Origin of the sequence: Pseudoruminococcus massiliensis, from assembly GCF_900291955.1 — a bacterium.
In the GTDB taxonomy this organism is placed as follows: domain Bacteria; phylum Bacillota; class Clostridia; order Oscillospirales; family Acutalibacteraceae; genus Pseudoruminococcus; species Pseudoruminococcus massiliensis.
In genome coordinates this window covers 1-115,343 of sequence record NZ_OLMR01000006.1, presented here as the reverse complement: position 1 = coordinate 115,343, position 115,343 = coordinate 1, and the positions used below count along the sequence as shown (strand labels likewise).

Annotated in this window: 103 protein-coding genes, 1 tRNA gene and 1 pseudogene (1 of these 105 running past the window's edge); 61 read left to right on the top strand and 44 right to left on the bottom strand. The window is 38.6% G+C overall.

Annotated elements, in window-relative coordinates; all coding sequences use genetic code 11:
• The 4 genes in view from C9914_RS08715 to C9914_RS08700 are tightly spaced (at most 38 nt apart) and all read right to left on the bottom strand, a layout consistent with a single transcriptional unit that may run on beyond the window.
• Window positions 1-408: the 5' portion of an acyltransferase gene (locus tag C9914_RS08715; protein ID WP_106764817.1), read on the bottom strand. 789 nt of this gene lie to the left of the window's left edge; 408 of the gene's 1,197 nt are visible here — the first part of the coding sequence; its start codon is at window positions 406-408; its stop codon lies off the left edge, out of view.
• A gap of 38 nt (window positions 409-446) precedes the next feature.
• Window positions 447-1,040, bottom strand: a complete 594-nt coding sequence (locus C9914_RS08710) for a Maf family protein (protein ID WP_106764815.1) — start codon at window positions 1,038-1,040, stop codon at window positions 447-449.
• A gap of 38 nt (window positions 1,041-1,078) precedes the next feature.
• The gene (rsmI, locus tag C9914_RS08705; protein ID WP_106764813.1) at window positions 1,079-1,900 is read right to left on the bottom strand and encodes a 16S rRNA (cytidine(1402)-2'-O)-methyltransferase; all 822 of its coding nucleotides are present in this window, start codon (window positions 1,898-1,900) and stop codon (window positions 1,079-1,081) included.
• Window positions 1,901-1,919: 19 nt separating this feature from the next.
• On the bottom strand, window positions 1,920-2,672 hold the full coding sequence (locus tag C9914_RS08700; RefSeq protein WP_106764811.1) for a tRNA1(Val) (adenine(37)-N6)-methyltransferase: 753 nt from the start codon (window positions 2,670-2,672) through the stop codon (window positions 1,920-1,922).
• 452 nt (window positions 2,673-3,124) lie between these two features.
• Between C9914_RS08700 and coaBC the strand changes: the two genes are divergently transcribed.
• The 13 genes from coaBC (at window position 3,125) to C9914_RS08630 (ending at window position 12,694) form a co-directional block, all read left to right on the top strand.
• Window positions 3,125-4,318: a bifunctional phosphopantothenoylcysteine decarboxylase/phosphopantothenate--cysteine ligase CoaBC gene (gene coaBC, locus C9914_RS08695; RefSeq protein WP_106764809.1), complete on the top strand. Its 1,194-nt coding sequence runs from the start codon at window positions 3,125-3,127 to the stop codon at window positions 4,316-4,318.
• Between the two features lie 67 nt (window positions 4,319-4,385).
• A complete protein-coding gene (locus tag C9914_RS08690) occupies window positions 4,386-4,838 on the top strand; it encodes a DUF3916 domain-containing protein (RefSeq protein WP_158707383.1) in 453 nt (150 codons plus the stop codon).
• An 89-nt stretch (window positions 4,839-4,927) separates the two neighbouring features.
• A complete protein-coding gene (locus C9914_RS08685; protein ID WP_022263912.1) occupies window positions 4,928-5,332 on the top strand; it encodes a hypothetical protein in 405 nt (134 codons plus the stop codon).
• 2 nt (window positions 5,333-5,334) lie between these two features.
• Window positions 5,335-6,144, top strand: coding sequence for an amidohydrolase family protein (locus tag C9914_RS08680; protein ID WP_106764805.1), 810 nt, complete (start codon window positions 5,335-5,337; stop codon window positions 6,142-6,144).
• The gene (locus tag C9914_RS08675) at window positions 6,141-6,845 is read left to right on the top strand and encodes a DUF6062 family protein (RefSeq protein WP_106764803.1); all 705 of its coding nucleotides are present in this window, start codon (window positions 6,141-6,143) and stop codon (window positions 6,843-6,845) included. Before C9914_RS08680 ends, C9914_RS08675 begins: the two co-directional genes overlap by 4 nt.
• A 411-nt stretch (window positions 6,846-7,256) precedes the next feature.
• Window positions 7,257-8,189 (top strand): stage III sporulation protein AA, encoded by a 933-nt coding sequence (locus C9914_RS08670; protein WP_106764801.1) that lies wholly within the window; start codon window positions 7,257-7,259, stop codon window positions 8,187-8,189.
• Window positions 8,186-8,695: a stage III sporulation protein AB gene (locus C9914_RS08665; RefSeq protein ID WP_106764799.1), complete on the top strand. Its 510-nt coding sequence runs from the start codon at window positions 8,186-8,188 to the stop codon at window positions 8,693-8,695. The genes C9914_RS08670 and C9914_RS08665 overlap by 4 nt, the downstream gene beginning before the upstream one ends.
• 20 nt (window positions 8,696-8,715) lie before the next feature.
• Window positions 8,716-8,910 carry a stage III sporulation protein AC gene (gene spoIIIAC / locus C9914_RS08660; RefSeq protein WP_022263907.1) on the top strand — a complete coding sequence of 65 codons (195 nt, stop codon included), beginning with the start codon at window positions 8,716-8,718 and terminating at the stop codon, window positions 8,908-8,910.
• Window positions 8,911-8,912: 2 nt separating this feature from the next.
• The gene (locus C9914_RS08655) at window positions 8,913-9,305 is read left to right on the top strand and encodes a stage III sporulation AC/AD family protein (RefSeq protein ID WP_022263906.1); all 393 of its coding nucleotides are present in this window, start codon (window positions 8,913-8,915) and stop codon (window positions 9,303-9,305) included.
• A 167-nt stretch (window positions 9,306-9,472) separates the two neighbouring features.
• Complete coding sequence (locus tag C9914_RS08650) at window positions 9,473-10,606, top strand: stage III sporulation protein AE (protein ID WP_158707382.1); 1,134 nt, start codon at window positions 9,473-9,475, stop codon at window positions 10,604-10,606.
• The gene (locus C9914_RS08645; protein ID WP_106764795.1) at window positions 10,603-11,061 is read left to right on the top strand and encodes a hypothetical protein; all 459 of its coding nucleotides are present in this window, start codon (window positions 10,603-10,605) and stop codon (window positions 11,059-11,061) included. The genes C9914_RS08650 and C9914_RS08645 overlap by 4 nt, the downstream gene beginning before the upstream one ends.
• A gap of 68 nt (window positions 11,062-11,129) precedes the next feature.
• The gene (locus C9914_RS08640) at window positions 11,130-11,705 is read left to right on the top strand and encodes a stage III sporulation protein AG (RefSeq protein WP_022263903.1); all 576 of its coding nucleotides are present in this window, start codon (window positions 11,130-11,132) and stop codon (window positions 11,703-11,705) included.
• A gap of 347 nt (window positions 11,706-12,052) precedes the next feature.
• A complete protein-coding gene (locus C9914_RS08630; protein ID WP_022263902.1) occupies window positions 12,053-12,694 on the top strand; it encodes a SpoIIIAH-like family protein in 642 nt (213 codons plus the stop codon).
• 71 nt (window positions 12,695-12,765) lie between these two features.
• Here the strand turns inward: C9914_RS08630 and feoB are convergent, their stop codons facing one another.
• The 5 genes from feoB to C9914_RS08605 all read right to left on the bottom strand — a co-directional run bounded on the left by feoB (window position 12,766) and on the right by C9914_RS08605 (window position 17,751).
• Window positions 12,766-14,883 (bottom strand): ferrous iron transport protein B, encoded by a 2,118-nt coding sequence (gene feoB / locus C9914_RS08625; RefSeq protein ID WP_106764791.1) that lies wholly within the window; start codon window positions 14,881-14,883, stop codon window positions 12,766-12,768.
• Between the two features lie 116 nt (window positions 14,884-14,999).
• Window positions 15,000-15,245 (bottom strand): FeoA family protein, encoded by a 246-nt coding sequence (locus tag C9914_RS08620; RefSeq protein ID WP_306373307.1) that lies wholly within the window; start codon window positions 15,243-15,245, stop codon window positions 15,000-15,002.
• Window positions 15,246-15,402: 157 nt separating this feature from the next.
• On the bottom strand, window positions 15,403-15,858 hold the full coding sequence (locus C9914_RS08615) for a GyrI-like domain-containing protein (protein WP_022263899.1): 456 nt from the start codon (window positions 15,856-15,858) through the stop codon (window positions 15,403-15,405).
• An 88-nt stretch (window positions 15,859-15,946) separates the two neighbouring features.
• Window positions 15,947-16,822 carry an SPL family radical SAM protein gene (locus C9914_RS08610; protein WP_106764789.1) on the bottom strand — a complete coding sequence of 292 codons (876 nt, stop codon included), beginning with the start codon at window positions 16,820-16,822 and terminating at the stop codon, window positions 15,947-15,949.
• 14 nt (window positions 16,823-16,836) lie between these two features.
• Entirely contained in the window at window positions 16,837-17,751 is a 915-nt protein-coding gene (locus C9914_RS08605) for a helix-turn-helix transcriptional regulator (RefSeq protein ID WP_106764787.1), read from the bottom strand.
• Between the two features lie 364 nt (window positions 17,752-18,115).
• On the opposite strand from C9914_RS08605, the gene C9914_RS08600 reads away from it, so the two are divergent.
• From C9914_RS08600 to gatB, 13 genes are all read left to right on the top strand, one after another.
• The gene (locus tag C9914_RS08600) at window positions 18,116-18,658 is read left to right on the top strand and encodes a DJ-1 family glyoxalase III (RefSeq protein WP_022263896.1); all 543 of its coding nucleotides are present in this window, start codon (window positions 18,116-18,118) and stop codon (window positions 18,656-18,658) included.
• Complete coding sequence (locus C9914_RS08595; protein WP_022263895.1) at window positions 18,649-19,251, top strand: 5-formyltetrahydrofolate cyclo-ligase; 603 nt, start codon at window positions 18,649-18,651, stop codon at window positions 19,249-19,251. The genes C9914_RS08600 and C9914_RS08595 overlap by 10 nt, the downstream gene beginning before the upstream one ends.
• 2 nt (window positions 19,252-19,253) lie before the next feature.
• The gene (gene mltG, locus C9914_RS08590; RefSeq protein WP_106764785.1) at window positions 19,254-20,870 is read left to right on the top strand and encodes an endolytic transglycosylase MltG; all 1,617 of its coding nucleotides are present in this window, start codon (window positions 19,254-19,256) and stop codon (window positions 20,868-20,870) included.
• A gap of 70 nt (window positions 20,871-20,940) precedes the next feature.
• Window positions 20,941-22,155, top strand: coding sequence for a peptidase U32 family protein (locus tag C9914_RS08585; RefSeq protein ID WP_106764783.1), 1,215 nt, complete (start codon window positions 20,941-20,943; stop codon window positions 22,153-22,155).
• A 112-nt stretch (window positions 22,156-22,267) separates the two neighbouring features.
• A complete protein-coding gene (gene alaS, locus C9914_RS08580) occupies window positions 22,268-24,898 on the top strand; it encodes an alanine--tRNA ligase (RefSeq protein ID WP_106764781.1) in 2,631 nt (876 codons plus the stop codon).
• 589 nt (window positions 24,899-25,487) lie between these two features.
• Entirely contained in the window at window positions 25,488-26,720 is a 1,233-nt protein-coding gene (spoIVB, locus tag C9914_RS08575; protein ID WP_106764779.1) for a SpoIVB peptidase, read from the top strand.
• A 118-nt stretch (window positions 26,721-26,838) separates the two neighbouring features.
• Window positions 26,839-27,627 (top strand): sporulation transcription factor Spo0A, encoded by a 789-nt coding sequence (gene spo0A / locus C9914_RS08570; protein ID WP_106764777.1) that lies wholly within the window; start codon window positions 26,839-26,841, stop codon window positions 27,625-27,627.
• A 341-nt stretch (window positions 27,628-27,968) separates the two neighbouring features.
• Window positions 27,969-29,807: a molecular chaperone HtpG gene (gene htpG, locus C9914_RS08565; RefSeq protein WP_408003194.1), complete on the top strand. Its 1,839-nt coding sequence runs from the start codon at window positions 27,969-27,971 to the stop codon at window positions 29,805-29,807.
• A gap of 384 nt (window positions 29,808-30,191) precedes the next feature.
• A complete protein-coding gene (locus tag C9914_RS08560; RefSeq protein ID WP_106764772.1) occupies window positions 30,192-30,578 on the top strand; it encodes a putative ABC transporter permease in 387 nt (128 codons plus the stop codon).
• 245 nt (window positions 30,579-30,823) lie between these two features.
• Window positions 30,824-32,572, top strand: coding sequence for an aspartate--tRNA ligase (gene aspS, locus C9914_RS08555; protein WP_106764770.1), 1,749 nt, complete (start codon window positions 30,824-30,826; stop codon window positions 32,570-32,572).
• A 32-nt stretch (window positions 32,573-32,604) separates the two neighbouring features.
• Window positions 32,605-32,889, top strand: a complete 285-nt coding sequence (gene gatC / locus C9914_RS08550) for an Asp-tRNA(Asn)/Glu-tRNA(Gln) amidotransferase subunit GatC (protein ID WP_242972097.1) — start codon at window positions 32,605-32,607, stop codon at window positions 32,887-32,889.
• 56 nt (window positions 32,890-32,945) lie between these two features.
• Window positions 32,946-34,376 (top strand): Asp-tRNA(Asn)/Glu-tRNA(Gln) amidotransferase subunit GatA, encoded by a 1,431-nt coding sequence (gene gatA, locus C9914_RS08545; protein WP_242972098.1) that lies wholly within the window; start codon window positions 32,946-32,948, stop codon window positions 34,374-34,376.
• Between the two features lie 15 nt (window positions 34,377-34,391).
• Window positions 34,392-35,810, top strand: a complete 1,419-nt coding sequence (gatB, locus tag C9914_RS08540; protein WP_106764766.1) for an Asp-tRNA(Asn)/Glu-tRNA(Gln) amidotransferase subunit GatB — start codon at window positions 34,392-34,394, stop codon at window positions 35,808-35,810.
• A 52-nt stretch (window positions 35,811-35,862) separates the two neighbouring features.
• Here gatB and C9914_RS08535 read toward each other — a convergent pair whose 3' ends face one another.
• Window positions 35,863-36,339 carry a DUF4830 domain-containing protein gene (locus tag C9914_RS08535; RefSeq protein ID WP_106764764.1) on the bottom strand — a complete coding sequence of 159 codons (477 nt, stop codon included), beginning with the start codon at window positions 36,337-36,339 and terminating at the stop codon, window positions 35,863-35,865.
• 191 nt (window positions 36,340-36,530) lie between these two features.
• On the opposite strand from C9914_RS08535, the gene C9914_RS08530 reads away from it, so the two are divergent.
• The 16 genes from C9914_RS08530 (at window position 36,531) to C9914_RS08450 (ending at window position 57,808) form a co-directional block, all read left to right on the top strand.
• Entirely contained in the window at window positions 36,531-37,499 is a 969-nt protein-coding gene (locus C9914_RS08530; protein WP_106764762.1) for a hypothetical protein, read from the top strand.
• Between the two features lie 22 nt (window positions 37,500-37,521).
• Window positions 37,522-39,051 carry a phosphohexomutase domain-containing protein gene (locus tag C9914_RS08525; protein WP_106764760.1) on the top strand — a complete coding sequence of 510 codons (1,530 nt, stop codon included), beginning with the start codon at window positions 37,522-37,524 and terminating at the stop codon, window positions 39,049-39,051.
• Window positions 39,052-39,055: 4 nt separating this feature from the next.
• Complete coding sequence (locus C9914_RS08520; RefSeq protein ID WP_106764758.1) at window positions 39,056-40,249, top strand: ComEC/Rec2 family competence protein; 1,194 nt, start codon at window positions 39,056-39,058, stop codon at window positions 40,247-40,249.
• A 468-nt stretch (window positions 40,250-40,717) separates the two neighbouring features.
• The gene (gene rlmB, locus C9914_RS08515; RefSeq protein WP_022264125.1) at window positions 40,718-41,485 is read left to right on the top strand and encodes a 23S rRNA (guanosine(2251)-2'-O)-methyltransferase RlmB; all 768 of its coding nucleotides are present in this window, start codon (window positions 40,718-40,720) and stop codon (window positions 41,483-41,485) included.
• Window positions 41,486-41,497: 12 nt separating this feature from the next.
• Window positions 41,498-46,456: a hypothetical protein gene (locus C9914_RS08510; protein ID WP_106764756.1), complete on the top strand. Its 4,959-nt coding sequence runs from the start codon at window positions 41,498-41,500 to the stop codon at window positions 46,454-46,456.
• Between the two features lie 25 nt (window positions 46,457-46,481).
• A complete protein-coding gene (rpe, locus tag C9914_RS08505; RefSeq protein ID WP_106764754.1) occupies window positions 46,482-47,135 on the top strand; it encodes a ribulose-phosphate 3-epimerase in 654 nt (217 codons plus the stop codon).
• A 257-nt stretch (window positions 47,136-47,392) separates the two neighbouring features.
• Complete coding sequence (locus C9914_RS08495) at window positions 47,393-47,674, top strand: YlmC/YmxH family sporulation protein (protein WP_022264128.1); 282 nt, start codon at window positions 47,393-47,395, stop codon at window positions 47,672-47,674.
• 178 nt (window positions 47,675-47,852) lie between these two features.
• Window positions 47,853-48,587: a 30S ribosomal protein S2 gene (gene rpsB, locus C9914_RS08490; protein WP_106764752.1), complete on the top strand. Its 735-nt coding sequence runs from the start codon at window positions 47,853-47,855 to the stop codon at window positions 48,585-48,587.
• Between the two features lie 87 nt (window positions 48,588-48,674).
• Window positions 48,675-49,595, top strand: coding sequence for a translation elongation factor Ts (tsf, locus tag C9914_RS08485; RefSeq protein WP_022264130.1), 921 nt, complete (start codon window positions 48,675-48,677; stop codon window positions 49,593-49,595).
• A gap of 185 nt (window positions 49,596-49,780) precedes the next feature.
• Window positions 49,781-51,448 carry a formate--tetrahydrofolate ligase gene (locus tag C9914_RS08480; protein WP_106764751.1) on the top strand — a complete coding sequence of 556 codons (1,668 nt, stop codon included), beginning with the start codon at window positions 49,781-49,783 and terminating at the stop codon, window positions 51,446-51,448.
• Between the two features lie 17 nt (window positions 51,449-51,465).
• Complete coding sequence (tsaE, locus tag C9914_RS08475; RefSeq protein ID WP_022264132.1) at window positions 51,466-51,888, top strand: tRNA (adenosine(37)-N6)-threonylcarbamoyltransferase complex ATPase subunit type 1 TsaE; 423 nt, start codon at window positions 51,466-51,468, stop codon at window positions 51,886-51,888.
• Entirely contained in the window at window positions 51,885-52,595 is a 711-nt protein-coding gene (gene tsaB, locus C9914_RS08470) for a tRNA (adenosine(37)-N6)-threonylcarbamoyltransferase complex dimerization subunit type 1 TsaB (protein WP_106764749.1), read from the top strand. Before tsaE ends, tsaB begins: the two co-directional genes overlap by 4 nt.
• 31 nt (window positions 52,596-52,626) lie before the next feature.
• The gene (gene rpiB, locus C9914_RS08465) at window positions 52,627-53,073 is read left to right on the top strand and encodes a ribose 5-phosphate isomerase B (protein WP_106764747.1); all 447 of its coding nucleotides are present in this window, start codon (window positions 52,627-52,629) and stop codon (window positions 53,071-53,073) included.
• A 141-nt stretch (window positions 53,074-53,214) separates the two neighbouring features.
• Window positions 53,215-55,992, top strand: a complete 2,778-nt coding sequence (gene menD, locus C9914_RS08460; protein WP_106764745.1) for a 2-succinyl-5-enolpyruvyl-6-hydroxy-3-cyclohexene-1-carboxylic-acid synthase — start codon at window positions 53,215-53,217, stop codon at window positions 55,990-55,992.
• A 19-nt stretch (window positions 55,993-56,011) separates the two neighbouring features.
• Entirely contained in the window at window positions 56,012-57,022 is a 1,011-nt protein-coding gene (locus C9914_RS08455; RefSeq protein ID WP_106764743.1) for a zinc-dependent alcohol dehydrogenase, read from the top strand.
• 228 nt (window positions 57,023-57,250) lie between these two features.
• A complete protein-coding gene (locus C9914_RS08450) occupies window positions 57,251-57,808 on the top strand; it encodes a helix-turn-helix transcriptional regulator (RefSeq protein ID WP_022264137.1) in 558 nt (185 codons plus the stop codon).
• A 68-nt stretch (window positions 57,809-57,876) separates the two neighbouring features.
• On the opposite strand, the gene C9914_RS08445 is transcribed toward C9914_RS08450, so the two are convergent.
• The 6 genes from C9914_RS08445 to C9914_RS08420 form a co-directional block, all read right to left on the bottom strand.
• Window positions 57,877-58,128: a TIGR03905 family TSCPD domain-containing protein gene (locus tag C9914_RS08445; RefSeq protein ID WP_022265528.1), complete on the bottom strand. Its 252-nt coding sequence runs from the start codon at window positions 58,126-58,128 to the stop codon at window positions 57,877-57,879.
• A 64-nt stretch (window positions 58,129-58,192) separates the two neighbouring features.
• Window positions 58,193-58,444 carry a 30S ribosomal protein S18 gene (gene rpsR, locus C9914_RS08440; RefSeq protein WP_022265527.1) on the bottom strand — a complete coding sequence of 84 codons (252 nt, stop codon included), beginning with the start codon at window positions 58,442-58,444 and terminating at the stop codon, window positions 58,193-58,195.
• 44 nt (window positions 58,445-58,488) lie between these two features.
• The gene (locus C9914_RS08435) at window positions 58,489-58,953 is read right to left on the bottom strand and encodes a single-stranded DNA-binding protein (RefSeq protein WP_106764741.1); all 465 of its coding nucleotides are present in this window, start codon (window positions 58,951-58,953) and stop codon (window positions 58,489-58,491) included.
• A gap of 15 nt (window positions 58,954-58,968) precedes the next feature.
• Complete coding sequence (gene rpsF / locus C9914_RS08430; RefSeq protein ID WP_022265525.1) at window positions 58,969-59,262, bottom strand: 30S ribosomal protein S6; 294 nt, start codon at window positions 59,260-59,262, stop codon at window positions 58,969-58,971.
• A gap of 165 nt (window positions 59,263-59,427) precedes the next feature.
• Entirely contained in the window at window positions 59,428-60,642 is a 1,215-nt protein-coding gene (locus C9914_RS08425; protein ID WP_158707381.1) for a sporulation protein YqfD, read from the bottom strand.
• A gap of 14 nt (window positions 60,643-60,656) precedes the next feature.
• Window positions 60,657-60,938, bottom strand: a complete 282-nt coding sequence (locus C9914_RS08420) for a YabP/YqfC family sporulation protein (protein WP_106764737.1) — start codon at window positions 60,936-60,938, stop codon at window positions 60,657-60,659.
• Between the two features lie 508 nt (window positions 60,939-61,446).
• On the opposite strand from C9914_RS08420, the gene recJ reads away from it, so the two are divergent.
• The 5 genes from recJ (at window position 61,447) to C9914_RS08395 (ending at window position 67,623) form a co-directional block, all read left to right on the top strand.
• Window positions 61,447-63,492, top strand: coding sequence for a single-stranded-DNA-specific exonuclease RecJ (gene recJ, locus C9914_RS08415; RefSeq protein ID WP_106764736.1), 2,046 nt, complete (start codon window positions 61,447-61,449; stop codon window positions 63,490-63,492).
• 271 nt (window positions 63,493-63,763) lie between these two features.
• Window positions 63,764-65,866 (top strand): RelA/SpoT family protein, encoded by a 2,103-nt coding sequence (locus C9914_RS08410; protein ID WP_106764860.1) that lies wholly within the window; start codon window positions 63,764-63,766, stop codon window positions 65,864-65,866.
• A gap of 24 nt (window positions 65,867-65,890) precedes the next feature.
• Window positions 65,891-66,349, top strand: coding sequence for a D-aminoacyl-tRNA deacylase (gene dtd, locus C9914_RS08405; protein WP_106764734.1), 459 nt, complete (start codon window positions 65,891-65,893; stop codon window positions 66,347-66,349).
• Between the two features lie 13 nt (window positions 66,350-66,362).
• Window positions 66,363-66,980: an MBL fold metallo-hydrolase gene (locus C9914_RS08400; protein ID WP_106764732.1), complete on the top strand. Its 618-nt coding sequence runs from the start codon at window positions 66,363-66,365 to the stop codon at window positions 66,978-66,980.
• Window positions 66,981-67,431: 451 nt separating this feature from the next.
• A complete protein-coding gene (locus C9914_RS08395; RefSeq protein ID WP_106764730.1) occupies window positions 67,432-67,623 on the top strand; it encodes a hypothetical protein in 192 nt (63 codons plus the stop codon).
• Between the two features lie 146 nt (window positions 67,624-67,769).
• Here C9914_RS08395 and asnB read toward each other — a convergent pair whose 3' ends face one another.
• Window positions 67,770-69,608 carry an asparagine synthase (glutamine-hydrolyzing) gene (gene asnB / locus C9914_RS08390; RefSeq protein WP_106764728.1) on the bottom strand — a complete coding sequence of 613 codons (1,839 nt, stop codon included), beginning with the start codon at window positions 69,606-69,608 and terminating at the stop codon, window positions 67,770-67,772.
• Window positions 69,609-69,997: 389 nt separating this feature from the next.
• Here asnB and nagZ point away from each other — a divergent pair, with 389 nt between their 5' ends.
• Complete coding sequence (nagZ, locus tag C9914_RS08385; RefSeq protein WP_106764726.1) at window positions 69,998-71,290, top strand: beta-N-acetylhexosaminidase; 1,293 nt, start codon at window positions 69,998-70,000, stop codon at window positions 71,288-71,290.
• A 226-nt stretch (window positions 71,291-71,516) separates the two neighbouring features.
• The gene (locus tag C9914_RS08380; protein WP_106764724.1) at window positions 71,517-71,750 is read left to right on the top strand and encodes a hypothetical protein; all 234 of its coding nucleotides are present in this window, start codon (window positions 71,517-71,519) and stop codon (window positions 71,748-71,750) included.
• A gap of 497 nt (window positions 71,751-72,247) precedes the next feature.
• On the opposite strand, the gene C9914_RS08370 is transcribed toward C9914_RS08380, so the two are convergent.
• Window positions 72,248-73,210 carry an NAD(P)H-dependent glycerol-3-phosphate dehydrogenase gene (locus tag C9914_RS08370; RefSeq protein ID WP_022265514.1) on the bottom strand — a complete coding sequence of 321 codons (963 nt, stop codon included), beginning with the start codon at window positions 73,208-73,210 and terminating at the stop codon, window positions 72,248-72,250.
• A gap of 162 nt (window positions 73,211-73,372) precedes the next feature.
• On the opposite strand from C9914_RS08370, the gene spoVAE reads away from it, so the two are divergent.
• Window positions 73,373-73,741: a stage V sporulation protein AE gene (gene spoVAE / locus C9914_RS08365; protein WP_106764720.1), complete on the top strand. Its 369-nt coding sequence runs from the start codon at window positions 73,373-73,375 to the stop codon at window positions 73,739-73,741.
• Between the two features lie 106 nt (window positions 73,742-73,847).
• On the opposite strand, the gene C9914_RS08360 is transcribed toward spoVAE, so the two are convergent.
• On the bottom strand, window positions 73,848-75,224 hold the full coding sequence (locus C9914_RS08360) for a glycine--tRNA ligase (RefSeq protein WP_022265512.1): 1,377 nt from the start codon (window positions 75,222-75,224) through the stop codon (window positions 73,848-73,850).
• Between the two features lie 242 nt (window positions 75,225-75,466).
• Here C9914_RS08360 and C9914_RS08355 point away from each other — a divergent pair, with 242 nt between their 5' ends.
• The 5 genes from C9914_RS08355 (at window position 75,467) to C9914_RS08335 (ending at window position 79,171) form a co-directional block, all read left to right on the top strand.
• On the top strand, window positions 75,467-76,219 hold the full coding sequence (locus C9914_RS08355) for a dihydroorotate dehydrogenase electron transfer subunit (RefSeq protein WP_022265511.1): 753 nt from the start codon (window positions 75,467-75,469) through the stop codon (window positions 76,217-76,219).
• The gene (locus tag C9914_RS08350) at window positions 76,219-77,130 is read left to right on the top strand and encodes a dihydroorotate dehydrogenase (protein ID WP_106764718.1); all 912 of its coding nucleotides are present in this window, start codon (window positions 76,219-76,221) and stop codon (window positions 77,128-77,130) included. Before C9914_RS08355 ends, C9914_RS08350 begins: the two co-directional genes overlap by 1 nt.
• A gap of 41 nt (window positions 77,131-77,171) precedes the next feature.
• The gene (locus C9914_RS08345; RefSeq protein WP_106764716.1) at window positions 77,172-77,798 is read left to right on the top strand and encodes a histidine phosphatase family protein; all 627 of its coding nucleotides are present in this window, start codon (window positions 77,172-77,174) and stop codon (window positions 77,796-77,798) included.
• Window positions 77,799-77,861: 63 nt separating this feature from the next.
• A complete protein-coding gene (gene ruvX / locus C9914_RS08340; protein ID WP_106764715.1) occupies window positions 77,862-78,281 on the top strand; it encodes a Holliday junction resolvase RuvX in 420 nt (139 codons plus the stop codon).
• Window positions 78,278-79,171, top strand: coding sequence for a VanZ family protein (locus C9914_RS08335; RefSeq protein WP_106764713.1), 894 nt, complete (start codon window positions 78,278-78,280; stop codon window positions 79,169-79,171). Before ruvX ends, C9914_RS08335 begins: the two co-directional genes overlap by 4 nt.
• A gap of 79 nt (window positions 79,172-79,250) precedes the next feature.
• On the opposite strand, the gene C9914_RS08330 is transcribed toward C9914_RS08335, so the two are convergent.
• From C9914_RS08330 to C9914_RS08315, 4 genes are read right to left on the bottom strand one after another with little or no spacing between them, the layout of a single operon-like run.
• Window positions 79,251-81,719, bottom strand: coding sequence for an ATP-dependent Clp protease ATP-binding subunit (locus C9914_RS08330; protein WP_106764712.1), 2,469 nt, complete (start codon window positions 81,717-81,719; stop codon window positions 79,251-79,253).
• A 60-nt stretch (window positions 81,720-81,779) separates the two neighbouring features.
• A complete protein-coding gene (locus tag C9914_RS08325) occupies window positions 81,780-82,835 on the bottom strand; it encodes a protein arginine kinase (protein ID WP_022265505.1) in 1,056 nt (351 codons plus the stop codon).
• Window positions 82,836-82,852: 17 nt separating this feature from the next.
• Entirely contained in the window at window positions 82,853-83,347 is a 495-nt protein-coding gene (locus C9914_RS08320; RefSeq protein WP_106764710.1) for a UvrB/UvrC motif-containing protein, read from the bottom strand.
• 11 nt (window positions 83,348-83,358) lie between these two features.
• On the bottom strand, window positions 83,359-83,820 hold the full coding sequence (locus C9914_RS08315) for a CtsR family transcriptional regulator (RefSeq protein ID WP_022265503.1): 462 nt from the start codon (window positions 83,818-83,820) through the stop codon (window positions 83,359-83,361).
• Window positions 83,821-84,074: 254 nt separating this feature from the next.
• Here C9914_RS08315 and C9914_RS08310 point away from each other — a divergent pair, with 254 nt between their 5' ends.
• The 5 genes from C9914_RS08310 to C9914_RS08290 all read left to right on the top strand — a co-directional run bounded on the left by C9914_RS08310 (window position 84,075) and on the right by C9914_RS08290 (window position 89,171).
• Entirely contained in the window at window positions 84,075-84,743 is a 669-nt protein-coding gene (locus tag C9914_RS08310) for an ABC transporter ATP-binding protein (RefSeq protein WP_106764708.1), read from the top strand.
• Window positions 84,744-84,911: 168 nt separating this feature from the next.
• Window positions 84,912-85,676 carry a hypothetical protein gene (locus C9914_RS08305; protein WP_022265501.1) on the top strand — a complete coding sequence of 255 codons (765 nt, stop codon included), beginning with the start codon at window positions 84,912-84,914 and terminating at the stop codon, window positions 85,674-85,676.
• A 16-nt stretch (window positions 85,677-85,692) separates the two neighbouring features.
• Window positions 85,693-87,393 (top strand): vWA domain-containing protein, encoded by a 1,701-nt coding sequence (locus C9914_RS08300; RefSeq protein WP_022265500.1) that lies wholly within the window; start codon window positions 85,693-85,695, stop codon window positions 87,391-87,393.
• Between the two features lie 21 nt (window positions 87,394-87,414).
• Window positions 87,415-88,563, top strand: coding sequence for a toxic anion resistance protein (locus tag C9914_RS08295; RefSeq protein ID WP_106764707.1), 1,149 nt, complete (start codon window positions 87,415-87,417; stop codon window positions 88,561-88,563).
• Between the two features lie 520 nt (window positions 88,564-89,083).
• Window positions 89,084-89,171, top strand: a tRNA-Ser gene (locus tag C9914_RS08290).
• Between the two features lie 115 nt (window positions 89,172-89,286).
• Here the strand turns inward: C9914_RS08290 and C9914_RS11800 are convergent.
• The 18 genes from C9914_RS11800 to C9914_RS08200 form a co-directional block, all read right to left on the bottom strand.
• Window positions 89,287-89,766, bottom strand: a complete 480-nt coding sequence (locus C9914_RS11800) for a site-specific integrase (protein WP_242972095.1) — start codon at window positions 89,764-89,766, stop codon at window positions 89,287-89,289.
• Between the two features lie 24 nt (window positions 89,767-89,790).
• Window positions 89,791-90,528, bottom strand: coding sequence for a site-specific integrase (locus C9914_RS11795; protein ID WP_242972094.1), 738 nt, complete (start codon window positions 90,526-90,528; stop codon window positions 89,791-89,793).
• A 108-nt stretch (window positions 90,529-90,636) separates the two neighbouring features.
• A complete protein-coding gene (locus C9914_RS08280) occupies window positions 90,637-90,867 on the bottom strand; it encodes a helix-turn-helix domain-containing protein (protein ID WP_106764705.1) in 231 nt (76 codons plus the stop codon).
• Window positions 90,858-91,055, bottom strand: a complete 198-nt coding sequence (locus C9914_RS08275) for a hypothetical protein (protein WP_158707380.1) — start codon at window positions 91,053-91,055, stop codon at window positions 90,858-90,860. Before C9914_RS08275 ends, C9914_RS08280 begins: the two co-directional genes overlap by 10 nt.
• A 182-nt stretch (window positions 91,056-91,237) precedes the next feature.
• Window positions 91,238-91,636, bottom strand: a complete 399-nt coding sequence (locus tag C9914_RS08270) for a hypothetical protein (protein ID WP_106764702.1) — start codon at window positions 91,634-91,636, stop codon at window positions 91,238-91,240.
• 542 nt (window positions 91,637-92,178) lie between these two features.
• Window positions 92,179-92,421 carry a hypothetical protein gene (locus tag C9914_RS08265; RefSeq protein ID WP_106764700.1) on the bottom strand — a complete coding sequence of 81 codons (243 nt, stop codon included), beginning with the start codon at window positions 92,419-92,421 and terminating at the stop codon, window positions 92,179-92,181.
• A 1-nt stretch (window position 92,422) separates the two neighbouring features.
• Entirely contained in the window at window positions 92,423-92,641 is a 219-nt protein-coding gene (locus C9914_RS08260; RefSeq protein ID WP_242972093.1) for a hypothetical protein, read from the bottom strand.
• A 239-nt stretch (window positions 92,642-92,880) separates the two neighbouring features.
• Entirely contained in the window at window positions 92,881-93,495 is a 615-nt protein-coding gene (locus C9914_RS08250; RefSeq protein ID WP_106764695.1) for a LexA family protein, read from the bottom strand.
• A 146-nt stretch (window positions 93,496-93,641) separates the two neighbouring features.
• A complete protein-coding gene (locus C9914_RS08245) occupies window positions 93,642-94,625 on the bottom strand; it encodes a helix-turn-helix transcriptional regulator (RefSeq protein ID WP_106764693.1) in 984 nt (327 codons plus the stop codon).
• 77 nt (window positions 94,626-94,702) lie between these two features.
• A complete protein-coding gene (locus C9914_RS08240) occupies window positions 94,703-95,836 on the bottom strand; it encodes a cysteine desulfurase family protein (RefSeq protein WP_242972092.1) in 1,134 nt (377 codons plus the stop codon).
• A 7-nt stretch (window positions 95,837-95,843) separates the two neighbouring features.
• Window positions 95,844-96,041, bottom strand: a complete 198-nt coding sequence (locus tag C9914_RS08235; RefSeq protein ID WP_054686074.1) for a hypothetical protein — start codon at window positions 96,039-96,041, stop codon at window positions 95,844-95,846.
• Window positions 96,031-97,524, bottom strand: a complete 1,494-nt coding sequence (brxL, locus tag C9914_RS08230; protein ID WP_242972091.1) for a BREX system Lon protease-like protein BrxL — start codon at window positions 97,522-97,524, stop codon at window positions 96,031-96,033. The genes C9914_RS08235 and brxL overlap by 11 nt, the downstream gene beginning before the upstream one ends.
• 13 nt (window positions 97,525-97,537) lie before the next feature.
• Complete coding sequence (gene pglZ / locus C9914_RS08225; RefSeq protein WP_106764691.1) at window positions 97,538-99,856, bottom strand: BREX-4 system phosphatase PglZ; 2,319 nt, start codon at window positions 99,854-99,856, stop codon at window positions 97,538-97,540.
• A 15-nt stretch (window positions 99,857-99,871) separates the two neighbouring features.
• Window positions 99,872-104,086, bottom strand: coding sequence for a hypothetical protein (locus tag C9914_RS08220; protein WP_106764690.1), 4,215 nt, complete (start codon window positions 104,084-104,086; stop codon window positions 99,872-99,874).
• Between the two features lie 13 nt (window positions 104,087-104,099).
• The gene (locus C9914_RS08215) at window positions 104,100-106,448 is read right to left on the bottom strand and encodes a phosphoadenosine phosphosulfate reductase domain-containing protein (protein WP_106764688.1); all 2,349 of its coding nucleotides are present in this window, start codon (window positions 106,446-106,448) and stop codon (window positions 104,100-104,102) included.
• Between the two features lie 60 nt (window positions 106,449-106,508).
• Window positions 106,509-109,829, bottom strand: a complete 3,321-nt coding sequence (locus C9914_RS08210; RefSeq protein WP_106764687.1) for a DNA-directed RNA polymerase subunit alpha C-terminal domain-containing protein — start codon at window positions 109,827-109,829, stop codon at window positions 106,509-106,511.
• 14 nt (window positions 109,830-109,843) lie between these two features.
• Complete coding sequence (locus C9914_RS08205) at window positions 109,844-110,050, bottom strand: helix-turn-helix domain-containing protein (protein WP_106764685.1); 207 nt, start codon at window positions 110,048-110,050, stop codon at window positions 109,844-109,846.
• A 206-nt stretch (window positions 110,051-110,256) separates the two neighbouring features.
• Window positions 110,257-110,727, bottom strand: a complete 471-nt coding sequence (locus tag C9914_RS08200) for an SLOG family protein (protein WP_106764683.1) — start codon at window positions 110,725-110,727, stop codon at window positions 110,257-110,259.
• Between the two features lie 141 nt (window positions 110,728-110,868).
• On the opposite strand from C9914_RS08200, the gene C9914_RS08195 reads away from it, so the two are divergent.
• Complete coding sequence (locus C9914_RS08195; RefSeq protein WP_106764681.1) at window positions 110,869-111,201, top strand: helix-turn-helix domain-containing protein; 333 nt, start codon at window positions 110,869-110,871, stop codon at window positions 111,199-111,201.
• 43 nt (window positions 111,202-111,244) lie between these two features.
• On the opposite strand, the gene C9914_RS08190 is transcribed toward C9914_RS08195, so the two are convergent.
• The 3 genes and pseudogenes from C9914_RS08190 to C9914_RS08180 all read right to left on the bottom strand — a co-directional run.
• Complete coding sequence (locus C9914_RS08190; RefSeq protein WP_242972090.1) at window positions 111,245-113,038, bottom strand: CHAP domain-containing protein; 1,794 nt, start codon at window positions 113,036-113,038, stop codon at window positions 111,245-111,247.
• A gap of 29 nt (window positions 113,039-113,067) precedes the next feature.
• The gene (locus C9914_RS08185) at window positions 113,068-113,853 is read right to left on the bottom strand and encodes a class B sortase (protein WP_106764679.1); all 786 of its coding nucleotides are present in this window, start codon (window positions 113,851-113,853) and stop codon (window positions 113,068-113,070) included.
• A gap of 33 nt (window positions 113,854-113,886) precedes the next feature.
• Window positions 113,887-115,221, bottom strand: a pseudogene (locus C9914_RS08180) (VirB4-like conjugal transfer ATPase, CD1110 family); the annotation flags it as partial.
• Between the last annotated feature and the right edge of the window lie 122 nt (window positions 115,222-115,343).

The window sequence follows — 115,343 nt, the reverse complement described above, 5'->3', positions numbered from 1 at the left end:
GCGTCCGGAAAGTTTATTTATAGTAGCTATTTCAAGCTTATCAGCAGAAGTAAGGTTATTTGCTGTTTCGCTCGGAGAAAAACCATTATTACTATAAATTATAAATGATAAGACTGTAAGCAAAATAGAATAAAACAGCATCGTAACATATACCTTTGGTATGCGTCGATAGCTTTTTTTAAAATCAAGAACATCTTTACTCATAAAGTAACCAGTGATAATCATAAAAACATTAACAGGTGTTCTGAAAAAGGACCACATAAAATCGCTCATTACTTCAAATCTTCCACCTTGGGCGTTAGAAAGCTGATTAAGCCCTCCGTATGTATAGACGTGAAGTACGATAATCATAAGCATACAGATAATTCTTAAAAGCTCTATGCCTGATTTTCTCTGTACTTTTTGCATAAAATTCCTCCAGTCATATTTTAAATTGAGATTTAGATTTATCTTTTGTTTTTTTGCTCTGTTTGCTTTTCATATTCCATGAGAAGTTCACTTGCTTCTCGTGCAATTCTTGAGATTGGCATACCAACAACATTGTAGTAATCGCCGTTAATTCCTTTTACAAATAAAGCACCATGACTTTGTATTCCATAACCACCAGCTTTATCATAGGGTTCAGTTGTATTGACATAGCTTTCTATTTCGTTTTCAGTTAACTCAAAAAACTCAACCTCGGTCGAAACACTAAAGCAACGCTCTAAGCCTCTGTAATTTATGCAACAACCAGTTATAACCTTATGTGTATTGCCTGAAAGCAATCTGAGCATACGCCTTGCATGCTCAGTATTTACAGGCTTATTAAGAATTTTGCCATCAATTATAACTGAAGTGTCACAGCCTATTACCATAGCGTCACGATGACCTTTAGATATATATTTTGCTTTTTGAGTTGCGATATACTGAGGCTTAAGCTCAAGCTCAATATCTGATGGTGCGATTTCATTTATATCAGGTGGAATACAAATAAAATCATCTGTAAGAATACTCATAATCTCACGCCTTCTCGGAGAAGACGATGCTAAAATAACATTCATAAAATTTCCTCCTAAAAAGTTTACCCCCTGAACCATAATTATACTATCTCTTTATAAATATCAGCTTTTTTTATACCTGAAAGTTCAGAAGCTTTTTTAGCTGCTTCTGATGGCTTAGAACCGCTCTCCATAAGCTCATTTGCAAAGCTTACTGCGTCCTCAAGAGTCATTTCTTTTTCTTCTATGATAGGAGCACCCTCTATTACAAGAACGATTTCACCCTTTAATGAACCGTCACCATATTTTTCATAGGCTTCTGGTAAGGTTGTACGAATGACCTCCTCGTGAACCTTAGTAAGCTCACGAACAATAGAAACTCTACGATTACCAAAAGTTTGAGCCATATCCTTTAAAGTTGCACTAAGCTTGTGTGGAGCTTCATAGAATACCATAGTTCTATGCTCATTACGCAATGAAAGCAAATGCTCGTGACGACTTTTTTTATTCATACTGAGGAAGCCTTCAAAAGTAAATCTACCTGTTGGAAGCCCTGAAATTGCAAGAGCAGATGCCATTGCCGTAGGTCCTGGAACAACGCTTACTTCAATTCCTCTTTCTGCACACTGCATAACAAGTTTTTCGCCTGGGTCCGAAACTGCAGGCATTCCTGCGTCTGTTACTATGGCACAATTTTCTCCGTTTTCAATTCTCTCGCAGACAAACTCGCCACGCTCACGCATATTATGCTCATGATAGCTTATCATAGGGGTTTTAATTTCAAACTTATTTAGTAGCTTGAGAGTAACTCTCGTATCTTCTGCCGCAATGAAATCTACATTTCTGAGGGTTTCTATTGCACGGGGAGAAAAATCTGAAAGATTGCCTATTGGCGTACCGACTACATATAATTTTCCGTTCATAATTCACCTTATATTAAAATTATTTTTGATGGCCATGTGCAAATGAGCCATAGATTTCGAGCATTTCTTGACTGCAATTTCCAAAATCATCTTCAAGCAGGAGCGTAGGTTCAAGCTTTAATCCGCCTTTATTTCCTCCTCGTCTGCCTTCAATCAAAAGCAACTTAGGAGTTTTTTTCGTATTAAGCTGAACGAAACGCAGTCGTTTAGGTTCAATGTTATATTTACGCATAGCCTCTGTTATATCCGGAAGGCGCTCAGGTCGCTGACATATGCAGAATCTTCCGCCAAACTGCAAAAGCTTTGACGCACAGGCGGTTATATCGTCGATGGTACATTCGCTTTCGTGCCTTGCAGCTTTAAGGGAACTATCGGGATTTACTATCCCCGTACCCTCAGCTTTATATGGAGGATTGCACACAACAAGATTATATATGCCAAAGGGTGTGATTCCATTTAGATTTCGTAAATCAGCATTAATTATATTAATTTTATCTTTAAGCTTATTATGCTCAACACTGCGGCAAGCCATATCATAGGCTTCTTGCTGAATCTCTACGCCGAGAATATTTTCAGGCGTGGTTGCAGACTCTCTGCACCAAATCAGTGGTATAGTTCCACAGCCACAGCCGAGGTCACAGGCAAGGTCTGATTTTTTAGGCTTTGCGAAGTTTGCAAGCAGAATGGTATCTGTCCAAAAAATATGTCTTTTTGAAACAATAACTTCAATACCACTTCCGAGAGGTTCAAATTTTTCACCGTCTAAAAGCATTTAATCACCACTTTTCGTGCAAAATTCAATATTCAACATAATAAGCTAAATATTGACATATATTTTAATTTTATCACATTTACATCAATATGTAAATTGTTATATTGCTTAAAGTTCAGCTTGAGAGCTGATAATTTGACATTGTTTTAGCTTTTGCTTATAATTGTTAGAGAAATAGAGTTCTTAAAACCCACCGAAGGCCCCACCTTTGGAATCCGCAAGCTTTTGAAAAAGCTTGAGCAAAACTTTTAAGTGTCTTGGGAAAGTTTGGTTAGCAAAATTCGGTGGTTTCAACAAATGCGACAATATAAGACAAGTAAGAATGTCGAGTGATGCTTGCCGAACGATTCCGCATATTGTCCTGTGCGGTCAAGCACTGCGTTTTGGGAGTGGCGGCTCGCCGTCTTAAAAAGATTTTTTAAAAAATAATTTTTGTGGAGAGAAGGATTATAATGCTAAAAGGAAAAACCGTACTTCTCGGTGTGAGCGGTGGAATTGCCGCCTATAAAATGCCGAATCTCGCTCGTATGCTGATAAAAGCTGGGGCAGAGGTTCATGTTATTATGACTAAAAATGCCTGTGAGTTTATAACTCCATTTACCTTTGAAACACTCACGAAGCATAAGTGCATAGTTGATACCTTTGATAAAAATTTTGAATATAGCGTTGAGCATGTTTCTCTTGCAAAAAAGGCCGATTTGCTTATAATCGCTCCTGCAACAGCAAATGTAATTGCAAAGCTTGCTTGCGGAATCGCAGACGATATGCTCACTACAACGGCTCTCGCTTGTAACTGTCCTAAGATTATAGCACCTGCTATGAATACTAATATGTATAGTAATCCGATTACATTTGATAACATACAAAAGCTAAAGCACTATGGTTATGAGGAAATTCCGCCTGAATCAGGTATGCTTGCAAATGGTGATATTGGCAATGGCAGACTTCCTAATGAATCACTTTTATTTGATTATATACTTAAAACAATAGCACTTCCACACGATATGGACGGAATGAGAGTTCTTGTTACGGCAGGAGCAACCTGTGAAAGCCTAGACCCTGTGAGATATATTACAAATCATTCAACGGGAAAAATGGGAGCGGCTCTTGCAAAAAGAGCTATGCTGAGAGGTGCAAAGGTTACACTCATTGCAGGAAAGACCGAGTGTGAACTTCCGAATTTTGTTGATGTAATCAAGGTGAAAAGTGCAGAGGATATGTATAATGCAGTAAGAGCTTGTGCGTATAAGCAGGATATTATAATAAAGGCGGCGGCTGTTGCAGACTATACGCCAAAGATTGTTGCCGAACAGAAAATAAAGAAAAATGATGGAGATATGACAATAGAGCTTGTACGCACTAAGGATATTCTTAAAAGCTTGGGTGAGTCTAAGCGTGAAGGTCAGCTTATATGTGGTTTCTCTATGGAAACCGAAAATCTTATTGAAAATTCACGCAAAAAGCTTAAAAAGAAAAATGCTGATATGATAGTCGCTAATTCAATAAGTGATAAGGGTGCGGGCTTTGGTGTAGATACTAATATAGTAACTATTATTACTGAGAATGACGAAACTTCTCTTGGCTTGCTTTCAAAAGATGCTGTTGCAGATGAGATATTGACAAAACTTATAGCTATGAAAGGCTGAATTTTTTAAATATAGTATGTTTATGGAACGAAAAAAGCAAAGAGGACAATATAGAAAATTAAAATCTATGTTTAAGGCAATAGACAGATTTACTCCATTTGAAAGAATTGTCGGAGAATTTGAGGAATTTAGTGTTCCAAGCGATATGTTTATTGAGCATAGATGTACAAGCGGAAATGTAAAAACAGAATTTTGTAGAAAATGGCTCGAAACCACAGAACATTTTATTGCAAATAAACCTTCAAATATTAAATTTTGCAAGGTTACTTCTGTATTATCAGTTCCTAATCTATGGAATTCTAAAATTATTATTTTCTATGACGAAAAATACTGGAGTGAATTTTGGAATCGAACAGAACCATATCAATATTGGACTCCAATTTCTGATAATATTTCATTTATCAGAAAACGAAATATAAAAACCTCACTTAGTGAATATGGATACTACGAAAAAATTGTAGATGAGGATTTCATATTTAAAGATGAATTATGGTTTTATGGAGAATTACCTTCTATATAGTTTCGGAAAATGTCGAAATGCCTGTTTACTTTTATTTTGTGTTGGAATATAATAATGCTACTAAATATTAAAAGAAAGGGCGATTACTTATGAAAAAATTGATAGGAATTATAATTGGTTTGGTGCTAATTGGTGTGGTCACTTATTTTGGTTTTAGTTTTTATATTTCACAGATGACAAAGGAGCTTGTTGAGTCTTCATGGAAGCATGAAAATGTTCTACCAGAAAAATATGAAGGAGTGCTTAATCTTTATACATATAAGCAATTAGATTGGCTTAATAAAGCAAGCTCAACTAATGTTAAGGCTATAAAGCAAGATTTTTCATATCCTTCAACGGAATGGAGAATAAATTCTGCAACTACTACATATTCCTATACAATTACAAATTCAGATACAGGTGCAGCTATTGTTGGCTGTGATAATGTAAAATGTACTATTGAGTGGGAATATCAGGATGGTAAATGGATAGTAAAAAGCTTTAAAGAAGGATAAATATGTCATTTAATAATATTATAAATTTTCACGCACATATATACCCTGAAAATATCGCCGAAAGAGCAACTCAAAGTGTTTCTGACGGTTATGGAATAAAAATGGATTATAATGGAACTCTTGAACAGCTTATTGAAGATGGTAAAAAATCGGGTGTGACTCAATTTGCAGTTCAGTCTGTTGCTGTTACTCCTAAAACAGTACAAAGTATAAATAATTTTATTGCTAAGAAGTGTTCAGAAAATCCAGATATACTTTTTGGCTTAGGTACGCTTCACCCCGATATGGAAAATCCCGAAGAAGAAATCGAACGCTGTATATCTCTCGGTTTAAAAGGAATAAAGCTTCACCCGGATTCACAGCGTTTTCTTATGGATAGCGATAAGGCTATGAGGCTTTATGAAATGCTTGAGGGCAGATTGCCTATACTTATGCATTGCGGAGATTATCGTTTTCAGTATTCACGACCAGAAAGACTTGCAAAGGTTCTTGATGCTTTTCCAAAGCTAACAGTTATTGCTGCACATTTCGGTGGTTGGTCACTTTGGGATTTAGCCTTGCAATATCTTGAGAATAAGAACTGCTATCTTGATACTTCAAGCTCTATGATGTATTTAGGTCAGCGTAGAAGTAAGGAATTAATTAAGGCATATGGTGCTGAAAGAATGTTATTTGGCACAGACTATCCTATGTGGAATTCTTTCGATGATATAGAAATGCTCGAAAAAATGGAGCTTTCTCAAAATGAATATGAATTGATATTCAGAAAAAATGCTCTTAAAGTTTTAAATACAGAGGAGGAAAGCAAGTGAAAGAGGATATTTGCAGTATACCAATAAATGATGTGTTCGCTCCTAAAGACGGTTGTCCGTTTTGTAGAATGAGAGATATGCTCGAGCTTAGAATGGCAGAGTATGTTACAGGTGCGGCTATGATGGAGCCTGATGTTCGTGTCACTACTAATGAACAAGGATTTTGCAATAGGCACTTCAAAATGATGCTCAAAGTAGGTAGCAGACTTTCTAATGCACTTATTCTTGAAAGTCATTTGCTTAAAATTTCAGAAGAACTTATGCCAAAAACTGTTAAGGGTAAGCCTGATAAAAAGGTTCTTGCTAATCTTGATAAGCTCACACACGATTGTTTTGTTTGCAATCGTGTGAATATGAATATGGATAATATGTATAGAATTGTTTATGCGATGTGGGAGCAGAATCCAGAATTCAAGCAGTTATATTCTGAACAGAAATTTATATGTCTTGAGCATTATACGGCACTTATGAGTGGGGCGACAAAGGCAATGGGCAGAGGTGTTGTACCTTTTTATGAGGAAACAGCGAGGCTTGCCGGAGGTTATCTTGAGGAACTTCAAGGTGATGTATCGCATTTTTGCAAAATGTATGATTATAGAAATGCAGAGGGTGATTGGGGCAATTCTCGTGATAGTATAGAACGCTCGATTGAGTTCTTGACTGCTGAAAGATTTGAGCCAACACACGATGAAGAAGCGTGAACTAATTAGCAATTAGCTAATGCACTTTCCTAAAGAAAATTAAAAGTTTTGCTCAAGCTTTTTCAAAAGCTTGCGGTTTCCAAAGGCAGAGCCTTTGGTGGGTTTTAAGGGCGAAGCTCTTAACATTCTTTGCTCTTTGAGCGGCGGATTTTATCCGCCGCTTTTTTCTTTTGTCAGCAATATTAGTCAAAAATGGGCGAACTTTGTTCGCCCATTAGAGGGCAAGAGATGTTAAGGGCGTTGCCCTTAAAACCCATGAGGGACTCCGTCCCTCAACCCTGCGAGCCTTTAAAAAGGCTCGAGCGAAACTTTTAATTTTTTTAGGAAAATTGGTTAGCTAAGAAGTTCTATTTTTGTTTTCGAAGTCATATATTTTCTTAAAAGGACAAGCAATTGAAAGGAATGAGAATTATGAGTGAACGCTTTAATGAAGCTTCTCGTGCTTTGAGTGATAGGCTATATAAAGCGGTTTACAAGCTTCCAAACGAGCTTAAAGCTAAAGTTCAGGAAATTCGTGTTCGAGCGGAAAAACCACTTGCATTATCTGTTGGCAATGATACTTTATTTGTAGATAATAAATTTACTTTATCTGAAAACTACAAAAATTCTCTTGTGGCAAGTATGGAGGATATTGTTACTACATTTCAGAATATTTGTTGCTATTCTGTTTATAGCCATCAAAATGAGATTAAAAACGGCTTTGTAACAATGGGCAGTGGTCATCGTGTAGGAATCTGTGGAACAGCAGTTTCTATTCATGGAGAGATAAATTCCGTTCGGGATATTTCCTCATTGAATATAAGAATTGCAAGAGAAATTCCCAATGCTTCTGAAGAACTTTTGCGAAGGGTTGGAAAGCTTGACGGGGGGTTATTGATAGTAGGTATGCCGTGTTCAGGAAAGACAACTATTTTGCGTGACCTTGCAAGAAGAATTTCACTCGGGATAGATTGTCGGATTATGCGTACAAGCGTTGTTGATGAAAGAAGTGAACTTTCTGGTACATATGCAGGAATTTCAAAAAATGATTTGGGACTTGCAGATATTCTTAATGGTTATTCAAAAGCTGATGGAATTATGCAAGCTTTGAGAACTCTTTCACCAGAAGCAATTATATGTGATGAGATTGGAGCATCAAGTGATATGCAAGCAATTGAGCAGGGTATAAATGCTGGTGTGAGTATAATTGCTACTATACACGCAGAAAATTATCACGAATTGCTTTCAAGAAATCAAGGCAAGGCTCTTATCGGAACAGGTGCTTTTAAAACGATTGTTATACTTGATTCAAGAGAAAATGTTGGTAAGATTAAGGAACTTATCAGATTGCGAGGTGCAAAATGATTTTAAAGCTGATAGGACTTTTTCTTATATCTGTTACTGGAGGTCTTGCTGGCATAAATGCGTCATTAAGGCTTAAATCACGAACAGAATTTCTTGAAAAATATATCTCTCTTTTGAGTGAAACAAAAACAAGAATAAGACTTTCAGCCTGTGATATTCGTGAACTTTTTAAGAATGATTCAGGCTATGAACCGCTTGATTTTATGACAGCAGAATTTACCCGCAATATTAAGAATAAATCTAATGCGAAAATTTCTTGGGAGCGGGCAGTTAATTCTGCGTTTAGAAAGTATAGACTTTCTAAAGCAGATAAGGAGCTTATATCCGATTTTGGAACAGATTTTGGAAAGAGAGATATTGATGGTGAGATTAGCCACATAGATTTGAACATTGCTTTGATTGAAGATAGACTCGAAAAAGCTCGCACAGAGCTTACACAAAAAGGAAAGCTATATAGAACGCTTGGAATTTTCGGTGGAATAACAGTTTCTCTTATCATTCTTTAAAAATAAAAAGGAGGATAAAAATGAATGTTGATTTTATCTTTAAAATAGCTGCAATAGGAATAATCGTAGCTGTGTTGAGCCTCGTTCTGAGCCGCTCAGGAAGGGAAGAGCAAGCTATGATGACAACGCTTGCAGGCTTGATAGTGGTTTTGCTAATGCTTGTTAAAGAGATTGCAACACTCTTTACTGAAATAGAAACGCTTTTCGGGTTTTAGTTATGGATATAGTAAGTATTTGCTTTATAGGAATTTTTGCTTCAATTTCTGCACTTTCCATAAAGAAACATACTCCCGAAATTTCGACTATTCTTGCGATTGGTGCAGGAGTTCTTATATTTACAGCTATTATTTCAAAGGTTCTGCCTGTTATAGAGGAATTGCAAATTCTTATAAATTCTGCGGGGGCTGTTTCTGAATATGGAAGTATATTGCTTAAAACTGTTGGAATATGCTTTCTATGTCAGTTCGCTGGGGATTGTTGCAGAGATTCTGGACAAAGTTCGCTTGCTTCAAGAGTTGAGCTGGCAGGCAGAGCCGCAATTTTAATAATAGCAATGCCGATGTTTGAAAAGCTTATAAGTGTAGCAGTGGGTTTGATAAATCAGGGGTAATGAAAAATCAATTAAAAAATTTGCTGTGGTAGATGAAGTATTTATCAAGTGGGTAAGCAAAGATGTAGGGGCGAACTGTGTTCGCCCGAATAATAGTCTTAAATTGTATGAATATAAATCGATTCTGTGAATTGGTTATAGTTTATTATTTTAAGGAAAGTTTTAATATGATGTTTAAAAGAATTTTTTTCTTTATTTTCTTATTATTAATAGTGTTTTCTTTTAGTGTAAATGCTACTGAGGAGGAGCTTTATTCCGAACAATATAACTCAAGCGGTGCAGCAGAATTATTTGGTCAGCTTCCTGAAGAAACACAGAAGGCTCTCGAAAATGCAGGAATTACATCTTCTGAAACAAGCATATTATCCTCGGTGAGTATTTCAGATGTTTTTGGTGAAATAACAAATATTGCTCTAAATGAAGCAACTTCACCTTTTGGTGCTATACCAGTATGTATTGGAATAATCATTCTTTGTTCACTTGTTGAAAGCTTTAAGGTTTCGCTTGTAAGCAGTATGGGTGGTGTCGGTTCTACTGTTGGAACACTTTGTGTTGTTGCTTGTATTGTAGTTCCACTTTGTGGAGTGATACAGGAAACCTGTGAAATAATAAAGGGTGCTTGTGGTTTTATGACGCTCTATATTCCCATTATGGGAGGACTGATGCTTTCAGCAGGTGAAGCTATTTCAGGTACATCTTATTGTACTGCTATGATGACAGCGGCACAGACGATTTCAGCACTTTCGGCAAATTTATTTCTCCCTTTACTTAACATATTTCTGGGTGTTTCGGTTATGTCGTCAATTTCTCCAAGAATGAGATTATCTTCACTTTGTGATATGCTTTATAAGATTTGCAAATGGACAATGACCTTTTGTATGTCGGTTTTCGTTAGCGTTCTTACCTTTCAGAGTGTAATAACTACAAGGGCAGATGGAGCGGGCGGAAGAGCATTAAAATTTGCAGTAAGCTCATTTGTGCCGGTTGTCGGAGGAGCTTTGGGTGAATCACTTGCATCTGTTCGTGGAGGTTTAAAACTGCTTAAATCTGGTTCTGGTGTATTTATGATTTTCGGGATAGCCTTTATGTTTCTGCCTGTACTTATCAGATGTTTACTTTGGATATTCTCGCTTAATATATCCGCATCAATAGGGGATATTCTCGGCACCGACAGCGTTTGCAAACTACTGCGTTCAGTGTCAAAGGTTGTTTCAACAATTACGGCGGTTTTGCTTTGCGTTATGACAGTATTTATTCTTTCGACAGTACTTATTCTGATTATAGGGGGTGCAGGTTCGTGACAGCTATTTCATCTTGGGCAGTAGTGATTTGTATAGCAGCAGTTATATGTGGAGTTCTGGAGCTTCTGGCACCGTCCTCAAGAATGAACGGAATACTTAGATTTGTTTTTGGTGGATTTATGCTTTGTGCAGTAATAGTTCCGCTTTCTGAAATTGACCTCGACTTTAGTGCAGTTCCACCGATAGAGGATATTAGTTCATCTAATATTGAGGTTGCCAACGAACAATCTGTTGAATATGTTAAAAAAAGTATGGCGGAGCTTGTTAAGAATAAGCTGTCTGAGATTTCTGTTGAAGCAGAAGAAATTCTTATTGATATGGATATTGATGAGGACAACTGCATAAATATGATAAAGGTAAGACTTAAAATCTCAGCAAAAGACTTAGAACTTTCTGAAAAAATAAGAAGTAAAATTGCTGATGAATTAGGCCTTGAATGTCTTATCAATGAGTAACATAATTCGGCACTAAATTTCATAAGCAAAATGTTATTATGTTAAAAAGCAAAAAAGGAATGAGATTTATGGAAAACGAAGATATAAAAGAGGAAACAAAAGAAGAAAAAAAATTGACCGCAAAATCAATTTTTTCGGGTAATAATCTTAAAAATCTGATAATCTTCGCTGGCATACTTGGAATAGCTCTGATATTTCTTTCAAGCTTTATGGGTAAAAAAACAGAAGAAACAGATACTCCTGTTTCTGAAACGAAGATTACGGCTGATGATTATGCAAAAAAGCTTGAGGAAGATTTGTCAAAGATTATCTCAAATATCAATGGTGCAGGAAAGACAAATATTCTTATTACAATAGATAGAGAAATTGAAAGTGTTTATCAGACTGATATAGACACAAATAATAAATCTGATGGCGAAAATTCTCAATATAGCAATAAATCTTCAACTGTAGTAATCAGGGGGAAGAACAGCACCGAAGAACCGATTAAGGTTACAGAGATTATGCCAAAGATTAAAGGTGTTCTTGTGGTTTGTGAGGGAGCGGATTCTGCTATTGTGAAACAAAATATTATAGATAGTGTGCGAACGGTCTTAGGTGTGGCGTCATCAAGAGTTTCAGTTCAGAAATCGGCGAGCCGATAAATTACCCAACTTTTCTAAAACACTTACAAGATGCGTAATCGTTTGGCAAGCCTCACTCGATATTCTAAATTAACTTATATTGCCACGGTCGAGGAAACTACCGAATAGTTTACCAACTTTCCAAAGACACTTAAAAGTTTCGCTCGAGCCTTTTTAAAGGCTCGCAGGGTTGAGGGACGGAGTCCCTCATGGGTTTTAAGGGCAAAGCCCTTAACATCTCTTACTCTTGAGGGCGGACTTTGTCCGCCCCCTTGTTGATTAATATCTTTCTTAGCAATCTTGTATCCTGACAGTGGAGGCAATCCGCCACCGCTGCTTAAATATATTTACATAATGGAGGTTATAAAATGAAATTAGGTAAAAGACAGTTTATTATTGCGGCATTGGTTGTGGCACTTGGTGCAGCGGTTTATCTTAACTGGCAGTTCTCGGCAAATGATTCACTTTTAGCTAACGCTGATGAAAGCTCTAAAACATCATCATCTAAGGAAATCGGCGAGGCTAAGTATGTGAATACTTCGGCTTCTAAGAAATCTGAAAGCAGTAAATCAGAAACTACAAGTAATGAATCGGTCAAAGAAACTAATGCTAAGGCAGATGAAAAGAGTGAATATTTTGCACAAGCTGAGCTTAAACGCAAGCAGGCACAAGATGAAGAACTCGAACTTCTGAATAATATTATTGAAGATAATGATAAGAATGAAGCCGCAAAAACCGAGGCAGTAAAGCAAGTTGCTGAAATCACCAAAAGGATAGAACAGCAAAGCAATATAGAAAGTCTTATTAAAGCTAAGGGTTTTGATGAGTGTATAGCATTTATTTCTAATGGTGAGTGTAATATTGTTGTTTCTGCTGGAAGTGTTACAAATGCAGGAGCAATTACAATTAAGGATATTGTTCATAAACAAAGCGGTATAGAATATGACAAGATTACCATAACCGAACAGATTTCAGATAATCAACAAACTTCAAGTGAAAAATCAGAATAAAGTACAAATAAAATTTCATAGGCTATATTATTAAAAGTGGACTGCTATATTCAGCAGCCCACTTTTATGTTTTATACCCAAAAGAAAATGGCATTTATTGACATACAGAGTAATATGCCTAATATTGTAGGTAGGATAAATGAAAGAAGTGTCCATTTAAGGCTTTTGGTTTCTTTATAGATTGTAAGGCAAGTAGTTGAGCATGGAAAGTGCATTAGTGAGAAAATCATAGTGCATAATGCTGTTACCCAAGTCCAACCATTTTCTACGAACAGATTATAAAGCGAGGAAAGACTATCATATTCAACAAGCGTTCCAGAGGCAGTGTAAATCATAATGATTATAGGTACAACGATTTCATTCGCTGGAAATCCTAAAATAAACGCAAGCAAAATTACGCCGTCAAGTCCCATAAGTGAACCAAGAGGTTGAAGAAAATTTGAGATTATAACACATAGAGATTCGCCATTTATCATAATGTTCGACATTAACCATATTACGATTCCTGCGGGAGCGGCTACACACATTGCTCTTAAAAGTACAAAAATGGTTCTGTCGAGCAAAGAACGCACTATTGTTTTACAAATTTGAGGTCTGCGGTATGGCGGAAGTTCAAGCGTGAATGATGAAGGCAAGCCTTTTAGAAGTGTTGCCGAGAGAAGCTTTGAGACTAAGAGTGTGACTACCACTCCAAAAACTATTACCGTCAATAATAAGCCCGCCGAAACAAGCGAACGAAATGGTAATGAAATTCCTGTGGCGAAAAACATAGTTATTATTGCAATTAAAGTTGGAAATCTTCCGTTACAGGGAACAAAATTATTTGTTACGGTAGCTATAATTCGTTCCCTTGGAGATTCGATAATTCGACAACCAGTGACACCACAAGCATTACACCCAAATCCCATTAACATTGTGAGAGACTGTTTTCCGCTTGTGCCTGATTTAGCGAAAAATCTATCCATATTAAATGCCACTCTCGGTAAATATCCGAAATCCTCTAAAAGCGTAAATAGTGGAAAAAAGATTGCCATAGGAGGAAGCATAACTGCAACTACCCACGAAAGAGTTTTAAACATTCCGTCTATCAATAAGCCCTTTAGAAATGGTGGGGAATGTAATAAATCAAAAAGCCCATAAAGCCATTCCTGAACCTTAGAAAATGCCATTGAGAGAAGCTCGGAGGGATAGTTTGCACCAGAAATTGTTATATAGAAAATAACTCCAAATAGCAAAAGCATTATTGGAATACCAGTTAGCTTTGATGTCAGAATCTTATCAAGCTTTCTGTCACGCCGACTGTAACATTTATCACAAAGGCAGGTACAATGTGCATAAATTTCTCTTGCTTTTGCAACTATTCCCTCGACTATAATATCTCTTATATCATCTTGTTTCATACCGATGTTTTCAAGTTCGTTGTGTATTTCTGTGAAAGCTTTATTTATAGTTTTGTGTTCTATAAGACTAAAATTAAAGTATTCTTTTATGGAATTATCAAGCTTTTTATCGCAATCAATTAGCCTTAAAGCAAGAAACCTCTTTGAAAGATAGCTGAAGGTTTTATCATCAAAAAGCTTTGAATCTTCAATAATATTTTCAAGTTTAGTTATTGCTTTTTCGAGATTACTGTTATACTTTATTTTTGTGCCAAAGACTTTTCTTTTTCCGGTAGCTACATCGAAAACAGCATCTTTTAATTCATCAAGACCTTCTCCGGAACGAGCCGCAGTTCCTACAACGGGAACGCCAAGATATAGAGAAAGCTCATCAAGGTCAATTTGAATCCCCTTTTTTGTTGCTTCATCGAGTAGATTTACACATATGACAGCTTTTTTATTTACTTCTAAAATTTGTAGAGCAAGATTTAAATTTCGCTCAAGGCAGGTTGCGTCAAGAACTACAATTATACAATCAGGCTGACCAAAGCAGATAAATTCCCTTGCGGCTTCCTCGTCTGGAGATGACGCCATAAGCGAATATGTTCCTGGAATATCTACAAGCGTGAAATCAATGTTTTTATGAGTGAAGGTTCCGCTTGCATTAGCGACAGTTTTTCCTGCCCAGTTTCCTGTATGTTGTCGCATACCAGTAAGTGCATTAAAAACGGTGCTTTTTCCTACATTTGGATTTCCTGCAAGAGCGATTGTCAGATTAGAGTTTTTAAGTTTTTCAGTATCACTTTTCATCTATGTACCTCCTGAGTGAAGATAGTAGGATATTTGCAATAAGGATTTAGAAAGGTGAGCATTATAGAGTAATTCTGGCGGTATGTGAAATCTAAATGATACACATACCGCTTTAATTACTGCTGCTTATTTATTAAAATATATCTCGCATCTTCGGGGCGAATGGCTATTACAGCACCACTTATGAAATAGGCGGTAAGTCCTCCAACAGGACTTTTCATAAGACTTTCTACATATGTTCCTTTGACAAGTCCAAGGTCTAACATTCTTCTGCGAAGTTCGCCTTTGGAAAGTAGCTTTGAAACAAAACCAGAATCGCCAACCGAAAGAGAATCAAGCGAGATTGTTTTGATATTCATCATAACCAAACCTTTCTGCCGTAAAATCTTTCAGCTTTTCACTATCTATCTTATGCTGTTATATTTCATAAGGGTACTTAGATAGTATTTTATGACAAAAAACAAAGGCTTCATTCAAATACATTTTAAGAATTTGAATGAAACCTTATGCTTTAAATTATTATTTTATACCTATGTAAATATGAATTTCGGCATTATTCATATCGCTATTTTGATATTCTTCAAAATCGCATACGAAAGTTCTTGGAAGATTCATTTGCCATAATTCTTTCCAAAAATCTGAAACTGCTGTTATACCGTTACCTTTCACTATAAATTTTGCATATTTTCCAGCAGGAATTTTTATAATGCTTAAATCATTGTTATTTCCATCAGAAAAATTCACCTCACAGGCTACTGCAGTAGAATAATCTCCTTTTTCGTTATTTTCGTAATCGTAATACATTCCAAGTGCTTTTTCATTAGCTTTATTTTTTATGCCAAAGAAAATACCTTCCTCGAAAAAGCGTTTCCAAAGATTGCCGATGACCTTGCACATATCGGGTGAGAAATTATTAGTTCTTGCAGAGATTCCGACTGCTGTTTTTTCGGGCAAATTGACGATTTCATATTCCATAGTAATTATCTCCTTTAAATTTTTTAGATATATCTTTTGTCGACAAGATAAGAATATCATAGTAACCACGACAACAGTGTGTCATATTTTATAGCATATCAAAAAAATTAAGTTGTTCATTTTCGCTTTGTTTAAATTCTGATAAATATGAGAAAATTTCATCAATATTATACATAATTCCAAGTTTTCGACAGAAGGATATAAGAATTTGCATAAGTTCCTTATTTTTAGAACTTGTTACTTCATACCTGTTTCCATATTTTTGTATGTATTTTTCTTTAAGATTTGGAAAATGTTCATCAAGCTTTTTGTAAAAATATTCACGATTGCCAGTTCTGAGAGTAAGTCCCATTCCAAAACACATAATTCCACGAACTTTTGCTTTTTCACAATAGCTTAATATTCCACGAATATTTTCTTCTGTATCGTTTATAAATGGGAGTATAGGGTCAAGCCAAACAATGGTTGGGATACAGTTATCACGCATAATTTCAAGCACCTTAAACCGCTCATAACTTGTACTGACATTTGGTTCAAGAATTTTACAAAGTTTTTCATTATATGTAGTTAAAGTTATTTGGACAACAACTTTTGTTTTTTGATTTATCCTTTTTAGTAAATCCAAATCTCTTAAAATAAGGTTTGATTTTGTATGGATAGATACTCCGAAACCATATTTATCAATAATTTCAAGACATTTTCTCATATTACAAAGATTTTTTTCGAGTGGAATATATGGGTCACTCATAGCGCCTGTTCCAATCATACATGGTTTGCGTTTTCGTTTTAAAGCGTTTTCTAAAAGTTGAGCAGCATTAGCTTTTACCTCTATATCTTCAAAGCTATGCGACATCTGATAACATTTGCTTCTCGAATCGCAGTATATACAGCCATGTGAACAGCCACGATATATATTTATTCCATTTTGTGCGGATAAAATTCCTTTTGCGTTTACTATGTGCATATTTTTCAACCCTTTTAAGTGTAAATATTGCTTATATTTTTTAGATATTCTGCAAATTCCGAACGCAGAAATTCAGGCTTTAAAAGCTCAACGAATTCTCCGAATGTCAATAGCCAAGAAAATAAGTTGTATTTATCGGTAGATTCGTGAACGAAATATAATTTTCCGTTTTCAAGCTGTGTGAAGCTGTCAATTCCATATTCATCAATTATACGCCATTTTACAGACGAATCAAAAATAGCTTCTATTGTAAATTCTGTCGGAAATATATTTTCTGATGAAAAGTCGGGTGGAGATTTTATATGTTTTTTAGTGATAATTTTGCCTGTTTTAAGTTCGGTAATTCGATTTAATTTAAAAAGGCGAAAATCATTTCGTTTCAGACAATATCCCCATACATACCAAGATGACCATTTAAATATCAGTGAGAGCGGTTCGATTTCTCGAAGGCTTTCCTCATTTGGTGAGAAGTATCGAAACGAGATTGTTTCTGAATTGCTTATTGAGGCTTGAATAAGCTCTATTTTTGGAGCAAGGGAGGATTTTTGCCAAGAGGATAGGTCTATTATAATATGCTCATTAGAGGGAAGAATATCTGGATTTTTATTATTTCCTGCAGAAAGCTTTTCGATTAAAAGTTTATATTTATTTGTGTTGCTTACGCTGTCAAGACCTTTGAGAGCGGAAAGTATAGAGTCCATATCATCATTTGTAAGAAGTGTTTTATCAATCTGATAGCCCTCCATTATTGATATTCCGCCATTTTTTCCTTGAATTGTTACTATTGGGATTCCAGCCTTGCACATATCTTCTATATCACGATTTATTGTTCTGCGTGAAACTTCAAATTTTTCTGCAAGATAAGGTGCAGTTACTTTTTCTTTTTGCATAAGAATGGTAAGTATTCCGATTAGCCGGTCAATTTTCATATAAAATCACATCCTTATAAAATATATTATACTTATTCAAACACGACAATAGCTTGTCCTGTTTATGATGATTTAAGAAATAATTTTTAGTAGGATTTTTAGAGCAAGTTTCATAATTTTTGCTTTAATAGTAGCATAATAACACAAGGTAAGCAATGTCTAAATATCTGAATAAAAGATGATTTATATAGTATAATCAGTAAAAATTTAGCCTAAAATATTGACATTATATCAAATTTGGGGTTTAATAGTATCTGTATAAGTGTTGCTACGCTTTTTAAAAGTAAATGTGTGGTGACATAAATTGTAGTCAGGAAATTGGCAAATGTTTTGTTCTTGACTAAAGAAAGGATATGAACTTAAAATGGTATATGTATTTTTAGCGGATGGCTTTGAAGAAATTGAAGCACTTACACCTGTCGATATTTTAAGAAGAGGCGGTGTAGATGTTGTTACTGTAGGCGTTACAGGAAGAGAGGCTACGAGTTCACATAATATCGTTGTTACAGCTGATATTATGGAAGAAGAAATTGACGATTTTGATGGTGTCGAAGCAATCGTGCTTCCAGGTGGTATGCCAGGCACTACTAATCTTGAGGCTTCTGAGGTTGTTAAGGAAGCCATAGAATATTGCAGTAAGAATGATATTCTTATCGGTGCTATTTGTGCCGCACCGTCAATTCTTGGACATATGGGACTTCTTAAAGGCAAGCACGCAACAGCTTTTCCGTCTTTTCAAAAAGAACTTGATGGTGCTATATGCAATAATGGTTTTGTTGAGAAAGATGGCAAGATTATTACTGCAAGAGGTATGGGAGTTTCTGTTGAATTCGGACTTGAACTTCTTAAAGAGCTTAAAGGCAACGATGTGGCTAACAGTGTAAGGAATGCAATACAATGCCGATAGATGATATTCGAGAGTATAAATCTGAGTTGCGAAAGAAAATACGCAGACAAAGAGAAGAAATGCCACCTAAGCAAAAGGCTTTGCTTGATAAGCTGGTTCTCAAAAATATATTAAAGCTCAGACAATATAAAGCTAATGATACAATCTTAACATATGTTTCTACAAAGATAGAAGTAGATACATTTGGTCTTATTCGTCAGGCTTTGAAAGATGGTAAGAGAGTTGCTGTTCCAAGATGTATAGATAATAGCCGAGAAATGGATTTCTATTATATTACTTCACTCAACCAGCTTGAGCCAAGAACCTTTGGAGTGCTTGAACCGATTAAGGAACAGTGCGAAATTCTGAAGGATTACTCAAAGGGCTTGTGTATTATTCCAGGCTTGGTGTTCGATTTTGACGGCTATCGTTTAGGTTATGGAAAAGGCTATTATGATAGATTTTTGAGCCGTTTTGGTGGAGATACAGCAGGGGTTTGTTACAGCTCTTGTGTTCAGTGGAAGCTTGTGCATGGCTTTTATGATAGGAGAGCAGACTTGCTTGTTACCGAAAAATACATAAGACAGACTAACCAAAGAACTACGGAGGTATAGATATGAGCGACGATATGAATGAAAAGCGTCAGGAAAAAATAGAGGGCTTTAAGCTTCATATCAATGAAGAAAGCTTTCCTACTGATGATACTCAGGCTCAGACAGATGAAAATAATATAACCTATGAGAGTTTTGGTGAAGCTGTTTCAAGGCGTAATAAGATAGAAAACTTTAAGGTCCATATTGATGATATAGACAGCTTTGCAGAAGAAGTACCTCAAGAAGATGAAAGAACAGATTATGGTATATCGCAAAGACCTATTTATAGCAATTTTGATGAGGATATAAATTCATCAAGTATTTTGCAAAATATAGACCAAAGTATGATTATTGCTGATGATGACCTTGATAATGCAAGTGACAGCATACAGAGTTATAGTGCAAATGTTATTACTAAAAAAATGACTCCGGCTGAAAAAAAGGAGCTTAAAAAAGCTAAAGATGCGGATAAAAAGCGTTTGAAAGCAAAATCACGCAAAAATAAGCGTTTCTTTAGAGTTGTATGGGTTATAATGGCGGCACTTATTTCTATTCTTGTTGGCGGATATATGGTTGTTGGTGTAAATGATATGCTTGCTGTCGGAAGGTCTGATGAAGAGGTTACAATAGATATTCCAAGTAACGCTTCATTTGACTACATTTCAGATATTCTCTATAAGAATAATATTATCAATAATAAGAGTTTCTTTAATCTTTATGCGACTATGACGAAATCTAAATCAGGCTTTATTAAAGGAACTTATGATATAAAGAAAAATCTTGATTATCAGGCAATTATTTCATATCTTCAAACAGATACTAACAGAACAGATATAGTTTCTGTACAGTTTACAGAAGGTATGAATGTAAGAGAATTTTCTGAAGTACTTGAAAAGAATGGAGTATGCTCATCAGCGGAGTTCCTTAATGCTTGCAATAGTGATAATTACGATGAAGAATTTACATTCTTAAAAGAAATTACTAATAAATCTGAAAGATATTATAAGCTTGAAGGCTATCTTTTCCCTGATACTTATTATTTCTATAAAGATGAAAAAGTTGAGAATGTAATGAGAAAGCTTCTCAATAACTATGAACTCAAAGTTTATCATACAAAATCTCGTGTAGATGGTTTTGATAAGCGTGTTACAATAGAACAGCGAGCTAAGGCTGCCGGAATGACTGTTGATGAAATTATAACACTTGCGTCTATTATTCAGGCGGAAGCTGCCGATGTTGATGATATGTATCTCGTTTCAAGTGTTTTACATAATCGTCTTAACACTGCCGAATCAGATGGTGTAAGCCCATTTGGCGATGTTGGTATGACAAGGCTTCAGGTTGACTCTACAGTTTATTATCCATATAAGAGTAAAACTCAGATTCCTATTGCCGAGAAAAACAGCTTTAAGAGCCGTTATGATACATACGATATAGAAGGTCTGCCGGCTGGTGCTATATGTAACCCTGGTAAAGATGCTATTGATGCGGCACTTTCTCCTGATGATACAAATTACTACTTCTTCTGCCATAAGGCTGCTACAACTGATTCACCTGCTCAGTCCTATTATGCTTCAACAGGCATCGAACACGAATCAAATCTTGTTAAGGCGGGCTTAACTACAACACATAACCAATAAAATAAAAACGCCGACTGACTAAGCAGTTTGTCGGCGTTTTTAAAATAAGAAAAAATTCGGAGCTGATAAAATGAAAAATACAGAGCTACTTTCACCTGCTGGTGATTTTGAATGTTTTCAGAGTGCGTTGAAATTCGGTGCAGACGCAATTTATCTTGCGGGTGAGGAATACGGTATGCGAACCTCATCAGCAAATTTTGACCACGATACTCTAAAAAAAGCAGTATCACTTGCACACGAAAAGGGTGTTGCTGTATATGTTACTTGCAATACAACTCCACGAAGCAAGGAAATGGAAACACTTCCAAGCTTTCTTGAAAGTGCCGCTGATTGTGGAGTTGATGCTTTTATAGTTGCAGATTTGGGAGTATTTTCTTTGGCAAAAAAATATGCACCGAATGTTGAAATTCATATGTCTACACAGACAGGAATAGTCAACTACTACACAGCAAATGTTTTACACGATATGGGTGCAAAGAGAGTTGTTCTTGCGAGAGAATTATCACTTGATGAAATTGCTGATATAAGGGCAAAAACTCCAAAGGAGCTTGAGCTTGAAGCCTTTGTGCATGGCTCGATGTGCGTTTCTTTTTCGGGAAGATGTCTTATTTCAAGCTATATGACAGGTCGTGACGCAAATAGGGGAGATTGTGCTCAGCCTTGCCGTTGGAAATATCACCTCTATGAGCAGAATCGTGAGGGACAATATTTCCCTATTGAGGAAAATGAGAACGGAACATATCTCTATAATTCTCGTGACCTTTGTATGATTGAGCATATTCCTGAGCTTGTTAAGGCGGGAGTTTATAGCTTGAAGATTGAGGGCAGAGCGAAATCAGCTTATTATGTTTCGGTTACGACTAATGCTTATCGTCACGCAATAGATGATTATTATGCAGAGGGTGAAAATTATACTCTCAAGCCTTGGATTCGTGATGAGCTTGATAAGGTAAGCCACAGAGAATATAATACGGGCTTTTTCTTTGGCGGAGAGCCTGGACAAGTTACATCTAATGGCGGATATATCAGAAATTATGAGGTTATCGCCGTATGTGAGGATTATGCAGACGGCAAGGCAAGCCTTACACAAAGAAATAAATTCTATGCAGGCGATGAACTTGATGTACTTCCGCCATCAGGAGTGCCTTTCTATGCAAAAGCTGAAAAGCTCTTTGATGAGTGGGGAAATGAAATTGAATCAGCACCACACGCAATGCAAAAGCTAACAATGATAACAAATGTTGAAATTCCAAAAGGCTCTGTACTTAGAAAGAAACGAGCATAAATTTCTTCTTGACACTTAGCGAAAAGAGAATATAATATATAATGGAATTTTAAGATGAAAAATCATCTATAATCTCATAGTTGAAAAATAATTTTGATATAAGGTGAGAAAAATGGAATGGACAGGACTTAATGAATTAAGAGAAAAATATTTGTCTTTCTTTGAATCAAAGGGACATCTTCGCTTGCCGAGCTTCCCATTGGTTCCTAAGGACGATAAGAGCCTTTTGCTGATTAACTCAGGTATGGCCCCTATGAAAAAGTACTTTACGGGCGAGGTTACTCCTCCAAGAAAGCGTGTAACTACTTGCCAAAAATGTATTCGTACGCCTGATATTGAGCGTGTCGGCATTACTGCAAGACACGGCACATATTTTGAAATGCTTGGTAACTTCTCATTCGGAGATTATTTCAAGCACGAGGCAACAGCTTGGAGCTGGGAATTCTGCACAAAGGTTCTTGAATTGCCAGAAGATAAAATCTGGGTTTCTATCTATGAAAAAGATGACGAGGCTTTCGATATTTGGACAAAAGAAGTTGGCGTATCTCCTAAGAGAATAGTTCGTCTTGGCAAAGAGGATAACTTCTGGGAGCATGGTTCAGGTCCTTGTGGTCCTTGCTCAGAACTTTATTTCGATAGAGGCGAAAAGTACGGTTGTGGAAAGCCTACCTGTGGAGTTGGCTGTGACTGTGACAGATATGTTGAATTTTGGAACAATGTTTTCACACAGTTCAACAATGACGGCAATGGCAACTATACACCACTTGAGCATCCAAACATTGATACAGGTATGGGACTTGAAAGACTTGCTTGCATTATGCAAGGTGTTGATAATTTGTTCCTTGTTGATACAGTTCAGAATATTATGAAACACGCTTCCGAAATATCGGGAGTAAAATATGGCGAAAGTGAAAAGACAGATGTTTCACTTCGTGTTGTAACTGACCATATCAGAAGTGTTACATTTATGATTGGTGACGGTGTTATGCCTTCAAATGAGGGCAGAGGCTATGTTCTCAGAAGACTTCTCAGAAGAGCAGCAAGACACGGAAGAATACTTGGTATAACAGAGCCTTTCCTCTATAAGATTGTTGATACTGTTATTAAGGAAAATCCTGCATATCCTGAGCTTGAGGAAAAGCGTGAGATTATCACTAAGGTTGTTAAGATTGAGGAAGAAAACTTCTCTAAGACTCTTTCTCTTGGCTTTGAGCTTCTCAATAAGGTTATTGATGATTCAGATTTCCAGACAATTTCAGGTGATGACGCATTTAAGCTTAACGATACCTTTGGCTTGCCACTCGATTTGATTAAGGAAATTGCAAAAGAGCGTAATTTTAAGGTTGATGAGGAAGGCTTCCGTCAGCTTCTTGCAGAGCAGAAAAAGCGTGCAAAGGAAGCAAGAAGTAAGGCTGATTCAGAAGCTTGGCTTAGTGATAACGCAGACCTGAGCGATATTGCAAAGACAGAGTTCCTCGGTTATACTCAGCTTTCTAATGACGCTAAGGTTCTTGCAATCATCAAGAATGGCGAAAGAGTAAAATTTGCTGGTGCTGACGATAAGGTTGTAATCGTTCTTGATAAGACCTCTTTCTATGCAGAGAGTGGCGGTCAGACAGGCGATATAGGCATTATTAAAACTGCTAATGGCGAAATCGAAGTTGAAGATACAGTTAAAAACAACAACGGAATATTTATGCACTATTGTGTAGTTAAAAGCGGGGTTATTTCTGAAGGCGACACAGTTACTGCTGAGGTTGATAAGGAAACAAGAAAATCCACTATGAGAAATCATACTGCTGCTCATATTCTCCAAGCAAGCCTTAGAAAGCTTCTCGGCAACCATGTTGAGCAAGCTGGTCAGCTTGTTTCTGCTGATAGAATGCGTTTCGACTTTACTCACTTCTCAGCTCTTACTGATGAGGAGCTTTATCAGATTGAAAATATGGTAAATGATGTAATTTTTGACGCTATTGATGTTGATTGCAGAGAGATGCCTATTGAAGAGGCTAAAAAGCTCGGTGCTATGGCATTGTTCGGTGAGAAATATGGCGATGTAGTTCGTGTTGTTTCTATTGGAGATTATTCAAGAGAATTTTGCGGTGGTACTCATGTTGATAACACTTCAAAAATTGGTATGTTCAAGATTATAAGCGAAAGCTCTGTTGCGGCTGGTGTAAGAAGAATAGAAGCTGTTACAGGTCGTGGCGTTCTTAATGCACTTAATCATGTTTCAGATATGGTTAAGCAGGGTGCAGCTATCCTCAAGGTTAATAACATAAATGACTTTGTTGATGTTTGTGAGCATATCGCAAATGATATTAAGGAGAAAGAACATTCTATTAATAAGCTCAATAACTCTATTGCAGCATTTAAGCTTGATTCACTCTTTGCAAATTCTGAACTCAAGAAAGATGTAAGAATTATTTCAGCAGCATTTACATCTACAAATTCAGAAATGCTCAAGAATATGTGCGACAGAGTTCTTAGTTCAGCAGATAAGTGCGTTGCAGTTCTTTTCGGTATTGACGGCGAAAAGGCAACTATCGCTGTTGCTTGCGGTAAGGAAGCTGTTAAGAAGGGTGCTCACGCTGGAAAGATAGTCAAAGAAGTAGCTGCTATTGTAGGCGGAAAAGGCGGTGGCAAGCCAGAAAGAGCTATGGCTGGTGTAAAGGATTTGACTAAGATTGATGAAGCACTTATGCAGGTTGAAAATATAATTTTGCCAATGATAAAGGAATAAAATCTACAATTAGTTTATAAAATTTCACAAAGACACTCAAAAGTTTTGCTCAAGCTTTTTCAAAAGCTTGCAGGGTCGAGGGACAGCGTCCCTCGTGGGTTTTAAGGGCGAAGCCCTTAACATTCTTTGCTCTTTGAGCGGCGGATTTTATCCGCCGCTTTTTCTTTTGTTAGCAACATTAGTCAAAAAGGGCGGACAAAGTCCGCCCTTATATGGCAAGAAAAGTTAAGGGCGTTGCCCTTAAAACCTATGAGGGACTCCGTCCCTCAACCCTGCGAGCCTTTAAAAAGGCTCGAGCGAAACTTTTAATTTTCTTAGGAAAGTTTATTAACTAAGCGGTAGCTCATTGGTAATTTCCTTATTCGCGGCAATATAAGTTAATTTAGAATGTCGAGTGAGGCTTGCCGAACGATTCCGCGTCTTGGGAGCGGCGGCTCGCCGCCTCGAGCGAAACTTTTAATTTTCTTAGGAAAGTTTATTAACTAAGCGGTAGCTCATTGGTAATTTCCTTAAAAGTTTGTAGCTTAGCATTTTCCTTAGTTATTTTATGCGTAGTCGGAAAAGCTATTCTTAAAGGGAGGTGAAGCGATTGAAAAATTTTTTTAAAATGCTTTCTTATATCTGCTCAATTATTTCAATGATAATTTTTTATGTTGTAGGTTATGAATCTGTTTCAGCACAATCTTCGTTTACTGTTTCAGGAGATAAAAGCCAGATAAGCTTACCTTATCCGCTTTGTGTTTCAACTGATGTGGATAGCTTTATTTCGGCAAGCACAAAAAATGATTGCACAAAAGTTGGAAGTGGAGAACTTAAACTATTTAACAGTATCCCCATAAAAAAGGTTGATATTAAAATAAGTGACGAAAAAACTGTTATTCCTTGCGGAACACCTTTTGGAGTAAAATTATATACTCGTGGAGTTGTAGTCATAAATATGGAGGATATTGTCGTAAATGGCAAGTATCTTAATCCAGCAAAGGACGCTGGGCTGCAAGTGGGGGATATTATTTTATCCGCAGATGGAACAGAAACTGACACTAATGAACAGCTTTCTGAAATAGTTTCAAAATCAAAGGGTAAACCTATAAAGCTGAAAGTTCGCAGGGATAATGTTATTTTTACAACTAAACTTTTGCCTGCTTTATGTGGGACGGCTCAATATAAAATAGGGGTATGGGTGCGTGACAGCTCTGCTGGTATAGGAACAATGACTTTTTATGATAATGATATAGGCTGTTTTGCAGGGCTTGGACATGGAATATGCGATAGCGAGGCAGGAACTATTTTGCCTTTATTAAGCGGTGATATTGTTACAGCGGAGATTAACGGCCTTACAAAAAGTACCACTGGTTCGGCTGGTTCTTTAAGAGGATATTTCGCTGATGATAATGCTATCGGAACAATTCTTACAAATTCAGAGAGAGGAGTTTTTGGTAAGGCAGAAAAAGCACCAATAGATAATTTAGAAATCCCTATTGCTTGGAAACAAAATGTTCATACAGGCGAGGCAAAGGTGCTTTCTACAATAGATGGCAGTGAACCGAAATATTATAATATCTGGATTGAGAATGTCAGCAGAAATGATAATCAAGAAACGAAAAATATGGTAATTCATGTTACAGATGGGGAACTTCTTGATACCGCAGGGGGAATTGTTCAGGGTATGAGTGGCAGTCCGATTATTCAAGATGGTAAACTTATAGGTGCTGTTACTCATGTTTTTGTCAATGACCCAACGAGAGGCTATGCGATTTTTGCGGAAAATATGTATGAAAGTGTCAATGAAATTGCACAAAACAGTATAGAAAATATTGCCTGATTTTATGCAAGCAACCATATTTCCATTTTCTTCCAATTTTTTTGGCGATAGACTATTGCTATTTTTTCCAATTTATGGTAATATTCAATCATCAAATAAATCAAACGGGGGAACGGTCATGGAAAATACAATTAAAATGCTTATTGCGGAGGATTCCGCAGAATTTGCTGATGTAGGAACAACAGTTTATGCAGAATTTGGTGTATCACCAAGCTTTTGCGAGAAAGACGGAACAGCTCTTCTTGAGGAAATTCGTAAACAATCTCCTGATGTTGTCGTTATGGATATGTTTATGAAAAATATTGACGCTGTCGGAGTTATTAAGAATGCAAGAAGAAACTCAAATGGTAAGGAAATTATCTATATTACACTTTCAAATTTCGACAGTTCTATGCTTGAAAGAGAAGCACTCGGAGCGGGAGCAGCTTATTATGTAATCAAGCCTTTCAAAACAGCAGATTTACTTGAGAGAATAAGTGACTTTATTCGAGGAAATTCTTCAAGGACAAGCGGTGCTATAAAAAGCTCTGATAGCGAATTGCAGATTCAAGTTACAGAGATTTTGCACCAAATAGGAGTTCCTGCACATATTAAGGGCTATCAGTATCTCAGAGATTCGATTATTATGTCAATAGAACACCCTGAGATAATCAACGCAGTAACAAAGCAGCTCTATCCAAGTGTTGCAAAGAAGTATGAAACAACTTCGTCAAGAGTAGAAAGAGCAATACGCCATGCAATAGAGGTTGCGTGGGATAGGGGCGATGTAGATGTCTTAAATTCTTATTTCGGATATACAATCCACAATGGCAGAGGAAAGCCAACAAACAGCGAATTTGTGGCAATGATTTCTGACAGACTTAGACTGCATATGAAGCAAGTACCAAATCGTGGTGATGTCGCCTGAATTTCTGATGCTTGTATGAAATAAGTTATTGATAAGACTAGCCAACAATGACAGGATTTTAATATATAATAAAGCTCATTGATGTTTTAAACTCTTTAAAAATTCACACAATATAATTTGTTTACAAGATTTTTGATATATACAGTTCAACATTATAATTCCTCTCAAAATAAGCACAGTTCGTTTTTGAGCTGTGCTTATTTGTCGCTTTCTGCATTATTTGACAAAATGAATAATTGGTATTATTATATAAATAACAGGCAGCACCATAGTTCTATATGGTATTGCCTGTTTAAATCTACATAAAAAATCCGGCAATTACGCCATAGGAGGTTTTTATAATGCAAAAAGAAGGACAAATTAAAGTAAGCTCGGAAAATATTTTTCCGATAATTAAAAAATGGCTTTATTCTGATAAGGATATTTTCCTTAGAGAAATTGTTGCAAACGCTTGTGATGCTATTAAGAAATATCAAAGTCTTTGCAGTATTGGTGAGGCTGAAAATGACGGTATTAAGCCAAGAATTGAGATTATTGCCGATAAGAACGCAAAAACTCTTACTGTTACAGATAACGGTATCGGTATGACTGCTGATGAAGTTGAGAAGTATATTACTCAGATTGCTTTCTCTGGTGCAGAAGAATTTATCGAGAAATATAAGGATAAATCTGAGGATAATGCAGGTATTATTGGTCACTTCGGACTCGGTTTCTACTCGTCTTATATGGTTTCTGAAAGCGTTGAGATTGAAACACTTTCATATCAGCCAAATTCACAGCCTGTACATTGGGTAAGTGATGGAAGCACAACCTATGAAATTACAGATGGTACTCGCACACAGCATGGTACATCTATCATTATGCACATTACTGAAGATGAAGAAGAATTTCTTGACAAGGATAAGCTTCGTGATTTACTCCTCAAATACTGCCACTTTATGCCTTATGAGATTTATCTCAATCCTGCTGAAGAAGAGGCTGTTGTAACAAAAGATGCAGACGGAAACGAGATTAAGCACGACGCAAAGCCTGTTAATAATACAACTCCACTTTGGCTTAAAGCTCCAAGAGATTGCACAGATGAAGAATATAAGGAATTTTATGTAGAGGCTTTTCACGACTTTAATGAGCCACTTTTCTGGATTCACCTCAATGTTGACTATCCTTTCAATTTAAAGGGTATTCTTTATTTTCCTAAGCAGACAGACAAGCTTCAGGTTATGCCTGGTGAAATTAAGCTTTATTCAAATCAGGTTTATATTGCAGATAACATCAAAGAGGTTGTTCCTGAGTTCCTTATGCTCTTAAAGGGTGTAATTGATTGCCCTGATATTCCGCTTAATGTTTCAAGAAGTTTCTTACAGAATGACGGCGAGGTTGCTAAGATTTCAAAGCATATTACAAAGAAGGTTGCAGATAAGCTTTCTTCAATGTTTAAGAATGACAGAGAAACCTATGAGAAATATTGGGACGATATTGCTCCATTTATTAAATTTGGTTGCATTAAGGACGAGAAGTTCTATGACAGAGTCAAGGATATAATCCTCTTTAAGACTATCTCAGGCGAATATAAAACTTTTGCGGATTGTCCAAAGCAGGGCGACAAGATTTTCTATGTCACAGATGAAAGTGTTCAGGCACAGTATATTGATATGTTTAAGGCTAACGGACTTGACGCTGTTCTTCTTACACATACTATTGATACGCATTTCATAAGCTTCCTTGAATATAAAGAGAGTGGCACAAAGCTTGCAAGAATAGATTCAGAGCTTGGCGATGCACTTAAATCTGATGAGGTTACTGATGACGCAAGCAACGAAAAGCTAAAGGAAATCTTCAAGACTGCACTTGGTGATGATAAGCTTGAAATTCAGACAGAAGGTCTTAAGGCTAAGGAAACTCCTGCTATTCTTCTTCAAAATGAGTATATGAGAAGAATGAATGATATGAATACACTTTATGGTGGAATTTTCGGAGGCTCACCTGAGGCTAAGGAAACACTTGTTATCAATACAACAAATGATATTATCAAGACACTTCCAACACTCAGCGAAGAAAATCGCACACTTGTTTGTAAGCATATTCTTGACCTTGCAACTATCAGCCAAAGAAAGCTTACTGCTGACGAACTCAAAGACTTTGTAGCAAGAAGTGTTGAAATTCTTGGCATAATAAAATAATTATCTTGTTTTGTCAAGGTTGAATTAACTACAATGAGCTAATGAACCTCCCTAAGAAAATTAAAGTTTTGCTCAAGCTTTTTCAAAAGCTTGCAGGGTTGAGGGACGGAGTCCCTCATGGGTTTTAAGGGCAACGCCCTTAACGTGCTTTGCTCTTTGAGCGGCGGATTTTATCCGCCGCTTTTTCTTTTATAGTGTCGGACAAGGTTTGATACTTTATTAGTCAAGAGGTGCTAAAAGCTTCCCACCAATGGTTCTACCATAGATGACTGCCTTTAAAAAGACTTGACCTAAACTTTAAGTGTCTAAAATAAGTACATCAATTAATTGTAAGAAAATGAATATATTTAAGATTTTAAGTTCATAATAATCTTGGTGATTATTATGAAAGAACTTATAAAAGATGCAAAGATTTTTGCGATTGGTGGTTTATCTTATGGTGCAATAGAAATTATGTGGCGACATTATACACATTGGACAATGGTTATTACAGGCGGAGTATGCTTTTATACTTTATATAAATTGAGTAAAGGCAAAGAAAAAATGCCTATTTGGAAAAAGTGTTTACTTGGAAGTGCTGTTATAACAACTGCAGAATTTCTTACAGGAATAATAGTAAATATGATATTTGATATGAAAGTGTGGGATTATTCAGGTTTACCACTTAATCTATTTGGTCAGGTTTGTTTGTTTTATAGCTTTTTATGGGCTTTGCTTGCTATACCGATTGATGCTGTATGCAAAGCATTAAGAGAGCGTTTAGAAGCATAAGTTGAATAAATTACTATGAAAATTATATTAAAATCGCAATTAAAAGTCTGAAAACCCTTTTTAAGTTGGTTTTACAGACTTTTTCTTTTTTCTTAATAAATAAAAAGTCAACGCAAAAAATATATTGAAAGAATCTGCCAATAATGATATAATATATTATATTTGTTTAATATGACCTAATTTTGTGATTGAACTGTTGGGATTTTTCTCGGCAGTATTTATGAGTACGAAAGGAATTTTTATCTATGTTAAGAGAGAACTGTTACAGAACTTTATACTGTGGTGACCTGAGAGAAAGTCATATCGGACAAACTGTCCGTGTTGCTGGTTGGCTCGAAAATATTCGTGACCACGGTGGTGTTATGTTTCTTGATATCCGTGACCAGTATGGCGTTGTTCAGGTTGTTATTCACGATGAGAGTATGCTTAAGGGGCTTAATAAGGAATGCTCACTTACAGTAAGCGGTTCAGTTGTTAAGCGTGATGAGGAAACTTATAATCCAAAAATCGCAACAGGTACTGTTGAAATTGTTGCCGATACATTGACTGTTCTCGGCAAAGCTCCTGTTGCACTTCCTTTTGAAATTGCTACATCTAAGGAAACAAAGGAAGAAGTTCGTTTGAAGTATCGTTTCCTTGACCTCAGAAATAAGAAGGTTCACGATAATATCGTACTTCGTTCACAGGTTATTTCATTCCTTAGAAATAAAATGACAGAGCTTGGTTTCCTTGAGTTGCAGACACCTATTCTTTCTGCATCTTCACCAGAGGGTGCAAGAGATTATCTTATTCCAAGCCGTAAGCACAAGGGAATGTTTTATGCACTTCCACAAGCTCCTCAGATTTTCAAGCAGCTTTTGATGGTTTCTGGCTTCGATAAGTATTTTCAGGTTGCACCTTGCTTCAGAGATGAAGACGCAAGAGCAGACCGTTCACCAGGTGAATTCTATCAGCTCGATTTTGAAATGGCTTTTGCAGAGCAGGACGATGTTTTTGCAGTAGCAGAAGAAGTCCTTTATGAAACATTCTCTAAGTTTTCAGATAAAGAGGTTTCAAAGCCACCTTTCCGTAGAATTCCATATGCAGAGGCTATGATAACTTACGGTACAGATAAGCCTGACCTCAGAAACCCACTTCTCATTAAAGATATAAGTGATATGTTTGTTGAAACAGATTTTGCACCATTCAGAGGCAAAACTGTTCGCAGCATCAATGTTCCTAACGCAGCTTCACAGTCAAAGAGCTGGTTCAAGAAGATGGAAGAATTTGCACTTTCTATCGGTATGAAAGGACTTGGCTATGTTAAGGTTCGTGAAGATTTAACATTCGATGGTCCTATTGATAAGTTCCTCAAAGAGGGCGACAGAGAAAAGCTTATCGAAATCAACGACTCTAAGGCTGGAGATGTAATTTACTTTATCGCTGACAGCAAGGAGCTTGCACCAAAGCTTGCAGGACAAATCAGAACAGAGGTTGCAGAGCGTCTTTCACTTATCGACAAGAGCCGTTTTGACCTTTGCTTCATAACAGACTTCCCAATGTATGAGCATGACGAGGATACAGGAGCGGTTATCTTTACACATAACCCATTCTCAATGCCACAGGGCGGTATGGAGGCACTTCTTACAAAAGACCCTTGCGATGTTCTTGCATATCAGTATGATATAGTTTGCAACGGTATAGAGCTTTCATCTGGTGCTGTAAGAAACCACGACCTCGACATTATGGTTAAGGCATTTGAAATTGCAGGATATACAGAAGAAGACTTACAACAGAAATTCTCCTCACTTTACAGAGCATTCAAGTATGGTGCACCACCACACGCTGGTATGGCACCTGGAATCGACAGAATGCTTATGCTCCTTACTGACGAAGAAAACATTAGAGAGGTTATTGCGTTCCCTATGAACAGCAATGCACAAGATGTACTTCTTGGAGCACCAAACGAGGTTACAGAACAGCAACTCAGAGAAATTCATATTAAAATCAGATAATATTGGATATTTTCAGCTCAAAAGAAGGGAGAATGAAAATGGTTGACCGCGAGGAAATTTTGAAGATTGCTACACTAAGTAAGCTTTTTGTTTCTGAGGAAGAATTACCAAAACTTACAACCGATATGGAGCAGATGATAGCATTTGCAGATACTATCAATAATGCAGAGGACGCAAGTACGGATTTTGATAATATCAACAATCTTTGCAATGTGCTCAGAGAAGATGAGGTTGTTCCATCTCTCGATAGAGATAAAATTCTCGGAAACGCTAAGGATATTGATGATGGTCATTTCCTTGTTAAAAAGCGTGCATAAATTTTTAGGTGGTGAAGTAATTGAGTTCAAGAGGAAACATAAAAAAATTAGCTGATATGTTAGAAAGCAAGAAGATTTCTTGCACAGAGCTTACACAATCATATATTGACGAAATAGAAAATAGTAATGGCGAGCTTAATGCCTATGTTAAGAAAACTCCTGAGATTGCTTTGGACACTGCGAAAAAGGTTGACGAGAAAATCTCTAAGGGCGAAAAGCTTTCCCCACTTGAGGGTATTCCTATGACTCTCAAGGATAATATTTCAACAGACGGAATTGAAACAACCTGTTGTTCAAAAATCCTCAAGGGCTATGTTCCGATTTACGATGCAACAGTCTGGGATATTCTTAAAAAGCAAAACGCAGTTCTTCTTGGCAAAACCAATATGGACGAATTTGCAATGGGTTCATCTTGCGAAACATCTTGCTTTGGCGGAGCTAAGAACCCTCACAACATAAATCATGTTGCTGGAGGAAGTTCAGGCGGTGCAGCTTCTGCTGTCGGCGGAAATATTGCTGTATATGGCTTGGGTTCTGATACAGGCGGTTCTATCCGTCAGCCTGCAAGCTTTTGTGGCGTTGTAGGTTTAAAGCCAACCTATGGTGCGGTTTCAAGATATGGCTTGATTGCTTATGCTTCAAGCCTTGACCAGATTGGACCTATAACAACTTCTGTTGAGGATGCAGCTATTGTTTTTGATGCAATTTCTGCATATGACAAAATGGACTCAACTTCTCGTGGCAGACAGGGTGCAGCTGCTGTTGATACTCTTAACAATTCTATCAAAGGTATGAAAATTGGTATCGCAAAGGAATATATTGAAGGCGTTCGTGACGATGTTCGTGAGGCTGTTATGAATGCAGCAAAGGTTTATGAGTCACTTGGTGCAGAGATTGTTTACTTTGATTTACCAGTTTTGAAGTATGCACTTCCTGTTTATTATATCCTTGCTTGTGCAGAGGCATCTTCTAACCTTGGCAGATATGATGGCATTCGTTATGGCTTTAAGGCAGAGCATTATGATGATGTAAACGATATGGTTAAGAAAACAAGAAGTGAAGGCTTCGGTGATGAAGTTAAACGCAGAATCCTTCTCGGCACATATGTTTTGAGCTCAGGCTACTATGACGCTTACTATAAAAAGGCTCAGAATCTTAGAGGTACTATTGTAAATGCTTTCAAAGAGGCATTTACAAAGTGTAGCGTAATTCTTGCACCAACTGTTCCTATGACAGCTTTTGAAAACGGTAACGCTATAAGCGACCCTGTCGAAACCTATCTTACTGATATTTGCACAGTTCCTGTAAATATTTGCGGACTTCCTGCTGTTTCTGTTCCATGCGGATTTAACGCAAAGGGTATGCCTATCGGTATGCAGCTTATCGGTGACAGCTTCTCCGAGGCTACTATACTTAATGTGGCACATCAGTATGAAACAGCTGTTCCAGAGGCATTTAGGGCTTCTGATTTTGGCGTAAAGCTATAAGGAGGTTTGCAAATAATGAAATATGAGATGGTTGCGGGTTTTGAAACCCATGTTGAGCTTTCAACAAAGACAAAAATTTTCTGTGGCTGTACAACTCAATTCGGCGGTGACCCTAATACTCATTGCTGTCCGATTTGTATAGGTTTACCAGGTACACTTCCTAAGCTTAATCGTCAGGTTGTCCGTTATGCAGTTATGGCAGGTCTTGCAACAAACTGCACTATTCCTGAAATTGCAAAGATGGACAGAAAGAACTACTGCTATCCTGACCTCCCAAAGGCTTATCAGATTTCACAGTTTGATATGCCATTGTGCGTAGGCGGATATATTCCGCTCTCAAACGGCAGAAAGATTCGTCTTACAAGAATCCATATTGAAGAGGACGCAGGTAAGCTTATTCACCGTCACGGAGATACTCTTGTTGACTATAACAGAGGTGGCGTTCCGCTTATTGAGATTGTTTCCGAGCCTGATATAAGGTCTATTGAGGAAGCAAGAGAATATGTTGAAAAGCTTCAGCTTATTATGAGATATATCGGAGTTTCTGACTGCAAGATGCAGGAAGGCTCTATGAGATGCGATGTTAATATTTCTGTTCGTGAGGTTGGCAGTGATAAGCTTGGCACAAGAACAGAAATCAAGAATATGAACTCAATCAACTTTATTGCAAAGGCTATGGAATATGAGTTCGAGCGTCAGGTTGATATTCTTGAGAACGGCGGTAAGGTTATTCAGGAAACACTTCGCTATGATGATGTTACAAATACTACTTCAAGTATGCGTGGTAAGGAAGATGCAAACGATTACCGTTACTTCCGTGACCCTGACCTTGTTACTATAAGTGTTTCAAGAGAAGAGGTTGAGGAGCTTAAAAATCTTCTTCCTGAGCTTCCTGTACAGAAAGCGGAAAGATATGTAACCGAGCTTGGACTTTCCGAAACAGATGCAGCACTTCTTACAAAGTATCGCAAAATTGCTGAATTTTATGAGGAAGCAAGCGAGGGTACAAAGAATCCAAAAACTGCCGCAAACTTCATTATCGGTCAGATTTTCCGCAGACTTGATACAGAAAGCGATAAGGAAGCTTTTGATATTAAAGTTAGTGCAGAGGATTTGCGTGAACTTATTAAGCTTATTGATGATGGCAAGATTAAGATGAACCTCGCTAAGAGCACACTCGAAAAAATGCTTGATACAGGCAAAAAGGCAACTGAATTTATTTCAGAAAGCGATATGGGCGGTCTTGATGAAACAACTATGATTTCGCTTTGCGAACAGGCTGTCGAATCTAATCCTAATGCTGTCAGCGATTATAAGAACGGCAAGGAAAAGGCAATTAAATCACTTGTTGGTTTTGTTATGAAAAATTCAAGAGGCAAGGCAGACGCTGTTGCCGCTGAGGCTAAAATAAAAGAGCTTATTGCTAAGGCTTAAAGCCTTAAAAATACCGTCACAGAAAGATAAGCCTGTGACGGTATTTCTGTTGTTATTTGTTTTTGTAGAAGGTCTGCATAAAGCCATCTTTTTTTGTTTCGCTAATGTCACCGCCGATAACCTTCTTATCAAGCACAAGGAGATTTGCAACGATTTTGCTATTACTATCGTAATTAAGAATTTTATATGTATATTTAGTACATTCCTCGCCACTATATTTCGTAAGGTCTAAACCTTGCTGTTTTTGAAGTTCATTATAGCTTGTGTAAACTTCATTAAATTCTGATGGGATTGTAATTTTTTCGGTCTTAGTTGCTTTGCCCGAGGTTTTCCAGCCAAATTGTTCTAAAAATTCAATTCTTCCAGCGTTTCCATCAGCCTCAAGACTGTAAGAACCTTTTTCTCCATTAGCACTTGCTGGAGCGGTTGACAATACAGTTATTCCAATTATTAGCAAAATTACTGCTGCAACAATGGCACTTACTATTATTACAGTCTTTTTCTTAGGCTTTACTGAAACTATGAACATAAAAAAACACGCTCCTTTATTTATAAAATAATATGAAATTCCAAACGAAAATATTTCTGAAAATAGCACTAATGGTTACATTTTTTATAATTTTCTGTGTAGCTATTGTATTTAGTACGATTTTAATGTAAAATATAATCTATATAAATATAATAGAGCTAAATATACTCACGAATAGTCGGAGGTAAGTTATGAGTCTAAACGATAATACAGAAAATCAACTTGAAAATGGAGAAACTCAAGAAGTTAATGAGAATATAGTATCATCAGAGATTGAAAACAATACAGAGGATAACCAGAATGATTCTGAAATGATTCCAGCTGATGAAACAAATGCTGAACTCGATGATACCGAAGAAAGCAATGCAGATATTGATGAAGAAAATTCAAAAGCTAAAAAGCACAAAAACAGAACGCTTGTAGTTGCAGCATCTATTTTTGCGGTGACAGCATTATCCTTTGGTGCTTGGTATGCTTTCTTTAATAATGATGTTTCTGGTGTTTGGGCAACTGATGTAGAATTTACAGATAATTCAGGAAATACCAAAACTGCTGTTATGAAATTTGAATTTGGTAATAAAGAAAAAATGAGTTTCTTTGATAATGAGAAATCTTATTTTTCAGATAAAGAGTCTAATTCTCCGAGTGCAAATATGATAAATGGTGGAAGAAGTTGGTCTGGTTGGTATAACAAGACAACCTCTGATGCTAACGAGAATATCTTACAGCTTTATTTCTCAGCATATCAAAGTGCTTATTCCTATAATTACGAAGTTTCTGGTAATATATTTAGTGGCAGAACACTAAAGCTTATTAATGGCGACGAGGTTATGAAATTTACTCAAGCTGATAATAGCTATGCCTTAGACCCTGACGATGACTTTAAGCTTAATAATGGCGTTGTTGGCGAGTGGAACGCTGATGGAAATATAGTATATACATTTACTAAGGACGGAAGATTTTCTGAAGATACTGGGAATTCAAAGACAGAGGGTACTTATAATTTCGGAGAAAGTGATGACGGTTACGACGCTATAATAGTTAAATATATGTATAACGGAGAAGTTAATACAATTACGATTCCGTATCTTTTAAAGGGCGATACAATGACTTTAACTTTCAATGGATATGATGTTGACCTTACTAAGGTCGTTAAATAATGATTTTTCGGAGGAAAAAGTAATGCTTAATCGTGAATGGAAGCAATTTAAAAGTGGTACAGACATAAGAGGAGTTGCAGTTGAATATAAAGAAAATAAGGTTAATCTGACAGATGATGCTGTTCGTGCCATGGCAGGCGGTTTTGTACTTTGGCTTAGCAATAAGGTCGGCAAAAAGCCTATTGAGCTTAAAATCTCTGTTGGACGAGATTCAAGAATTTCCGGTGAACATATACTTGGCCTTTGTGCTGATGTTATGAAAGAAAGTGGTGCAGAAGTCATAGATTGCGGACTTTCAAGTACACCAGCTATGTTTATGACAACTGTTGATTTAGCTTGTGATGGTGCTTTGCAGATTACTGCAAGCCACCACCCATTCTACCGTAACGGACTTAAATTCTTCACAAGAGATGGTGGTCTTGAGGCTGAGGATATAGAAGCAATTCTTCAATTCGCACAAGATGGCAAAACGCCTCAAAAAGTTTCATGCGGAACTATTACTAAATATAATTATATGAAGGATTATTCCGCTGGACTTCGTGAAATAATCAAAAAGGCTGTTAATGCAGAGAATTATGATAAGCCGCTTACAGGCTTTAAGATTGTTGTTGATGCTGGAAACGGTGCAGGAGGATTTTATGCTTCTGATGTTTTAGAGCCACTTGGTGCAGATACAGAGGGCAGTGTTTATCTCGAGCCAGACGGTATGTTCCCTAATCATATACCTAACCCTGAAAATGAAGAAGCGATGGCTTCAATCTGTTCAGCAGTTAAGAAGGCTAATGCTGATTTAGGTGTTATATTCGATACTGATGTTGATAGAGGCGGTGCTGTTGATTCAAGCGGAAATGAAATCAACAGAAACAGACTTGTTGCAATCGCAGCAGCTATTGCTCTTGAGGGCAATGAGGGTGGTCTTATTGTAACTGATTCCATTACCTCAAGCGGACTTAAAGATTTTATTGAGAATGAACTTGGTGGAAAGCATCTCCGTTTTAAGCGTGGATATAAAAATGTAATCAACGAGGCTATCAGACAAAATGAAATAGGTGTAAACTGTCCGTTGGCTATCGAAACATCAGGCCATGCAGCTATGAGAGAAAACTATTTTCTTGATGATGGTGCTTATCTTTGCACAAAAATTATCATTAAACTTGCACAGCTTAGAAAAGAAGGCAAAACTCTTGAATCACTTCTCGAAAATCTTGCTGAACCAATAGAAAGCAAGGAAATCAGAATGAATATTCTTACAGAGGATTTCAGGGCATATGGAGAAAAGGTTATCGAAAGCTTGACAAAATATGCTGAGGCACAGCCAGAATTTATTATAGCTCCTGATAATCACGAGGGCATCAGAGTATCTTTTGATAAGAATAATGGCAACGGTTGGTTCTTGCTAAGATTGAGCGTACATGACCCAATTATGCCTATGAACATTGAGAGTAACAGCGTTGGTGGCGTTGAAACAATTCTTAAAAAGTTAGAAGGTTTCTTTAAGGAATTTACTGAGCTTGATTCCTCAGGTATTTCTAAAGCTTTGAAAAGGGGTTGATTAATTGAGCAACAGTAATAAAAATTATAACCGTAGGGCGGGTACTCCATCACTTATTGTAGGATTGTCGCTCGCAGTTATTGCTGCGGTTATTGCATTGATAGTTTCTTCACAAACAAATAGAAATCAAGAACAAAAGCCTGTTGCACAGATTTCATCTCAGAATTCATCAGTTGTCAGTACGGCTTCAAGAGCAGAATCAAGCGAAGATTCTAAGAAAGAGGAAGAAACCATTAAGAGAAGTGGTCTTGAGATAAGGTATATTGATGTTGGTCAAGGTAATTCGACTTTAGTTTTACTTCCAGATGGCAAGAATCTTCTTATTGATGCAGGTCCTAAGGAAAGTAGTGATAAGCTTGTAAGCTATCTCAAAAATGAGAAAATTAAAAAAATAGATTATCTTATCGCAACTAATGCTGATGTCAATGATATAGGCGGTATGTCAAGTGTTATAGAAAACTTTGATATAGGCAGAGTTTATGCACCGAATGTAGAAGATATTATCAACTCATACGAAACAGAAAAAAATGTAGCTGAAGTATATAAAAGCTTCACAAATGCACTTTCAGCAAAAAAGCTTATTAAGCTTGATGCAAGTAGTGGAACACATATTTATTTCTCACTTTCACTTACAGTAGATATAATTTCACCAAATGATAGTGCATATAGCGACTTGAATAACTATTCGACAGCTGTACTTTTAAAATATGGTCAGCAGAAATTTATATTTATGAGTGATGCAGAAAATTATTCTGAGCAGGAAATCATTGATAATGGTATAGATGTAACCTCAGATGTTATAATGATTGGCAATCATGGAGGTTCAGCAGCTTCTGGAAAGTCATTTATAAAGGCTGTTGCACCTAAATATGCAATTATTTCTTGTGGTGCAAATAACAGTGAGGGTTATCCTCATCAAGAGACACTTAAAACTCTTGAGCAAAATGAAACTAAGGTGTTCCGTACAGATTTAAATGGTACAATCACTCTTAAATCTGATGGTATGAACGAGCTTAGGCTTACGCCTGAAAAGCAGGCTGCAAAAGAAAATTCTACACCTATAAACGAAAGCTCAAGCTCTGAATCCTCAACAGATTCAAGTGCGGAATCTCAAACATCAGGTGATGAATCAGAAAACAGCACAGAAAGTGAAGCTTCTCAAGAAGCAACCGAAGATTCAGCTACAAGTGCGATATAAATAAAAAGAATCGAGGTTAGCAAAAATGCTAACCTCGATTTTATTTATGCTTAGAAATGTATGGTTGAAAGGAGTATACTGAAGATACTTACAACCATAAGTCCTGCAAGAACAAGTGCAACAATTCTTATGATAAGCTTTCGTTTTTTATTATTCATAGTAATTATCCTTTCATTTGTTAGTTATAGTATAACATAAGTTCTGAAATTTTCAAGTCTTTATTGACAAAGAGCATTATTTGATTAAAAAAGTATATTTGGCTTATGCTTAAAAAAGCTTAAGCAAAGCTTTAATTTTTATAGAAATCATATTAATTAAGTATTATGTATTTATTTGCAAGAAAATGCAAAAGTATTTGCAAAGTTACTTTAAATTTGAATTTATTTATGATATAATTTTATGGAATGACTTTTAATGGTATATTTTTATTTTTTTGAGATATTTTTCGTATAGAAGGGTGAATATAGTTTGAAAAACGATAATTTTGAAAAAGGCGAAGATATTATAGCGGGAAGAAATCCTGTTTCAGAAGCACTTAAATCTGGGCGTTCTATCGAAAGAATACTTGTTGCTCACGGAGAAATGAGCGGTTCGGTTAAGGTTATTGTTGCTAAGGCTAAGGAAAAGGGTATTCCAATTAAAGAAGTTGATAGCAGAAAGCTCGATTTTATGTGTGGTAATGCTAACCATCAAGGAATAATTGCTATTGCGGCAGTGAAAGAGTATGTTAGTGTTGATGAAATTCTTAAAATAGCAGAAGAAAAAGGCGAGAAACCTTTTATAATTATACTTGATAACATAGAAGACCCTCATAATCTTGGTGCGATTATCCGTACTGCTGAATGTGCGGGTGCCCATGGTGTTATAATACCAAAACGCAGAGCCGCAGGCTTAACATTCTCTGTTGGCAAAGCTTCTGCTGGTGCATATGAATATATGCCTGTTGCAAGAGTTACAAATATTCCTGCAACTATTGATGAGCTTAAAGAAAAAGGACTTTGGATATACGGTGCTGATATGGACGGAGAAACCTATTGCACGAGTGACCTCAAAGGTGCGTGTGCTTTAGTAATAGGTTCTGAAGGCAAGGGCTTACAAAGACTTGTTAAAGAAAAATGCGATGTTATATTGTCCTTGCCTATGCTCGGAAAAATTAATTCTCTTAACGCGTCTGTTGCTGCTGGTGTTTTGATGTATGAGTTTACTCGTCAGCGACTTGAAATAAAAGCTAAATAAGGGGGAATTTCAATGGCAGAGAAAAAAAGAACTTCAGATAGCTCAGAAGATAAAGTTCTTGATGATATGACCAATGATTTCGACGATGTTTTTAGCGAAATTAAAGATAAAAATGATGTTGAATCAAAGAAAAATCAATTAGAGGAAGAGTCTGCAATCCGTGGAATTTTCGGACGCATAAAAAAGAAAAATAGTAATCAAAAAAATTCTCTGTCCGAAACTGAAAAGAAGACATCTTCTATGAATCTTAGCGACAGTCAAGAAATTCTTGACCTTAGCAAGGAGGTTACAGGTAGTGCAAAAGAGGAAGCGGTAGTTGTTGTTAAGGCTGAAGAGGAATCAAAGGGCGTTACAACTATTACTATGAAAATTCCTAAGCTTACTGATGAAAAGCTTGCTGAAATTATTGCGGAACAAAAGCAAGCTGATATGACAAAGAAAAAAGTTGAAGATAAACCAAAAGAAGATGTTCAAACTGAGAAAAAAAGTTCGGAAACCAAGAATCAAGATTTAAATAGTGAAGTAGATGATATTGCTAATACTCAAAAACAAGCTGAACATAAAATTGAATTAAAAGAAAAGGAAAACGAATTTTCAGAAGATTTGTCTCAAGGAGCAGATGAAAAGCCAAGCTTTAAATCAAAGTTTTCTAAATTTCTTTCTACTGCAAAGGAAAAAGCATTATATTATCTCGGTTTTGAAGATGATGAAGAATACGATGACGATGTTATATTCAGTACAAGTAGTGGTGTAGAGCGTTTGAAAAATGCTAATCCACTTGATTTTGATGAGGAATATAAGGAAAATATTGTTTATCAAGCGCCTGATGATGAGAAAAAAGATAATAAACCAGATTTGCTAAAAATTGCTGCACAGAACACAACTATAAATACCGATTTTAATTTAACTGAAGATAAATCAAAAGAAACTAAAATAGAATCTGAAGAAAAGCCTGTTGAAACAGAAACTAAGTCGGAGGTTGAAGAAAAGCCTGTTGAAACAGAAACTAAGTCGGAGGTTAAAGAAAAGCCTGTTGAAACAGAAACTAAGTCGGAGGTTGAAGAAAAGCCTGTTGAAACAGAAACTAAGTCAGAAGTTGAAGAAAAGCCTGTTGAAACAGAAACTAAGTCGGATGTTGAAGAAAAGCCTGTTGAAACAGAAACTAAATCGGAAGTTGAAGAAAAGCCTGTTGAAACAGAAACTAAGTCGGAAGTTGAAGAAAAGCCTGTTGAAACAGAAATTAAGTCGAAAATTGATAAAAAACCTATAACAGCTGAAATTAAGTCGGATACAAAAGTATATAAGAAGAAAACTGATGATGAATTAACTTTTGACGAAATTCTTGCAGAAGAAAAGCGAAATAGAATTTCAATAGATATTGCACTTGATGACGATGAATCGAATGAAGATATTTCAAATTCACCGCTTTCAGACCAGCTTGATTTTTCTATTCTTTCAGAGCAAATTGCAGGTGACGCTCTAAGAGAACCACGCAGGTCTAAAAAGCCAAAGACTGAGAAGCCAATTAAATCGGAAGAAACTGCCAAATCAGTTGAAGTAGAAACTAAAGAAGAAACTAAAAAAGAAACTAAAGAAGAAACTACAAAGCCAGCTGAAATAGAAATTAAATCTGCTGAAGATGATATTAACTTTGAATCAGTTGCAAAACAAATAATGGCTGATACTAAGGTTGAAAAAACAGTATCAAAACCTATTCAAAGTGAAGTTAAAAACGATGATTTCGATTTCGATAGTCCTTTCATCCAAATAATTGATATGCCAGTTAAAAAGCATATTGAGGAAAAGGCTGAATCAGTCAAGCAAGCAGTTGCCGAGGAAAAGACTGAACCAGTCAAGCAAGCGGTTGTTGAGGAAAAGACTGAACCAGTAAAGCAAGCGGTTGTCGAGGAAAAGACTGAACCAGTTAAGCAAGCAGTTGTCGAGGAGAAGGCTGAACCAGTAAAGCCAGCAGTTGCCGAGGAAAAGGCTGAACCAGTAAAGCAAGCAGTTGCCGAGGAAAAGGCTGAACCAGTAAAGCAAGCAGTTGTCGAGGAGAAGGCTGAACCAGTTAAGCAAGCGGTTGCCGAGGAAAAGGCTGAACCAGTCAAGCAAGCAGTTGCCGAGGAAAAGACTGAACCAGTAAAGCAAGCAGTTGTCGAGAAAAAGGCTGAACCAGTCGAACAAGCAGTTGCCGAGGAAAAGGCTGAACCAGTAAAGCAAGCGGTTGTCGAGGAAAAGGCTGAACCAGTAAAGCAAGCGGTTGTCGAGGAAAAGGCTGAACCAGTCGAACAAGCAGTTGTCGAGGAAAAGGCAGAATCAGTCAAGCAAGCAGTTGTCGAGGAAAAGGCTGAACCAGTAAAGCAAGCGGTTGCCGAGGAAAAGACGGAAGATAGCGAGAATCCTTTCGTCAGAATTGTTGATAGAGTAAAGCCTAAACAGAAATCAAGCGAACCAGTAGTTCAGCAAAAGCAGTTTAATCCTATTATTATAGAAGATGAAAAGCTTATTCAGGAATTTAAGCTTGATTTTGCAAAGGATAATATACCTAAAACTCTGCTTACATATAGTCGTCCATCAGAAAAAAATAATTTTGTAGTTATGGCGGGTAAGTTTACTAAAACGGTAAGAAGTGAATATCGTGCATATAAATACAAACCAAAGTCGCCTGAACCACCTACACCACCTGATGATAAGCAAAATCCACCAAGGTCTGAACAGTCAAAACAGTTAGAACAGAAGAAAAAAAATGATGAGAGCGGAAAAACTTCTGTTTTTGGTGAATTTTCATTTAAAAAGCTTAAAAAAAATCCTGAGCCAGAACAAAAAGCTACTGCAAAGGTTGAATCAGAACAAAAAGCTCAACCACAACAAGAACAAAAACATACATCAGTAGTTAAACCTATTCATAAGCAAGAGGTGCAACAAACAAAGGCAGAAGAAACACACAAGGTGAAAATTCCAAAGCCTAAAATGCCGACAGTACCACCTGCGGTTAAGATGGCTGTTCCGAGTTTTATTCGTAAAAAACAGCGTCCTGAAATAATGCCTGATATAAAGGAAAAAAAAGAAGCTGTTCAGCCTGAACCAGAAAAAACTGCAAAGCCAAAAACCGAAAAGAAAAAAAATAATAAGGCATCTGAGGCTAAAAAAGCTATAAAAAAGAAAACTCAAATGTTAAAGCTTTTTAGTGATGATGAAGATTTTGACATTGATGATATTGATTCCAATGGAGAAAATCGAGAAATTGAAGAATATTCAAGTAAGAATGATGAGAGAGAAATTCGTTCAGAGATAAATAACAATTATCGTAAGCTTACATTCCGTTCAATAATTGTTGCGATAGGACTTGTCTTTTCAATAACATTAGATATACTTGTTGGAGTTATAAGCGAAACCTTTATGAATATGCCTTTTGGCTGGCTTTTAGTTGCGTTTTTAAATGCCATAATCTTGTGTGTATGTGTAGTGGCTTGTTATGTTCCAATAATAAATGGACTAATACCACTAAGGCATTTCAAGGCTAATTCTGATACAAGCCTTGCAGTTGCATCTTTCGCAGGAATACTTCAAGCCTTTGTATCGTTTTTCTCTCCACAAAGCTTTATAAATGGTTATCTGCATTACTATACAACACTTGTGATTCTTGGACTTTTGCTTAATTGTATAGGTAGAATGCTGATAATTACTCGTGTACATGATAACTTTAAGTTTATTATGAAAAATCCTGAGCTTTATGCGGGCAAGATTTATACAGATGAAAGAAATGCAAAGAGAATGTTTATGGGAGCACCTCTTAATAAACCCCTTATTGCATATAGAAAGAAGACAAAGTTCCTGAGTAATTTCTTACAGCTTTCATATGCACCTGACCCAAGCGAAAATATTGCTTCCAAGATTGCACCGATTACCTCTGTTGTAGCTATTGTTGCAGCCTTATTTTATGCGTTTATTGGAGGGGGAGTTGCAGAGGGTGCAAGTGCATTCGCACTTTTTGCAATAATACTTACACCTGTTTGTCAGCTCGTAGCTGTCAACCTTCCAATTAAAAAGCTCTGCTCAGCAGTTGTTAAAAAAGGGTCTATGGTTACAAGCTATGAATCAGTAAAGCAATTCTGTGATACAAACGCTATTATTGTAGATGCAAATGATTTATATCCATCAGGAACTGTTACAATGAGCGGAATAAAAACCTTTAGCGGAAGTAAGGTAGATGACGCTATTCGTGGTGCGGCAGCGGTTATGTTTGCAGTTAAAGCACCTATGTCGAGTATGTTCGATAATATTATCAAGAGTAAGAGAGATACATTACCTCATGTTGAAAGCGTTATTTATGAGGACGGTCTTGGACTTGTTGGTTGGGTAGCTGGTCAAAGAATACTTCTCGGAAACCGCAGGCTTCTTGAAGCTCACGGAATTAAAGTGCCATCTGTTGAATATGAAAAGAAGTATACAGATAAGAGCAAGCAAGCGGTTTATTTATCACTTGGCGGAGAGCTTGTTGCAATGTTTATAGTTACTTATAAGGGCAGCTCATATATCGCTGAGGAGCTTAGAAATCTCGAACAGAATGGTGTTACTATTCTTGTGAGAACGATTGATTCTAATATAACTCAAGATAGAATTGCAGAAGATTTTGGTGTTTTCTATCGTTCAGTTAAGATATTGCCAACAGGTTTGGGAAATATAACTAAGGAAATGACAGATACACCTGATGAAGAAACTCGTGCATATATTGCAACAAAGGGTGGAATACAGTCATTCGCAAGAGCAATTTCGGGCTGTATAAGAATTAAATCAAATGTTACACTTTCAATTTTCTTGCAAATGGCAGGAATTATTTTAGGTTTTGTTCTTGTTGGTGTAATTACATTTATATCAGGAATTGCAAGACTTAATATCCTTGAATTGCTGATTATGTATGTTTTCTGCATAATAGTAGGTATAGTTGCACCGACTATACGAAAACCATAAAAACTCTGAAAAGGAATGATTGATAATGAAGATTGCACCATCAATGCTTTCTTGTGATTTCGCTAAAATGGGAGATGAATTAATCAGAATAGATAAGGGTGGAGCAGATTGGATTCATCTTGATGTTATGGACGGACATTTTGTTCCTAATATTACAATAGGCCCTGCGATAGTATCTGCACTTCGCCAATATTCCAAGCTTCCTTTTGATGTTCACCTTATGATTGATTATCCTCTTGATTATATAGAGCAGTTTGCTAAAGCGGGAGCGGATATAATTACCTTCCATATTGAAGCAAAATCTGATATTCAAGCAACTATTGATAAGATTAAGTCCCTTGGGGTAAAACCTGGACTTGTAATAAAGCCAAAGACATCTGCTGAGGAAGTATTCCCTTACTTAGAACAGGTTGATTTGATACTTGTTATGACAGTAGAGCCTGGTTTTGGCGGACAAAGCTTTATGGCAGATATGCTTCCGAAGGTTACTGCTATAAAAGAAAAAGCCAAAGAATTGGGCAAAAATATGCTTGTAGAAATTGATGGTGGAGTTAATGATAAAACAATTTCTCAGGCTGCTAAGTTTGGTGTTGATGTTTGCGTATCAGGAACAGGCGTTTTCAAAGCATCTGACGCAAAGGAAGCTATTGATAATTTAAAGCGTTTATCTGAAGTTTAATAGCAAAAAGCCGTCCTACCTATAAAGGACGGCTTTATTTTATAGTGTTCGTTTGCTGTATTCTGTTTCAATAATCTCGAAGATTTCCTCTGGTGTTTCTTTGCAGCCATTATTAAGCCACATCTTTATAATATCTGTAATTACACTTTATAGGCTTAAATAAGAAAAATATTAATTAACTGAATTAGAAATATACATTAATTATGTGCATATAATGAATAATGGAGGTTCACAGCTTTTTGCATAGGAGGGGCAATATGACTTGCAGAATAACCGACCTTAGATGTAAAGAAGTTATAAATGGCAAGGACGGTTGTAGACTTGGTTGTGTTGATGATGTTGAAATAGATACTAAAAATGCTAAGCTTGTAGCAATCATAATCTTTGGCAGACCGAAATGCTTCGGACTTTTCGGCAGGGAAGAGGATATAGTTATATTATGGAATAACATAGAGCTTATAGGCGAGGATACTATAATTGTCACGAATGTTCAGCGTCCATATAAGAAAAAAAGAATGAAGCTGCCATTTTTTAAGTAACTATGCTGTCTGAAAACACATAAATTTTCAAAAAAGACTTGCATTATCTGAAAATATGTGTTAAAATATTCGAGCAAAACACACGCAGACTCTTTTATATGGTTTCGGTGCATTTCATTCCGAGGTGTTTGTCATATATGATTCTGCGGAGGTTTAAAACCAAAAGGAGGACAAAACAATGTCAGTAGTATCTATGAAACAGCTTCTTGAAGCAGGTGTACATTTTGGTCACCAGACAAGAAGATGGAACCCGAAGATGGCTAAGTATATCTTCACAGAGAGAAACGGTATCTATATTATCGATCTCCAGAAAACAGTTAAGAAGCTTGAGGAAGCTTATAACTTCGTTCGTGACCTTTCCGTAGAAGGCAAGTCAGTTCTCTTCGTAGGCACAAAGAAGCAGGCTCAGGATTCCGTTAAGGAAGAGGCAGAGCGTGCAGGTGCTTACTATGTTAACGCAAGATGGCTCGGCGGTATGCTTACAAACTTCACAACAATTCGTACAAGAATTGAAAGACTTAAGCAGCTCCGTGCAATGGAAGAAGACGGTACATTCGAACTCCTTCCAAAGAAGGAAGTTGTTAAGCTCAACCTTGAGATTGAAAAGCTCGAGAAGTTCCTCGGCGGTATCAAGGACATGAAGGAAATTCCTGGTGCTCTCTTCATCATCGACCCACGCAAGGAAAGAATCGCTGTTGCAGAAGCTAAGAAGCTTGGTATTCCGATAGTTGCTATCGTTGATACAAACTGCGACCCTGATGAAGTTGATTATGTTATCCCTGGTAATGACGATGCTATTCGTGCAGTTAAGCTCATTTCTTCTGCTATTGCTAACGCTATTATCGAAGGCAACGAGGGCAGAATGGGTGCAGCAGCTGCTGAAGCAGACGAAGCTGAAGAAGCAGCAGAGTAATTCAATAATATAAAATTAAAATACCCACGCTATGCTCGTGGGTATTTTTCAAGATAATGAAAATTTATAAAATGGAGGAAAATTATTATGGCATTTACAGCACAAGATGTAAAAACTCTTAGAGAAAAAACAGGCTGTGGTATGATGGACTGCAAGAAGGCTCTCACACAGGCTGACGGCAATATGGACGCTGCTATTGATATTCTTAGAGAGCAGGGTCTTGCAAAGCAGGCTAAGAAAGCTTCAAGAATCGCAGCTGAGGGTGTAGCTTATGCAGCTACAAACGCAGACGCTACTGTTGGTGTTGTTGTTGAAATCAACTCCGAAACAGACTTCGTTGCTAAGAACGATGACTTCATGAGCTTTGTTAAGACAGTTGCCGATACAATCATCGAGAAGAACCCTGCTGATGTTGACGCTCTTCTCGCAGAAAAGGCTGCTGATTCTGATATGACAGTTGCTGAACTTCTCCAAGAGAAGGTTCTTACAATCGGCGAGAACATCAAGATTCGTCGTTTTGCTCGTTATGAGGGTGCTGTTGCAACTTATATCCACGCAGGCGGTAAGATTGGTGTTATGGTTAACTTTGAAACAGATGTTGCAGGCAAGGAAGGCTTTGCTGAATATGGCAAGGACATTGCTATGCAGATTGCTGCGGTTAACCCATCATACCTCCAGAAGTCCGATGTACCTGATGAGGTTATTGAGCATGAAAAGGCTATTATGACAGAGCAGGTTATCAATGAGGGTAAGCCAGAGGCTATCGCTCAGAAGATTGTTCTTGGCAAGATTGGCAAGTATTATGAGGAGAACTGCCTCGTAAATCAGGCTTTTGTTAAGGATAACAAGATGACTGTTGAGCAGTACACAGCCAAGGTTGCTAAGGACCTTGGTGGCAGCATTAAGATTCTTGGTTTCGTTCGCTTTGAGAAGGGCGAAGGACTTGAGAAGAGAAGCGATAACCTTGCTGATGAGGTTGCTAAGCAGCTCGCAGAATCTTCTAAATAATTAAATTTTAGCCGAAAGGCTCTATATAAAGAGGAGAATTCATACTATGGGTTCTCCTCTTTTTGTACTTTTTTACCATATTTTGTGATGAAGATAAAGTAAATAATTAAAATGCTTGTTAGGATTGACGAAATATGCTATAATTAATTTACTGAAAAATTTTCTTTAAGAGAGGGAAAATAATAATGTTAACAGATATTGAAATCGCACAGCAGACTAAACTCAGACTTATAAAAGATGTTGCTAAAGATATAGGAATTGCCGAAGATGAACTTGAATTTTATGGTAAGTATAAGGCAAAACTTTCTGAGGAGCTTTTCAAAAAGCTTGAGTCTAAGCCAGATGGTAAGCTTATTCTTGTTACAGCAATTAACCCAACTCCGGCAGGTGAGGGTAAGACAACTGTTACAACAGGTCTTGGACAAGCTATGAATAAGCTTGGAAAAAAGACAGTTATTGCTTTGCGCGAACCATCACTCGGCCCTGTTTTCGGAATTAAGGGCGGTGCAGCAGGCGGTGGATATTCACAGGTTCTTCCAATGGAGGATATCAACCTTCATTTTACAGGTGATATGCACGCAATTACAGCTGCCAATAATCTTCTCTGTGCGATGCTCGATAATCACATTCAGCAAGGAAATGAACTGGGCATTGATGTTAAAAGAATTCTAATTAAGCGTTGCCTCGATATGAACGACAGAGAGCTTAGAAACATTGTTGCTGGTCTTGGTGGAAAGATAAACGGTGTACCTCGTGAGGACGGCTTTATTATCACTGTTGCAAGTGAAGTTATGGCTATTCTTTGTCTTGCAGACTCTATAAGCGACCTCAAAGAGCGTCTTGGAAATATCCTTGTTGCATATTCATATGACGGAAAGCCAGTTTTCGCAAAGGATATTCATGCAAATGGTGCCATGACAGCACTTCTCAAGGATGCTATTAAGCCAAACCTTGTGCAGACTGTTGATGGTACACCTGCAATTATGCATGGTGGTCCATTCGCTAATATTGCTCATGGCTGTAACTCTGTTCGTGCAACAAGACTTGCACTGAAGCTTGGCGATTATTGTATTACTGAGGCTGGTTTTGGTTCTGACCTTGGTGCTGAAAAATTCTTTGATATTAAGTGCCGTCTTGCTGGCTTGAAACCAAATGCAGTTGTTCTTGTAGCTACTGTTCGTGCTTTAAAATATAACGGAGGCGTTCCAAATACAGAGCTTAAAACAGAAAATCTTGACGCTCTTAAAAATGGCATTGTAAATCTCGGAAAGCATATTGAGAATATGAAGAAATTCGGTGTACCTGTTGTTGTAGCAATTAATCGTTTTGAATCCGACACAGATGCAGAATTGAATTTTGTTGAAAATTACTGCAAGGATAATGGTGCAGATTTCTCACTCGCAGAAGTATTTGCAAAGGGTGCAGAGGGCGGACTTGAGCTTGCAAAGAAAGTTTGTGAAGCAACAGAAAAACCATCTGACTTTAAGCCTATCTATGAGAACGGTCTTACAATCACAGAAAAGCTTGAAGCAATCGCAAAAAATATCTATGGTGCATCAGGTGTAGTATTTACTCCTAAGGCTAAAAAGGCTCTTGCAGAGGTTGAAAAGCTCTATAAGGACGATATGCCAATATGCGTTGCAAAGACACAGTATTCACTTTCTGATAATCCAGCATTTCTCGGCAGACCAGAGGGTTTTGTAATTACTGTTTCTGATGTAAGAATTTCTAATGGCGCTGGCTTTGTTGTTATTTATACAGGCGATATTATGACTATGCCTGGACTTCCAAAGGTTCCTGCCGCAAACAGAATTGATGTTGACGACAACGGTAAAATTTCGGGTTTGTTCTGATTAGGAGTTGTTTGGATTTGGTTAAGTTTATATCATCTTCGGCAAGTGAAACTGAAAACATAGGAAAAAAGCTTGCAAAAAAATTGAAAGGCACTGAGGTTATAGCACTTTTTGGCGGACTTGGTGCAGGAAAAACAGCTTTTACAAGAGGTTTATCTGAGGGACTTGGTTTTGAAGACGGAGTTTCAAGCCCGACTTTTGCCTTGGTTCACGAATATGAGGGAAAGTTTCCGATTTTCCACTTCGATATGTATCGTGTTACAACATATGATGATTTATATTCAACGGGCTTTTTTGATTATATTGGTAACGGTATTTTGGTTATTGAATGGAGCGAAAATATCGAGGGCGTACTTCCAAATGATGCAATCAGAATTACTATTAAGCCACTTTCAGAAAATGAAAGAGAAATTACAATAAGCGGGGTAGACATAGAATGATTATTTTAGCATTTGATTCTTCAGCGTCACCTGCATCTGTGGCACTATATGAGGACGGCTTTTTAAAAGGCGAATTTTATATGAATACAAGCCTTACACATAGTCAGACGCTTATGCTTCTTGCAGAAAAGCTTCTCGAATTTACTAAGACTGATATTAAAGATGTTGATGTCTTTGCGGTTGATGCAGGTCCTGGCTCATTTACTGGAGTAAGAATCGGAGTTTCGTGCGTAAAGGGAATGGCTATGGCTTTAGGAAAGCCTTGTGTATCGGTTTCAACGCTTGAGGCTATGGCACAGAATTTAGAAATTTTCAACGGCTTGATTTGTGCAGTTATGGACGCAAGATGTTCACAGGTTTATAATGCACTTTTTATGGCAAGCAACGGAAAGATAAGCCGTATCTGTGGAGATAGGGCGTTATCAATAGCAGAGCTTGAATCTGAGCTTATGGATTTCAGCAATGTTGAAATAATGCTTATTGGTGATGGTGCAAATATTTGCTTTGAAAATATGAAGCGAATTGAAAATATAAAAATTGCACCACAAAATCTCAGGTATCAAAGAGCCTATGGAACAGCAGTTGTCGCTTATGAAAAGGCTCAAAACGGAGAAACAATTTCCTCAGATGAGCTTGTGCCACTTTATTTGAGATTACCACAGGCAGAAAGAGAATTAAAAGCAAGATTGAAAAATAGTTCAAAATAAAATCTTATATTAAATAACGGAGGTTAATAAAATGATAGCACTTGGAGCAGACCACGGCGGTTACGAAATTAAAGAAGCAGTAAAGAAGTATCTTGAAGAAAAGGGCATAGAGTATAAGGATTTCGGCACATACAGCACAGATTCTGTTGATTATCCAAGATACGCTTATCCAGTTGCTAAAGCGGTTTCTTCTAAGGAATGTGAGCTTGGTATACTTTGTTGCGGAACAGGAATCGGAATTTCTATTGCAGCAAATAAGGTTAAGGGAATAAGAGCTGCTGTCTGCACAAACGAATTTTGTGCAGAGATGACAAGAAGACATAACGATGCAAATATCCTTTGTATGGGTGGTCGTGTTATTGACAGTGAAATGGCTGTTAAGCTTGCTGATATATTCCTTCATACTGAATTTGAGGGCGACAGACACATCAATAGACTTGCTCTTATTGAAAAAATTGAGAATGGCGAAGAAATTTAAAACTATTTTATATTAAAAATTTTATATATTTTTTAGACATTCTTGATTAGTTCTTGCATTTTTTGACTAAGTTTGTTATAATAGTACAGATTTATATTATTGTGCAGTTTATTTATCATCTAAAGATAAAGGAGTAAAAATATGAGCAAAAAATATGATGTTGGTATAATTGGTCTTTGGTATGGCAGAAATTATGGCAGTATGGTTACATACTATGCTCTTCATAGTGTTATCACAGATATGGGTTATTCTGTTCTTATGATAAACAATCCTTTGGGAAATGCTAATTTTGAAATTACCAAAACACATCCATTCCGTATTGCTAATATGTACTATAATGTTAGTGAGAGATTAAGACTTGATTCTCTCTCTAAGCTTAACGATGTTTGTGATACATTTGTTGTCGGTTCTGACCAACTTTGGAATTACGGTCTTAGCCGTCCATATAAGCAAATGTATTTTCTTGGCTTTGCTGATGACAGCAAGAAGAAAATTGCCTATGGTACATCTTTTGGTCGTGCATATAATGCTCCTGAAGATGAAAAAGTACGCAGTGGCGGAAATCTTGCTCGTTTCGATGGTATTTCTGTAAGAGATGACCTTTCTCTCAGTACCTGTAAGAATACATTTGCACTTAATGATACAGTAGAAGTTTGCGACCCAACTTTCCTTTGTAAGATAGAGGCTTATAATGAACTTGCTTCTAAAGCAGGAACACTTGAAACAGAACCATATATTCTTGCTTATGTTCTCGACCCAAATCCTGAAATAGGCAGACAGCTTGAAAAGCTTTCTATCGAAAAGAATATGAAGGTTGTTGTACTTCTTGATGAACCACCTGTAAGATGGGACGCTAATTTTGCTAATCTTCAGCTTTCTGGTAATGGCAGAGTTGAAGTTAAGAAAGATGTTGACCTCTTTGAGTGGCTCTGGTATTATCAGAATTCTTCATGTGTATTTACTGATAGCTTCCATGGAACAATTTTCTCAATTATCTTTAAGAAGCCATTTGTTTCTCTAATTAATAGAAAGCGTGGGGCAGAGAGATTTGTTTCATTGCTCAAACCTATTGACCTTGAATATAGACTTATTGATAGTGCTGATAAGATTACATCAGACCTCAGCAAGTATGATTCTTGCGACTATGAAGGTCCTTATCAGAAGCTTAACGCTATTAAGGAGTATTCATATAATTGGCTCAAAGACCAGCTTACTAAAGAAAAAAAAATGATACCTGCAAATGCGGAGGTTAAATCTATTACCCCTGCTCCTGCTATACAGCCTAAGCCTGTCGTAGAAGAAAAGCCAAAGACTTCTGTTGACTTTGAACGCTGCAAGATGATTGTAACACTTGTTAAGAGATATGGCATTAAGCATATTGTTATGTCATCAGGTTCAAGAAACTTGAATCTTGCTCGTCTTTTTGAGGCAGAGCCATATTTTAAGATTTATAGAGTTACTGACGAAAGAAGTGCAGGCTTCTATGCACTCGGTATTGCTGCAAGACTTGGTGAGCCCGTTGTTATGTGCTGTACTTCTGGTACTGCTACATCAAACTATCTTACTTCGATTACAGAGGCTTACTATCAGCATATTCCACTTGTTGTTATTACAGGCGACCGTTATCCTCGCTACCTTGGTCAGGATGAGGAACAGACAATTCCACAGGCAGGTATGTATGGCAAGGTTGTAAAGAAATGCGTTTCTTTGCCACAAGACCCAACTGCTCTTGGCGATTGGGAAGCAAGAAGAATGGTTTGCGAAGCATTGCTTGAAGTTAAGCATCATGGTACAGGTCCTGTACACATTAATGTTCCTATTGCTAATATTGAGTTTCCGAAGCCTCCTGCATCAGTTCTCAAGCTCGATAAGAAATATCTCTGCATAGATAGATTTGAGCTTTGTGACCCTGATTCAAAGTGGCAGGATAAGGTAGACAGACTCTCTAAGGTTAAGAGAATACTTGTTGTTTATTGCCAGAACCAGCCTCTTTCTATTGAAGAACAGAAGTCTGTTGAAGCATTTGTAGATAAGTTTAACTGCGTTGTTATCAGTGATAACCTTGCAAACTTCCATTGCTCAAAATCTATTCTTTCTTATAATATCACTCATGACTATACACAAAAGCAATTCAGAGATGAGCTTGCTCCTGATATTGTTATCACAGTAGGCGGTAGGCGTATGCTCAATAACCCAATTCTTGGCAAGCTTAGAAACCTTGGTACACAATGGTATCATTGGCGTGTTGCTGAAGATGGTGAAGTTGCTGACACATATAGAAGACTTAAAAATGTTTTTGAATGCTCACAGAAGTATTTCTTCGATTACTTTGTAGAACATTCAGGCGATATTCATAACGATGGTGAATACTACAAGGCTTGGAAGAAGGCTGAAAGCAACATTAAAGTTATGCACGCAGAAAAATATAATCAGCTTTATGCTATTGAAAGAACAGTTACAACTCTTCCAGCACATTCATTGCTTCATATCGGTATCGGTCATACAATCATTATGACTAACAGATATAAGCTCGACCCAACTGTTCGTGTATTCTGTAATATGGGTACAAATGGCATAGATGGTTCAGCTTCAACCTTTATGGGACATTGTGCAGTAAGTAAAGAGCTTTGCTTCCTTATGATAGGTGACCTTAGCTTCTTCTATGATATGAACTCAATCTGGAATAAACCACTAACTGGTAATATCAGAATTATGATGTTCAATAACTCAGGTGCAGGTTTACTTCGTCATTATAGAAGCCCATCTATTACACAAAAGCACGAAACCTCAGCTAAGGCTTGGGTTAAGTCTGTCGGCTTTAATTATCTTTCTTCTGAAAATCAAGAGGAATTTGAGGAAAACCTTAAAATATTTACATCAGATTGTGACCAGCCGATTTTCTTTGAAGTTTTCTGTTGATATAATCGGAGGTTAAAAAATGAAAGGTTATAGAGTAACATTTATAAAGCCGAAAGTAGCTGAGCTTAGGTCTTTTGAGCTTAGAAAGCCAAAAGATAATGAGGTTATGGTTAAGGTTAAGTATACCTTGATTTCTGCTGGTACAGAAAAGGCCTATCTTTCAGGTGCAAACAATACTGCACAAAAATTTCCAACAGTTCCAGGGTATTCGAGCGTTGGTACAGTCGTAGAGGTAGGAAGTGCTGTAACAAAGTTCAGACCAGGCGACCGTGTATTTGTTGAATATGCAGGTCACGCATCATATAATTGGAAAAAAGAATCAGGCGTTGTAAAAATTCCTGATGATGTATCCTTTATAGATGCAGTATTTACAAGAGTAGCAAGTTTTCCACTTCTTGCAATACGCAGAAGCCGTCTTGAGATTGGTGAATCTTGCGTTGTTGTTGGTCTTGGTATGCTTGGACTTTTCGGTGTTCAGATTGCAAGGGCTTGTGGTGCAACTCCTCTTATAGCTATTGGTAATCGTGAAATCAGACAGGAAAAAGCAGCTTTATTTGGTGCAGAATATGTGTTCTCTCCAAGTGAACCTAATCTTGTTGAGAAGATTTATGAAATCACCGAGAAAACAAACAGCGTTAAGGGTGCTAATGTTGTCCTTGAAACCTCTGGCTCTATGGCAGGCTTGCAGCTTGCATTGAGATATTCCTCTAAACATGCAAGAATCCTTATCAATGGTTGTAACCGAGTTAGTGATGAGCCAATTGACCTTTATAAGTATGTTCATATTAAGGGTCTTAATATAATTGGCTGTCACGATAAAACCCGTTTAGCATATAATTCTGTTCTTGGTAACTTTACTGCTAAGCGTGATTATATAACGCTTTTAAATCTTATGAGAGATGGCAGAATTGATCCTGGAGATATTCTTTCAGAAATTATTTCTCCTACACAGACATCAGAAATATATAATCAACTTCTTACGGATAGACAATTCCCACTCGGCGTTGTATTTGATTGGGACCAAGTTTAAAATATAAAATAAGCTTTAAAAAAACAAACTGATTTCGTTTTGAACGGAGTCAGTTTGTTTTGTATGGAAAATTAGTATATTAACTTCTTATATTTGATGAGTCCGATTTTAAAGCTTTAGATTTAAAAAAATAGTTAAAAGTATTAAGCGACTGTGGAAATGTTTCACATAATGATGAAATCTTAAAAATATATGTTATAATAAAAAAAATAAAAGGAGGTAATAAAAATGTATAATATTATATCTTATTGGTTGAAATATTATAGAAGCGAATGCAAACTTACTCAACAAGATGTTGCAGATTTGCTTGGATTAGAGCGTTCAAGCTACACCTATTATGAAACAGGAAAAACAACACCAGATATAGAAACTCTTATAAGACTTTCTAAGATATTCCATGTTGATTTCTTTGATTTACTTTCAGGCTGTAATACAGAAACAGGAAAGTATGTTAATGATTCAAATTTTAAGGAGCTTAATGATAAGCTTGACCGTGATGATGAAGCAAGGTTCTCAGAAGCTAATTTTGAGGCTGAAATTCTTCTCAGAATCCGTTCACTTGATGAAGGTAAGCGTGAGGAAGCAATGGCCTTTCTTGATGACCTCACAGATAATATTTATAAATTCAGACGCAAATCAAAGACTCGTGAAGTCACTGCAAAGCCAGTAGAGATTCCTAAGAAAGAAATTGAACTTCTTGAGAAAGCAGATATTAAGTATCTTCCACCAAGAAAACCAAGAAAAAAGCGTGGCAGAAAGAAGAAAAATATCTTTTTAGAAGATTAAAATTATAAATAAAATGTGCATAGTATAAACAAAATTGGTTTATACTATGCACATTTCGCATTTAAAGATTACTTTTGCAATGCACTTTTAATTGCTTCAGTAAGTTGGTCAGGACATGATGTAGCTTTCATGCCACAGCGAATACCTTGACATTTGCTTATAATGTCTTCGGCTTTCATACCTTCAGCAAGAGAAGCAATACCCTTTGTATTTCCGTTGCAACCACCCTCAAAGCTGATGTTTGTAATGATATGGTTTTCGTCCATATCGAAGGTTATGCTTCTTGAGCAAACGCCACGAGTTCTATATTTATAGGTCATAGTTTTATTCCTCCTTAGATACAAAAAGCCGACACCGCAGAACGGTATCGGCAAAAGCTTTTTATCAATCGCTTGTATAAGGTAAAAGTGAAAGATAACGAGCGCGCTTAATAGCAACTGTAAGCTCACGCTGATGATGTGCACAAGTGCCTGTTACTCTGCGAGGAAGAATCTTCGCTCTTTCAGAAATAAAACGGCGAAGTCTTGCGATATCCTTATAGTCGATTACATCAACTTTATCTACGCAGAATGCACAAACCTTTTTACGGCCCTTGCGACCGCCTCTGCGGTTATCTCTTTCGGTTCTTTCAGCCATTGTAATTCCTCCTTTATATAGGATAAGATGTGTTTAGGATTAAATCAGAAGGGGAGATCGTCATCTGTCGGAATCTCTTCAAAGGCATCTGTATTGCCTGTTGAATAAGATGTAGCTGGAGCATTATCCTGTCTTGAGTATCCGCTGTCGTTATATCCGCCCTGATAGTTATTATTATCATTAGAACGAGCTGATTTAGGTTCTGCGAAGTGGCAGTTATTAGCCCAAATCTCAAAGGTTCTTCTCTTGATACCCTGTTTATCGGTATAAGAGCCTGTTCTAATAGAGCCATCAACGGCAACGAGTTGACCCTTGTGAAAATATCTGCTGACAAATTCCGCAGTCTTACCCCAAGCGGTAACATCTATAAAATCAGTCTGTTCTTCTGAACCAGTTCTTGTGGGTCTGTTGCAAGCAAGAGTGATTCTAACTACTGCTGTGTTGCCTTGAGTATAACGAAGCTCTGGGTCTGCTGTAAGTCTGCCCATGATACAAGCTACATTTAACATACTAGCTCTTCCTCCTTAAGCTTCCTTCTTGATGATCATAGAACGGAGAACACCGTCTGTAATCATAAGGACACGGTCAAACTCTGCAGGGAACTCAGCTTCGCTCTTGAAATCAAAGAGTACATAATAAGCCTCAGTTTCCTTGTTGATTTCGTAAGCAAGTCTTCTCTTACCCCACTCATCAACATTCTCAAGAGTACCGTTCTTAGAAACCATATCCTTGAACTTTGCGATTGTTTCAGCAATACCCTCTTCGCCAAGCTTGAGAGAAATTACAATAACAGCCTCATAAGAATTAATTACTGCCATATTTACTGCACCTCCTTTTGGTCTTGTGGCCCGCAAACATATTGCGAGCAAGGGGAGTTGGTGTCAATACACCAACATTAAAATTATATCAGCGAACAGTTGTTTTGTCAAGGTTTTGCAAGATAAAATTTTTAAATAAGTGGTTGTATCTTTTGCAGTAATATTTTATTTTTCAGATGATTTATTAATATTTTCTTCGGTTATCGAACCATCTATTTTTATTTCTTGCTGTATAGCAATATCTTCAGTGCAGGTATATGTTCCTGTAAGAATCAGCTTTCCATTAGAGATTTTTTGAGTATATTTCTTGGTGTATGATTTTGCATTATTTAAGCTAAATGTTTCAAGAAGAGAAAGCTGTTTTTCAGCAAGAGTTCGGGCTTGCTTTTCTGTGCGTTTAACTTTTATATTCTCATATATATTATAATTTTCTGTTGTTATTTTTATAGGTAATTGAGTGCCAAAAAGTTCGATATTTTCGTTTTTTACTTGAGTAGAAATATAACCATCTGGTGTTCCGTAAATGCTTATCGGAAAGCTAACCCAAAGCAAAGAAAGACTTTTTTTATATGTATTAAAATCGTTTTTCTTAAGAACAGTTTCTTCAAGTGGAACGCTTACAGAAAGAGTTTTCTTTGTTTGTGCATAGATTTTTGCATCAGAATGTTTGAGTTTAAATCCGCCGACATCGTATTCCAAGATTCCACTTACGAGCATTTGCCCTTTGACAACAGCTTCTCCGATTTTAACTGAGGGTTTGCCTTCACCAGCCCCAATACCAGTTATAACGCCATCTGAGCTTGCTATAATGTTTGATGGTGTTTTATCAGTTGGAGCTTTCTTATCAATTCTCGGACTAAGCTCTATATTTACAAGAGTTCCAGTTATATTTATCGAAATCCAGGCGATATTATCCATATCTATAGTTGCTTGCTGTTCTATATCCTGAATATTTATGTCTGAAATCTTAGCACCTTCATAAAGTCCAAGTGAACGCAATTCTTCTCTTAGTTCATATTCATTAATACTGCCACTTGTATTGATATTTATGTTCCAAATATAGCCAGAAAGTATAATCGAAATTGCAATATAAAGTATTGCACCTACGAGCAAGCCACTCCTAATTTTATATTGTGATATTATAAATGGCAGACCGCCTTTTTTTGTGCATTTCAAGGTAAGCTCACAGCGTTTTGCAAAGGGACGCAGAAATTTATATTCTCTTGCAGCAACATAAGCTGTAAGAGAACTACTATCGGAACGCATACCCCAAAGCTGTATGCCATTTTTCATAGTCATATTTAGTAGGCGTTCCGGAAATTTTCCCTTAGCAGTAAATTTTGCATAGCCGGAAAACCATCTTAAAAGTCTAAGTATCAAGAAAATTTCCCCTTTTATCTAACATACTCAACAGAGCTTATATAGCCTTCAATGACCATAGATGAATCCGACATACAACGAATAAAAAGACCACGCCCTTTAAAGGCAACAATCATCTTGCCTGTACTAATTTTAATGCAACATTCATTATATTCGAGTATGCCACTGCTTCCATCAATAATTGCCTCACGATTACTGTTTATTTCTATGTGTACAGAACTTTTGACAATTCCATATGGAAGTCCAAACCCACCAAATAAGCGAGGCTTAGATTTATCATTTTTCTTTTTTTTCATAATAAGCCACCCCGCAGTTTGTTCTTATATATGTTTATGCTTTTGGCTGTCTGAAAATCACTACAAAGAGGGAAGATTATTTGCATTACCAAACCTTCCAAAGACAAATAAAAGTTTCGCTCGAGGCGGCGAGCCACCGCCGCCAAGACGCGGAATCGCTCGGCTTTGCCTCGCTCGTGGCGAGCGTGGGAAGAAAGTTGCCGCGGTCGAGGAAATTTCCAATGAACTGCCGTTTAGCTAACCGACTTTCCCTAAGACAGAAAAAAGTTTCGCTCGAGCCTTTTCAAAGGCTCGCAGGGTTGAGGGACGGAGTCCCTCATGGGTTTTAAGGGCAACGCCCTTAACTTTTCTTGCCCCTAAAAATTCTACATTTACAAGTAGGAAATAACTGCCGTTGTATTCTTTTCAATATAAAAATATTGAAAAATATCTAAAAAAATGCTACAATTATGTATTATAAAAAATTAAGAAGGATTTTATATTTAAAGAGTTTTGTGGCGGTGTAGTGATGAAAGATTGGATTATTACAGAAAATGATAAGCTCAAGGCTAAAGAGCTTGCAAAACAAAGCGGTATTCCACCGTTTTTGGCAATGCTGCTTTCCTCAAGAGGAATTGATACAGTAGAAAAAACAGGAGTTTTTCTTTCTGATGATGCAGAACTTTCCGACCCTATGCTTATTAAGGATATGGATATTGCGTGTGAAAGAATAAGAAAAGCTGTTGTTTCTTATGAAAAGATATGTGTATATGGCGATTACGATTGTGATGGTGTTACAGCGACAGCCATTCTTTTTTCATATCTTGAATCTGTTTTCGCTAATGTAATGTATTATATTCCTACTCGTGAGGGAGATGGCTATGGCCTTAATAAAAATGCAATAACAAAGCTCAAAAATCAAGGGGTAAGCTTAATAATCACTGTTGATAATGGTATAGCCGCCGTTGATGAAGTAGATTATGCAAATTCTCTTGAAATAGATACCGTCATAACAGACCACCACAGACCACTTGATGTTCTTCCTAAAGCTATTGCCGTAGTAGACCCACATAGAGCGGATTGCGGTTCGCCTTACAAGATGTATTGCGGAGCAGGGATAGCGCTTAAACTCGTTGCCGCTCTTGAGGGTGGAGATTTCTTCACAGCACTTGAAAATTATTCAGATTTAGCCGCCTTAGGAACAATTGCAGACTTAGTTCCTGTTGATGGTGAAAATAGAATTATAATAAAATACGGATTAAATTCTCTTGCAGTTTCTGAAAGAATTGGTTTATCGGCATTGTTTGAAAAAGCTGGTATAAATGTAGATAAGCTTTCCGCAGGAACAGTTGCGTTTTCAGTTGCACCAAGAATAAATGCAGCAGGCAGAATGAGTACAGCAGAATCTGCATTAAAGCTTTTACTTACCGAAGACCCAGACGAAGCAGAACGGCTTGCAGAAAAGCTTTGCGAGGAAAATAATCAACGCAAGGATATAGAAACAAATATTTCTGATGATATAGATAAGATTATTGCTGAACACCCTGAATATCTTCTTGACAGAGTTGTTGTAGTTGATGGAGAAAATTGGCATCATGGAGTTATAGGAATTGCCTCGGCGAGAATGACAGAACGCATAGGAAAGCCAGTTATAATAATTTCTACCGAAAATGGAGAATCTCGTGGTTCGGGTAGAAGTATCAAAGGATTTTCTTTATGTGACGCTATTTTTGAATGTGGAGATTTGCTGACTAAATATGGTGGTCACCCAATGGCAGTTGGCTTTAGCATAGAAAAAGAAAATATCTCTGAATTCAGACGCAGAATAAACGAATATGCTAAGACCTGTGAAGAAGCAATTCCATCAGTTAATATCGAATGTAAGCTAAAGCCTGAGGCTGTTTCAATTTCGGCGGCAAAGCAGATTGCCTTACTTGAACCTTTTGGCTTTGGAAACGCAAAACCTGTATTTGCACTTTGTGATATGAGGCTTGATAAAGTCACAGAGATGGGTGGCGGAAAGCATTTAAGACTTTCATTAAGTCGAGGTCGAGCAAGAATAAGTGTATTGAAGTTTTCTACAACTCTTAATGAGTTTTACTATAAAGAGGGCGATATAATAGATGTTGCTGTTACTCTTGATGAAAATGTTTATATGGGTAGGGAAAATGTTTCAATTATTGCTCGTGAAATAAAGCTTTCTGAAAATGACAATAAGGCTTTACTTCTTGAGCAGAGAAGCTATGAAGCTTTTCTTAGAGGTGAAACTCTTGATAAACAATTTCTTGCAGAAAATATCCCTACAAGAGAAGAATTTGCTGTTGTTTATAGATATATAAGAGCATCTAAGGATAATGCCTATTTACCAGAAATTTTGATGCACAGACTTAATATGAAAATAAGCCTTTTTAAACTGCTGTTAATTCTTGATATTATGAAAGAATTATATCTCACAACAATGAACTCTGATGGCGGAGTTTATTATATAAAAATAAATGATGTCAGCGGTAAGGTAGACATAAATGCCTCTAAGCTGCTTAGAAAATTGAAGGAGTGTGCTGGTTATGGAAGATAAGGAAAGGACATTAACAGAAGCTGAGGCTGATGAACCCGAGTGTAAATCTGAACAAAAACCTGAACCAAGGACTGAGGAAAATTCTGAACAAAATGCAGATCCTGAGTCTAAGGAAAATTCCGAAGATGAATCTGAGCTTGCTATAATTGCAGAGGAGGCCCCTGCTGATATTACAAAGGATAATTGCGGAATTGTAAGTAAGGATTTAGAGTTTTATAAGGATTTCAATGACCTTATAGAGCTTATCAATCAAAGTGACCATATTTATGATATGGATTTAATCAATAAGGCATATCGTGTTGCATTAAAAGAGCATGGTCATCAAAGACGCTCTTCTGGTATACCTTATATTTTTCACCCTGTTTCTGTTGCGTATATTCTCGTACAGCTTGGTATGGATAATGAATCTGTTGCCGCTGCACTTTTGCATGATGTTGTAGAGGATACACCTGTTACTCTTGATGAAATCCGTAAGGAGTTTGGCAATGAAATAGCTGAACTTATTGATGGCGTTACAAAGCTTGGTAAAATTCCATATTCTTCAAGAGAAGTACAGCAGGCAGAAAATATTCGTAAAATGCTTATGGCTATGGCAAAGGATATTCGTGTTATTATCATCAAACTTGCTGATAGACTTCATAATATGCGTACAATCGAATGTATGAAAGAACAGCATAGGCGTGATAAGGCTCTTGAAAATATGGAGGTTTATGCTCCTATCGCACATAGACTTGGTATTCGTGCTATCAAGGAGGAAATGGAGGATTTATCCATACGCTACCTTGACCCTGTTGGCTATCGTGAAATTGAGGACGCTATTGCTCTCAAGAAAGAGGATAGAAAGCAGTTTATTCAAGATACGATTAAGATGCTTCACGAGCGTCTTGACCCTGATATTCCAAATGTTTATATTGAGGGTAGAGTTAAGAGCATTCATGGAATATACCGTAAAACCTTTATGAAGGGCAAAAATATGGACCAAATTTATGATATTTTTGCTGTTAGAGTTATAGTTGATACTGTTATCGACTGCTATAATGTTCTCGGTGTAGTTCACGATTTATTTACTCCGCTCCCTAATAGATTTAAGGACTATATTTCTACCCCTAAGCCAAATATGTATCAGTCATTGCATACCACAGTTATTGGCAAGGACGGTATTCCGTTTGAGATTCAGATTAGAACATGGGAGATGCACTATACTGCTGAATATGGTATAGCTGCACACTGGAAGTATAAGCTTGGCATTTCTGGCAAGAATGATTCTCTTGATGACAGACTTGCCTGGATTCGCAAAATGCTTGAAAATCAGAGTGATGATGACGCTACCGATATTGTCCGTACAATTAAGATGGACTTAGTTCCTGAAGAAGTTTTTGTATTTACTCCAAAGGGTGATATTATCAGCCTGCCAACAGGTGCAACAGTAATAGATGTTGCTTATGCTATTCATACCGAGGTTGGCAACAGAATGATTGGTGCAAAGGTAGATAAGCGAATTGTACCAATTGATTATAAGGTTCAAAATGGCGAAATAGTAGAAATTATAACTACTAAGGAGAATGGCTGTCCAAAGAGAGATTGGCTTAATATTGTCCGCACAAGTGAGGCAAAGAGCAAGATTCGTTCTTGGTTTAAAAAGGAAAAACGAGAAGAAAATATTATTGAAGGTAAAGCACAGCTTGATGCGGAATTTAGAAGACTTAACATTGATATTCCGTCTGAAGAGCTTGAACACTTCCTCTTTGAAATTATAAAGCGTCAGAATTGCAAGAACCTTGATGATTTCTATGCTTCCATTGGTTATGGCGGTATCCAGCTCTGGAGAATTATGCCAAGAATCAAGGAAGAATATGTAAAGCATTATGAAAAGCATGATAAACCCGATATGCCTCAGATTACAGAGGTCGCCAAGAAGAAGGTAAGTAATGGTGTTATTGTCAGCGGAATTGATGATTGTCTTGTGAAGTTCTCAAAGTGCTGTAATCCACTTCCGGGTGATGATATTATCGGCTTTATCACAAGAGGCTATGGTGTTTCTATACATAAGAAGTCTTGTACAAATGTTCCAAAGGATATAAAAAACGCACCTGAACCACAGCGTTGGGTTAAAGTAAGATGGGCAGGAGATGTTAAAGAAAGCTTCCAGACTACTTTGCAAATTATTGCTGTTGATAGAACAGGACTTCTTGCTGATGTTGCAAGTTATCTCTCAAGCTTACATATATTTATTCATAGTCTTTCTTCAAGAGAAGCTAAGGACGGAATGGCAATTATAGACGTAACTATAACTATTAATAGCATAGACCATTTAAAGAGCATAATATCAAGACTTAATACCATAAAAGGTGTTTCATCTATTGGCAGAGTTTAAAGAAAATATATTGGAGTGAAATAATTGAAAGCTGTAATTCAGAGAGTAGCCAATGCTTCTGTCACTGTTGATGGCGAAGTTAAGGGCAGTATTGAGAGCGGATTTCTTATACTTCTTGGAGTAGAAAATGGTGACAATGAATCAGAGGCAAAAACTCTTGCTGCAAAAATTGCAGGACTTAGAATATTCACAGATGAAAATGATAAAATGAATCTTTCACTTTTGGATATTGATGGTTCAGCACTTGTTATATCTAATTTTACGCTTTGTGCAGACGCAAGAAAGGGCAGACGGCCAAACTTTACAAATGCAGCTATGCCTGATATTGCAAATCCGCTTTATGAATATTTTTGCGAATGTTTGCGTGAAAATGGTGTCAAAAGGGTAGATCAAGGAGTTTTTGGTGCTGATATGAAAGTACAGCTTTTGAACGATGGCCCTGTAACACTTGTCATCGATTCAAAAGAGCTTGCAAAGCATTAAGGAGGATTTTTTGATGAATGTTGAAACTTTTGCGGTCGGCATTATGCCTACAAATTGTTATGTTTTAACTGATGATAGTGGCTTAGGACTTATAGTTGACCCAGCCGCACCCTCACAGAAGCTCAGTGAAAGAATAGATGATTTTGCCGAGGGACAGATTAAGTATATTTTGCTGACTCACGGACATTTTGACCATATAGGTTATGCAGATGAGCTTCGTAAGAAAACAGGTGCAAAAATTGTTATCTATAAGGGTGAAGAAAAGTTTCTGCATAATTCCGGATTAAATCTTTCTTCGTTTATGGGTGGCTTGAAGATTGAACCTTTTAATGCAGATATTATCGTAAGCGATGGGGAAGAAATTCCATTTGGTGAAAATAAAATCAAGGTTCTTTACACTCCGGGGCATACATCTGGAAGTTGTTGCTATATGATTGATGATATACTTTTTACTGGTGATACTCTTATGACTGGCTCTATGGGAAGGACTGATTTTCCTACTGGCAACTATAATGATATTTTGCAATCATTGAAAAGACTCAAAAATCTTGATGGTAATTATAGAGTTTATTGCGGTCATGGTCCTGCAACCATGCTTGAACATGAGAGAAAAACAAATCCTTGTATGTGAAGATTAAAAATTAAATAGCAAAAAACAAAATGTATCGAACTGAACTTCCGCACTCCAGTCCGATACATTTTTTAATGAAACTGATGTTTAATACAATAGATAATAAGCCTCAAAAGCCCATAAACTATTTCTTAAATTATATCATAAAAAATCCGAATATTTATAAAGTGGTAAGAAAAGGCTGTTTTCTGGTAAACTTTGTTTTTAAAAACGTTTTTCGAGATGAATAAATATAAAAATATTAATTTTATGTGATTTAAAACCATTTTTAAAATAAATTTTTTAAGCAATATTGACTTATATAAAAAACCGTATCTATAATAAAGCTATAACTCCATATGTGATTATGGCTTTTCGCTTAAAAGATGATATAATATATGGATAATCGAATATAAAAATTTCTTAATAAGCTTAACCAAGTGTTGATAAAATACAGAGGAGAATATTCTGAATGTATAATATCAGCTATAACGAAATGCTTGTGCTTTATACCTTGCGTGAATTTGATTTTTGTACGCAGAAGCAGATTTATGATAGTTATATGCTTCTAAGGCAAGCTATGAGTTATACAAATTCATTTATGCGTGCTAATGAAATTTTTGAGCTTAGCTTAAATTATAATATTAGAGGAACGGACAGTTAAGGCTATGAGCAAAGATAAAATATCTACTATGGCCAAATTAGTCTTGGAGTTTAATAATATACTAAATTTATTTTTAAATGAGAAAGTGTAACTTATAAAAGAGTTTTCAAACAGTAATTTTTTGTATTGAAAAAAGTGTGAAAATTTTATATTTCTATCTGAATATTATTAGTTCTTAGCCAAAAATCCGTTTGAATAATATAGCTTAAAATCTGTGGAGCTTTCATAAGCTGACCATACCAAGGAGAGGTAATGCTTTCAGGATTTTCAATAATATTTTCTACGGTATTTTTATCTATAATATCGTAAAGTGGAGAACTTTTATCGTTAAGAACCTTTCTTACAGTGGAAACAGCAAGCTTGAAATAAAGTGGATTGTGCGTTTTTGGATATGGGCTTTTCTTTCTCCAGACTATTTCGTCGGGCAGTAAACCCTCAAAAGCTTTTCGTACAATACCTTTCTCTCTGTTATTAAGGCTTTTTAGTTTCCAAGGCATATTATAAGCATATTCAACTATTCGATAATCGCAGAATGGCACTCTTACTTCCAGTCCTGAATACATCGACATTCGGTCTTTGCGGTCGAGAAGTGTCTGCATAAACCAATCAAGATTTAGTTTGAACATCTCACGCATACGACTATCAAGCTTGCTTTCGCCGTCAAGCTTTTCAGCACTTTGACAGGTGGCAAGGTATCTTTCACGAACATATTCGTCACCATTTTTAAGCAAGCCATTTTTGAGAATTGAATGTCTTATATCGAGTGAGCGTGACCAAGGAAAGGTATCTTCAAATAATATATTTTTGTTATGATACCAAGGATAGCCACCGAAAATCTCGTCTGCACATTCGCCAGAAAGTGCGACCTTGAAATCCTTTTTAACTGCTTTACAGAAAAGTAGAAGTGAGGAATCAACATCGGTCATACCTGGCAAATCCCTTGCAAGAGTTGAGGCATAAAGTGCATTAAAAAGCTCAGAATTATCAATGAGAACATTTCTGTGTTCAGAACCTATTGCAGTAGAGATTAGATCTATAAAGTCGCTGTCAGGTGTCGGCTGAAATATACTTTTCTGAAAATATTTTTCATTATCTTTGTAGTCAACAGAATATGTTGTGAGAGTGTCAAGCTTATTTTTTCTATAATAATTTGATGCAACATAGGAAATTATGCTTGAATCAAGTCCACCAGAAAGAAATGTGCAGAGAGGAACATCTGATACTAACTGTCGCTCAATAGAATCTGTAATAAGTTCACGAATATGCTCAATGGTTTGCTTTTCATTATCCCTATGTTCATAGGCTCTTAGCGTGAAATATTTTTTCTTGCGAATTTCCTTTCCATTATAGGTTGCACATTCACCTGGCAATAGTTCTTTTATGTTTTTTATAACACCAAAGCCTGATGTTCTTGCAGGACCAAGCAGAAAAACTTCATATAAGCCCTGTTCGTCAATTTTTGGCTCAACAATAGGATTTTTGAGCAAGGTTTTTATTTCAGATGCAAAGAGCAAGCCGTTTTTATATTCATAATAAAAAAGTGGTTTTACACCGATTCTGTCACGAGCAAGAAAAAGCCTTTGCTCATCATCGTCCCAAATAGCAAAAGCAAAGATGCCATTAAGCTTTTCTACGCATTTAGTTCCCCAACAGAGATATGCAGTGAGTACAACTTCAGTATCACTATGACCGAAAAAGCTGAAACCTTTTGAGCGAAGTTCGCTCATAATTTCGGGCGAATTGTAGATTTCGCCATTATATACGATAGTACAGATTTTTCCCTTATAGGCTTTTGTCATAGGCTGTTTGCCACTTTCTATATCTATGATGCTAAGTCGTCTATGAATAAGACAAAGATTTTTTCGCATAAAGATTCCGTCTTCATCAGGGCCACGATTAGCAAGGCTTAAACTCATATTGTCGATAATATGTTGATGCTTATTTAAATTATTAGTTTTATCGAACCAACCTGCAATACCACACATAAAATCACTCCTTTAAATACAGTATATGCATATTTCAAAAAATATTGCTTATTGGCGGCGAACCGCTGTACCCAAGACAGATAAAAGTTTCGCTCGAGCCTTTTTAAAGGCTCGCAGGGTCGAGGGACGGAGTCCCTTGTAGGTTTTAAGGGCAACGCCCTTAAGCGGCGAGCCGCCGCACCCAAGACGCGAAATCGCTCGACAAGTCTCGCTCGTAGTGGGTAAGGGAAGTTTTTTATCGCGGATAATGAATTTTCCAATGAACTACCGATTAGTTGATGAACTTATCTAAAACAATTAAAAGTTTTGCTCGAACCTTTTTAAGGGTCGGTAATTTCTTTAACCGAGTTAATAAACTTTAAATTATTAAAAATTAGGAGAATTTAAAAATGAAAAAATTAAAAACAATATCAGCCTTATTGGCTGTAATGATTTTATTGAGTGCATTTTCTGCTTGCTCTGGGAATGACACTAAAAATGTTGAGCCTTCAAAAGAAAGTTCTTTAGATAATACTTCTATTGAAAGTTCTCAAAGCTCAAAAGCTGAAGAAGGCCTTATTTCTAAACAAGAAAGCTCTTTAGTTGAAAGCTCGAATGAAGAAACTGATGAAATTTCCGAGGAAATTTCTAAAATGACTCTTGATGAAAAAATAGGACAAATGTTAATGGTTGGTATAGATGGAACAGAAGTTGATGATGATTTCAAAGAATTTGCAGAGGAATATAAGTTTGGAACAGTTATTCTTTTTGGCAAGAATATCACAAATGCAGAACAGCTTGTTAATCTTACTAATTCTATAAAATCAACCGCAGGAGATATACCGTATATAATAGGTATGGACGAGGAAGGCGGTCTTGTTACAAGATTACCAGATGATGTTTTGAGTATGCCGTCAGCATTGACTATTGCAGGCTCGGAGGATACTGAATATTGCTATAATGCAGGTTATCAGATAGGAACACAGATTACATCGTTTGGTCTTCATACAGGTTTTTCGCCAGTACTTGATATATGGAGCAATCCAGATAATACAGTTATCGGAAACAGAGCATACGGAAAAACTTCTGATGATGTATGCAAATATGGTATTGCAGATATGCTCGGTTTAAAAGCAACAGGAGCGATTCCAGTTGCAAAGCATTTTCCTGGACATGGTGATACTGAAACAGATTCACACTATGGACTTCCGCTTGTTACGAAGTCAAAAGAAGAGCTTTGGCAAAGTGAGCTTTTGCCATTTAAGAGTGCTATAGAGAATGGTGTTCCTATGATAATGGCAGCACACATATTATGTACAGAATTAGATGAAAATTATCCTGCAAGTATGTCAAAGAATATTATTACAGATTTACTTCGTGACGAAATGGGTTTTGAAGGAGTTGTAATAACTGATGACCTTACTATGGGAGCAATAAGTGAAAGCTATTCTTTTGGCGATGCGGCGGTTTTGTCGATAAATGCTGGCTGTGATATTCTTTCAATATGTTTTGGGGAAGATAATGTAAAACAGGCAGTTAAAGCCATAAAAGAAGCTGTTGAAAATGGTGCTATTACAGAGGAAAGAATAGATGAATCAGTAAGACGAATATTAAAGCTTAAAGAGGATTATAATGTAACATCTGAAGGTGTTGAAATGCCTGATATAGATGAGCTTAATTCTAAAACAGCAAAATTTCAGTAAATAATTGGTGAAAATTCTCAGCGTGAAATTCTCGGAAATTTGCTGAGAATTTTTTTTATTTTGGTAAAATAAATATATAAAATTATCTTATAGATGACCTTAATATTAAAATTTTTTATACACATAGAAAAAATTGTACAAAAATAACAGCTTTAGGAATATATTGACAATATACTATATTGTGCTGATAGTATTAGAAAATATCATTTAAGAAAGGATTGATAAAATGTTTAAAAATGGCTTTAAAAAGATTCTCGCAACATTATTAAGCACTGCTATTTGTGCAACAATACTTGTACAAACTGTATCGCCAGCGTTTGCGGCAAACGAACTTAACCCAAAGTATACTTATACTAATGGTGATTACACTTTTGAGAAGATTTCTCATCCAAACTCTCCTATTGAGAGTGCCGACGGCATCGTTGATTACATTGGCAGCGGAAGTGTAAGAGTATGTTGATGGACAATCCTCGGGCGAAGGTGACAGAGGTCAATCTTATAGCTATGCTTCTGCTACATCGAGTAGGGTCTTTTTATACTGTCTGCACAATTTGGGGCAGTTCAAAATGCAGTTGGAGCTTTTATTTTTCATCTATAATAACAAAAAAACCCCTCGAACGCAGTGTTCAAGGGGAAATTTAGAGCTTGTGGCAGGACTCGAACCCGTGACCTTGCTCATTACGAATTTATAAAAATAGTATAAAATATAGCTTTTGGTTACTTTTTATAAAATGTCGAAAAACCGCATATATAAGCTATTTTTAGATTGTAAGCTTTATGCCATTTTATAAAAATATAAGCCTACAATAGCAAATTATGACTCAAAAGAATGGTCGGAGATTATCCATAACAAATATTATAAAGACGAACTTGACAATAAATTTAAAGACAACAGAAGTTCGCTTAAATTTGCCATAGCTTGTTTAACTATTTATATAATAAGTTTTTAAAATTCTATTAATAAAATTCAGGCTTTCTACTTCTCAAAAATAGTTCATCTAAACATTCCTTAGGAGTATATTCACCAAGAATAGCTTTATTAACAGCCTTGCATATAGGTAAGTCTACATTATATTTTTCACCGAGAAATACAAGTGCCTTTGTTGTATCTACACCTTCAGCAAGTTGTGCGAATTTTTCGCCCTTTACAAGCATTTCACCATAACGGCGATTATGACTATATGGTGAAAAAAGTGTAGCTTCATAATCTCCAAGATGACATAAACCATAGGCAGAAAGCTCATTTCCTCCCATTGCCTTGATAAGTCTTGCGATTTCTCTTGTACCTCTTGACATTAAAGCTCCCTTTAGAGATGACAAGTGCATACCATCAAGCATACCTGCCGCTATACCAATAGTATTTTTAGACGCTGCGCCTATCTCGCTTCCGATTAGGTCTTTACCAACATAAAAACGAATAAGCTCACTTGAAAATTCATCAATAAGAAAATTCTTAACCTCATCATCATTTGAGTCAATAACCATACAGTTAGGAATACCATTGCTAAAATCCTGAGGGTGTCCGGGACCAACCCAAATGGCAAGCTTTGTTTCATTTGTTATAAATTCTGAAACAATCTCAGTAAGACGCTTTCCAGTAGCAACTTCTATTCCTTTCATACAAAGAACTATAGTTTTACCTTTTAAATCTAATTTAGAAAGTCTTTCCATAAATGAACGCAAAGCTTGAGAGCTTATTGAAATAATCATAACCTCCGCAGAAGCAATAGCTTCTTCAAGGTTATCTGTAAATTCAATAGATTCACGAAAGCTAAGCATATTATTTTTTCTTGTTGTTTTTAATTCTATAAATTGTGGAGCATCTGCAAGACCCCATATCTTAACTTTATGACCAATTTTATCGAGATACCAACCGATGAAAGAACCCCATCTTCCACAGCCAAGCAAGGTTATATTCATTATAAAATCCTCCGTTGAATCAATTATATAAAAATTATAACACATCAGATTCTGAAAATCTATATTTCACACTAAAACATAAACATTTTCTTTTAAATATTATGAATAGTTTTCTAAAAACAGTGAAATATAAATTTATACAGAAAAAAGGAGCAAAAGCATATGGATATACTTTGGGAATTTATTAGGGTTTTTATGGTCGGAGGACTAATATGCGTTATAGCACAAATATTGATAGATAAAACCAAGCTTACACCTGCAAGAATACTTGTAACTTTTGTTGTAGCAGGTGTTTTTCTTACAGCAATCGGAATCTATGAGCCAATAGTCGATTTTGCAAGTTCGGGAGCTACTGTTCCGCTTTCTGGTTTTGGATATACACTTGCAAAAGGGGTAGAAACTGCCGTAGAGGAAGATGGCTGGCTTGGTACATTAACAGGTGGTATAAGTTCATGTGCCGCTGGAATTGCCGCAGCAATTTTCTTTGGATATTTAGCTGCATTGATTTCAAAACCGAGGGCTAAAAAATAAAAATTAAGTATCATAAAATATTGTGTTTTCAATTTTAAAATAAATAAGACCTTGTGGGCAAGATTAACTCACAAGGTCTATTTTATTCTGTATGCACAGTTTTATTTTAGAATGAAATCTTTTCGTTTATATAATCAACAAGCTTGTCAATAGAAATTCTTTCTTGTGTCATAGTATCTCTGTCACGAACAGTTACGCAACCATCATCAACAGATTCAAAGTCATATGTGATGCAGAAAGGTGTGCCAATTTCGTCCTGACGGCGATAACGCTTACCGATAGAACCTGCGTCATCATATTCAACCATAAAGTGCTTTTGAAGTGTTTCAAATACTGCCTCAGCCTTGTCATTAAGCTTTTTAGAAAGTGGAAGAACAGCAGCCTTGAATGGTGCAAGTGTTGGGTGAAGTCTTAATACAACACGAGTATCCTTTTCGTCAATAACTTCCTCATCATAAGCCTCTGTCATAAGTGCGAGGAAAAGTCTTTCAACACCGAGTGAAGGCTCAATAACATAAGGAATATAACGAGAGTTGTCTGTTGGGTCGAAATATTCAAGGCTCTTGCCTGAAGTATTTTGATGCTGAGTAAGGTCGTAATCTGTTCTATCAGCAACGCCCCAAAGTTCGCCCCAGCCGAATGGGAAGAGGTATTCAAAGTCCGTTGTAGCCTTAGAATAGAAGCAAAGCTCTTCTTTGGAGTGGTCACGAAGTCTGAGATTTTCCTCTTTGATATTGAGGGAATAGAGCCAATCACGGCAGAAGCCTCTCCAGTAATCGAACCATTCAAGGTCAGTACCAGGCTTGCAGAAGAATTCAAGCTCCATTTGCTCAAACTCTCTTACTCGGAAAATGAAGTTACCTGGAGTAATTTCGTTTCTGAAAGATTTACCAATCTGAGCAACACCGAAAGGAACTTTTTTACGGCTTGTACGCTGAATATTAGCAAAGTTTACGAAGATACCCTGTGCCGTTTCAGGACGAAGATAGATTTCGTTCTTGCTATCCTCAGTAACGCCCTGAAAAGTCTTGAACATAAGATTGAATTGGCGAATATCTGTGAAGTTATGCTTGCCACAAAGTGGGCATGGAATTTGCTTTTCTTTGATGTAGTTCATCATTTCTTCGTTGGACCAGCCTGCAACATTAGTGCCGTCAAAGTCTTCGATGAGATTATCTGCTCTGTGACGAGTTTTGCACTCACGACAATCCATAAGAGGGTCTGAGAAACCGCCGAGATGACCCGATGCAACCCATGTTTGTGGGTTCATAAGGATAGCAGAATCAAGTGCTACATTATATTTGTTTTCCTGAACAAATTTCTTATGCCAAGCAGATTTAATGTTATCCTTAAGTTCTCTGCCGAGAGGGCCATAATCCCAAGTATTAGCAAGACCGCCATAGATTTCAGAACCTGGGTAAACAAAACCTCTGTTTTTACAGAGAGCTACAATTTTGTCCATAGTCTTTTCAGTATTTTTCATTTCAACGCTTCCTTTCATTGTGCGTGATATTGACATATGAATTTATTTTACCATTTTATCAGTAAATCTTCAATAGCTGAAAAGGAAAATTTGTAAAAAGGATAGTTTATATAGCAGAAATTTTAATTATTACTTGCAGAAATCAAAATCCTTTAAATTTTATCAGAATTTCAAAAAGATGTTTCCTCAAACGGAAAAATATGCTATAATCAATTTATATCATACCGAAAGGATTGAATTTGATGAAATACGATGCCCGTCCATGTCCGCTGGTTAAGAAAACTCAGTTGACTGACACAATTTTTGATTTTAGAATTTCAAATAAAGAGCTTGCAGAAATTGCTAAGCCTGGACAATTTGTCCATATCCGTGTGCCAGGAAAAACTCTCCGCCGTCCGATTTCAATTTGTGATATAAACGGTTCAGAGTTTCGCCTTGTATTTGAAGTTCGTGGAGAGGGTACTGATATACTTTCACAGACAGAGGTTGGCGGAGAAGTCGATGTGATTGCTCCTTTAGGAAATGGTTTTAAGATAGAGCCAGACAAAAGGACAGTGTTTATTGGAGGAGGTATTGGTGTGCCTCCTATGCTTTATGCCGCAAAGCAGAGCAAAAATGCAGTAACTATCACAGGTTTCAGAGATAAGAGTGCTGTTATACTTGAGAAAGATTTTAAGTCAATCGGTGAGCATATTCTTATGACAGATAATGGCTCGGCAGGTAGACAGGGGTTTGTTACAGAGGCTCTGAAAGATGTTATCGGCAATGCTGATATGGTTTGTGCTTGTGGACCAATGGTTATGCTCAGAGGTGTTGCAGAAATTGCTCGTCAGGCTGGTGTGCCTTGTCAGATTTCTTTAGAGGAAAGAATGGCTTGTGGCGTTGGTGCTTGCTTGGGTTGTGCTGTACTTGTTAATAGAGAAGACGGCACACAGGGCTATAAGCATGTTTGCAAAAATGGTCCAGTATTTAATGCAGAGGAGGTTGTATTCTGATGGCAGATTTAAGCGTAAATATTGCAGGTGTAGAATTTAAAAATCCGATTATAGCAGCTTCAGGAACTATCGGTTTCGGTCATGAATACAGCGAGTTCTATCCACTTGAGGAGTTGGGTGGAATCTCTTGCAAGGGAATTACTCTCAAGGAGCGTTTAGGAAATCCTCCGCCAAGAATAGCAGAAACTCCATCAGGTATGCTTAATGCAGTTGGACTTCAAAATCCTGGTGTAGAGCATTTTATAGAAAATGACTTGCCTTGGCTTCGTGAGCAGAACACAGTTATAATTGCAAATGTTGCAGGAAGCACTCAAGAAGATTACTGCAAAATGGCTGAACGACTTTCTGATACTGATATTGATATGGTTGAGCTGAATATTTCTTGCCCAAATGTTAAAGAGGGTGGAGTTCAGTTCGGTACTTCTTGCGAATCTGTTGGAGCTATTACAAAGGCTGTCCGCAAATACTGCCAAAAGCCACTTATAGTTAAGCTTTCACCGAATGTTTCTGATATAGCTTCTATCGCAAAAGCAGCAGAGGCAGAGGGTGCAGATGCACTTTCACTTATAAATACTCTAACAGGTATGAGAATTGATATAAACACACGCAGACCAATTATAAGAAATATTACAGGCGGTATGTCAGGTCCAGCAGTATTTCCTGTTGCAGTAAGAATGGTATGGCAGGTTGCCAATGCTGTTGATATTCCTATCATAGGAATGGGCGGTATTACTACTTGGAAAGATGCCGTTGAAATGCTTATGGCAGGTGCAGACGCACTTCAAATCGGTACAGCACTTTTCACAGACCCATATTCTCCAGTAAAAATCAGACAAGGCTTGAATGATTATCTCGATAGAAATGGTATGAGGTCTGTAACAGAGCTTACGGGTACTGTTATAACAGGCTGAGTTGATGACTTATATAGTCATTGGCATAGGGGAGAATAGTAATGACAAAGATAATTTTAGTCCGCCATTGTCAGGCGGAGGGAAATGAAAAGAGATTTTTTCAGGGAAGAATAAATACAGAGATTACCGAAAAGGGTAAAAGACAGATTGAGGCTACTGTAAATAAGCTCAAAGATGAGCCAATAGATGTTGTTTACTCAAGTCCATTGAAGCGTGCGTTTGTCACAGCTAAGAGCATTGCGGAGAGCCATAATATTCCTGAGGATAAAATCATTCTTGATGATGACCTTATGGAAATAAACGCAGGCATCTGGGACGGAATGTATATAAAGGATATTGTAAGACTTTTCCCTGAACAGAGCGATAACTGGGATAATCACCCAGAACGCTTTAATCCCGAAAAAAGCGAGGGAATGGAAAGCGTTTATCAGCGTGCTGGCAGAATGTTGAGAAAGCTTATTGATAACAATGAGGGCAAATGCGTATGCGTTGTATCACACGGCTGTGCTATAAGAAATATGCTTTGCAATGCCTATGGAAAGCCTATTGATGAGCTTAAAACAGTGCCTTGGGGAACAAATTGTGCGATAAGCACTATTGTTGCTGATGATGGCTGGGTTGAGGTTGTATCTGAAAATGATACAGAGCATCTCAAAGATATACAATAATTAACCGAGCTTGCAGAACAGTTATAGCTCGTTTTAGAAAATATATTCAAAGGAAATATTGTTATGATTATAATGTCTGTTGATTTAGGAAAAGTCAGAACGGGCTTAGCTGTGTGCGATAAGAGCGGATTTCTTGCATCACCTGTTGGCGTGATTACGGAAAGAAATCCTGAAGTGCTTGCAGATAAGATAGCAGAAAAAGCAAAGGATCTTAAAGCAGAAAGAATTGTCCTCGGACTCCCTAAGAATATGGACGGTTCTGAGGGTGATAGTGCTAAGAATGCAAGAAGCTTTGGTGAGCTTTTAAAGCAAAAAACAGGCTTAGAGCTTATTATGCAGGATGAGCGTGGCACGACTATGACTGCTCACAGATACTTAAACGAAACAAATACAAGAGGAAAAAAGCGTAAGGCTGTTGTTGACAGCGTTGCGGCAGTTATTATTTTACAGGATTATCTTGATAGTGAAAGGAGCAGGCTATGAATTTTTTAAAAGGGAAGAAATTGCCAATAGGGCATTTTTTCCTTGCATTAGCCGCAGGGCTTATGCTCTTTTTGCTTCCAACAGAAGCTAAGGTTCAATGCGAACAGCAATTTTGGTTATTATATGTTCTTTCTGTTTCTGTTACAATTACTGTTGTTTTACTTTTGATTGTAAAAAAATATGAGGTTATGGGAGTTGCACTTATAACGGCAACAAGTCTTTTAGCGATACGATTTGTATTTGAAAGCATAGCCTCAGCTATGAACGGAAATTCAAAGCCACTTGGCGAAGAACTTACACTTTATGACATGATTTCGTGGGTGTTGATATGGTTTGTGCCTTTTGCAATAACTACAAGCATAAAGCTTTTTGCAGTTGCCTCGTGGAATACAAGAGAAAAGCGATATGGTTTTTCAAAGTTTTTGTTTCTGAGTAGTATGGCTTTGCTTATTATCTATGTTATGATAGTTTTTTGCAAGGATATACTTCCATTTAATGGTGATTTCAGCGGTGACAGACAAGTTGTAGCCGTGCCGTTTATGCGGATAGTCAAATGCTTAACAGGAGAACATACTACGGGTATTTTCTATATTTTATGGCATTGCATTTTATTTATTCCGATAGGATTTTTCTTACCGATATTCATATCTAAAATCAGGCTTGTTCCGATAATTCTTATAGGTATAGCTGGTGGAGCACTTTTAGAGCTTTGTCAGCTTGTTCTGAATACTGGTTCGGTATGCTTAGATGATATTATGATGTATACGATTGGTGCTATGCTTGGATATGGTTTAAAGCTTCTGATTGAAAAGACAAGGAGTGTACTTACTCTTGGGCATGACGCAAATATGCTGAAACTTTATTACATTGATAAAAAAGACGAAGAATAAAAATTCCCGACCAATGGAGCGAATCACATTGGTCGGGAATTTTATTCAGGGGAATCTTTTACCCTAATGCAGGTAAGTCTTATTCTGATTTAGGTGTAAAGGTGAACTTATTATCTACAAATTCGCAGATATACTTGCCACCCTTAGCAATAGAGCCATCAAGAATTTTTTCGGAAATATCATCTTCAAGCTTGGACTGAATTGCACGACGGAGAGGTCTTGCACCATAAACAGGGTCAAAGCCTTCCTTAGAGATTTCATCAATAGTGCTATCGGCAAAGGTAATGTCGATTTCCATATTTTCAAGTCTTTTTGTAAGAGTCTTAAGCATACGCTTAGCAATATTCTTGATGTCAGCGTCGTTCAATCTGTTGAAAACGATTATATCATCAATTCTGTTAAGAAATTCAGGCTTAAAGGTGTTTTTAAGCTCGCCCATAACAGCTTCCTTGATTTCTTCTGCAGTTTCTTTTTCGGACTTTGGCTTATCTGAACCATCACTGAGGAAACCAAGACTCTTTTGCTCGTTAGTGATAAGCTTTGCACCAACATTAGAAGTCATAATGATTACAGTGTTACGGAAGTCAACCTTTCTGCCTTGAGAATCTGTCAGACGACCGTCATCGAGAATCTGGAGGAGCATATTGAATACATCAGGGTGAGCCTTTTCTATCTCGTCAAAGAGAATTACTGAATATGGCTTTCTTCTTACTCTTTCAGTAAGCTGACCACCCTCATCGTAACCAACATATCCTGGAGGTGAACCGATGAGCTTAGAAACTGTATGCTTTTCCATAAACTCTGACATATCGAAACGAATCATAGCATTTTCATCGCCGAACATTGCTTCTGCGAGAGTTTTGCAAAGCTCTGTTTTACCTACACCAGTCGGACCTAAGAAGATGAATGAGCCTATCGGACGATTAGGGTCTTTCAAGCCGACACGACCTCTACGAATAGCCTTTGCGACAGCCTTAACAGCCTCGTCCTGACCGATAATTCTTTCGTGGAGGATTGATTCAAGCTTGAGCAAACGCTCACTTTCTTCCTCGGTAAGCTGTACAACAGGGATACCTGTCCAGCCAGAAACGATTTCTGCTATATCTTCAGGTGTAACTTCGTCATTGGTATGGTCATTTTTCTCACGCCAATTACGCTTTGCATCTTCAATCTTATCCTTGAGTGCCTTTTCTTTATCACGAATTTGTGCAGCACGCTCAAAGTTCTGTTCATTAATAGCAGATTCCTTTTCCTTTTGGAGTTGTGAAAGCTCGTCCTCAAGTCCCTTGACATCATCAGGTGGAGTAAAGTTCTTTAGACGAACCTTAGACGCAGCCTCATCTATAAGGTCGATAGCCTTATCAGGAAGAAATCTGTCTGCGATATATCTTGATGAAAGCTTTACAGCGGCTTCTATTGCGTCATCTGTAATTTTTACCTTGTGGTGAGCTTCATATCTGTCACGAAGTCCTTTAAGGATTTCGATAGCTTCTTCTTCGGAAGGTTCACCGACCATAACAGGCTGGAAACGACGCTCCAAAGCACTATCCTTTTCAATGTACTTTCTATATTCATTTATGGTTGTTGCACCAATAACTTGGAAATCACCTCTTGCAAGAGATGGCTTTAAGATATTTGCAGTATCTGCTGAACCCTCTGCTGAACCCGCACCAATAATGGTATGAAGTTCATCAATAAAGAGGATTACATTACCAGCCTTTTTAAGCTCACTGATGACATTGTTAATTCTGTCCTCAAAATCGCCTCTATACTTTGTACCAGCAATCATACCAGTAAGGTCAAGAGCGATAACACGCTTATTTTTAAGTGTTTCAGGAACATCACCAGAAACAATCTTCAAAGCAAGACCTTCCGCAACAGCTGTTTTACCGACACCAGGTTCACCGATTAAGCAAGGGTTATTCTTGGTTCTACGAGAAAGAATCTGAATAACACGCTGAATCTCGTCCTTTCTGCCGATGACAGGGTCAATACCACCTTGTGCGGCAATAGCTGTCAAATCTCTGCCATACTTATCAAGTGTCTTGGTATTACCAGAACCCTTTGATTGCTTTTTGTCAGGTGATGCAATATTTCCTTGCTCATCGGAGCTGCCAAGAAGGTTTTGAAGATTTTCTATTAAATCATTAGCCCTAACACCCATTTCGCCAAGGAATCTTACAGCATAGCTGTCCGTATCGGCAAGTATTGCAAGTAAGATATGCTCAGTGCCAACATAGTTATTGCCGAGCCTTGATGCCTGCATAATAGATGTCTGAATAATACGCTTTGTGCGTGGTGTGAAATCATCAGGTGAAAGTGTAATGTATTCGCCTAAACCGATTTCAGATTTGATAAGTTCTTCAAGCTTATCGGCAGATGCACCTGCTTCTGTAAGAGCATTATAAGCAACACCATCGTTTACTTTGAGAAGTCCGAGCAAAATATGCTCACTTCCGATGTATGTGAAGCCTAAGTCCTGTGCAGATTCGATTGCAAGATTGATTGCACTGTTTGCCTTTTCTGTAAATCCATTAAACTTATACATAAAGCAATACCTCCCATTTATAATATACAATAAACTTAATCAATAATTTCTCGGAATTTGTTAGTTCTCGAGTCTTCTGTTATTTGGAATGTTCGTCTTGAGCATTGTGGAACGGACAACATCGGCTCTGATTCTATCTCGCTCTGATGGTGAAAGCTTTTTGCCGACATTCTTCATAAGTGTTGCAGGCTGTGTTTCAATCATAAGCCTGTTGATAATATCAAAATCGAGCTTGTCGATGATTCCTGCCGCAATGCCGAAACGAATGTTAGAAAGTAGTTTCATACATTCTTCGTTAGACATAAGCCTTGCATATCTTGAAAGACCATAGGAACGGCTGATAGCATCTATAACCTCAATGTTTTTAGTTAGATTATTTCTTGCCTCACGCTCCTGTGCAACAAGCTGAAGTGCTACATCTCTAAGATTGCTCATAGCTTGTTCTTCAGAGATGCCGAGCGTAACCTGATTAGAAAGCTGATACAAGGCTCCCTTTGGTTCACTGCCTTCGCCGTACATACCACGAAGGACAAGTCCAAGCTTTGAAAGAGTTGAAGCTATTCTGTTCATAGCCTTACTCTGTTGAAGTCCTGGAAGATGGAGCATAAGAGATGCTCTCATACCTGTACCAAGGTTTGTCGGACACTGGGTAAGATAACCAAGCTTATCGTTGAAAGCAAAGTTAAGACGCTCATCAAGAAGAGTATCAATCTTATCAGCAATATCATATGCAGCTGTAAGGTCAAGACCTTGATGCATAACCTGAATACGGATATGGTCTTCTTCGTTAATCATAACGCTGACGCTTTCATCATCAAGGAGAAGAAGCCCTCTGCCTTGTCTGTCTGAAATGAATTCAGGGCTTACAAGGTGACGCTCTACAAGAGAAACAGCCTCTTCCTGAGTAAGCTCAGGCATTTGAATGTATTCAAATCTGCTTGCGAGAGCGGAATTGCCATTAAGAATAGCGTCCTTTACCAGTGCGGTGACTTTGCATTTTGTTTCATCATTAAGTCGGCAGGGGAAAGGATATTCTTTAAGATTTCGTGCGAAACGAATTCTTGTGCTTATGACTACATCGCCCTCATTGCCACTTTTGTTATACCACTTATCCATAATTAAATCCCCCTCTCTTAGCCTTTAGCTTCAAGCTCTTTGATTTGGTCACGGAGCTTTGCAGCTTTCTCAAATTCTTGTTCTTTAATTGCAGTTGTAAGCTCTTCCTTGAGCTTTGCGAGGGTACTCTTCATTTTAACCTCGCTGCCCGCAGATTTTGCAAGCTTGCCAATATGAACTGTCTTACCGTGTATTCTTTGGATTGATGGAAGAAGCTCATCATAGAATATGTCATAGCAGTTTGCACAACCAACCTTACCACTTTTTGCAATATCCTCAAAGGTACTGCCACAGCAGTTGCAGCGTTTTCTGCTTTTTAAGGTTCTGCTCTCACTGCCACCCATAAGACTTCCTAAGAATTTATCGAAATCCATTCCGAAATTTCCGAAGAAAGAATTATATCCGAGTTTCTGAGCACATTCACGGCAAAGATTTACTTCTGCAAGTTCACCGTTAATTATTGTTTTGATGTGAGTAGTTGCTTGGTTTTGACCACAGGATTGACATAACATAGAGATTCCTCCTATTCATTTATTATCATATGTGTTATAAGCAAATTTTTGAAGATTGAGGCTCTGAGCGAATCACGTTTTTGTGGTGGTGTATCGCCATAAGCCTTATCGGAAAGTGCCGCACTCATCAATGCTGAATCATATGCGGAAATTATACCGCTATCCTTCATATTCCTAAGCATAATCGCTGCGGAAGATGAACTTAGCTTATCGCCAATGGAATTAACTATGTGCATAATAGCGGAGCGTCTGTCGGTGGTAACTCTTGTGATTCTGATGTAGCCACCGCCACCACGCTTGCTCTCTACGATATATCCCTGTTCAGGAGTAAATCGGGAGGTTATAACATAGTTTATCTGACTTGGTACACAACCAAGCTCACCAGCAAGAACATTACGCTGAATTTCTGCATTGCCATCGCTTTCATCAAGCGCACGCATTATATAGTTGGCAACGAGGTCACTCATTCTCATTTATTCTCACCTCTTACTTTATCTCTTGTCTTTGACTTTCCTTGACCTTGTGATTGTATTGTACGGCAATAGTCAAAAAAAATCAAAGTCAAATAAAGTCAAAAATACACTGAAATGTATGTAAAAACTCTCGAATACTCTTTTTTTCTATTAAATACTAACTATTTTAAATTTTTTGAAAAAATTTTTAGCCAGTGTTTTTACGAAAATATTTGACTAATCTGGGTTAATACTATTATTGGGAGTGGTGTTTTATGCAGAAGCTTATTGAAATAAAAAATATTTTTAAGATTTATAATACTGGATATGCAAAGGTTTATGCTCTTTCAGATGTAAGCCTTAATATAAATAGGGGAGATTTCACAGCTATTATAGGCAAATCAGGTTCGGGAAAATCAACACTAATGAATATTCTTGGCTGTCTTGATGTTCCAACAAGTGGAAAATATTTTCTCGATGGGGAGGAAGTTTCTAAGTTAAGCGAGAGAAAACTTTCATATATAAGAAATAAGGTTATCGGGTTTATTTTTCAAAGCTTTAATCTTGTACCAACGATGACGGCACTTGAAAATGTAGAGCTTCCTCTTATATATAGAAAAACTGAAAAGAAAAAACGCCATACTTTGGCAGTCTCTGCACTTGAAATGGTTGGACTTTCTGAAAGAATGAATCATCGCCCCTTTGAGCTTTCAGGAGGACAGCAACAGAGAGTAGCAATCGCAAGAGCCATTGCCACTGAACCACCGCTTATTCTTGCGGACGAGCCAACTGGAAATCTCGACGCAGGTTCAAGTGATGAGATTATGAGAATTTTATCTGAGCTTCATAATTCAGGCAAAACAGTTGTAATAATTACACATGATAATTCAATAGCAGCTATGGCAGATAAAAGAATAGAAATCAGCGACGGCAGAATTATATAATTTATAGCTTTGACAGGTTTATTATATTTATTTTTAAAATATATTGAAAAATATAAATTAAAGTGCTATTATATATTCATTGACAAATTTTATACAAAATAGTAAAATTAAATTGATATTATGTGATTGTTGCTTTGTGACAACATTATTATTTTGGGAGGATATAAAATGTCAAAAAAACAGATAATCAAACTTCTTTGTTTGAATCTGGGAATAGCCTTACTTAATGTGATACTCTTTTCAGCAGGTTTTGTAGGGTTGAATTTTAGTGGTGATGCACTCACTACCGCTCTCGGTGTGACTGTTATAGTGATGAGTATAGTAACATTTTTCTATGGAAATTATACAATACTATTTAAACAACCATCTATACAGCTATTTAAAAATGCTGAGCTTGTTGACGACAAAGATTACATAGGTGCTTTAGAGGAAAGACGAGAGAAAAAAGTTTTTGATGAGGAAATTTCAAATGCAATAGACCAAGTTTATCGTTTGCAGGATAAGGACAAGGCTCTGGATAGTATTCTTGCACAGTATTTCTCCCCACAAGAAATGACCTATACGAAATTTCAAACGGTTATAGATTCTGTACAGGCTCTTTTCTATAATAACCTTAAAAAGATGATTAACAGAATGATAATTTTCGATTATAAGGACTATACCAAGCTTATAAATAAGCTTAAAAACGCCCCTGCTTCTGATGGCATAACAGTTGCCTCTAAATCAACTGGTGCACAGCTTAAAATCTATAATGAACATATAGATTATGTTAAGGGACTTGTGGAAATGAATGAAAGCATTTTAGTAAAGCTTGATAGCCTCTTACTCGAAATCTCTAAGCTTGATGATATTGATGAGGCTGGTCTTGAAGAGCTTACAGCAATTCAGGAAATCAATGATTTGATTTCTCAGACAAAATATTATAAGAACTAATTTCAGGAGGTAAAAAATGACTAATCTGTCTAATGGTAAAAAAATTGCGATTTTTGCAGGTATTGCTGTTGTTGTTTTCGGTCTTGTTTTCGGTGGGATTATGCTGACTAAAGATGTAGGAAAAAGCCAAGAAACAATAACAAGCGAGCAAGCTGAAAATCAGATGAACAAACTGCTTGGCGGAATCAATGTTACAAATGTAAACCCTATAAAAGCATCTATAAGTGATGAGGATATATTGAGTGAGGAAGAGGAACTGCCTGATATATCTAAAACACCTTTAACAGTAACAGGTAATGGCGAAATCAATATCGAGATTTTTGCTTCACCAGAAAAAGCTGGCGAGGATACTGACGGTTGGATAAACGAAGTCGCAAAGAATTTTAATAATGAAAATTATAAAATTAATGGCAAGACTATTTCTGTTTCAATCCGTTCTGTTACATCAGGTCTTGGCGTAGATTACATAACATCAGGAAAATATGTTCCAGATGCTATTACGCCATCAAATGAATTTTGGGGCAAGATGATAGAGGCAAAGAATGTCAATGTTAAGCTTAAAGAGAAAAAGCTTGTTGGCAATGTTGCAGGTGTTCTTATCTCTAAGAGTAAATATAATGAAATGATTAAAAAATATGGCTCTGTAAATATGAAGGTTATTACAGAGGCTACTGCAGCTAACGAGATTGCAATGGGATATACAAACCCACTTGTTAGCTCAACAGGCTTTAATTTCCTTGTAAGTACACTTTATTCATATGATACTGATAACCTTTTAAGTGAAACAGCTACTGAGGGCTTTAAGAAGTTCCAGCAAAATGTTCCGCTTGTTTCTTACAACACTTTACAGATGAGAAAATCTGCTGAATCAGGCTCTCTTGATGCCTTTGTTTTGGAATATCAGCTCTATGTTAATGACCCTACTTTAAAAAATGACTATGTTTTCACACCATTTGGTGCAAGACACGATAACCCAATGTATGCAATCGGAACACTTTCAGCTGATAAAGAATCTGTTTTGGATAAGTTCTGTGAATATTGCCTTAATGACGCATCTCAAAGTCTTGCAAAGCAATATGGTTTTAATCAGAATGATTCTTATAAATCAGAGCTTCCTAATGATATTGACGGCAGTAAGCTTTTAAGTGCTCAAAAGCTTTATAAGAAAAATAAGAATAGTGGTAATCCGATTATAGCAGTATTTATTGCAGATACTTCTGGCAGTATGGCAGGCGAATCTATCAATGCACTTCAAACCTCACTTATAAATTCTATGCAGTATATAAATAAAGAAAATTATGTAGGACTTATTTCATATAATAGCAAGGTTTATGTAAATCTTCCAGTAGCAAAATTCGACCTTAATCAGCAAGCTCTATTTAAAGGTGCTGTGCAGAGTCTTGAGGCTAACGGTCAAACCGCTACATACGACGCAGTTGTAGTTGCACTTGATATGCTTAATAAAGCAAAGAAAGACCACCCAGAGGCTAAGCCAATGCTTTTCCTCTTGAGTGATGGTGAACAGAATACAGGTTGTTCTCTAAATGACATTTCATCAGTACTTAGTAATTATGAAGTTCCTGTATATTCAATCGGATATAATGCAAATATTGCTGCACTTAATCAGATTTCTGAAATAAACGAGGCAGCTACAATCAACGCAGATAGTGATGATATTATCTATCAGCTCAAGAATCTTTTCAATTCAGAAATGTAATATAACAAGGAGGAATATAAAATGGGATTTTCAATGGATTTACCTGATGTAGAGGCAGTCAAAGAGGAAGTCAAGGTAGAACTTGCACCAAAGCCAGAAACAGAGGATAAGCTCGAAAAAATTGCTGACAACAACACACAATCGCTTTTTACAGTTGATTTAGGTTCTCTTGAGGGTAGGAGAGAAATAGTTTCTTCGGTTGATAGCTTTGGCAATGATGTTGTTGAAAAGTCAACAAGAAAGAATGAACTTCTAAGTGTTCGTCTTTCAGATTTAAGCAAGATGGGCGGAGAGAATGGCGAGGTTGTGAATGGTCTTGCACAGCTCCAGACTCAAATGAAGGACCTCGACCCATCAGGCATAGATTTTGTTAAAAAGGGTGTTTTAGGAAAGCTTTTCAATCCTATTCGTAATTATTTTGCAAAGTTTGAAAAGGCTGATACTATTATCGCAGAAACAATCGAATCACTTGGCAAGGGTAAAGCAACTCTCAAAAACGATAATACAACACTTGAGATTGAGCAGCTTGCTTTGAGAGATTTAACACAAAGGCTTACACAGCAAATCGACCTTGGAATGAAGATGGACGAATCTATTAGTTCTGCAATCGAACAAGCTAAGGTGCAAAATGTTGATGAGGAGAGAATAAAATTCATTGAAGAAGAGGTTCTCTTTCCGTTAAGACAAAAGGTTATGGATTTACAGCAGATGCAGGCTGTTAATATGCAAGGCATCATAGCTATGGAAATTGTTCGCCGCAACAATAAAGAATTGATTCGTGCGGTTGAAAGAGCAGAGAGCGTAACAGTTTCAGCCCTTAGAATAGCAGTTACAGTTGCAAGTGCTTTGTATAATCAAAAGGTTGTTCTTGAGAAGGTTAATGCTGTAAATGAGGCAACAAACAAGATTATCGGTGCAACAGCAAAAATGCTTAAAGACCAGGGAGCAAGTATCCAGCAACAGGCTATGGAGGCAAATATTTCTGTTGACACACTTAAAAGTGCTTTTGAAGATACATTTGATGCCCTTGATGCTGTTACTGAATATAAATCTAAGGCTTTGCCACAGATGAAAACAACTATTGAGCAATTCAGAAATTTGGCTGATGAAGGTCAGAAGCGTATCGAAAGTATGGAACATAGAGAAAGTGAGCTTGATAAGCTTAAATAATCTATAAATAAAAATCTAAAAAGACGCTGTATAAATAGTAATTCTGTTTATACAGCGTCTGATGTTTTTTAAGCATTATAAATCAAAGGTAGTTTATGTATGAATAAGTCTGTGAAAAACGGACCTATTTTATCTGTGATATTTGCGAATTTGATTGATGTTCTTGAAAAAATCAGTAGTTATTGGCTGTTTCAGAATTTATTTTAATAGTTTTACTTATCACACTATTTATGCTTATAAAATGCAAATATAATTTTAAATCCACAAATTTGGTTTCTAAAGATTTTTCTTGACATTCTTATTTCTTAAAGATATAATATTATAGTGTTTTGAATAATTTGGAGAGGCATCGAAGTGGTCATAACGGAGCTGACTCGAAATTTTTTGAAGAGTTGGATGTTTGCTCCGCTTAAAAAGCCCATAAATTCAGGGTTTTCTCCGGTTCGAAAATTGAATATTTCGTTGTTCTTTCCGTCAGTTCTTGTGAAAAGTTTTTTGAATTGAACGGAATCACATAAACGGAGAGTTGTCCGAGTGGTCGAAGGTGCAGCACTCGAAATGCTGTAAGCCGAAAGGCTTCTAGGGTTCGAATCCCTAACTCTCCGCCAAAAAAGTCCAGTAAACTCAAGGGTTTGCTGGACTTTTCTTTTTTGCACAGCTCCTTAAATTTGTCGATTTTTCCTGTTAGAACGGCCCGTTTTTCGTGTTAGAACGGCATGTTTTTTAGTCGAAAATCGGGTTCAAATCCGGTTCTGCTATCTTGCCTTGCTCGGTTACATCTTCCCAGCGGCACCCGAAATCATCTGACCTCGGAAGAAGCATTCCGCTGACCATTGCCTTTGCCGAGGACAGTTTTGAAGTGTAGTCAAGGTGGGCGTAGATGTTAGCGGTGGTGGAAAAATCACTGTGTCCCAGCCACTCCTGAATTTGTTTCCGCGGCACGCCGTTAGCCAGCAGCAAGCTGGCGCAGCTATGGCGAAGATCATGAAACCGCATCTTCGGCACCCCGTGTTTTGCTATGTACTTAGGAAAGTACTCCGTCAAATAGTCGGGGCGCATGCGCTCTTCCAGTTCATTCACAAAGACATAACCGTCGTACTCGTAGTTATAGCAATTGCCGCAAACTTTCTTGTTGAGTTCCTGCGCTTCCTTGACCTTTTGAAAGTAGTCGCGGAAGCTCCCCACCAGGGGAAGCGTACGCATACTGGATTTTGTTTTTGCAGAGTCCTATGCGTACATTTTTGTTTTTCCGTCCACTTGCAGCGATGTGACCGAGTGCCTTATAGTGATTGTGCCACGATCAAAGTCAATGGCGTCCCATTTCAGTCCGCATACCTCGCCACGACGCAAGCCGTAGAAAGCGGCGACTAAAACCGGAAGTTCCAGCTTTGTCCCTTTAACTACTTCAAATAAATGCTGCAGTTCTTCTGCATCAAGGAATACAGGCTGATAATCATTCTTTTTCGGGCGATCCACTTTCATTGCCACATTCTGCGTAACAAGGTCGGTTTTCATCGCATACTTCAAGGCCTGATAAATCACCGCATGATAGTGGATAACCGAATTCGGCGTGACGGTTTTCAGCTTCTCTGTATAAAACTGTTGGATGTGCCGAGCCTCCAGTTCTTTCAAGGTTAGCTCCTTTTTGCGGAAATACGGGCCAATCGTGCTTTTGACCATTCCTTGATACGAGCCGAATGTTGCGGGCTTGATTCTCGCTCTGACAATCTCAAGCCATTGATCCAAATAGTCTGCAAAGAGCATATTCGAGCTTAGTTCTCCAGCAGCCGGAGAAATCTCAAATTCGCTGCGAATACGAATAAGTTCCTGTTCTGCCCGGCACTTATTACCTTTTTGGGGCAATCCTGTCGATACCCATTTTTGATGGCGTTTTCCTGCTGCGTCCCGATAGCTGAGAACGGCATAATAGTAGCCGTTCTTCAGCGCAAGAGTTCCTGATACCATTTTTATTACCTCCGAAATCATTGAATTGTATACAGGCATCTCCCACCGACATCTATATTTTATTCGGTCGGTGGGAGATACTCAAATATGCGATCATCAAATCAGAGTTCAAATCGCACTTTTTCCCTGATCCATGACATACTCAATGACATTGACCTTGGTTATCCGGAAAGCATTTCCGATTTTCAGGCCTCTGATATACCCGTCATTGATCAAGTCATAGGCAAGATGGCGGCTGATGCCAAGCATCGATTGGAGCTGAGTGATGTTCACGATGTCCGGATACTCCGGAAACATCATCAAGTACAGTTCTCTCAGCTCAGACTTTTTCATTGCCATTCGTCTGCCACCTCATCTTTCTTTTCCGCTTTGGAGTAGATGATGAAATCGTACCCGTTGCGATAATTACAGAAATCACAGCGCTCTTTTGCTTGTCCGTGATTCTCCCGCACGATCTTATAGATTCCTGTGTCGAGGAACTGACCAAGGCAAACCGGGCAAAGGCACAAATACATCGGTCTATTCAAAACGGAGTTCTTCTCACTCAAATGGTTCATATTCTGCTGCTCCTTTGTTTTCGAAATAATCCTTTCACTTGGTAGGCAACGAAAACGGGCAAAAATTAACCCCCATACAGAAGTTTTTTGAGTTTTGCGATCTTTTTGCAGATCGCGGCGGGGACAATGCCGCGAATTTCTGCAACCTCCCGCTATGAATATCTTTCAAATGCGATCAGCGTCAGCAGGTCCATATCTCTTTTGGGCAGAGAAATAATCTTCCGATATAATTCGTCATTCTCCATTTCATCAACCCACGCAAAGCGGGGGTCACTTTGGAAAGAATACTTGTCGCACACAGAAAGCGCACTGGAGAACTTTTTTAATAGGGAAGACATAGATTCGCCCTGTTCGATTCCGTTGTCACAGGAGCTTTCTGAGAGGGGCTGTGTGCACTGGAACTCCGTCCTGTTTTTCCTGAACACATTCAGGTCGAACGCATAGATATCCTGAATATCCTCTTCGCTCATACCGGCAGCTTTATATTCGTGGTAGCGCTTCTTCCACTCCTCGGTGAACTTTCTCTTTTCGAGTCCATAATTAAATCCCATTTTTTGTAATCTACTTTGAATTTTTGAATTTGGGTGAAAGTCAAAAATTCAGAGATCACGGGTATTCAGCGATATAGCAGAGCCACTGATTGCACATAAAAAGTCCTTTCCGTCTGCTGCGGTCCAAAGGACACAACTATGCTGGCGAAAAGGACTCCCGATGCTGCCTGCCTGAAAAAGGGCGCAGAAATCTAAGGGTACCCATACTGCTTTTTCAAAAGAGTTTGAAATCAGCGTATTTGTATCCTTGGCCCTTGTACTTCAGGCTGCGAATATGTATTTGTGATGTCGGTGAAAAACAAAAAAGCCACCGACAAGGCAGACCTATAGATAGAACTATAGTGTCTTACCTTGCCGGTGGCCTCTCACATATGTCTGGAATAACTACCGGTTCATGTTCGGGCTGCTGCCCACGATCAAGTGACCTGGAAGCGGATTTAGTGCGGCCCTGTTTCAGCCCGACCGTTCCGTCGTGATGTCGTAGATTCAGTTGCTATAGGAACTCGCTTCGATGTTCTTCAAGCAGATCAATGGGGGAATTGTCATCCCGCCAGATTAGGGCTCATGCCATGCTCGTACAGCCATGCCTTTGCCTTGCTTACAATGGCTTCTGGTGCGTCCTTGATACCGCAAATGGCCTTGTACACAGATGCCCAGAAAACAACATCGGGTGTCTGCGCAATTTCCGTTTCTCCATATTTGATTATGTAGGCCTCGATCTTCTTTCGGTCAAGGCTGAACAGCGCCTCGTTGCGTTCTTTTACAAAAGCCTCTAACATCGTCATATCAATGCTCCCTCAATTCCAGTTCGCTATGTTCCATTCCTGACGGTGCGAACATATCAATCACATCATGCCGCCTGCTTACAACCGTGCGAACCATTTCAACGCCGCACTTTGTGCAAATAACTCTGATTTGATTCTTCTTGTTTTTTAGCCCCGCTACCTGCGTCTTACAGTTTGGGCAATACCAAGAGTAAATCGTCCAATCCTCCAGCATCGCCATACTCCTTTTATCTTTTTTTGCTCAACGGGACGAGGAGATTGCAATCCGCCATCTGATATACCGGAACACGCCTGCTTTTAGCGTACTCCAATATTTGAACGGCGTTATGGCAGTGTTCACATTCCATCCATCCGTCGGTCTCATCTAAATCGAGACTTCTGTTGACTGTGCCGCAAATCGGGCATTTAACATCTTTCGCATTCAAAACAACACATCTCCCATCGACATTAGATTATTATTTAGAGTGATTTTATTACGTGCCGAGCAACGCCTTGTACCTGAAAGCTCCGCACCTTTATTGTTTTGCCCGGGTATCGAGCCTCGTTTTCATATTTGAGGATGTAATACCCACTGTCCTTGTCGTAGCCGGCGTATCGCTTCAGCGTATTCTGGTTGTCCTCGTCCAGCGCAACGACTATATCCCCCTCGAGAGCAGGGCAATTGCACTCGATAACAAGCAGATCGTCCTCGTCAATTCCGGCATCTGCCATAGAATCGCCTTTGGCGCGGAGAATGTAGAAATCCCCCTTGCCAAACATAGAGACCGGGAGGCTGACATACTCCTCAATCGACTCTTCCTCATCCTCCGGATTGCCGCAGCGAATAGAACCTACTAACGGGGCGGATACATAGGCCGTTTTCATTTTGGCACTCTGGGGAGCAGACAAGATACCTCTGCCGTAATCAATCAGGTTGCGGTCACTCAGCTCCTGAAGGTAGCGATGCGTAGTGGATCTGGCAACGCCAACGCCTTCAGCAACATCGTTGATCGTAGGAGAGCTGTGGTGCTCCTGATAATACTTGTTGACGAACTTCAATATCCTGTCTAGAGTTTCTTGATTCTTTGTTCTCATATCAGCACCTCTGTTTCTATATAGGATTTCAAATCCCATAATGCTATTATACTCGGCGAATTGTAAATTGCAAGAGGGCAGCCGGAAATCGAAAAGTAGGTGCAGCCAATTTGCTGCACCTACTTGCTTGAAAAGAGAATAGGTTCTTATTCGATTAGAGCTTGTGCCGCTTGTTTAACCATGATTGCATAGGATTTTTTGACATCCTCAGGGGACTTAATAGTGACCTTTCCCGCAAATCCAAATACCCAGCTATAGAAAACACGGCCAACGGCAGTGTTCACTATTGCCCTGAAAGATTGCATATCATTTGCCAGAACGGTGACTTCCTTTCCAAACTTATCGATGATGGCATCCATGACATCGTTGCTGCACACCAGTTCGATCTGCTTTCTTTGGCCGTTGTACATCCGGAACATTGAGTTCAGATAGACATTCATGTCGAAGTTCTTCGGAGGCTGCACAGCGTCATCATCAAGGATTTTGGGGCATCTGACAATGCGATCTACGCGGAAGCTGCCGATCCCTTTGTGCTTTTCAGAGAAGCCAACCACATAATAGTAATCGCCATTCCAAATCAGCTTATACGGACTAAACACATAGGTGTAGCCATCGTATTTCAGCTTCTGCTCTTTTCGGACATTGTAGGTGAAATACTGAAACGACACCTTCTTGCTGGTATTGATCGCGTCGTTCAACGCCTCCATAATGTAGTAGATCTTCTCATTGTCGGCTTTGAGGCGATTCTCTACATCTACATTGCGAACCAGCTTCTCCGTATTATGCTGGCTTGTGAGAGAACCAAGCTTTTCAACCAAGGCGGTGCTCTTCTTCTTGGGTATGAATTTTGCAGACTCTACAGCGTCAATCAATGTCTTGAGCTCCGGCAGATCAAATCGCCGGCCAATGAGCGAGAAGCGCTTTTGCGTCGAAGGGATAACCTCAATTTCAGCTCCAAGTTCCTGGAGAGCTTTTATATCATCACCCACAGTTCCGCGCGAGGTTGAGATACCGTATTCTTTTTCGAGCTGCTCCATTATCTGAGCTATCGTCAGATAATGATCCTCGTCTGTCTGCTCATAGAGCATTTTAGCCACATAGAAAGGGCGAAGTTTTGCTTTTAGGTCCATATCAATTACCACTCACCACATGAGATTCTTCAAAAAACAAGGCACATCTTATGTACATTGGCAGGAGCTTCATTCACTTATTTTTGCTCCATCAATACGGAAACAAGTGTTTCTCCTATTATTTTTGCTTCTTCAATCGTATTGTCTTTTCCCAATGATATTCTGATTGTTCCTTTTGCATATGAGTCGGGCACATTTATTGCTTTGATTACATGAGAAACCTGAACTGAGTTACTGTCACAAGCAGAACCAGTAGAAACTAAAATTCCTCTAAGATCTAGTCGATGAAGAATAGCTTCGCCATCCTTGCCACGGAATGATAGATTAAGTGTTCCTTTTAATCCGTTGCTATAGCCATTTCGGATGTAATCCACTTCAGCGTCATTTAAAATTGAACAAATAAGCTCAACCATCTTTGCAGAATGGTTTTGAGATTTTTGTATCTGAGAACAATTCATACTTAATGCAGTTGCCATTCCAACAATCGAAGCAACATTCTCTGTTCCCGCTCTAAGAGAGTTTTCTTGTGCTCCACCGTTCAGCAGCGGCAAGATCGGAGTTCCATCTCTGACATAAAGAAACCCTATGCCTTTAGGGCCGTTAAACTTATGCGCTGAAGCAGACAGGAGATCAACATTTAATTCATTCACATCAATGGGAATATGTCCAATCGCTTGAACTGCATCTGTATGAAAGAAAGCGCCATTTCTATGGGCAATTTCAGCAAGCTTTTTGATTGGTTGGATAGTACCTATTTCGTTATTGGCGGTTGCAACAGAGACAAGATTGGTAGTCCCTGCAATAACCTGTTCCAGCATCTCAACGGTAATTAGCCCGTTTGAGTTAGGGGTGATATAGGCCACAGGATAGCCAAGTCTTTCAATAAACTGACATGACCGCAAAACGGCATGATGCTCAATAGTCGAAGTAATTGTCGTGCGTTTACTTTCATCTGCGAATGCACAGCCCTTTATTGCCCAGTTGTCGCTTTCTGTTCCGCCGGAGGTGAAGAAAATTTCATTTGGTTTAGCATTAATACATTTTGCTATTTCTTCCCTAGCGTTTTTAATTGCAGCTTTTGCTTTACGAGAAAAGGAGTATGGTTGAGACGCATTTGCATACTCTTCTTTCGTAAATGGCGCCATTGCCTCCAACACAGTTGGATCAATTCTTGTTGTAGCTGCATTATCAGCGTAGATAATCCGTTTCATATTGACCTCACTTAAACAGAACACAGCCCTGCTCTTTGAATTCCTCTATTTTTATCTCAAGGTCTTCAACATCACACCCAAAGGTATCTGCCAAACACGAAATACACAAAAACTCTTTTGCGTCAATGTCCAAGAGTTTCCTGTGAAGTGCAATCCAGTCTTTCTTTAGTTCTGTCCCGCATAACTTACACTTCTCATTTTTCACGGTATTGCTCCTTAATTGTGATTTCAGGGATTGTCATTCCACCAAATTCTCCCTCGTCAATAATACCAAGCTGAGTTTTGATGACTCTTCTCATCTCCATAGCTGGGGCAAGACAGTAGGTCTCAAATAAAGAAACATCCACTTTACTAACATCTGTTGCATTTGGGAACAAAAGCTTCAAATACCCGGTGCAGATACGCTTAATTGCTTCGGTATCTCTTGTCGCTGAATTCTTCGGGAGTTGCAATAGTTGGTCAACGACAGCGCGATATGCGAGTTCATCACGCAAATAATGCATAATTTCGCCAAAGTATTCTGTATTAAGAGCCCACCCATTAGCTTTAAGACTTTCCTTCATTTTAGGTATGTTCCAGCCTTTAATAAAACCGTGAAATCTGTCAAGTAGAGCAGATTCATGGAATATATCAGGAAGATCCTTAAACATATTCTGATTAACATCCATAAGTTCTGAATCGATATTTCCCAAAAGAATAAGTCCGGCGTCACCGACACCTCTCGAATCGCCTACGCGGTATTCACCGCTTTCAAGATAGCCTTTCAAGGCTCCTTGCATTTCCATTGCGTCTGTAAATTTAATGCTCTGGATTTCATCAAACGCAACATAGTCGTAACGGGATACAAGCCCCTGGGTCCTCTTACTAATGTCATAGAACATCTTTGCCCTTGAAATACTTCCACCGCTAACAAGCCATCCGTACTTACTTATCTGTGCAAATACATATGACTTACCAGTTTCTTTGGGCGCAAGCTCAATCAAGTTAATTCTCTTTTCGACAAATGGGAGCAGTCTGCTGAGCATGGCCATTTTCTGAGTTTTGCTTACATATCCCTTGGGGTTATAATCAATCGCACTTAGAAGGACATTTATCCATTCGTCGATAGTAAAATACTGCCTGGCCTCAATATAATAGTCCAAGTCTATCGTGTAAGGGCAGAACGGCTGGAAGTCAACAAGCTTAAAAACATTCCCTTTATTGCTTTCTTCAATATCTATCTCGACAATTCCCCAAACTTCTGTCGGAGAAAGAAGGTAGTCTCTGTTGGCTTCGATTACATCCCAATCAACGATGGCTTCACCCTTTTTCTTGGGAACTTCAAAATCCGGCAATGAAAACAACGCTGTTTTTGTTTTAGCATCAAAGTCAATTTTAACTTTTGCCAAAAAACGAGCAGTCTGATCGTTATGAAGCAGATCCACAAGATATTCGTTCCATTGCTCTTTTTTGGGAATCACCCGTTTTACATAGTCTGAAACTTCCTGTTTATTTATAACCCCTTCGCTGTTGGAAAATCGCATTACCAGCCAATCTCGCATAAAAGAAGGCAGGCTCAATGCTGAGAAGAATTTTGAATTGGCTGAAGATTTGTATACAAGCATATCACCATAATATTGCTTGAGTTTCTTCTCGTATTCTGCTCCTTCAAGCATACCAGAAGAATCTGTGGTCTTGTTAGTATCCATTTTCCATCGCTCCTTATATGTCGAAGTTGGTATTCTTCTTGATGCCTTGTTCTATTTCAATATCGAACTGACCAAGAATACCTCCGTCAGCAATCTTTACAGTAAGTTTTCCATCCGCCTTGGACGGAACAAACGTAAAGGAATACAATCCATCAGCCCATTCACATTTATACGAGTTGCCTTTAATTCTCGCGGAGACGTTTTGCCTCTTTTTACCACTGATAGAAAAGACCACTTTGACTTGCTTTGTTCCGAGAGCGGGTTTGAATTTCGTGGTTTTCGGTTTTACTTCAACAGTCTCTGGTTTTTCTCCTATGTTACGTTCAACCGTGACAATCGGTACAATCCATTCTTCTAATGAGGCTCCACCATGTATCTCGTCTATGGGAGCTCCACTTTGAATAAATCGACTATAGTCAGCAAAAATCAAACGCTCATTATAATTTATCGCAGTTGGATATTTGGGTTCATCTTCTGTTCCTTCACAAAAACGTCCGTATTTATAAATACCTACATTATCCGGTTTTGGATACGCATTATCGTATTCTGTGTTGCGAACCTTGACTGCCATTCTGCTTGTTCCATGATCTGCTGCAATGATGATACGGTGAGTGTTTCCAACCAGCAACCCAAGAACTCGATTCTTCAGATTATCGAGAATATGAATTTGCTTTATGAGACTTTCCGGGTGAGCATTATTAGCATGCTTAAGCTCATCAAGCTCTCTTACGGGTGGTTCAACAGTATTACGCCCATTCATGAAATCTTTGTTGATTTCTGTGACTGACGGTAATGTGCAAAAACCAGCATCAAAGAATACTGAATACTGCTGCTCATCAAGGTCGGAGAAGAGATGCGCCAAGTAATCAACATATTCAATACCCATTCCATCCACAAATAGAATAGATGTATGCTCATCATAGTGTTCTGAAACAAAATGATTCCTTGATTGCATCTGGAAGACCGATGCCCCTTTTTCCAGAGAAATACGTTTGACCTTTGAAACAAATTCCTCCGTCAAAGTATCTGTCGCTTTCAGCCACTTGTACTCGCTAAAATATTGCTCATGTTCTGTAGACAGCCCCGCGCAATTCGGCTGTTCATCATTTTGCAAATAGTAGTACAGAGATGGATAAACACGCTTTAGTATAGAGAGAACGCTTTTTCTTTGCTGATAGCTAAACTCCGCGACTATTTCAAAGATAGTTTTCTGTTCTACGTCTGTTAAACAAGTAAGGCACGAAAGAGCATCAATCCTGTTAAGAGAACTCAGTTCATTCCAATAATGCTCTGTAGGAACCGCCTGCATTACTGATAGAATCCGTTTTCTGTCCTTGTAGAACTGCTCAAACTTATCGTCTCTGAGATAATCAATAATACAGCAATAGATATTGTCTAAATACTCAGCAGAAGATTTGCACGCTTTTGCTGCTACAATCTCATAGCTTTTTCCAGATTGCTGTCTGGACCACAGCCAAAGAAGCCATTTTTGAAAAGAATTGTACCTATTCCATCTCTCAAACAGACTTGATGAATATCTATTTATGGAAAGCGTGGATCGGCAGGCGTCTTCAAAAGAGCCCTCTTTGATGATTACTCGAACAAGATTGTTCCAATCATTGTCCGTTCCAAGTTCTTCGAATACACTTGCTGGCAATCCATATTGATACCTAATCAGATCGTAGGATGTCACAATTACGTGAACATCATCAAAGAAGTGGTTCTTTTCAAAGTGGATAGCATTGCCGGTGTGCAAAATCAATGGTTTGTCGGGGTTAGCTTCCCAATACTCAAGATAGCTTCTAAATCCGTCGATCTCATTACCTGCCAACTTAACATCTAAATCTTTTTGAATAATGGTGAGTTTATAATCACTCTCTTCATCCGTCTCGAACAAAACAATGCAGTCTTTGGCTCTTGGATCGTCAGAAGGTACAGTACGAAGAAGGCTCTTCATTCTATACATCAAGAAATAAATGCGGAGTTTTCCGTTATCGTTGTTTTGATAGTCTGCCTTGATAAACTTCTGAATTACAGGTTCAGCTTGTTCAGGGATTATGCGCAAATATTCTGACAACGGAGATACAAACTGCGACTTTTTGACTTTTTTCAGAGCAGCACTAACACGTTTGATATTTGGAGTTGTATCTTTCCCTTCACAGAACTTGGAAAGGGGCAGCGTCTCATCGGCCAAAGCAAGCAGAAACTTTTTAACCTCGATCCACATAGCCATAGAATCGACATTTATAAAGCGCACAGGATTTAGCGAGACGCGTTTCGCGTCTTGCTTCAAGAATAGTTGTAGGCTTTCCAAATCCTTAAAGGTGGTCATAGTGTCCTCCTTTGATTATCCCTTGAGGATATTGATTCCGAGCAGAGGATCTTTATCAATAAGCTCATCAAGGTATTTTTGTGCTTGTTCCGCAGTGAGCTTTCTGACTTGCTCTTTCGCCTGGGAACGATATTTTAACTGATAGCGCTCTGTGGCGAACTGGCAAATCTTCGATTTACAGCTATTCGCTTTAGCATACCAGTCATAAACATTTGTCCCAGTTGCTGCGCGAATCTGATCTCTCAACTCATCGGCGGAGGTAATGACATATGCATACTCACCAGCAAAGAAGTCTATAAATCTCTTAACACAGATGTCAGTGTTTTTCAGTATGCCAAGCTTTCCACTCTGCAGGAAATCAATGGCATCATCAATATCCTTTTCTGTCGGCAAATACGATGTTCTATTCAAGGCATCGAAAATCTTCTGCGCGGTAAGAATATCCTCAGTGAACAGGCAGAGTACCGGAATACCGTTTTTCTGAGACCAATCTGCCGGACTGGTGCTGTTCGTAGCCTTCTCCCATGCATCGTACATCTTACGTGTCTTCTTTGACTTACGGAAGTTGGTTAGTTCATGCTGCATGGTAGTAGTGAACTTATCTGTCGCTTCGTAAAGAGTCCCAGATGGCACTTTGTTAAACAGATACTCATACTCATCGGCAGAGATAGTTGTGTGCAATGCGCGATCAAGAGCTTTACACAATACTTCGTACTGATTATTAAAGAACTCAACAAAATCATCTGCCAAATTAGCGATTGTTGACGCAGTTTCGGCTTTGTTAAACTGAGCGTTGTCCTTAATTAAGCTAAACTGATCAACAATTGTTATAAGCTCAGGTCTCAGTTCCTTAAGCAATGCATAAGGAACCTTAACAATGTTAAGTTTTTCGATGAGTGCCTTTCTTGCTTCGACATATGTTTTTTGTTTAGTAGTGAGAACTCGGTTGATGTCATAAATAAGCTTCAGATCAATGTACAGATTATCAATCTGGCGGTTAGTATCTCCAAGTTCCCAAAGGTAGGAAGAATCATTCGAGAGCTTAGAATTTAACAATTCCAGATATTCCTTGGCATCAACCTTCAGATTGCTGGCAATTTGAATCAATTCAGGCTTGTACTGAGCAATGTAATAATTCATGCCAGCTCTCATATTCTCGGCGCTAAGAATATCTCTAAACAGCTCATCAATGGCGTTATACTGCTGATACAGCTTATAAATATCTTCAACAACCTTTGAGCGTTCGCGGTCAATCTTTGATTCAGGCTTAATGAATTCGCAGAGGAGTGATGTGAGCTGTACCATAGCGTCACAATACTCATGGTCATACAGTTCTTCTTCAATGAAGTAACGTACGGCCCACATCGGGTACTTGTTATTTGTCAGGTAGATGTTGATATTCTTGGCAATATCATCGACAGAATTGCGTTTCTCCTTCGCAATCTTAAAAATCTCACCCGTGATCTGACAGAATTTCATCTGCTCGGAGGTTTGCCTAACAATAAACTGTCCCTGAGCTTTGGGAAGATTCTTTATGACACCGAAGATAAGTTCACTAAGGTCAATGTAGTTAAGGGACACCGTATTATTGTTCGTGTCTCGTTTGTAATAGGTGCTATCAGCGTACTCTCCAAGAAGGAAGCCAAGAAGAAACACAGAACCGGTATTCGGAAGGAGGCCAAAAGGAGGTTTTCTGAGTTCTTTCCAAATATCCGTGACACTTACCATTGTGCTCTTTTCAAAGCTCTGCTCAATGATTTCATTAATTGCAATTTTCATCTTTGAAACAGGATGCGACGGTTTGACTTCCCAATACTTCGGAGTACTCCAAATTCCATCCATTTGCAGTTTTGCTGAGATGTTTCTGACATATGAATAGTTGTTTGGAACATCTATCTTGCCCATTGCCATTTGAGCAACAGTCTCTTTGAAGCCGGTTTCAGCAAAGAGCTTATCATTTTGCGTGATTTCTTCAAGTCCATCGCCAAAGAACTCGCCGTTAATCTCTTTGAATTCCTTTCTTAAATTGGCGCCACCAGTTTTCTGAACAGACTTATTAGGTGCAGAGTAAATGTACAAAGATGTTGTAATCAATTTTCTTGTCCATTCATTAAGGACTTCCTGAGAAGTTTTCTTTGCAAGCTCAAGCTGGGATTTCTGATTGGGGATTGTAGAAAAATACTTTTCTTTTGCTTTGCTCTCAATGAATTTTGAAAACAACGCGTCAGTAAACGGCAAAGAGCTAAAGTCAACTACGATACAGCGCTCTCCAACTTTATCAAAAGTCGCTGTAACGGTGTCTTTAATCTTACCTTGGTCGGCTTCATTCTTTGCAAACAAGAAAAATGTCGGAATATGATTTTCGGACTTATCAACCTTCTCTGCCTCTTGCTTTGCATTTGCAGGTGACACATTGATAATCCGCATTCTCCACTTTAGGTAATCAGTTGGCATGAATTGCTTAGCAACATCATATGTGGAGTCGGCAACAAGTTTTTCAAAAGTGATTGCTTTACGCGTTTCATCAATAATCTGATTCATACGCTCGGTATCAATAGCAGCAGAAGTTATGACGAAGAGAACTTCTTTTGCGCTTTCAATCTTACCAACGATACCCTTTGAAGCAAAATAATTCAGATCCTGCTCAACAGTAGATTCCTGCGGAGTCCCGGCAAAGCAGGCTTTGATGTTCACTAAGGTTGGACGCATCAATGATGTTGCACCAGTTCTTGCCTCTGCGCCGTTCTTTGCTTGCAAGGCAGCAAGTAGCAAAGTCACCTTCAACACTCTACGTCTGCGATCACCAAGTTGCTTATTGGTAGGATCGTCGCAAAGCGGTGCAAAGTTGTTGTAGTGACTAATCGTTTGAATAAAAGCTGCATCAAGATCGACGTTGCTGGTTTTGAAGAAGTAATCCCACAGGTAATCTGCCGTCAAATAGTTCCATTTACCATACTCAAACGCAAAGTGTTCAATAAACCACTTGAAGTTGGTTTTGTCCTCATCTCCGGAGTAGTCTCCACTGAGGAACTGGAAAATGGTTCGCTGATTGGAGCTAATGTCCTTTGCAATAAACTTCAACAGATATGCTGCATAAGGATGCATCGGCAGGAGGGCTCTAAAGTCATCGTCTTGAATATTATAATCCTTATTCTTGATGACATCCACGCTGCCACGCTTAACGCCGTCCCATAACTGTTCGCTGGTATACTTCCACTCATCAGCAAGGTCGACTTCGTGTCTTAACGCTTGTCCAAGAAGTTTGAAGGCAGTACTCTCTTCCAATTCTATGGTATCGAGCTTAAAACGCGCCTCAATAATAGACTTGGAGCCCTTGTCCTGGATAAGTTGTCCAGCAGAACTGTGAGTAATCAAGAATAGATAACAACTGATGCGCGAAGATGCCTGCGCAATCTCCTGAAGGCCAGTAATGTTGTTCTGATTATTCTTAAAATACTCTGTGAATTCATCCCAAATAAAGACGATTGAAGAAAGATTGTTGCCTTTGCGCACGTCCTCCAACCAGTCAACAATATCCTCAGAAGACATAGACCAATTGAAACCTTCAAGCGCTGCGACCTCAATGATCGTATCGAGAAGGCTCAGTTTATCTTCAAGATCCAGTTCCTCTAAGTCTTTGATAATGCTATCTACCGAGCTATACTCAGTGAACTTGCCACGGTATTTGTTAAATGCTCCCTGGAAATTAAAGGCCGATGTCTCTGGATGCTTCAGAATCGACAGCACCTTATCAGAAAGGCTTTCTGCTCCAGTGTATGTAAGTCCAACATCTGACACTGCTCTTCGCACAGATTCTACAATCGCATTAAAGAGCTTATCCTGTGTGTTAATTCCAGCCGACGCACTACGCTGAACAACCAGAATTCTCCCCTTTGCTCTAACCCCCTTAACTCGTGCCAGTAAAGTCTCCATACCATTCTGAATGAAATACGGGGTGATAGAGTCGATGCTATCTTCAAGGATATGTTTTATGACGAATGAAGCATAGGTTTTACCTGTACCATAGGCACCACTCATCCAAATGCTTCGATCTTTTGTTTCATTGCTCTTTTCCAGTGTCTCAACAACATCTTTGAGAATGTTCTTGAAGCTGGTATGAGGATAAAACGACTGCCATTTGTCGGGATAGGTCCTATCACTATTCCGGCTAAACACCGGGATGAAATTGGGGTCAACCTTTATGTATTCGTTATACAATCTTACCGCCATTGTCTTATCCTCCTTAAATCAGCGAGAGCACATCAACCGCCTTTTTACCGTTTTTACCGGCAGGCAAATCAATGTTTTCCATGATGCCTTTATTGAAGTCTACTTGAATAAAGCTGCTGTAGTTATTTGCAAGGCCCTGAAGAATCGGCTTTAGTGTTTCGCGTTCAATACCGAAAATAGCACGAGGGCTCAATCCTGCTCTCTCTTCGTTATCTTCGAGCAGATCAGAAAGAGTAAAGCTGTACATACCTTCCATTCTTTCTGCAAATTTATAAAGGGAATAAAGAATCACAATTGGTTCCGCATCATACCAACTACCCTTCGTGATTGTTGCTACCGTTTTACCCTTAACTTCGCATTCTCCTTGCAATAAAAGCCAACCTATAGGGGATAGTCTAAGTGTCTCTTTCAAAGAGCTAAGAGCATTCTTTTTTACAGTTGCCGAGTATTCTTCACCGAGTAAGATGGGGAGATCATCCGCAAAATACGTCCTTCCCACTTCAATTTTCTTTGCATACCAATTGATAATTGGAGATTCATAGCAGAGATTTGTGTAAATCACGCCCCAGGTGATTGGCGAGTCACTTCCTAACAATTGTAATTTTTCACCAAGTGGAGTAAGCGCATTATTCTTAGTAATTTCAGCTTCTTTGAGCCATGTTTTGAAGCCAACAATCATATACTTTCCCATTCTCTCATTGGCCCAAAAATCATCCAACAGCTCAAAATATAATTCAAGCCATTCCTGTCTGAACCCAAAGTTCTGATATCTACTGATATTCTTTATGCTCATGTTATTTCCGCCTCCTGTAATGCCAAGTGATCTCGCTGCAATACATCCTTTATTGGAATCTAAACAATGCTCACAATGCCTACAACCATCAATAACTATATCATCATGGGTGATGTTTAGCGCCCCAAACGCACATTCTGCCATACATTCTCCACAGTTTACACAATAGGCAGCTTTATTAAGGGCATTTTTGAATAGATACATAAATCTGACGGATAACGGCGATCTAATCAGTGCAGGAAGAGTAAGAATAGTGGCTCTTTTATCGGTTGAAACAGTGAAGTCCATGTTTATATCTTTGTATCTTATGGAATACTTATTATCCCCTATTTGAATGACAGGGCCAACCGTTGCCATCCATTTATCCCATTTATAGTTACCCTCAGTAATAATAAGTTTAACCGAGTCTTTTGCCTTAATCTCAGTAATCTTGTTGCCGCCAAACGAGAGTTCTTTCCCGCCAATTCTGGACTTCCAGCCACCTGACTGAAGATACTTTTTCTTCTCTTCATCCGATGAGAATGATTTTGTGATGCTTGTCGATACAATGTCCAGAAGCGGTTTAACCTCTTCAGGAAAAATATGATTTAGTACACATTCATACCATTCGGAAGCCATCGGACAGAGTTTGCAACCAACTCTGTATGCACCATAGCGATAGAGCTTATTAAACAAAAGTCCATATTTGAAAATGTAAAGGAACAATTCACAAGAGCTCCATTCTAATATGGGGCTACAATTAAACTGAACTGCGTGTTTGTTTCCATCAGAAATCATTGTATAAGTGGAACGCGCATCACTTTCCTCTGCACGAACTCCATCAAATACCATGACCTTAAATGGACGCTGTGCCTCTGGATATTTTGTCTTGTATATTTCTTTAAGTTTTGCAATAGACGGCGCTGTCTTATGCACGCTACAACACCAGCGAAGCTTTCTTGCCGGGAATCCTATTCTTCTCCATGATTCTTCTGCTTCGAACTCCGCTCTCGCTTCATACCACTCAAGGGAAGGCCAATGAGCCTTGGCCTCAGAAAGCGCCTGATAGGTGGTTTTCAATTCCATAGTCGTATCGCCAAAAACCACTACAAAACCGTCATGAGGAAGCGCTCTTTGCACTATGTCTAACATGACAATCGAATCTTTGCCTCCGCTGTATGCCACATAGAACATACTAACTCTACTCTTATAATCCAAATAGGCTTTGTAAGTTGTTTTTAGTGTTTTTTGAACAAATCCATCCATGACACTCTCATTTTTAGAAAGCATCATTTCTATATCTACTGGTGTAATACGCAAATCTTTGATAACTTTTTTTAACTTAGGCATTTCATATAAGCCACCGCCAGATGCCTCACAAACAAGTTCCCCCTTGTAGAAATATCTACGTGCTTCTGCCCACATCAGAGGTCCTTCACAATCAGGAAAGTCCCAACCATAGTCTCGATCAAGCCCAAGAAATCGCAACTCTTCAGAAAAGACAGGTCTGACTTCTTTGGTGACCCCAGTAATTTTAGAAGGCAAAAGAATATATCCACCAGTTTCTATATCCCATTCGTAGTTATACATAATTGTTTCCTCACCTTTAGCGGGCGCTATGAGTTGTCAGCACCACGCCGTTTGTTATGGTTACTCTCCAGTGCAATGAACACCAGTTTCGTTGACATAGAAGTATTTTGCACTTTCGAGGAAATTGGGGAGTTTGGCCTCAATCATTCCTTCTTCGCGCAGCCAATCTCTCATCTCAACCTTCGATGTGAAAGATCCTTTATGGACTTCTTCTGTCAGTATCTTTATCAGGAATGAGTCAAATGTATCCTTGCCGAATTCCTCTGCGACATAAATAGCGTTCGGATGCTGCAATGGGTCACCAAACATATATACCACATTGATTTTATTGCTCTGTACAATAAGGTTCTCAAGGAGGAATTCGGTCCAATCAATATCTATCTGCGGATACCACAAAAAATCGTTAACTTTCGAACCAACAATATATCCATTTACTTTGAGAAGATCACGTATAATGCTATTCGCCTGCTCTATCACTTCATCTGTAATTCCGGTAAGCTCACGACGCATCAGAGTGGTTCGATTAACTCGAATGAAATCTGGTGCAATCATCTGACATAAATATGCCGGAGCAATATAGTGGATACCGTTCTCATCGCAAATGTCAATCAGTTCCTCTATCTCAATGCTGTCATAGTCCTCGATATGCTGCAGGATAACGCTTCGATTCGAAATATCGCTGACTCCGAGTTTCGCAATATAAGGGCGAGAAAAACTAAACTCTTCTCTGAACATATAGTTCAAAGCAGCAAAGAGTTTATTGCGATCCTCAAAGTCATTGCGATACATGAATTCTGGGAATTGTTCAGCAACAGCATCATAAACAGATCTGATATTAACCGGAATTTCTTTACACGCCTCGCTTAAATAGCCGCGAAGCATTTCATAATCTTCCGGCTGAATATCAAACTGCTCTGCGTGGATATAATAGCCATTGTCAATATTGAATACATTTGCGCTCCTGGACACGACTTGGCCAAGCCCCGCCTCTCCAAGCGATGTAAATTCCGCGAAAATCTCTGACTTATGTACGATGCCACGGTCTGAAACAAATGATTCGAGTTCATCCACAAAAGTTACCGATTTGGTTTTGCGAACAAAATCTCTGCCCGTACTAAATCTACACCCATACTTCTTCAATGCTCCTTGAAGGAGAAATCTGTTTGTAATCTGTGTGCCATCAAACTTTTCTTTTAGCGCATCAAAGAGTTCGCCATACGGAATGAGCGAACGCGGGGACGCCTCAATATAATCGTTTATGGTATCGATAACGCTTGGGTCCACAACCAAATAATCTGGGTGGATATACTTTCCACGGTCGCAAAGTACACCAAGTCTACCGACATCAGCATCTATAGCTCTCGTAGTAATAGATTTTGCACATGTCCCGAAGAGTTCAACCATGTACTGCCTAAACCGATCTGCTTCAAAGTCATCTGCAATTTTAAAGCCTGCCTGAAAGCGGTTTTTCAGAACATACTCACACATAAACACAACCGTAAGACGACCTCTATGCAGGAAATTTTCTGATTGCTGATAAATGCTATCAAAGACGCTATTCAACGCCTCTTTTGGAATTGAATTTTTTTCTGCCAGTTCTGCAATAGTGTTTTCCTTCTCTGAAGCCAGCATCACATCAGGTAGTGTTGTAAGAAGGGCATCTATCGTCGAAAGTAGAGCGGCCTCGCTCATATTTTCAGAATCATCCGTCTTAACTACGATAGCATCCAAAGTCTTAGAGTAGTAATAATGCTCATGCTCTTGATTATGCTTTATGCAAGCCCAAAGAACAGCTGCGAACTCGTCCCCCACCGTGTTCTTCAATTCATCAAAGTGCAGAACATTATCTCCATTCCGCAATGCATAGACGAGCATAATGAGATCATATTTCTGCTTCTCATATACATCCCAGAAGGTCCTATGGACTTTGCTCTCTATTTGTCGAATGCGTTCGCGTGTTACGCCATACAGGGAACCTACTGCTTCAAGTGTTTCGCCTTTAGACCGAAGCGCAAATATCTCTATTGCTCTCTCGTTTCTTCCGGCGAGAATACTACGAATGTTCGCTGAGATAGAAGAAATAAGCGTGAAAACATCAAAATTGAGCCATCCGAGAAGCTTATTCATATCAGATGTTAGCACAGCCATATTCTCTTCTTTTCTCAATTCCTCATAGAGAAGCGGAATGTGCTCGACAGTCGTATCATCTGAACATTCAGACAAAAGATATGACAGTTTTTCACCAGCCGTTGCAGAGTAAGCCCTGATAAACGGCACTGCCTTTAGCTGACGCATGGAGTCTGGCAAATTCTCGATTTTTTGGACTGCGTCGTTCATAGCATTTCTATACTGAATATATGGTGTAGCAAACTCCATAAGGGCATTGCATATAGTGAGTACATATTCTGGGTTTAGATATGCCTCAAAACAAATATCTTCTCCCACAGTCTCTGAAGCCTCTTTCAGTTTTTCAAAATACCCCATTTGATTGTCACTGAACCAATCTGTTGAGTACTCATCACCCATTAGCATAGCTTCAAGAGCGCTCTTGAATGCAGGGTCAAATTCTACCCGCTCATGTTTTGGGGTGTGATTGGAAACATCTGAGATAGTTGCCACATCTAAACTTGCAGGATCAGACACATAATCCTTAACTTTTTGTACTATCTCATTGACCGACTTCACGCCCATGCTTTTAATGGCTTTTAACTCGTCGGTGGTTCTGGCCAACACTTCAGCAATCGTCTTAATCTTTGCACTGTTTAAGCAGCGTGTCGGGCGAACACCTAAATTGAGTGCAATAATACCTATATCTTCAAACGACGAAGGATTTACATCAAACAGGTATGCGAGTGTATATTCATTGTCATCAGAAGGCCCTGTTGAACTCGAAGCAGTAGTTTCGGTTCCTGTTGATGTAACTACAATTTCTTCTGTCGTTCTATCAGCCGTTTCATTCTCGGTAGCATTTTTCCTGTCAGAACAACTGGTCTCATCAAGAGCAACTTCTAAATTTTTTACAGGCTGTTCATTCGGCTGTATCCATGAAGTGGATTCTGTTTTAGACGGCGTTGACTGATCTTTAAGAGCGAGGTATTTACCCGCATCAAAAGGTTCTCCGTCTCCCTGCAACTCGTTTTTTTCGCTCTCCGAACCTTTCTGGACGGCGTCAACTTCAATAGTCGCAACAACTGGATTGTCTAGCATTGCTCTTATCGATTTTATGTAGTCGCGTGATTGCCCGGAACTCGTTCTAAAAGCAACAAAATCAACATTCGTTAATTCTGAAATAAATATCTTCCCCGACGCGGAACAAAAGGAGAGAAAGTCCGAGTATTCAGTTGTAATCACATCGGCTATTCTAACCCGATCCATGTACATAATAATGCCTCCAATTAGTCTTCTTCGATTACTTCCATCAAATCTCCTATGTCACAGTGAAAGACTTTACAGAGGTTGATCATTACTTCCATGCTGACAGGGCGATCATTATTTAGCTTTGTCATCGCGTAGGAGCTTATTTCCGCAGCCTTTGATAAATCGCTTTTCTTCATTTTGTTGTCCTTCATTAGCCTCCACAGCTTATCATAGCGAACCTTCATGTGATACCTCCATACAGCGTGGATTATCCTCACTATTTCGTCGGCATAAAAATATATTGTATATTATACCATTCTTCTACACAATTTTCAATAGGTTTGATTGAATTACAGCCCAAGTAGAGAAAAGGTGCTGTAAAATGGTCGCACCTTTTTTCGCTAATAGTTTAGTTGCATGTAAGAAAGGCATATGATCTTTTATTCGATAGCTACTTAGCAATGTTGATTATCGTTAGCCCATGCTCCAAGGCATAATTAACGGTATATGCCGTGCCGCCGGTGGGTTTCGTCAGATAGCAAATACAAACGCTGCTGTTATCCGCAAGATGCCGATTGCGTTTCTGCATACAGCCCCGAAAATAGTGCTCCGAGGTGTAAGTTACCTTATCTGCACAGCGCTTGATCTCTTCGTAAGTGTCGATATCCTCCTGCGGCCAGCCTCGAGTTTGGTTAAGGCACGGCAGCACAAGGATCAGCCGAATCTGCGGATAACGCTCCCGCAAGCGGAGGACAACCTGCGCTGCCAGAGTATCAAATCCCAAGGCACCACCTGCGCCGAAATAGCGATAGCCTTGCTCAATCAGCTTGACCAAGGTGTCCTCCAAGTGCTTGGAGATTTCGGGCAGATCATCTGCCGGCAATTCCCGATGTCCGGTGAAGCAAACTGTTTTTGTGCGCATAAACTCCGCACCCCTCTCGAATACTATAAGTGCCGAAATCTAAGAAATAATATCTATAGTATATATCCCGGCCTTTTGAATATCAATAGTCTATGGATTGGCCAAAGCGATATTTATAGACTATATATGGAGGCGAGGGGAATGAGTGATATCGCAAAGATCATTGGGCAACGCATCAGAAACTACCGGACGCAAAAAGGACTCAGCCAGGAAAAACTAGCCGAGCTTGCCGGCTGCCATCCCACATATATCGGGCAATTGGAACGTGGTGAGAAAAACGCCACTCTGGAAAGCGTTGAGAAGATTGCATCAGCTATGGATATTTCACTGTCCGAGCTATTCGATAAGTTGGGAAAGAGTGGCGGCAACAACATTGCGACCAAATGCTATGACTTGGTTGCCTCTAAGAACGAGGCAGAGCAGAAGCAACTCTATAAAATGCTTCAGGAAATGGACAAATACAAAAACCAATAAAAAAACACGGTGCCACCCGACGAAGGGTGACACCGTGTTCTGCTTAGTAGGCGACTACGCCATATCCGAGAATTTTATAATAGCCAACCGGGTACTGATTGACGCGGCAGCTGTCGCCGGAGTTGCCCTCGATGGTGTAGACAACGCCGTTTTCGACCTTCTGGACGATACCAACATGATCGGCCTGACCGTCCTGCGGGCCGGAGTTGCCCTTATTATCCCAATCGAAGAAGATAATCATGCCGGGCGAGGGCTCCATGGCGTTATCCGCCCACCGTCCACGCTCCCGGAACCACTGGACACCGTTGACACAACCTGCGAACTTCGGAATGACACCAATGTCGATATAGCCGCATTCGTTTGCGCACCAGCTGACGAAGCAGGCGCACCACTCCACGCGGCTGCCGAAGCCGTACCATGACCAATAGGGCTCTCCGCCCACATTGCCCACCTGCGACAGCGCCACGGCAACGATTTGGTCATCCACTCCATAGATTCCGTAAAGCACCGCCGCCCACATACTGCTGTCCTGCGCAAGCAACTCCGCAAGCTGCTGCTTTTGATCCTCGTTGAAGCCGTACTGCCCAGCCATCTCATCTGAGGTTTTGTGGCCGACGGTGATATAGAGCGTTGTAATCGCCTCCTGAACCTCTTCCTCAAGAATATTACCATTGCCGTCATCCGTCTCCACAATGACCGTCTCGGTCTTTGTTTCCGTCCGGTGGGTGATTTCGTTCATCTCCCAGAACAGGTCCTTCAGAAGCTGTTCCTTTTCCGGAGTGATCGTTGCCACCTCCTGAGGATTATCCGGATCGGAGGTCGTTTTGACGGCATAGACCGACAACACCTCCGGCCACACGGCACGGGAACCGGACATTTCAAGCGCATCGTATTCAACGGAATCCTTAATGGCATCCAGCTCGTTCTGGTAATCGATGTTGATTTCCTGAATGACCTGCCGCATCGTCTTTTCTGAGCCGGTATCCTCGCTTGAAAAGAAAATACCAAAGCAGGAGCAGGCGATCAAGGCAACAAGACAGATAACCACGACGACCACGACCGCAACCCAGCCACCGGCAGCGATAGCCGCAACCAGTGTTTTCATCGCCGCTGCGATGGCCTTGATTGCTGCCGCAACAGCCGCTTTGTAGGCGGCAATGGCAGTCTGGCGGGCAATCTCCGCCGCTTTCTGAGCGGCCTTTGCAGCCGCAGCCGCTGCCTTTTGCGTTGCCTTCGCTGTTGCCTCTGCGGTTTTGATGGCAGCCTTGGAGGTTTTCTCCGCAGTCTTTACGGCCCTCTCTGTTGACTTTACCGTTCCCTTTGCACCGACTTTTACGGTCTGTTTCCCGGCAGAGCGAGCAGACTGCTTGATGGTGCGTTCAGTACGCTCCGCAGATTTGATGGTCTGGTTTCGTCTGCTCCGGATGCTTGTCCGTGTGGCCTCCGTAATTTGCCGCGCTGCCTGCCGTGCAGCCTCCTCTCGCGGCGTTCTGCTTGGCGCGCCCCTACGCAGCTCCTCCTCATAGCGGCGAACCCGTTCTTCATTTTTGTGGATGCGCTTTTCATTGCGGTGCTCCCGGTGCGCCTCCTTGCCTTTTTCAATGGCTTTTTTCGTTTGGCCGGAAACCTCGTGCCAAACCTGATCGGTCACATCCTCAGCGGCATAGCGGATTTTGTCCTCCGCGTACTCGGAGGGGGAAATCTGCCCATCGTCCATCAGGTTTTCCGCCTGATCCTTGGAGCGGACGAGCGCCGTCTTCATGCGCTCGGAGACAACCGCCGCTTTATCAAGAATCTTGATATCCTTAACGCTCTCTCTTGTTTTTATCCTGCCCAAAGCCATCGCCTCCCTTCAGAGCAGACAAGTCACACCTTCTTCGCTACGACAACGAAGCGACCGTTGGGATAGGTATATTCGCAGGTGGAAAGGGTCAAAAGCTGATCTCCGTATTCGGCAGTAACGCCCGTGTCATAGAGCTGTCTTGCGCGGACATTCTCCATGAACTCGGCAAACTGCGCCTCATCCATCAGCGTGTATTCGTTGTATTTGAAGGTCTCGCGGTTCGTATTGAATTTGAAAGCGGCAACGACCTCATATTTGCCGAGGTTGGAGAGCGTGTCAAAGGCAATCTCCGGATGCTCTTTGCAGAAATCGGCGTCGGTGTATTTACAGAGGTCGGCAAACATCGAGCCGTCATTCATGTGATGGCCGTAAATCACAAGGTTGTTACTAATCCCGGTCATACAGGCCTCATCAATATAGGGAACGCCGTAGTCGCTGTATGTTTTATCAAAGCTGCGCTTCAGATAGAAGTCCGGCTTGTTCGGAGTCTGCATGACGGGGTAATTGACATTCGTACCATCAATCTTGATCCATCCGATAAAGTCGTTGTTCTGCGCAAACAGCGCCGCATACTTTTCACAGGCCAGCGCCGCCTCTGCTGCCGCCAGTTCTTCTGCACTCAGATCTGCTTCCTCCGCTTCGGTATCCTTCTGCGGCTCGTCGATTTCCGTAATCAGATTTGTCAGATCGTCAAATGCCGCCTTGCTGTTCTTGGCATCCAGATACTGATGCGTAAACATGGCGCTGCAAAAGATCGCTGCCGCGCCGAGTACGGAAACGATGATGATTCCAAGGGTTTTCTTTTTCATTTTGTATTCCTCCCAAAAGAACGGAGGACGGGGTTAATCCCGTCCTCTTGCAAATTTCCCCTCGCCGGGGCGTGTGGTCATAAGCTGATAGAGCTTGGTATTCTGCGGGAACCGATTGATGAAGGGCACCAGCGCAGAGCCGTATTTAATCAGTCCGCAGCCGGCGTCGGCATTGGTGATATAGCTCATCTGCTCATTGGAGATGTTCAGCAGCTTGGCAAGCTGCCCTCTGTCGGATGCAGCCTGATTCAGCATAACTACAAATTCCGAGTTGGAAAGCATGGTGCTGGCCTGAACAGAATCCAGCAGATACTCCACATTCTGCGTGATTGCCGTGGGGTATGCGTTGCGCTTACGAAACTGCCGCCATGCGGAGTTGAAGAACTGCGCCGAGAACTCGTTCTCGAACACCACATGGAACTCGTCAATAAAGGCATGGGTGCGCTTGCCCTTCTTCCAGTTCAGCGTCACGCGGTTGAGCATGGTATCGGTGATCACCAGCAGGCCGGTGGGCTTGAGCTGGGAACCGAGACCGTGAATGTCGAATACTACGACACGCTTGTCGAGGTCCACATTGGACTGCTTGCCGAAGATATCCAGAGAACCGGTGGTATAGAGCTCAAGGGACAGCGCGATCTGCTTTGCTTCGGGTTCAGGCTGTTCCAGCAGCATATCGCGGAGCGTGCAGAGAGTGGGAATCGTCCCGGTGTCCGCCGCATTGCGGTACACATTGGTGATGCAGCGGTCGATAATAGACTTGTGCTGCGGGCCGACGCCCTTCTTGTCGATCTGCTCGATCAGAGACATGATGAACTCCGACTTTACAACAATGGGGTTGTTTTCACCGTACCCGTCCACCATATACATGGCGTTCAATCTGTCTCTGCCGCCGGCAGACACACGGATCACCGAGCCGAGATCGCCCATAGCTTCGATAAGCGGCGCGTATTCTCCCTCGGGGTCGCAGATCATAATATCATCGTTGGTGTTCAGAATGAGGAAGGTGATCAGCTCCTTTGCCGAGAACGACTTACCGGAACCGGGAACGCCCAGCAGAAAAGCGGACTGGTTCAGAAGATTTGCCTTGTTGCACATGATGAGATTGTGGGAAATGGCATTTTCACCGAAGTAAATGCCGCCCTTGTCCATGATCTCCTGCACCTTGAAAGGCATTAGCACCGCAAGGCTTTCTGTCGTGAGCGTTAGGAACGCGTTGATTTTCCTCGTCCCGATGGGGAGCACCGTGTTCAGGCCATCCGTCTGCTGATACTTCAGCGTCGCCATCTGGCACATGTGCTTTCTCGCCGTAGACAGCACCGTTTCCGTATCCTGATCCAGCTGCTCCTTGGTGTATGCGGTAATCTGGATATATAATAAAAAAGTGGACAAGTATGATAAAATAGAAGACAGAAAAAGGAGGAATAAAAAATGTCTTCAAAAAATCCGAAATACACCCAGGAATATAAGCAAACAATAGTCAATCTGTACCA

Coding starts and splice junctions, on each gene's coding strand:
- spo0A (WP_106764777.1), top strand. CDS start 26,839: ATGGAAAATACAATTAAAATGCTTATTGCGGAGGATTCCGCAGAATTT.
- rsmI (WP_106764813.1), bottom strand. CDS start 1,900: ATGAACGGAAAATTATATGTAGTCGGTACGCCAATAGGCAATCTTTCA.
- ruvX (WP_106764715.1), top strand. CDS start 77,862: ATGATTATAATGTCTGTTGATTTAGGAAAAGTCAGAACGGGCTTAGCT.
- C9914_RS08360 (WP_022265512.1), bottom strand. CDS start 75,224: ATGAAAAATACTGAAAAGACTATGGACAAAATTGTAGCTCTCTGTAAA.
- C9914_RS08450 (WP_022264137.1), top strand. CDS start 57,251: ATGTATAATATTATATCTTATTGGTTGAAATATTATAGAAGCGAATGC.
- C9914_RS08210 (WP_106764687.1), bottom strand. CDS start 109,829: ATGTACATGGATCGGGTTAGAATAGCCGATGTGATTACAACTGAATAC.
- C9914_RS08620 (WP_306373307.1), bottom strand. CDS start 15,245: ATGATGAATATCAAAACAATCTCGCTTGATTCTCTTTCGGTTGGCGAT.
- C9914_RS08345 (WP_106764716.1), top strand. CDS start 77,172: ATGACAAAGATAATTTTAGTCCGCCATTGTCAGGCGGAGGGAAATGAA.
- C9914_RS08510 (WP_106764756.1), top strand. CDS start 41,498: ATGGCAGAGAAAAAAAGAACTTCAGATAGCTCAGAAGATAAAGTTCTT.
- C9914_RS08665 (WP_106764799.1), top strand. CDS start 8,186: ATGATTTTAAAGCTGATAGGACTTTTTCTTATATCTGTTACTGGAGGT.
- C9914_RS08605 (WP_106764787.1), bottom strand. CDS start 17,751: ATGAAAATTGACCGGCTAATCGGAATACTTACCATTCTTATGCAAAAA.
- C9914_RS08690 (WP_158707383.1), top strand. CDS start 4,386: ATGTTTAAGGCAATAGACAGATTTACTCCATTTGAAAGAATTGTCGGA.
- C9914_RS08355 (WP_022265511.1), top strand. CDS start 75,467: ATGAAATACGATGCCCGTCCATGTCCGCTGGTTAAGAAAACTCAGTTG.
- C9914_RS08595 (WP_022263895.1), top strand. CDS start 18,649: ATGCCGATAGATGATATTCGAGAGTATAAATCTGAGTTGCGAAAGAAA.
- C9914_RS11800 (WP_242972095.1), bottom strand. CDS start 89,766: ATGCGTACGCTTCCCCTGGTGGGGAGCTTCCGCGACTACTTTCAAAAG.
- C9914_RS08335 (WP_106764713.1), top strand. CDS start 78,278: ATGAATTTTTTAAAAGGGAAGAAATTGCCAATAGGGCATTTTTTCCTT.
- C9914_RS08445 (WP_022265528.1), bottom strand. CDS start 58,128: ATGACCTATAAATATAGAACTCGTGGCGTTTGCTCAAGAAGCATAACC.
- rpsF (WP_022265525.1), bottom strand. CDS start 59,262: ATGGCAGTAATTAATTCTTATGAGGCTGTTATTGTAATTTCTCTCAAG.
- C9914_RS08280 (WP_106764705.1), bottom strand. CDS start 90,867: ATGGCAATGAAAAAGTCTGAGCTGAGAGAACTGTACTTGATGATGTTT.
- C9914_RS08270 (WP_106764702.1), bottom strand. CDS start 91,636: ATGGGATTTAATTATGGACTCGAAAAGAGAAAGTTCACCGAGGAGTGG.
- C9914_RS08670 (WP_106764801.1), top strand. CDS start 7,257: ATGAGTGAACGCTTTAATGAAGCTTCTCGTGCTTTGAGTGATAGGCTA.
- C9914_RS08240 (WP_242972092.1), bottom strand. CDS start 95,836: ATGAAACGGATTATCTACGCTGATAATGCAGCTACAACAAGAATTGAT.
- tsaB (WP_106764749.1), top strand. CDS start 51,885: ATGATTATTTTAGCATTTGATTCTTCAGCGTCACCTGCATCTGTGGCA.
- C9914_RS08325 (WP_022265505.1), bottom strand. CDS start 82,835: ATGGATAAGTGGTATAACAAAAGTGGCAATGAGGGCGATGTAGTCATA.
- feoB (WP_106764791.1), bottom strand. CDS start 14,883: ATGAAAAGTGATACTGAAAAACTTAAAAACTCTAATCTGACAATCGCT.
- C9914_RS08480 (WP_106764751.1), top strand. CDS start 49,781: ATGTTAACAGATATTGAAATCGCACAGCAGACTAAACTCAGACTTATA.
- recJ (WP_106764736.1), top strand. CDS start 61,447: ATGAAAGATTGGATTATTACAGAAAATGATAAGCTCAAGGCTAAAGAG.
- C9914_RS08245 (WP_106764693.1), bottom strand. CDS start 94,625: ATGGACCTAAAAGCAAAACTTCGCCCTTTCTATGTGGCTAAAATGCTC.
- C9914_RS08685 (WP_022263912.1), top strand. CDS start 4,928: ATGAAAAAATTGATAGGAATTATAATTGGTTTGGTGCTAATTGGTGTG.
- C9914_RS08350 (WP_106764718.1), top strand. CDS start 76,219: ATGGCAGATTTAAGCGTAAATATTGCAGGTGTAGAATTTAAAAATCCG.
- gatA (WP_242972098.1), top strand. CDS start 32,946: ATGTTAGAAAGCAAGAAGATTTCTTGCACAGAGCTTACACAATCATAT.
- C9914_RS08185 (WP_106764679.1), bottom strand. CDS start 113,853: ATGAAAAAGAAAACCCTTGGAATCATCATCGTTTCCGTACTCGGCGCG.
- C9914_RS08640 (WP_022263903.1), top strand. CDS start 11,130: ATGGAAAACGAAGATATAAAAGAGGAAACAAAAGAAGAAAAAAAATTG.
- C9914_RS08220 (WP_106764690.1), bottom strand. CDS start 104,086: ATGGCGGTAAGATTGTATAACGAATACATAAAGGTTGACCCCAATTTC.
- C9914_RS08525 (WP_106764760.1), top strand. CDS start 37,522: ATGCTTAATCGTGAATGGAAGCAATTTAAAAGTGGTACAGACATAAGA.
- C9914_RS08310 (WP_106764708.1), top strand. CDS start 84,075: ATGCAGAAGCTTATTGAAATAAAAAATATTTTTAAGATTTATAATACT.
- C9914_RS08680 (WP_106764805.1), top strand. CDS start 5,335: ATGTCATTTAATAATATTATAAATTTTCACGCACATATATACCCTGAA.
- C9914_RS08615 (WP_022263899.1), bottom strand. CDS start 15,858: ATGGAATATGAAATCGTCAATTTGCCCGAAAAAACAGCAGTCGGAATC.
- C9914_RS08320 (WP_106764710.1), bottom strand. CDS start 83,347: ATGTTATGTCAATCCTGTGGTCAAAACCAAGCAACTACTCACATCAAA.
- C9914_RS08305 (WP_022265501.1), top strand. CDS start 84,912: ATGTCAAAAAAACAGATAATCAAACTTCTTTGTTTGAATCTGGGAATA.
- C9914_RS08265 (WP_106764700.1), bottom strand. CDS start 92,421: ATGACGATGTTAGAGGCTTTTGTAAAAGAACGCAACGAGGCGCTGTTC.
- C9914_RS08650 (WP_158707382.1), top strand. CDS start 9,473: ATGATGTTTAAAAGAATTTTTTTCTTTATTTTCTTATTATTAATAGTG.
- rpiB (WP_106764747.1), top strand. CDS start 52,627: ATGATAGCACTTGGAGCAGACCACGGCGGTTACGAAATTAAAGAAGCA.
- rpsB (WP_106764752.1), top strand. CDS start 47,853: ATGTCAGTAGTATCTATGAAACAGCTTCTTGAAGCAGGTGTACATTTT.
- C9914_RS08410 (WP_106764860.1), top strand. CDS start 63,764: ATGGATTTAATCAATAAGGCATATCGTGTTGCATTAAAAGAGCATGGT.
- C9914_RS08395 (WP_106764730.1), top strand. CDS start 67,432: ATGTATAATATCAGCTATAACGAAATGCTTGTGCTTTATACCTTGCGT.
- aspS (WP_106764770.1), top strand. CDS start 30,824: ATGTTAAGAGAGAACTGTTACAGAACTTTATACTGTGGTGACCTGAGA.
- C9914_RS08370 (WP_022265514.1), bottom strand. CDS start 73,210: ATGAATATAACCTTGCTTGGCTGTGGAAGATGGGGTTCTTTCATCGGT.
- C9914_RS08585 (WP_106764783.1), top strand. CDS start 20,941: ATGAAAAATACAGAGCTACTTTCACCTGCTGGTGATTTTGAATGTTTT.
- C9914_RS08655 (WP_022263906.1), top strand. CDS start 8,913: ATGGATATAGTAAGTATTTGCTTTATAGGAATTTTTGCTTCAATTTCT.
- spoIIIAC (WP_022263907.1), top strand. CDS start 8,716: ATGAATGTTGATTTTATCTTTAAAATAGCTGCAATAGGAATAATCGTA.
- C9914_RS08630 (WP_022263902.1), top strand. CDS start 12,053: ATGAAATTAGGTAAAAGACAGTTTATTATTGCGGCATTGGTTGTGGCA.
- C9914_RS08380 (WP_106764724.1), top strand. CDS start 71,517: ATGTTTAAAAATGGCTTTAAAAAGATTCTCGCAACATTATTAAGCACT.
- C9914_RS08530 (WP_106764762.1), top strand. CDS start 36,531: ATGAGTCTAAACGATAATACAGAAAATCAACTTGAAAATGGAGAAACT.
- C9914_RS08315 (WP_022265503.1), bottom strand. CDS start 83,820: ATGAGAATGAGTGACCTCGTTGCCAACTATATAATGCGTGCGCTTGAT.
- C9914_RS08700 (WP_106764811.1), bottom strand. CDS start 2,672: ATGCTTTTAGACGGTGAAAAATTTGAACCTCTCGGAAGTGGTATTGAA.
- brxL (WP_242972091.1), bottom strand. CDS start 97,524: ATGGATACTAACAAGACCACAGATTCTTCTGGTATGCTTGAAGGAGCA.
- alaS (WP_106764781.1), top strand. CDS start 22,268: ATGGAATGGACAGGACTTAATGAATTAAGAGAAAAATATTTGTCTTTC.
- C9914_RS08330 (WP_106764712.1), bottom strand. CDS start 81,719: ATGTATAAGTTTAATGGATTTACAGAAAAGGCAAACAGTGCAATCAAT.
- pglZ (WP_106764691.1), bottom strand. CDS start 99,856: ATGACCACCTTTAAGGATTTGGAAAGCCTACAACTATTCTTGAAGCAA.
- mltG (WP_106764785.1), top strand. CDS start 19,254: ATGAGCGACGATATGAATGAAAAGCGTCAGGAAAAAATAGAGGGCTTT.
- htpG (WP_408003194.1), top strand. CDS start 27,969: ATGCAAAAAGAAGGACAAATTAAAGTAAGCTCGGAAAATATTTTTCCG.
- C9914_RS08710 (WP_106764815.1), bottom strand. CDS start 1,040: ATGAATGTTATTTTAGCATCGTCTTCTCCGAGAAGGCGTGAGATTATG.
- C9914_RS08215 (WP_106764688.1), bottom strand. CDS start 106,448: ATGTATAACTACGAATGGGATATAGAAACTGGTGGATATATTCTTTTG.
- C9914_RS08495 (WP_022264128.1), top strand. CDS start 47,393: ATGACTTGCAGAATAACCGACCTTAGATGTAAAGAAGTTATAAATGGC.
- C9914_RS08250 (WP_106764695.1), bottom strand. CDS start 93,495: ATGAGAACAAAGAATCAAGAAACTCTAGACAGGATATTGAAGTTCGTC.
- tsf (WP_022264130.1), top strand. CDS start 48,675: ATGGCATTTACAGCACAAGATGTAAAAACTCTTAGAGAAAAAACAGGC.
- C9914_RS08400 (WP_106764732.1), top strand. CDS start 66,363: ATGAATGTTGAAACTTTTGCGGTCGGCATTATGCCTACAAATTGTTAT.
- gatC (WP_242972097.1), top strand. CDS start 32,605: ATGAAAATGGTTGACCGCGAGGAAATTTTGAAGATTGCTACACTAAGT.
- C9914_RS08195 (WP_106764681.1), top strand. CDS start 110,869: ATGAGTGATATCGCAAAGATCATTGGGCAACGCATCAGAAACTACCGG.
- C9914_RS08535 (WP_106764764.1), bottom strand. CDS start 36,339: ATGTTCATAGTTTCAGTAAAGCCTAAGAAAAAGACTGTAATAATAGTA.
- C9914_RS08610 (WP_106764789.1), bottom strand. CDS start 16,822: ATGCACATAGTAAACGCAAAAGGAATTTTATCCGCACAAAATGGAATA.
- C9914_RS08200 (WP_106764683.1), bottom strand. CDS start 110,727: ATGCGCACAAAAACAGTTTGCTTCACCGGACATCGGGAATTGCCGGCA.
- gatB (WP_106764766.1), top strand. CDS start 34,392: ATGAAATATGAGATGGTTGCGGGTTTTGAAACCCATGTTGAGCTTTCA.
- C9914_RS08600 (WP_022263896.1), top strand. CDS start 18,116: ATGGTATATGTATTTTTAGCGGATGGCTTTGAAGAAATTGAAGCACTT.
- C9914_RS08455 (WP_106764743.1), top strand. CDS start 56,012: ATGAAAGGTTATAGAGTAACATTTATAAAGCCGAAAGTAGCTGAGCTT.
- menD (WP_106764745.1), top strand. CDS start 53,215: ATGAGCAAAAAATATGATGTTGGTATAATTGGTCTTTGGTATGGCAGA.
- C9914_RS11795 (WP_242972094.1), bottom strand. CDS start 90,528: ATGGTATCAGGAACTCTTGCGCTGAAGAACGGCTACTATTATGCCGTT.
- rpe (WP_106764754.1), top strand. CDS start 46,482: ATGAAGATTGCACCATCAATGCTTTCTTGTGATTTCGCTAAAATGGGA.
- C9914_RS08295 (WP_106764707.1), top strand. CDS start 87,415: ATGGGATTTTCAATGGATTTACCTGATGTAGAGGCAGTCAAAGAGGAA.
- C9914_RS08205 (WP_106764685.1), bottom strand. CDS start 110,050: ATGAAGGTTCGCTATGATAAGCTGTGGAGGCTAATGAAGGACAACAAA.
- rpsR (WP_022265527.1), bottom strand. CDS start 58,444: ATGGCTGAAAGAACCGAAAGAGATAACCGCAGAGGCGGTCGCAAGGGC.
- nagZ (WP_106764726.1), top strand. CDS start 69,998: ATGAAAAAATTAAAAACAATATCAGCCTTATTGGCTGTAATGATTTTA.
- coaBC (WP_106764809.1), top strand. CDS start 3,125: ATGCTAAAAGGAAAAACCGTACTTCTCGGTGTGAGCGGTGGAATTGCC.
- C9914_RS08420 (WP_106764737.1), bottom strand. CDS start 60,938: ATGAAAAAAAAGAAAAATGATAAATCTAAGCCTCGCTTATTTGGTGGG.
- C9914_RS08560 (WP_106764772.1), top strand. CDS start 30,192: ATGAAAGAACTTATAAAAGATGCAAAGATTTTTGCGATTGGTGGTTTA.
- C9914_RS08435 (WP_106764741.1), bottom strand. CDS start 58,953: ATGTTAAATGTAGCTTGTATCATGGGCAGACTTACAGCAGACCCAGAG.
- spoVAE (WP_106764720.1), top strand. CDS start 73,373: ATGGATATACTTTGGGAATTTATTAGGGTTTTTATGGTCGGAGGACTA.
- C9914_RS08300 (WP_022265500.1), top strand. CDS start 85,693: ATGACTAATCTGTCTAATGGTAAAAAAATTGCGATTTTTGCAGGTATT.
- C9914_RS08260 (WP_242972093.1), bottom strand. CDS start 92,641: ATGGCGATGCTGGAGGATTGGACGATTTACTCTTGGTATTGCCCAAAC.
- asnB (WP_106764728.1), bottom strand. CDS start 69,608: ATGTGTGGTATTGCAGGTTGGTTCGATAAAACTAATAATTTAAATAAG.